The organism is Solitalea canadensis DSM 3403, from assembly GCF_000242635.2.
Taxonomy (GTDB): Bacteria; Bacteroidota; Bacteroidia; order Sphingobacteriales; family Sphingobacteriaceae; genus Solitalea; species Solitalea canadensis.
The window spans coordinates 1,038,087-1,153,429 of record NC_017770.1; the positions used below are offsets into that span (position 1 = coordinate 1,038,087).

Consider the following 115,343-nt stretch of genomic DNA (forward strand, 5'->3'; position numbering starts at 1 on the left):
ATAGGCAATTGTCATTGTGAATTTCAATATCCTTTTCTCCGGTTTCAGGATCAGTCTTTACGATAAATAAAGGATCTATCTTTTTAATACGGAACGGAATGACCTCATCCTGCCAAATGAACTTATTGATTTCTCCCGGGCGAAACTCCTCAATACTATTTGCAGTAACCTTCCAGGTTTTGTTTTGGAAGAACAGAAACTGACTTTCACGATCATAATCGGTAAAATCAATCTCCGTCATTGGAAGGTTGCTTAAGGAGTTTTCGCTTAACTGAGTAGAGCGATAGAATGTATTTCGCAAGTCAGTATCCATCTTGCGATCTTCCAGGAATTTGTGAATAAAGTTTTTGATATCATTAGGCTCAACTTCAGTAATGGTATTTCCATCAATTTTTACATAGATGAAACCATTCTTTTTATTCTCTGATTTTAACCGGAAAAAGCCGTTCTTTCCAAAGAAGTTATAAGCATGAACGTTATTAAATGCATACCCCATCTTTTTAAAATTTCCAGAACGATCATATTGAGGCTCAATGTCCCAAAAGCGGTAGGGGAGAGCTGTTTTTACTAAATCAGCAAAATCCTTTTTACCCCAATACCTAAAAAAGTCACGTACATCTTTACATGAGTTTCCACGTAAATCACGCTTCTCTCTAAGAGCTGCCGGTAAAATAATTGTACGGATATCCAGGTATGTTATTGCAAGTTCATGAGCAGTTCTCAAACCGGTTGCATCGATATCCGGAAGATTATAAACCTCATTAGCAATGCGAGTAAGTTGGGCAAATTGATGGCCCAGTAGCTTGGCACTTTCAGAGTTAAGCCAAATTACATTATAACCCAATGCAGCTACGTTCAGGGCATCAGATCCACCCGTTACCAGGATAATTTCCGAAAGTTTTTTAGCTTTTCGTTTTTCCTCTTTTTTGTCTTCAGATTCTTCCTGGTACTGAGCAACGGCCTGCTCATCAATTTTCTGCAGAGCTTCATAGGCTTTCAAACACTGTGATAATCCGTGGATAAAATCCTTTTCCTTCTTCCCATGGTAAATGAATCTCCTACTCTTATCCGGATTGCGAGGTTGATAAATCTTTTTAAAACCTCCTTCATCAATTAGGAAAATGGGGTACTGATCAGTAGACTTAACGATAGTTGCTTTACGGTTTTTTATTACCGTATAAGAGTTTAAGGAATGAAAACGCAGCTTTTTACAAACTGCTGCTAACCGGGAGTATACCCGATCATCATCTACTTTTTCATCTTTTTTCTCTTCAGCTCTGATCGCATCGATTATTTTATCGGCAAAAAGAGCTTTTAAATCAAAATCAGTGAAGCTTCCTTTTGTGTCAAAACTCCATATACCATCTTCTTCTTCAGCTGTTGCATCCCTGTGTTCGATCACTGGCATTAATACAGTTGCAGCCTGGTCAGTTGGGATTACACCAAATCGTTCAGCCAGGATGTTTAGGGCTGTTTTAAAATCGCAATTTTCCTCTAGCATTGCGATCATAATTCCATTACGTGGAATCTGATCATTACCGAAGTCTGTTACCACCCAGTTACCATCAGGCTGTTTTCTTAAGCTGCAGCTTTCGGTTTTTTCCGAATCTCTGACTTTGAATTTCTCCCCTTGTTTCTTTACTGCTTTTTCAGCCTGAGGGTAATAGGAGAGAATAATATTTAAACCACCGCCGGTTGCTTCCAGTATATCTTTTGGATCTATAAATCGCATGCTCATTAGGGTCTCAATGTTGTTTAAGTATTAGTTCGCTGTTAAATGGCAAAGCAAGTAAGCCACAGCGATTACAAAAAAGACAAGGGAAATACCCGGTCGCTTGATAATTATTTGCACGCCTTTTCTGCTTGCATTACCAAAAAAGAGAGCCGTAAATGTTATCGGTATAAGGCATACAATAAATGCCAGAATTTTAATGATCATTATGATGTGATATTAATTGGAAGTATTGATTGGTTACCTTTTTTATTAGTTTCTTGCAGCCTTCTATTTCCTCGCACAAATTTTCTAGTAGTTCATAAGCATAACGATCGTTTTCCTGAACCTCTAGTCTTAATCGCCTTAGGTTTTTTAAACGATTGCCCACTGCTATTTTGATCCGTAAAAGATCTCCTAGATCGAATTCCGTCATGATTGCACCTCCTTTATAGTTTTGCTGAAATCGATATAAATTTGGATGGATGTATTGGGGCCGTTTAAATCAATAATTGTAAACGTTTTCAGAACATCTATCGATAATTCAGTTAATGAAATGCCAGTATTTATAATAAATATTGGGTTTAGTTGAACGGTTCCTTTAAATAATTGATCAACCCGAACCCCGACTTTTATTAATGTCAAAACCTCGTTTATTGCATAAGCTGAAGCATCTTCTACCAGGATTGTCTTAGTATCTTTTTCAATTTGGGAGTGGAAGAGTGCATCAGTCAAGTTGAATTTTGGGCAAACCTTCATGCCCAAAAAAGTAGCCATTTTACCTTTTGCCAATAATTTTGAAAGCCTGGTTTTACCTGAGCCGGCAGGGCCAATGATTAAAACATGTTTCATACGTTAGTCTCCTTTCTTTCTTGATAGGCTTCAGTAAGGGCAATTACTACTTCAAGAGCCGGCTTGCGCCCATTCATATCAATAACTTTAAAAGTTTGATCTATCCATTTAGGTAATAATTCAGCTGGAATGCCACACGTAATTATTAACTGGGGAGAAACGGTAAAGGGCTTTTCGCCTTTTTTATTGACATTAAATCCATATGAAGCAAATCGCCTCATTTCAGGTAAAAGAGTTAGCGGCAGCTCGTCAAAAACTACAGTTTCTGTGTCTTTACGGAGAAATTCGAAGTTTCTGAATTCAAGGTTAGTAAAAGTCATATGCAACAATCTGCCACTAACGATTTCTCCCTTTTTCTCCTTTATCAATAGATTTGAAAGCAATGTCTTTCCCGAAGCCTGAGGCCCGATTATTAGTACGTGTTTCATAGGTTGGTTTCCTTTCGAAGTTCTTCCTGCAGAAGAGCAAACAACTGCCAAACAGACTTTAATTTGCTTTTTGAAGGACTTTTAAGGTGCTGATTGTTATAATTAATCGAAATTTTACTGCAGAAGTATTCCTCATTTAAGCCAGTCAAAAATTCTTTGAAATCATTGCCATATCTTCTCCAGGTATAGGAGTAATCACCCCAATCCCCGGTAATAAAAAGGTCTCCGATTTCATTGATAAAAAACACACTAAACGAATGGTTCGGATGACTAACATAATAGCTTTCAGCTTTTTGTTTTTCTACGCTCATATTCAAGATTTTTAAGCCGGTTGATGGATCAACCGGCTATTAGAATTAACAACTACTTATTGCTCCATTTTCTGTCAAGAATCTTTTCAGCATGATTAATTTGCCTTGTAGAACTTTCACATCCTCTTTCATGCGTTCTTTTTCACGTTCCTTTTTCTTTGTTTCTTCAGCACGTCTGGCCCTTATTTTTTCAAGCTCAGCCTGGTCTCCTTTAGCTCTTGATTCAATTAATAACTCACTAATGATTTCTCCGGTTAGATATCTATTAGGAAGGTGCTCAAGACCATCAATCATTAATTGAAAGTCTTTTTCATTTAAGTTTAGTGTTTGAATTGATGTAGTATCCATTTTAGTGTGATATAAGATTTTTGGAGGATCGATCACTTAGTGAAATCTGCCAAGACCGCGTGAAATGGCCGATATAAAGAACGATGTGTCGATTCCAGTATTAATTGAACTATTAATTTTTGACGCTGTTGAAATAGGTACGCATGAAGTATTGTTTCATGCGTTCTGCAGCCTGGAGAGCGGAGGCTTTAGAAGGGCGCGTATTGGTTAACTCTACTGTTTTATTGCAACTTGATTTGTCTGTTAACCTGAGGTTCACAAATGTTGCAGGGTTTGTTGAAGCTCGAACCGTCACTTTGTATAAATTATTTTCGGTTGGCTCAATATTTGTCTGTATCATTGTAAATGAATTAACTGGTGGTAAAATGTTAGTTCTCATTCCTCGGGTTAACGCCAATTAAGCCGAGGATCCAAAGCTCCTCCTTGAGGGGCTTTTGTTATTTATGTAGGTTTCGATTTCATAAATTATTTTAGAAGCTATTCTTCATTATTCCAATCATCTAAAGCTGATACAGCGTTTTCCAAATCGTCGATAATTCCTTCTAAATCTTGTGTTCTAAATTCAAATGACTCTCCGATTTCGCTTTGTTGCCACTTTTCTGATCGCTGAGAGAAGAGATTTCCTCGTTTTTCCTGAAGTTCTCTAAGGCGTTCTACATTGCCATAAAGGGTTTTGGTGTTGAACTTGTTCATCGTTGTATAAGGTTTAATTCAAAGGCAATTCGGGTAAAATCAGTCTTTCTAACCATACCCGTTTTTTCTTGGATTCTTTTTTTGAATGAAGGAACTGTACCTATAGATATATTAAGTTTGTCAGCGACTTCTTTATCTAATAGACCATCTCCAAAAAGTTTTAAGATTTCAATTTCGCGAGGTGTTAGGTAGCCGTTTTTCACTTTTATGGATGCGCAAAGTCGACCTTCCATTGGGCAATTACCGCGAAAACCACACTCCCAGTATTCTGTGTGCTCAATTTGATAGGATCGGGTAGGTGTCGAATTATTATATGTGATATCAGGTTTTCCATCAAAACCTCCGAATCGACAGCGGATGTATTGCCATAACATCTCATCATCAGTTACCATTTCATGATCAATTAATGCCTCAATCGCTTCTGGATGGCTATACATATCTTCCTTTATAACATTTATCAATTCTTCAGGGAAATCCTTAAAAGCGTAAACTGTACCGCTATAAGTTGCAAACACATCCTCTCCGTGTGCAAATAGTTCGCAATTGCCATCGAGTAATCCTGCAGGAATAGTTTGGTTGATCGGTCTTTTCATAAGTTTTTGATTAATTGATTAAGCTTATCGTTGCTTTCTTTCAGTTCTAGACTAACAGCGAGGGCTGCATTAATTACTGCTTCGCTTTTTCTTACACCACTTAGTACCATGCTTACATATTCAGGAGTGCATTCGGCTTTAACCGCCACTTGTTTGTAATGGCCAACAACTTTCTGTTTCAGTTTGTCCAAGCTCTTTTTTGAGAGTGTACCACTTTTATAGCCTTGCATCTGTTATTGCTTTGTTATTGTTTTGTTATTGACAAATGTAGTTTCGTTGGATACAAAAAGCAAACAAATTTGAAACGTAAGTTGCCAAAATTTCTACTTATGTAGTCAAATAGTTGACAATCAGCGAAATATTTTTACATCTATGATTGAAACATTAGGTCAAAAAGTACTTTTTGAGTTAGAAAAAAGAGGTGTGTCTCAAGCTTTTGCTGCTAAACAACTGGGGCTCACAAGGCAGTATGTCAACAAACTGGGTACAAAAAAAACATTTAGTCTCCAATTTCTTGAGCGACTACGTGATACATTGGGGATAGATTTTGTAGATCAGGCTGACCACAAAGAGGCTAAAATTGAAGCACAACCCAGAAATGAAGTGTACAATCCAGAAGAGTCAGGAGATATTTTCACTATCACAATGAATCTTGAGTTAAAAGCAAAACAGGCTAATTACGCGCGAATTCCGGAATTAATAACAATTATAAAATCTGAGGCATTAAGACTGGGAATAACAATAAAATAATATCGAATGCAAGCAAGACATTTAGGAACATTAATTAAAAATACTCTTGAAGAAAACGGCATGATGCTTCAGGAATTTGCAGAAAGAATGTATTTAACAGTTGATGAAACCCATGCTTTATTGGATCAAAAGGATATATCAGTTTTTCAGCTTCAGCGAGCCTCGGAAATACTCAAAACTGATCTTTTTGATTATGTAAGCACCAACCGAACAATTATGAATTTTTCAATTGCAATTCCGGGAGATAAAGCACGTCAAGCGATAGATCTGCATAATGAAATTGAAAAGTTAGTTGAACGATATGGCTTTAAATTAGATTAAAAATTACAGCGGTTTACCAATTAGCAGTTAACTGGCTGAAAATCATATATTGATTCAGGTCCCCCCCTGGGCACAAAAGAAAAACCATTATTAAGATGGTTTTTCTTTTTGTAATACTGCTAAAACGATACAGCTTGCTTTTTATCACCTTATTTATTTAGTCTTTTTGATACTTTTGTTTCCATGAGAGTATCATTTTTCCTACTACTATTTTTCTTGCCGTTTAAGCAACTACTGGCACAATCAGAAATTACGGAGGCAGAAATTAAACAGCATATTGAGTTTTTAAGCTCAGATGAGAATAGAGGCCGTTTCCCTGGTACCAAGGAAACAAAGAAGGTTGTTGATTACCTGATTGAAAACTTTCGTAAAGCTGGAATTTCAAAACTAAATGGATCTTTTCGACAACCATTTGTGGCTAAACTTAGAGTAATGCCAGGAGTGAAAGATACTCCTTATGTAAAGACCTGGAACGTTGTGGGAGTAATAGAAGGCAGCGATCCGGTGTTAAAGAAAGAGTACATTGTTTTAGGAGCTCATTATGATCATTTGGGAATGGGTGGTCCGTCTTCAAAGAAGAAAGATACAGTAGCCATACATCACGGAGCAGATGATAATGCCAGTGGTACAGCGGCATTGCTTGAGATTGGTGAGAAGTTAAGTGCCAATAGAAGTTTACTTAAACGAAGTATTATACTGATTTCTTTTGGGGCCGAGGAACAAGGGCTATTGGGTTCGAAGTATTTTACTGAGCATCCAACTGTACCTTTAAATAGTATTAAGCTAATGATTAATATGGATATGGTGGGGAGATTGAATGAAAGTGGACACATTTATATGGGTGGAGCAGGAACATTTGATGGGGGAGTGGAGTTAATGAAGGGACTGGGTAAGGAGTTTAATTTAAATCCAATTGTTCATGCAGGTGATGTGGGAGGCTCTGATCATATTTCGTTTTATAAAAAACAAATCTCTGTACTTGGCCTTCATACCGGAGGACATCCACAGTATCACACTCCTGAAGATATTGCTTCGCTGATTAATATAAAAGGAGAAAAACAAGTATGTGAGTATATCTACCAAGCAATTGTTCACATGGCACAGCAAACGACTCCTATTAATTTTATTTATCAAAATTAGAGATTTTAATTCCTGTCAATATAGAAAGAGCTGGTCATTCCGGCTCTTTTAGTTTATAATATACTTAGTTTACATCAAAAATGGCATAAACGGCAAATGATGCAAGCCAATGGTCTCCACCGTAATTGCCCGAAGTAACATGTGGAAGGGTATTTTTTAGGAATGAATCTGCCGTTGATACAAATAGTTTTTTATATGGATGATTAGTCGGTAACATTTTGGCAATTCCTTTCATGCACCATGCACGGCTCAAACTCAATCCATCTAAGTGGACAATTTGATAGTCCGTTCGATCACTAACAACTGGTAACTGGGTAATATTAGTAACGCCTTCTTTACTATAAAAGCTATTAAACCACTTCACAAATTCTTCTTTTGAAAGTACTCTGCTCATTAAATCTGCTATCTCAAGGCTGGGCGATAAAAAGTCTGTACCATCGGGTTCAAGATTTGCAGGTGTGTTTTTATTCGCAAAATAATAATCCTTACTCCGTTTTTTGATCAGTTCAGCAAATTCTGTTTGTTTAAGTGTTTGGGCCCAGTCTAACGCGAATACTAGTCCAAATGCAGTATTCGGATGCACTCCAGTTCGGTTAGGGTAGGTTTGTTTAGGCAGATAAGTGGTCCAAAGTTCTTTAATTGTAGCTGTAAGGGGTTGCAGATTAGCATACCACTGTTTTCCTATTGGATCATCCCAGGTGTATAACTCCTGATCTAGTTTTAATAACCAAGCCCAACCATAGGTGCGTTCATAAATTTTAGAGGTTTTGTATTTAGAGAAGTAGTCAGCCTCCGATTTTATCTTATCTAGTTGAAAATTGTTGTTTAACAGTGCAATGATTTTATCTCTATCGGGAAGATTAGGATAGGTTTTTAATAATTTCACCAACATCCAATGCCCGTGCACACTCGAATGCCAGTCGAGACAACCATAAAAAACAGGGTGTAGTTCATGTGGTAATAATACATGATCTGATGCAGTATCTGAAGTATGGCTGGTTTTATTGGGCCATTCATTTGGGATACAATGAAGTGGCATTGCGGCTAGCTTACCAGCAATATCTTGGTTAAAAAGATCTTGTGTTTTAGTTTGCGCAAAGAGCAGTTGTGCAAAGAATAAGAAGATAAGGCTTAGGAGATTTTTTTTCATCCCTAAAAATATTGATTGTTTCAAAAAACGGAAGAAAAGTTATAGTTTTTGGATAGGTAAAAAGGAGCATAGGTATAAATGCAGAGCGAAAGATATCCCTTCGCTCTGCTTTGTGAATGTTTATTACAAACTTTTTATCCAGGAAATGAGTTCATCCCTGCTTTTTCCGAGTTTTTGTTGTAAGCGACCTAAAAGTTCATCCTGTTTACCTTCTTCATATTTTAAATCATCATCCGTTAGGTCAGCATATGATTGCTTGATCTTACCTTTAATCTCATTCCATTTTCCTTTTAATTCTAAGGTATCCATAGTCTTAAAAATTAGTGTTAATAATTCAATTAATTAAAGTACAGATCTTTATCATACAGATTTACAATAAACAATGACAGAACAGATAGAAGAATCATGCCAACCCGGAAAAAGCAGCTGTTAATAACGAATAATAAAGGGAATGAGCACTTTCATTGCAATTGCAAATGAAAGTGTATAGGGTGTAACTTGAGGAATGTTTACCTCATATTGATTAGATAGTTGATATCAATTCCTTTATTGCAGGGTAAGTATTATCAATCACTTTATTGAATTGCTCTTTCGGTAGCCACTCAACTTCAGTTATATCTTCTTCCGTTTGAGGGGTTAATTGTTGTTCACCCGTGTATTCCATCGAAAACCAATAAGTGCGCTTTAATACGATTTTTCCTTTAAGCTCGTACATGTGGTAAGTAGAAGGAAGCTCCTCAATGATTCTATTAATAGTGATTCCACATTCTTCTTCAACCTCTCTAATTGCACACTCCATTATCGATTCATTTTTTTCCAATTTACCTTTAGGCAGATCCCATTTGCCTAAGCGATGGATAAAAAGATACTCCTCCAGACTATTTTTAACTAATCCGCCGGCAGCCTCAATAAAGTGAAATTTTTTGCATAATTTATGTAAAGTATTGTCAGGTGAATTGCTTTCCAATAAAAGTGGTTCAGAGGCGTTATTGTGTAATATTTTCCTGACTATTTCATCTATATTATGCTCATTAACAATGGTTAATGTTTTGCTATTTGAACTTTCTGCCGGAGGGCAGATAAAAAGGGGTGTATCCTTAATATAAATTCTATACCTTTGCGCCATGTCTTTTAAGAATGAATCTGCTGTTAAGATTGCAGAATTTTTGATGCAAATTAAAGCAATTAAATTGCAACCTGAGAATCCTTTCACATGGACTTCAGGATGGAAGTCACCTATTTATTGTGATAATCGCGTTTCTCTGTCCCACCCATCGGTGCGTACGTACATTCGTCAACAATTGACTAATCTTATTAAAGAAGAGTTCGGTTCTGTTGGTGCAATTGCGGGCGTAGCTACTGCTGGTATCCCCCAGGGGGTATTAGTAGCCCAAGATTTAGGTTTACCATTTGCTTACGTGCGCTCTGAAGCTAAAAAGCACGGAATGGGTAATCAAATTGAGGGAGAATTAATGCCTGGAGAACGTGTAGTTGTTGTGGAAGACCTGATTTCTACAGGTAAAAGCTCTTTGGCCGCGGTTGAAGCTTTACGCGCTGCCGGGCATGATGTAGCTGGTTTGGTTTCTATTTTTAACTATGGATTTAATCAAACAGAAGAAGCATTTAAAGAAGCTAAATGTGTATTTCATAGTTTGAGTGATTACAATGTGTTAGTAGAAACTGCACTGAAAAACGGCTTCATTTTAGAAGCTCAATTGCCTACCTTAAACGCATGGAGAGAAGATCCTGCTAAATGGGGTAAGTAAATTCGTTAAAAACTTTTTTTTATAAAATTGAAAAGCCGTCCCGGATAAATCGGGACGGCTTTTCGTTTTTTACTCCTGATAAGGCTGAAAAAATAGCAGATTTTAAAGGCGCGTGCCGTCAAATTGTCGTCCTGTTTTACCTTTTTCATGAAATTTTTTCTGATTATCTTTAATAATCACAGATTGGAAAATTCTTTGATAATTACCCGTTGAGGATATAAACTTATGAATTTTAACAATTTCACAATTAAAGCACAGGAGGCTGTAAATAAGGCTTCGGAAATAGCAATGGGTTTTCAGCAACAATCCATTGAGCCCGCTCATTTATTGAAAGGGATTTTATCTGTCGATGAAAATATTGCTACATATCTTCTTAAAAAACTGAATGTTAATGTCCAGCGTCTTGAGACGGGTCTGGATGAGCAAATACAATCGTTTCCAAAAGTAACAGGAAGCGGCATTTACTTATCAAATGATGCTACCAAAGCATTGCAAAAGGCTCAGTCGTACTTAAAAGAGTTTAACGACGAATTTGTTTCCATTGAACATATTTTGCTCGGAGTTTTAAATGGAAGCGATAAAACAGCTTCGCTTTTGAAGGATTTGGGTGTAAACGAAAAGGATCTTAAAAAAGCAATCAATCAGTTAAGAGGAGGTAGCAGGGTTACAGATCAAAATGCGGAAGCAACATTTAACGCATTAAATAAATATGCGAAGAACCTGAATGAAATGGCTCAGCAAGGAAAGCTTGACCCGGTTATTGGGCGTGATGAAGAGATAAGGCGGGTAATTCAAATCCTTTCCAGACGAACTAAAAACAATCCAATTCTAATAGGTGAACCCGGTGTAGGTAAAACCGCCATTGCTGAAGGTATAGCACATCGTATCGTTGATGGTGATGTGCCAGAAAACTTGAAAACCAAAACGATTTTTTCGCTAGATATGGGTGCTCTTATCGCTGGAGCTAAATATAAAGGTGAATTTGAAGAGCGCTTAAAAGCAGTCGTAAAGGAAGTCCAAGGTTCCGACGGTGAAATCATCATGTTTATTGATGAGATTCATACCTTGGTTGGTGCCGGTGGTGGGGAAGGAGCGATGGATGCCGCAAATATTCTTAAGCCTGCTTTAGCCCGTGGTGAACTTCGTGCTGTTGGTGCTACCACATTAAATGAATATCAAAAGTATTTTGAGAAGGATAAAGCGCTGGAGCGTCGTTTTCAAAAAGTAATGGTTGAAGAACCAACCCGTGAAGATGCTATTTCCATTTTGAGGGGTATTAAAGACCGCTATGAATCGCATCATAAAGTAAGGATTAAGGATGAAGCTATTATAGCTTCGGTTGAGTTATCTCAACGTTATATTTCAGATCGTTTTTTGCCTGACAAAGCCATCGACCTGATGGATGAGGCTGCCGCAAAATTGCGTTTGGAGATGGATTCTAAGCCGGAAGCGTTGGATGAACTGGATCGTAAGATAATGCAGCTTGAGATTGAACGGGAGGCTATTAAACGTGAAAACGATGAAAAGAAATTGGCCCAGTTGAATGAGGAAATTGCCAATTTGAGTGAACAGCGTAATGAAATAAAGGCGAAATGGCAGGGTGAGAAGGATGTGGTTGAAGAGTTGCAAAGTAAGAAGAAAGATTTGGAAAGCTTTAAGCTTGCTATTGAACAAGCAAAACGCAATGGTGATTTTGCTTACGCTTCAGAATTGCAATACGGTAAACTCCCTGAAACCGAACAGCAAATCGAAGAGCTTGGTAAAAAGCTGGACGAAATGCAGCACGGCCAAAAAATGCTTAAAGAGGAAGTTACTTACGAAGATATAGCAGGTGTTGTTTCGCGCTGGACAGGCGTTCCGGTTACTAAGCTGGTTGAAAGTGAGAAACAGAAATTACTACATCTTGAAGATGAGTTACATAAACGTGTAGCCGGACAAGATGAAGCAATTGAAGCTGTTGCTGATGCGATTCGTAGAAGCAGGGCCGGATTGCAGGATAAAAACAGACCAATTGGTTCGTTTATTTTTCTTGGAACGACTGGTGTTGGTAAAACGGAGTTAGCTAAAGCATTAGCAGAAATACTGTTCAATGATGAACACAATATGGTTCGCATTGATATGTCGGAGTATCAGGAACGTCATGCTGTATCTCGCTTGATCGGAGCGCCTCCCGGATATGTTGGTTATGATGAGGGAGGACAGTTAACAGAAGCAGTTCGACGCCACCCGTATTCTGTCATCTTATTGGATGAAATTGAAAAGGCTCACCCTGATGTATTTAATATCTTGTTGCAGGTACTGGATGATGGTAGATTAACGGATAATAAAGGACGTACGGTTGATTTTAAAAATGCGATCATCATTATGACTTCAAATATTGGGTCACAACTAATTCAGGATAGCTTCCAGGAAATGGATGATTACAATAAAGAAGAAGTGTTAGCTCGTACAAAAAATGAAGTATTCGAGATTTTGAAAAAAAATGTACGACCCGAATTCTTGAATCGTATTGATGAAGTGGTAATGTTTAGTCCATTGAGCCGAGATCATATTGGTGAAATTGTTCGCATTCAATTTGCAAGCGTTCAACGCACTTTACTTGAAATAGGTATTGAGATGGAAGCAACAGATGAAGCATTGGATTGGTTGGCGCAATTAGGCTATGATCCACAATTTGGAGCCCGTCCGTTGAAACGTGTAATGCAAAAACGGATTCTGAATGAACTATCTAAGCAAATTCTTAGTGGAAAAGTACAGAAAGATTCCAGGATCCAATTGGATATGTTCGATAAACAATTCGTATTCTATAATGTAAAAGAAGGCGAAAAGGAAGTGTCATAATACCGCAAAGGCGCGAAGACGCTAAGAATTATTATATCAACGAAAAAGGCTTTAATCTTATAAGGATTAAAGCCTTCTTTGTATAAAAAAATCTTTGCGCCATCGCGCCTTTGCGATTTATTAATCGTTTAGTATAAAAAAACTTTGCGCCATCGCGTCTTTGCGGTTTTATTCAAATGCATTTAACCGTTGCGGTTCCTGTTGCATCATACTTTGAAAATTATCGAGTATATTTTGCATTTCATTCTGAAGTTTCTTTAGCCTCCATGTATGATATTGGTCTTTCGTTTGCTCTTTCTCCGCTTCCATATCCACCATTTCATCACTGATTACTTTTCCGTTTTGCAGTAAGGTGGATTTTATTTTAAAGTCGTAAAAGCGATACTGATAGGATTTGCCTTTAACCTTAACTTCCGTTTTATAGTCCATTTTAATAGAACTGATCCTGTTTTGCGAAAGAGTATCTTTCATTGCATAAGTTCCATGTCCAAGGTAATAACCGCGATCGCGATTGATGCTATCAGCAACAGAGGCTTTGAATCCCTGATTACGCTCATTGGTTATAGAGAACCAATCGGTAAACCACTCTTCGGCATTCTTTTTCAACAAGCTTTCTCTAATATCAGTGGAGTCACTTCCCGAAATTTCAAACCAGCCTTTAGGAAGTTTTACCGTTGTAGCAGAATCAGCAGTTTTACCTGTTTTCTTTACAGCAGCCTTTTTGGCAAGGGAATCTGCTGGCTTAACCGTTTTTTTTACACCTGCTTTTTTCATGAGCGAATCAGTAGGTTTAACCGTTTTCTTGGCACCTGCTTTCTTCACTAGTGAATCGGTAGGTTTAACGGTTTTCTTAACAGCTTTTTTCTTTACAGAGTCCTGAATAGTATTTTCAGTAAGCGTAACGATAGAGTCATAAATTACTTTTTTTACAGCAACCTTCTTTTTTTGTGCTGTATCAATAGGTTTAGCAGTTTTTTTAACGGGAGCTTTAGCCATTGATTTAGATGTTATAGTTTGAGCTAAAACAGTAAATGGCATTAAGAGCGCTAAAAAAAAGAGCAGTTTTTTCATTCTTTAGGATCAAATTATTCTGCAAATTAAAATAAAATATCTTATTCTTAACCATGTATTCCCAAAGAGGTTTCGTGTAATGAAGCTAATTCGATATTTTTGCGACGTTTTACAACCGGCATGACATTAGTTTCACAAGTACAATCACTCATAAAAAAAGAAATAGTTCTTGAATGGCGCTCAAAGTACGCTATTAACGGAATTTTTCTTTACATCGCGGCAACCGTCTTTATTTGTTATCAATCCTTTAAAAAAGTTGATCCAATAACATGGAATGCACTGTTTTGGATCATTATGCTTTTTGCAGCAATTAATGCTGTTGCCAAAAGTTTTATGAATGAGAGTAAAGAACGCCAGCTTTATTATTACACCTTAATAAGTCCGCAGGCCATTATCATTTCAAAAATCATTTATAATTTCTTATTGATGCTGTTGCTATCTGTAATTGCACTGTTCTTTTACAATATAGTATTCAGTAATCCAATAGGTGATCTGTTTTTGTACTTGGTATGTGTTGTAATTGGCAGTTTAAGCTTTGCTACAGCTTTTACAATGATATCAGCTATTGCCTCAAAAGCCGGGAATAATGCTACTTTAATGGCTATTTTAAGTTTTCCTGTGGTGATTCCGGTATTAATGGCAATTATAAAACTATCCAAAAATGCCATGGACGGGCTGGATCGCTCGGTAAGTACTGACGAAATAATTCTGTTACTAGGCATCAATGTAATTATTACAGCAACTTCTTTACTGCTGTTTCCTTATCTTTGGCGCGAATAGAACAGGGTTAGATCATTGATAATGGTTCATCGTTAATTCGAATCAGTGTAATCAAATTGATTAATCTGTGTAATCCAAAAAAATAAGTTATAATCATGAAGAATTGGTGGAAGATATTAGCCGTTATCCTTACATTTTACTCCATTTTAGCCGGTCTGCTTTTCGAAGTTCCACATTTAGCCATTCTGCACGAAACCATTCGTAATCTTTATTTTCACGTACCAATGTGGTTTGCGATGATCATGTTATTCTTGTCGTCGGTAATCTACAGTGTGAAGTATTTACGTACAGGACATGAGAATGATGATCTGATTGCTGTAGAATCAGCAAATGTGGGAATTGTGTTTGGATTGTTAGGCTTGATCACAGGTTCACTATGGGCCAAATTTACCTGGGGAGCATGGTGGAACAGTGATCCGAAACAGAATTCGGCATTAATTGCGCTGTTAATTTACCTGGCTTACCTGGTGTTAAGAGGTTCTCTGGATGAAGAGCAAAAACGTGCCCGAATTGGTGCTATTTATAACATCTTTGCGTTTCCGGTGATGATCGTATTGATTTTCGTTCTCCCCCGCATGACCGATTCATTGCACCCAGGCAATGGCGGAAATCCTGGTTTTAACAGCTATGACCTGGATTCTCGTATGCGTGGCATTTTTTATCCTGCATGTTTAGGTTGGATATTGATCAGCTTTTGGATCATGCAGATTCGCTTCCGCATGCGTAAATTGGAAAATCACTTTTTATCAAAATAATTAATAAAGGCAGATTAATCCGTTTAACACGACAAACGGTGTAATCATTAAAATCTGTGTAATCCCAACTAATAGAAAATGAAAAAATATATATTGAGTATACTTTTAACATTGATGTCATTAGCCACTTTTGCTCAAAATGCAAACGGAATTGAAATGGCAGATACGCTTCGTAGTTCAGGTAAAATCTATATCGTAGTAGGTGTAATCGCGATAATTTTTATTGGTATCATTGTCTACCTGGTAAGTATCGATAAAAAATTGTCAAAGCTTGAAAAAGAACATCAGCATTTAAAGAAATAACAAACCTTACGGTTTTTAGCCCAAAATAAAAAAGCCAAATGCTTCATTATCTTATTGATGAAGTGTTTGGCTTTCTTTATTTTTAATAATACCAATCATTTAATCTATGGCTAAGAAACCCTCAAAAGCCGCCGCCCATGAAATAAGTTTCTGGGACGACGTATGCGACTATTTTAATCACGCGGCCACATTTACCGATCATCCGAAAGATATTCTTGAAATGATACGTGAGTGTAATAGTATTTATTCCTTTAAGTTTCCGATAAGAGCAAACGGCGGTTTTGAATTAATATCAGCCTGGCGTGTGGAGCATTCGCATCATAAGCTCCCAACAAAAGGCGGTATTCGTTACAGTGAGTTCGTTCATGAAGATGAGGTAAAAGCGCTGGCTGCACTAATGACATATAAGTGTGCCATCGTAAATGTTCCCTATGGGGGTGCCAAAGGTGGTGTTAAGGTAAATCCCAAAAAATACAGTGAACGAGAGCTGGAGAATATTACCCGTCGTTATACTTCAGAATTAATCAAGAAAAACTTTATTGGTCCGGGTACAGATGTCCCTGCTCCTGATTACGGAACTGGTGAACGTGAAATGTCGTGGATTGTTGATACTTATCAGGCCTATAACCCCGGACAAATTGATTCAAATGCCTGTGTAACCGGTAAACCCTTGGCGCAACACGGTATTGCCGGCAGGAGAGAGGCAACCGGGAGAGGTGTTTTTTTTGCTGCCCGTGAATGTGTAAATGTTCCTGAAGACATGAAGAAAGTGAAGCTTTCTGTTGGCTTAGAAGGCAAACGGGTAATTGTACAGGGTTTAGGTAATGTGGGCTACTATTCAGCAAAGTTTATCCAGGAAGCCGGAGGAATAATTGTAGGTTTATGTGAGTATGAAGGCGCTATTTATGATTCTAAAGGGTTGGATGTTGACGATGTGGTTCGTCACCGCAAAGAAACCGGATCCATATTGAATTACAAGAAAGCCAAAAACTTCAAAAACAGCAGCGAGGGATTGGAGCAAGAGTGTGACATATTTGTTCCTGCAGCATTGGAGAATCAGATTCATGACGGGAATATAGCTGCCATCAAAGCGAAAATAATTGTAGAAGGAGCCAATGGACCGACAACTCCCGATGCAGCGACTGCTTTTATCAAGCGTGGAGGGATCATTGTTCCGGATATGTATGCCAATGCAGGTGGTGTGACAGTTTCCTATTTTGAATGGTTGAAGAATCTGTCGCATGTAGCTTTTGGGAGGATGAATAAACGCTTTGAAGAAAATGCCGCTCGTAATATGGTGGATATGATTGAACGCATGACCGGGCAATCGATCACAGCTGATCAGCGAACAGTTATCGTAAAAGGAGCTTCCGAACTTGAATTGGTAAATTCTGGATTGGAAGAAACGATGGTGAGGGCTTACCATGAGATAAGAGACATTCAGTTAGCCAATAAGAAGATAACAGATCTGCGAATGGCTGCTTTCGTATGTGCAATTGACAAAGTTGCTATATCTTATAAAAACCTTGGAATTTTTCCTTAATTAATAAAACCAATTTATTTAAAATTTACGCTCATGGGAATTGTAAAAGTGATCGAGGTGATTGCCACCTCCGACAAAAGTATTGACGACGCTGTGCGCAATGCTGTTACAGAAGTTTCAAAAACAGTTAGAAATATCGACTCTGTTTTTGTGAAAGATATCAAAGCACACGTAAAGGATGGCCAGGTAACAACCTTTGGTGTTATTTGCCAGCTATCCTTCCGGGTTGATTAAATGCGCTCGCAAAGCCGCTCAGATTTATTTCGGGTTGAGAGTTACGAATTACGTGTTATGGGTTGCGGATTAATCATAAATACGTAACTCGTAACCCTTAATTCGTAATAATCTCACTTTGCGAGAATACCCATTCCTCTGTAACAAATCCAACAAACTCTTAAATACGTCGGTTAAGAAGCTAAAATTGCGTATCTTTGCGAAACTTTTTAAATCGTTGATTATTAATGAAAAAGACGCACATTGTAGGTATTGCAATCATTGCGGTTGCTATTGCGATCATCGTATCAACTTATGGGAACTCGAGCACTTATGCATCATTCGCTGAAGCTAAAGAAACCTCTAAAGAGTTGCATGTGGTTAGTCACTTAGTTAAAGAAAAGCCACAGTACTATGATCCTATTAAGGATGCCAACTATTTCAGTTTCTATGCAAAAGATAATAACGGAAACGAATGTAAAGTAGTGTTTTTCGGTACCAAGCCGCAAGATTTTGAAAAATCTGAACAGATTGTATTGACAGGTGGTATGGTTGGTAATGAATTTCATGCATCCAAGATTTTGATGAAATGTCCGTCAAAATATACCGATCAGGAAGGTGAAATGAAAGAATTCACCTCTAAAAAGACTACCGCGTCTTTATAATAATAGATCGTAAATAAACAATTAAACAGAATAATGGTTAACTAACAGTGCTCTTTATAACTGTTGTTAATTACTCAATTATAGTTCTTAGATTTTAGATGGATATTCAATACGTTGGTGAACACCTTCTTCCCGGCAAATTAGGCCAGTTTTTTATAGTATTGGCTTTCGGTGCTTCTCTTTTATCAACAATAGCTTATTATTTTCAAACGGTTAAAGATAAGGAAGACACCTCATGGCGTCAGATCGGTCGTTGGTCGTTCCGGATTCAGTCGGTTGCTGTAATAGTTATTATTGCTTCGCTTTTCTACATCATCTATAATCATTATTTCGAATACAATTACGCCTGGTCGCATTCTTCAAAAACACTTCCGGTTGAATACATGATTTCCTGTTTCTGGGAAGGACAAGAGGGAAGTTTCCTTCTTTGGGCTTTCTGGCAACTGGTAATTGGTAACGTGCTAATGCGGACAGCTAAAAGCTGGGAAGATAGTGTAATGACCGTTATTGGTCTTTCACAGGTTTTCATTCTTTCGATGCTTTTAGGCGTAGAGATTTTCGGTCATCGTATTGGAAGTTCTCCATTCATTTTGTTGCGTGAAGCAATGGCTAACGCTCCTGTATTTAAAGATCCTGAATATTTAATAAAATATATTTCTGACGGAAAAGGTTTAAATCCGTTGTTACAGAACTACTGGATGGTAATTCACCCACCTACTTTGTTCTTCGGATTTGCTTCAATGGTAGCTCCATTTGCATATGCAATTGCTGGGCTATGGACTAAACGAATTACAGAATGGGTTAAACCGGCAATTCCATGGGCATTAATTGCTGTTATGGTATTAGGTGCCGGAATTATCATGGGTTCATTCTGGGCTTATGAAGCATTGAACTTTGGTGGATTCTGGGCTTGGGATCCGGTTGAAAATGCATCATTGATTCCATGGTTAACCATGATCTCAGCAGTGCACGTATTGATTGTTTATAAGAACACTGGTCATTCCTATTTTACGGGTCTTTTCTTAACAGTAATTAGTTACATCCTGGTATTATACGCGTCATTCCTTACCCGTAGTGGTATTTTAGGAGAAACTTCAGTACACTCATTTACTGATTTAGGTATGTCGGGTCAGTTAGTGATTTATGTATTGGCGTTTTTGGTATTAAGTACTGTCCTGATTGTTATCAACTGGAAGAAAATGCCATTTACCGAAAAGGAAGAAAGCATTTATTCTCGTGAATTCTGGATGTTTATTGGGGCTTTGGTAATGACTTTGTCTTGTTTGCAAGTAATCGGATTTACATCAGTACCTGTAATCAATAAGCTAATTGGAACTGATATAGCTCCTCCTCTGGAACCAGTACCATTCTACAACAAATGGCAAATGCCGTTTGCCATGGTTGTTGCTATTTTATTAGGATTCTCCCAATTCATGAAATACAAGAAAACCGAAGCTGCTAAATTTTGGATTAGTACCGGGGTTTCTTTAGTAATGTCGTTAGTAATCACCTTTATCATTTGTTATTTTACCTTTTTCGGAGGGTTAAAATTGATTTATGGTGAAGGATTTACCAATGAAAACGATTTCAATTGGATGTTCCCTGTATTGATTTTTGCTGCTGTATTTGGAGTATTGACAAACTTTACCGTTCTGGCTGATGCAGTAAAAGGTAAATTTAAATTAACCGGATCTGCAGTAGCACATATTGGTTTTGGGTTGATGTTGATCGGTGCTGTAGTTGCTGCTTCGCAAAATAAGGTAATTTCTGTGAACACCTCTGGCTTTGATTACGGTGAGCAGTTCGACGCTAAAAACAAACGTGAGAATATTCTTCTTTGGAAAAATGAGCCAATGAAGATCAATAAATATACGGTTACCTATTTAGGTGATTCAACAGAAGGAGTGAATACTTATTACCGTGTAAACTATAAAGTACTTGATGAGAATAACCAGGTTAAAGAAAGTTTTGACTTGTTCCCATTAGGTCAGCAAAACCCTTCAATGGGATTAGTTGCCTCTCCAGATACTCGTCATTACCTAACACACGATATTTATACGCACGTAAGTTCTGTGCCTAAGAAAGAAGTGGAAGGTGAAGAGCATGCTCCGCATGAGGGTCATAATGAGGATGAAGAATATAATAAGCCAATTTCTTATAAAGTAAGCATTGGCGATACCATTTTCTTTGATGAAGGAAAAGTGATCGTAAGATCGGTAAACAGAAAAGCACAACTTAAAGATATTCCGCTTTCAGGAAATGATGTGGCAATTGGTATTTCCCTGGATGTAGTTGCAAATGACGATAACAAGGTTACTCCTGTAGAACCTGTTTATCTGATCAAAAATAATGCAGCGTTTAGCTTCCCTAAAAAAATGGATGAGTTCGGACTTAAGTTCAGGTTGGTTAAGATCATTCCTGAAGACCATAAGTTTGAAATCGAAATGTTGAAGAAACCAGGCAAGCAAAAGGATTATATTATCATGAAAGCAATTGTGTTCCCTTATATCAATTTATTGTGGAGTGGAACAATTATCATGGTAATCGGTTTTGCATTCGCAATTTCACGCAGAATAAAAGAATTAAGAGCTACGTCAGGAGCTCAAGCTGCTGATAAAAAAGTAAAGCAAGTCGCTTAACTAAATAAAAATTTCGAAGGGAGCAGAGATAGGAGTGATACTTTTATCTTTGCTCTCTCATTTTTAATAAAGTTTCAGTTCACTAAAATACTTATACCGATAAGATGAAGATAGTTTTTCTGGGTTCGGGAAATGTAGCCACAAATATGTCCATTGCTATGCAAAACGCCGGACATGCCGTGATGCAGATTTACAATCATCGTATTGAAAGTGCTAAGTTGTTGGCGGAAGAACTGAAATGCTCGTATACAGATCAGTTAACAGATATAAGCGTACAAGCCGAAGTTTATGTAATCTCTGTAAAAGATGATGTTATTGAAGAACTCGCTAAGCAGTTAAGTATTTCAGGAAAAGTCGTGGTTCATACAGCCGGAAGTGTTCCTATGGAAGCTTTAAGTGCGGCTACAACAAATTTTGGGGTTTTGTATCCATTGCAAACGTTTACTAAAGGACGTTTACTTGATTTTAAAACGATTCCCTTGTTTGTCGAGGCTGCCGACGAAAGGACATTAGCCATTATTAAAGAGTTAGCGAATACAATTTCAAGTTCTGTAAAAGAGGCCGATTTCGAGCAACGCAAGATTTTACATCTTTCGGCAGTTCTTGCCTGCAATTTTGTAAATCATTTATATGACCTGTCTCAGGATCTATTAAAAGTTTATCAGTTGGATTTTGATGCATTAAGACCGTTAGTCCTTGAAACTGCATTGAAAGTGCAAAAAATGAATCCACATGAAGGCCAAACCGGTCCGGCACGACGTAATGATCAGCTGGTTATTGCAAAACATTTACAGTTGCTGTCAAACAATGTGCCTTTAAAGAATATTTATACAATACTTACAGATAGTATCGTAAAGAGTTATCAATAGTATTGGTTGATATATAGAGGGTTATCATTGCCCTTTTTTATTAACCCAACATTGATTGTCGATTACTATTGTTAATTATTAATTTTGACGCATGAACGTATATAAAGTAAAATTTAATTTCGAAGAGGAGGGAAAAGAGCCCGTAGAACTTACGATTGCTGAAGGCGAATCGGTTTTAGACGTGGCTCTTGAGAACGATATCGAACTTCAGCATAATTGTGGTGGTGTTTGCGGTTGTAGTACCTGTCACATCTACGTATTAAATGGCATGGATAATATTCAAGATATTTCTGATAAGGAAGAAGATTTTATTGATCGTGCCGTAAATCCCAAAATTACTTCACGTCTTGGTTGCCAATGTGTGATTATTGACGGAAATATTGAGATTATGGTTCCTGACCAATCAGGTTTCATGGGACATTAATTTACTGTTGCATAGATTGTTTAACGATTACCCCGATTCCCTGATTTTATCCGGGATTATATTGAAATAATATGATAGAAGAAAAATATGCTTTACCCATTAAATGGAACGATTACGAAGATATCGCCATGGGATTGTATGATAAATTTGGAGACGATTTCAGTGAACCTAAGATCTACCGCATTCGTTTTACCGAATTGATGGAGTGGGTACTTTCATTACCTAATTTCAAAGGTACTAAAGAAGAGTGTAACGAAGGTCACCTGGAGCAAATTCAAAGTGCTTGGGTGTACGAGTGGAGAGATAATCAATAATATTAATTTGGGAATTTGAGAAGGTGAAAAATTGAGAATAATACTTTTCAATTCCTAATTACATTCTCAAATTCCCAAATTTCAAATTCACAAATTCTCATGAGTTTTCTGCCTAAACTGAAAGATATTACCACTTTCATTTTTGATGTTGACGGAGTGTTGACGGATGGATCAGTTTTAGTAACCGAAGATGGTCATCATTTACGTAGTTTCAATATTAAAGATGGATATGCGCTGCAATTAGCAGTTAAACGCGGCTATAATGTAGCAATCATTTCCGGAGGTACTTCTGAGGGAGTTCGTAAACGCCTGGAAGGCCTGGGTATAAAGGATATCTTTTTAGGAGCAGGAAAGAAGATCGAAGTTTTTGAAAAATTGCTTGTTGAAAAAGGCATTTCAAAAGAACAGGTCTTATATGTAGGTGATGATATCCCTGACTTTATTGTAATGCGCCAGGTAGGAATCGCTGCTTGTCCGAATGATGGAGTACCAGAAATACAGGAAGTATCAACTTATATTTCTCCATTAAACGGAGGTAAAGGTGTTGCCCGCGATGTGATCGAGAAGGTAATGAAAGTACAAGGGAAATGGATGGACGACCAACAAGGGTTTATCTGGTAATACAATTTAATTAAAATTGCACGGCGTAATCATTCTGACCCATATCGGAACTAGGCTTGTGTAATCACTAAAATTATGAAAATAATACTTGCATCTAAATCACCTCGTCGCCAGGAATTGTTAACAGCCATGGGCTTTAATTTCGATGTGGTGTTAAAGGATGTAGATGAATCTTACCCTGATACACTTTTGCCCGAAGAAGTTGCAGTATATATTTCCGACAAAAAAGCTAAGGCTTTTGATGCAAGCATTACGGATGAAATAGTAATTACTTCCGATACCATTGTTTGCATTAACGATGAAATTTTAGGCAAGCCGGTTGACAGAGAAGACGCAGTAAGAATGATCAATTTACTGAGTGGAACTCAGCATCAGGTGATAACCGGAGTTTCTGTACTTCATAAGCATAAAATAGATTCGTTTTACGATGTTACGATCGTTCATTTGGAGGAGATGACCAATGAAGAAATAGATTTTTACATCGATACCTATAAACCATACGACAAAGCCGGAGCATACGGTATCCAGGAATGGATAGGAATGAATAAGATCTCCAAAATCGAAGGCTCCTACACAAACGTAATGGGATTACCGACAGAGAAATTATACAAACATTTATTGGGGATTGAGTTATAATTATGGGTTACGGGTTGCGAGTTACGCGTTAAGTGTTTAGCTATTCGCAATTAACGAATCAATCGGAAAAGTTGGAGGATTGATACTTAAAACTTATAACTCTATAGGCGGAGAATAATCGTATAGGTTATACATCGAGTCTAAAACATAAGTCCTATACGGAATTAATTTTTTCAAATCTTCCTATTTCTATTAAGGTTAGACCTCTCCGAAGTTTAGTGCAGAACCCGAAACCCGTAACACGTAATCCGTAACATGAAATTCGAAACACTTAATCCGAAATCCGCAACCCTAACGAACTAAACAAGTTTCTTCGCTTCCTTCGCCATTTCAGCAATAACCCCTTCTTTTAATGCATAACCCGACAGGTGCATTCGCTGTACCTTTAATTTTTGGCGTACAAAGTGCGTTAAGATAGCCGCCACAACGATCATATCTACACGCATGGTAATTAATCCCGGGGTATGCAGTCGTTCTTTATGCGTAGACTTGATTATCTGCTCGTAGATCTGCTCAAATTCCTCTGAGTTGAACTTATAAGAGATGATGTTTTCTGTTAATTGAGGCGTATAAAACCGATGAGCAATCATATCGGCAAATGTTTCAAATGAACCAGCTGAACCCACCAATTGATCTATTTTGTAAATGGAAGTAGCTTCAAATAAAGGATGTAGTTTTTCTTCAAAATAACTCTCCAATTCAGCTATTTCGCTTTCTGAAATAGGATCGCTCAAGTGAAATTTCTGAATCAGACGAGATGCACCAATTTCGAAACTCTGCTTCCAAAATAATTGCTGATCATTACAGATAATAAATTCAACACTTCCTCCTCCAATATCAATAATTAACGATTTATGATTGTGAAGATTAACTGCTTCTTTTACACCTGAATAAATATATTCTGCTTCCCGGTCTCCATCAATAATTTCGACTTCGTACCCGGTAATTTCTTTTACTTTATCCGCAAATTCTTGTCCGTTACGGGCATTTCTTAAGGCAGAAGTGCCAATAACTTTTAGTGTTTCAATACCAAACTCAAGTATTTTATCTTCAAAATGTTTTACCGCATTTATCCCTCTTTCAAAAGCAGACTCTACGATAATACGCTTGTTAATGCCTCCCTCACCTAATTTTACAGGTAGATTTTCTTTATATACTTCTTCCATTAAGCCGTTTTTTAGTTCAGCAATTAATAAATGAAAAGTATTAGTACCCATGTCAATTACGGCAAGTCTCATCAGTTTAATTAAAGTGTTGGGTTAAATAACAGATCGAAGGAAAACTTTTTATTTATTGGTTTGCCTCATTATACAAAGATAATTAACAAAAAACGCTAAACATTGTTGTTTAACGTTTTTCGAAAATGTTTTTATCTTTTATACGGATCAAAATAATATTGAATCAGAAACATAAAGCCAACAAATAATAGATAGCATTACTCAATTGATGTTAATACTGACAAATGTGTAATCCGCCCTGTACAGTTCGGAAGAGCTAATTTAAGTTCTTGCAATAACCGCGGGAGAACTGTACGCAGCGGCGGCGTTTTTTGCTTACTTTTTTTTCGCTGTAGAAAAAAAGTAAGTCCCGCTGAAAGCGTCTAAAGAAGTATATAGTACTCGTTGGATTTTAAGGGAATACTGTATAAACACACCCTTTAGAAATGAGATTTAATTTTGCAACTGTCAATACATGAACTTTATCTTATACTTAATCTCCTAGAGATAAATTATCTATAAAACAACCATTTGCCCAACTCTTTCCAACTCACTTTCTTGCCATACATCAAAATTCCTGTGCGATAGATCTTTGCTGCAAGCCAAACGGTTCCTAAAAATCCAAGGATCAATAAAAACATGGATAAGGCAAGTTCCCAGCCGGCTACTCCATAAGGTATACGCACCATCATTACAACGGGAGAGAAGAAAGGAATCATCGACATCCAGAAAGAAATAGGACTGTCGGGATTATTTACCACAAAATTTATAGAGAATATAAAAGCAAATACCAGAGGCAGTGTTACCGGCATCATAAACTGCTGCGTTTCTGTTTCATTATCCACAGCAGAACCTATAGCAGCAAAGATAGCGCTGTACAGTAAATAACCACCTAAGAAATAAAAGATGAAGCAACCGATAACTAATGGAATGGAGATTGTACCCATTGCGTCAAAGAAATCAGCAGCCGGATTATTATTTTGAGCCGTTGCATTAGCTGCGGCCGGATTTTTCTGCATCTGTTCAATTTTAGTTTGAGCGCTATCCGGAACAAGCACTTTCATCGCAACAGAACTGATTGTAGTGGTCAACACAATCCATAATAAGAATTGTGTTAAACCTACCAGTGCTATACCGATAATTTTACCCATCATCAGCTGAAATGGTCTAACTGAAGATATAATTACTTCTACAATCCGGTTCGTTTTTTCTTCAATTACCCCACGCATTACCTGAACTCCATAGATGAAAATAAACATATAGATCAGGATTGAGGAGACCATTCCAACACCAAAAGCAGCTCCCGAACTTCCGGCTTCTTCGCCTTTTTCAGTCAGCTTTTTCGTACTTACAGATACATTGGTTTTTAAGTTATCCAGTACCTTTTGATCTATTCCGGCCTCGATCAGTTTTTTATCGCGCAGCACATTTTCGAGGTGTTTTTCAACATCGGAACTGAAGCTTAATCCTGCTTGTTTCTGAGAGATTAACTGAATGTTTGTCGGTTGATAACCTTCAAATTTGGGAATGTAGAGTAAATAGCTATTCTCGCCGCTTTTAACGATCTTCTTCGCTTCTTCTAATGGAATATCCAGGTAGGAAAACTTAATGGTTTTCTCGTCTTTAAGTTTGCCTTTAAAAACACCACTTTCATCAACAACAACAACCGTTCTTGGTCCGCTTAATTCATCTCCTTTCCATACCAGAGCAATAATCCCGGCATACATCAGCATAATTAATAAGGGTACAAGGATGGTTAATATGATGAATGATTTCTTGCGGACACGGGTCATGTATTCGCGACTTATAATGAGTAATATCTTATTCATTGATGATAGATTGAATCTTTTCTGTAGTTGGTTATTAACTATTGTAACTCTTCCGGTAAAATTCCGCCTGTTTCTTTCACTTTGGCAATAAAGATATCGTGCATGCTCGGAATAATTTCTTCTAAACCGGCAACCTGTACTTGAGGTATCAGGAATTGTAAAAGATCATTTGCAGTACGTTCTCCATGTAGTTTAACTGTCATATGTTTATGGAGATCGTCTTCGTGTTGCTTCATTATCTCAAAAAGAGAAGAACCGTCATTTATTATATGGCCGTTATAAGTTACTTTGTATGAATGACTTCTGTATGCATACCTGATATCTCTGACCTTTCCATCCAGAATCTTCTGCGATTTATTGATCAAAGCAATAGAGTCACAAAGTGTTTCCACTGATTCCATGCGGTGAGTTGAGAATATGATTGTTGTTCCTTGTTTGTTTAAATCTAAAATCTCACGGGTGATAATATCAACATTAATAGGATCGAATCCGGAGAATGGCTCATCAAGAATAAGTAATTCGGGTTGATGCATCACAGTGGCAACAAATTGAACTTTTTGTTGCATTCCTTTTGACAGTTCTTCTACCTTTTTATGCCACCAACTTTGAATTTCTAAACGTTCAAACCAATAACGGGCACGCTGAATTGCCTCCGATTTGCTCAAGTTTTTTAGCTGAGCAAGGTACAGTACCTGCTCTCCAATTTCCATCTTTTTATACAATCCTCTTTCTTCCGGTAGATAGCCAATTCGTTCAATATGTTTAGAAGAAAGGCGTTCGCCGTTGAACAAAATTTCGCCACTATCTGGTGCAGTAATTTGATTTATAATGCGGATAAGAGATGTTTTTCCTGCCCCGTTTGGGCCTAAAAGTCCAAATACACTTCCCTTCTCAATTTCTATGCTCACGCCACTCAATGCAGTATGATTGGCGTATTGTTTTACAATATTGCGGATGCTTAACATATTTCAGATTTGAATGTTCAAGTTAGAAAAATATACAATCAATTCTCCTTCTGCGCGAAAGTTTTACAAATGAAACTAATTTTTAAAAATGTTGCTTAAAAAAACAGGTCGCCCTTTTTATGGACGACCTGCATTATTTCTTTATATCAGAAAATGCTATAATGTTAAACCGTATTGTTTTAAAAATTCATGAATAGGAGGCAGACCTGCTTCGGCTCTTAATTCATTCAGCATTTGTTTATCGGCAATAGGAGGAAGGTAATACTTCCCATTTTCATCACAGGCAACCTGGCTGCCATAAATTTGCTTTTTACCGTTTGAGAGTGCTATAATATCTTCAAGAATAGCGAGTTGATAAGGATTTACGATATAATTACGAACAGCCTTTTTCAATTCTGGCAGATACTTTTTTTGAGTATAAGAGCTGGCATATTTTAGTACCAACAACTGGGCTTCGCTAGCCTTTCTTCCAACTAGTCCTGGCCCTACCCAGCCCACAGTATTCCACAAATCGGCTAAAACTTCTTTATAGGCAGAATCTTTAACAGCCACCTCTCTTGTTAATTGGGCAATTGCTACAGGGTTTTGTGGTTTTAAGCGTTTTAAACTATCCAGTTTGGCATGATTACTTTTGATATTTTCACCTATAGTTTCAAGTTGCATCTTTAACTGGCGGTCCATATTAACAGCAGCTTTTTCTTCGTTACGGCGAACTGCTTTTAATAACGTTCCCCAACGTCGGTCGTCATGTAATGACGTTAATGCCTCATCGTTAATGATACGTTCATAATCGCTAAAACCAGCTTGTTGCGCCATGCGTAACAGGTGGTGATAGGCAGAATCAGGAACGCCTAACATCGACCATGCTCGTGCAGCATTATAGCGATCAGCAATAGTGCCTCTCCATCCATTTACTCTGAAAGCCCAAGTATAAGTGTATGTTGATTTTTTGTACTCTTTTGCTTTGAATAAAGAATCTGCAGATTTGGTTAATGTTTGATAAATCTCGGCTTGCGCCTTAGCAAAGGAAATACCGAAGAAAAAGGAAATTAAAAAGAGAATGTAGAATTTCTTCATAAAAGAGATAATACCTGCGTTTTTTGGTTTAATTGATAGAGCGACAGCATGATCTGGTACGTAGACCTTTCAAATATAATACAATATTCAAAATATCAACTATTTAAAAAGAAACTTAACGGCGAGGAAATTTATCCTCTTATTATGTATATATGTGGAATTCATTTTACTAATTTTAAAGCCTATGGCTAAGCAACGTATATACAGTTTGGATGCTGTGCGAGGGATTTCTGCACTGTTGATCGTATTTTATCACGTATCATTTTGGCAAAACAGGGATATGTTTGATGGAGGCTCCTATGTAACGCAAAAGCTCGGAATTTACATGGTTGCGCTGTTTTATTTGCTTAGCGGAATTAGCATGGGATATATTTATCAGGATAAGTTTACGTCGCTTAAATCAACAGAACTCAAGGCCTTTTACCTGAAACGCTATTTTCGTATTGCTCCCTTATACTGCTTGTTGTGTGTGTTATCGATTTGGGTTTATTCAAAAACAATTGATGCGGCCTTGCTATCAAGATTAGCCGCAAATTTTAGTTTATTGTTTGGTTTGGTTGAACCCGGTTACTCTATGCTTACGGGTGGTTGGTCGATAGGTGTTGAATTTTTTTTCTACGTCTTTTTTCCGTTTTTACTATGGTTATCATTACGTAATAAGTATTGGAGTGTGTTAGTTCTGCTGGCATTAGGAGCGTTTGTTGTTATAACTGCTGTTTTATTAGAAAAATATCCATCATTGCCTGCAGGGTGGAAAATCTATTCTTATCCGCTTAATCATTTTCTTTATTTCTGGATAGGAGTAATGATTCCCCGAATAAAACCAATGAAAAACCATTGGGGCTATTTAGTATTGGGGTTGTTATTATTTATTCTTTCCGGATGGGTAAATGTTCGTGATAAAAATTATGCATTATCAATTGTTACCGGGTTAAATAGAGTATTGCTTTCGGTTAGTGTAATATTAGTTGTTCTTTATTTCTACCTGAAAGTTAAATTTAAAAGCGACTGGTTAAATCATTGGAGCGACTGGTTGGCTTCAGTTAGTTTTTCCTTGTACTTGTTACATCCTTTTGTTTACTTCTTATTGATGAAATTCCTGGCAGCAAACAAACTCAGTTGGCCATTCTGGTACGTTTTTCCATTTGTGCTAGTAGCAACTGTTTTAATTGGGAGATTAGTTTACCAGTATGAAAAATATTTTGTTGATTTAGGAGGTAAGTTATTGAAAAAGAGCAAGGTAAATTAGTATATTCATACTATATTACCGTTACGCTCTATGAAAAAAACACTTCTACTTATGGGGATTCTAGTGAGTTTCCTAAGCTGTCAGAAAGATACTGACAAAGCCTGCCCTTATTTAAATACCACAGAAAAACATGTAAATGATTTAGGAGTACCGATACAGACATGTGGAGAGGCGATTAAAGATTCGGTAATCATATCTGAAACCCAAGGGCTCATAGACAGTGATGGAACTGATTTTGGAGGACTTACAACAACTTCTAATGGATTTCTTACAATCTATAATGACTATCAATATGTTTATTTTGAAACCATTGAACTAAGACGTAGTGATATTCAGATTCTTTCTTATGATGAAACAATTGAATATCAGCCAGAATATCAAAGTGATAGGATGTGGAAGATTTCAATTCAAGAATTAGGTGGTGTTAATTTGTTGAAAATTAAATATTTATCAGATTATTCTCAATGGCTTATATATGGGGACGAGGTATACTCACTTTATAGCTATGTATCCAGAAATGTAACTCGGTTTAATTCTTCATTTACCTATAAGATTTCACCTTGTTGTAATCCTAATGAATAACGAATTAATCTTTACGCTCTATGAAAAAAACACTACTACTTATGGGGATTCTAGTGAGTTTCCTAAGCTGTCAGAAAGATGCTGACAAAGCCTGTCCTTATTTAAATACTACTGAAAAACATGTAAATGATTTAGGGGTACCAATACAGACGTGTGGGGAAACGATAGTTAAAGACTTAATTTTTTATAAACTATTTCAATTGTTTGAACCTGGCAATAGTTGGTTTGTAGAAAATTATGGAAAATTAAAGGTCTATCAAGATGCCAAATACTTATATTTTGAATACGAGAATATAGATAATAACTATGAGTATGATTATTTAATTTATGTTGGTCCTGAAAATATTTTGATTCAAGATGATCCTGAAAAAAAAACGAAATATTTTCATCAAAGTAAAACACCAAAGTACAAAATTCCTCTAAATACATTTTCTCCTAATGAGAAAGTGGCCATATTATTCTATTCAAAGTACCGAATAGATGGTGACGAAGGATATTTCTATTCTGATAATCTTGCTTATGTCGCTGAGGAGGGGCTTCCCGAATATAAATATGATTATGTCGGTTATACTATATATCCGCGTTATTTTCTATATACAATTAATCCATGCTGCAGACCTAATGAATAACGAATTAATCTTTACGCACTATGAAAAAAACACTGCTGCTTATGGGAATTCTGCTGAGCTTCCTAAGCTGTCAGAAAGACGCTGACAAAGCCTGCCCATATTTAAATGCAACTGAAAAACACGTGAATGATTTAGGGGTTCCCATACAGACTTGTGGAGAAGAGTTGATCATCCCTTACGGCTATTACAGTTCTTATTCCGTCCCGGAAGATCACCCTTTTGATGATATTGATACTTATGGATATCCAATTGACGGTTATACGTTCTATGGAAAGTTTGTAGTATATAATGATAGCAAGTATTTATATGTTAAGGTATTAGATGATCCCGGGTGGTATTTTGATGATGATATAGATTTTGAGGTTTTTGTATATCCGGAGGGAGTGGTTCAGGACACAAAGAAGTACACTTCTAATGTTAACTTAATCCTTAAGATTCCGCTGTCAGATTTTAATCCTAATGTAAAACTAATTGTAGAACCCAAATTATTGGTCGATAATATTTATCTAGGGCCTTATATTGTTTATTGGAATCTATTCTCTCCAACTCAGGTACCATACAAAGTCTTTCCTTGTTGTGAAACAACTGAATAACAATAATACTTACGCTCTATGAAAAAAACACTACTACTTATGGGAGTTCTGGTGAGCTTCCTAAGCTGTCAGAAAGATGCTGACAAAGCCTGCCCATATTTAAATACTTCTGAAAAACACGTGAATGACTTAGGAGTACCAATTCAAACTTGTGGAGAGGAACTCATGGCACCAGTGTCAAAATTGGTTAGGATTTACGATGGGAATAAATACATCGATGAAAGCTTTGATGAAAAATGGGGATACGTTAAAATTTATATGGATGAGGATTATTTATATATCCAGCCAGACAATAATGTAGGAATTATTTATGATAACCATTACTTTGTTGGTCCTGAAAGTAAACTTTTAATTGACCCATTTACATTTACTCCACCCACACCTTATTGGTATCATGATCCTGGTAATGGTGTAAAAGTACCTTTGTCAAAGTTTAAAAATAATGAAGTAGTTGCCATATCGGTAAGGTATTACATTGTGTCAATGAATGACTATAACACATCTCACTATTATACCTTTAGTGGTTTTAATACAAAAGTTTGCAGGATGGAACCAGACGCGTACGGAAGAGAGGGAAGTTATGAACACAGATATTTCCTCTACAAAATAGTTAAATGTTGTAACCCTGCTGAATAGATACTATCAATATAAAAAACAAAACCCTTCCAAATTAGTCGGAAGGGTTTGTTTTATTTATCTAGTGCGAATCTTGAATCTTACTATTCAAAAAACTCTTTCATTTTTTCAAAAAAGCTTTTTTCATTTTTACCCGGATTCGGTTTAAAATTCGGAGAGTCTTTCAATTTCTCCAGTATTGCTTTTTCATCACTTGAAAGATTTTTAGGTGTCCAGATGTTTACGTGTACTAATTGATCACCACGAACATAACTGTTCACCTCTTTAATACCCTTGCCTTTTAAACGAAGGATTTTTCCGCCTTGTGTTCCCGGATCAATTTTGATACGAGCTTTGCCATCGATTGTAGGAATTTCAACTGAAGTACCCAATGCAGCATCAGCAAAGCTTAAATACAAGTCGTAAACAATGTTATTGCCATCACGTTTAAGCGTTTCGTGCTCTACTTCTTCGATTAAGATGATCAGGTCACCTGCTACACCTCCGCGAGGAGCCGCATTACCTTTACCACTTAACGAAAGTTGCATACCATCACTTACACCGGCAGGAATATTGATTTTTAAGGTTTCTTCTCCTCTTACAACACCTTCTCCGTGACAAGATGTACAACGGTCGGTAATAATTTGTCCTTCACCATGACAAGTAGGGCAGGTGCTTGTAGTAGCCATCTGACCTAAAATGGTGTTGGTTACACGACGCACATTTCCGCTTCCATTACAAGTTGAACAGGTTTTAAAAGAAGATCCACCTTTAGCTCCTGTTCCGCTACAGGTTGTACAGCTAACTTGTTTTTGAACTTTAATAGTTTTTTCAACACCGTTAGCAATTTCTTCCAAAGTAAGTTTTACTTTGATCCGAAGATTAGATCCTCTTGGTACTCTACGTCCACCATTGCTACGTCCACCGCCGCCACCAAAGAAACTTTCAAAAGGATGTGCTCCACCGAAAATATCACCGAACTGGCTGAAAATATCATCCATATTCATGTTACCTCCGCCGTATCCACCACCTCCTGCTGCACTCGCACGATGACCGAACTGGTCATAGCGCTGACGTTTTTCAGCATTACTCAGTATTTCATAAGCTTCTGCTGCTTCTTTAAAATTGTCTTCGGCTTCTTTGTCACCAGGGTTTTTATCAGGGTGGTACTTAATCGCTAACTTGCGGTAAGCTTTTTTGATTTCTTCAGCGCTAGCTGACCGTGAAACACCTAAAATATCGTAATAATCTCTTTTGGTCGACATGCTATTAAGCTCCTACAACTACTTTTGCGTAACGAATTACCTTATCGTTTAAATAATATCCTTTTTCAACCACGTCAATTACCTTGCCTTTCATATCATCAGAAGGAGCAGGGATATTAGTAATTGCTTCGTGCAAATCGGCATCAAACGGTAAACCGATAGCTTCCATTTCTTTAACACCTTGTTGTGTGAGCGCATTTTTAAATTTGTTGGCAATGAGTATTACTCCCTCAATAGCCGGATCGTTTTCTTTTCCTTCAAAGGACTTGAAAGCACGATCAAAATCGTCTAAAATGGGAAGTAAAGACTTAATGACATCTTTTCCGGCACTTTGAATTAAATCCACTCGTTCTTTAGAAGTACGACGACGGAAATTGTCAAACTCAGCATACAAACGAAGATATTTTTCATTCGCCAGATCCAATTCTTCCTTTAAAACCTTTTCAGGCGACTCTACTTCTTCACTTACTGCCATACTTTCCTGAACTTCCGCCGCATCGGCAGTGTTATCTATAAACTCCTCGTGAAACTGATTATCTTTATTTTCCATGTGTTTTTTCTTATTCTTCAACATATCTCAGGTTGATTTATAAGGTTATTGTGAATTAATGCAGCAACGTCAAAAATATTGCCAATAACTATTTAACCGACAGGCTGTCAGTTTTTGCAGAATTTGTTGATTAAAAAGTCAGTTCTGTTAGACCATAGTCGATGGTCCATAGATTGAATCCTGAGTCAGATATTCACTATGGACTATGGACTATTGTCCATGGACTTAAAGTGTCAGCACCGCATTGTCAATCAATTTTCCATTCTCACATTTGATGATTCGTTGAGGGAATTTATTGATTGTATAGTGATCATGTGTAGCCATTAAAACAGCAGTTCCAGCTTCACTGATCTTTTTTAGTAGTAATAAAATTTCTGCTGAAATATCAGGATCGAGATTACCGGTTGGCTCATCTGCCAAAATAATTTCAGGATGATTTAACAAGGCACGTGCAATAACAATACGCTGCTGTTCACCTCCTGAAAGCTCGTGTGGGTATTTTTTCAGTTTAGAACGCATACCTACATTGTCCAATGACTCAAGGATACGTTCATTCATCGATTTGTCATTATTCCATCCTGTGGCTTTCAAAACAAATTCAAGGTTTTCTTCAACTGTACGATCTGTAAGTAGCTGAAAATCCTGAAACACAATACCCAATTTACGACGAAGAAAAGGTACTTCTGCATCTTTAATGTTTTTCAGATTGAAGCCTGCAACCATTCCTTGTCCTTGCTGAACATGCAAATCAGCATACAAAACTTTTAATAAACTGCTTTTTCCACTACCGGTAGAACCGATCAGGTAAACAAATTCGCCTTTATCAATGCTTAAAGAAACATTTGACAACACCAGATGTTTCTGTTGGTAAATATCTACGTTATCAAGTTTTATTACGTTTTGAATCATCAGATCTCCAGTTTTACTATTTTTCCGAAAGGTAAGTCTTTTACTAAGTTCAATATATATTCCTGTTTTTCAGCCAGTCCAATTTTTTCTAAAGATTTCTCGGGCCTGTCTACACGAAAATAAGCCAGTAATGTGAATTTCTCATCACGTAACTGAACATAATCAGGAATTTTAGCAACTCCTTTGACTTTTAAAATATACAAAATATCGTTAGTTTAAAAGGTTTGGTTCAAAAATATAAATTATTACGGGTTTTGTGTTGCGGGTTGCGCGTTTATTTAATACTAACTATGATAACAATTAGTGTGTCATCCTGACGAAGGAAGGATCTGTTCCTTCAATGCGAATATGTAACAGATGCTTCGTTCCTCAGCATGACAAAACATTAAACATTTACATCTCCAACAAAAACTCCATTGTATCAACACCGTCTGCATAATCCCATAGCTCGGGTTGTTGGGCTTTACCAAACGGTAAGCTATTCCCGAAGCTGCCTCCTTTGCTAACTACACACTGAATCTGTTCTGCATCATCTTTTAAACGCTGTTTTAACGCTGCTTCGTCTTCATAAAATTCATAATGTAATGATGAAATAGGAGAGGCATAACCTGCATTTTCGCTCAGCATTAAGAAGTTATTTTCATAATACTTAATACGATTCATCATCAGCAACGTGAGATTATAATCGAAGTTATTGGCATATTTATTATGGTAAATAATTGGTTTGTAGGATTCAATCCCTTCGAAAAACTTAATAAAAGAATAGCCATTAGGAACGTATAGTTTAGACACATTACGGCAGCCTAAACCAAAATACCAGAAAATATCTTTTCCCAGTTGGTTGAAATCTTCAGGTGTTTCATTACCGGTAAGAACAGCCACTGAATTTCTGTTTTTGCGGATAATATGAGGGTATTTTCCGAAATAATGATCAAAATAGCGGGAACTGTTATTGCTTCCTGTGGCAATTACAGCATCAAAAACATTTAATCGTTCTATAAATTCAAACTTATCAGCATAAATCGGGTTAATCTTAATAAGCTCTTTCAGGATATAAGGAATTAACTTATTGTCCTGTGAAGATAACTTTATAAGTGCTTTGTGTCCCGATATTAATACGCATAAGATATCGTGAAAACCGACTAACGGAATGTTGCCGGCTAGTATTAATCCAACGGTTTTAGCATCAGATTGGCTCCATTTATCGGTGTAGGCAGACAGCCATTTCGAAAGGTTTTCTTCAGAAAGTGACCTGGCGATTGCCAAGATGGCCTCTTTCGTATAGTCGGGAGTAAACCAGGTGTTATAATGTTCTGCACTGTTGATCAGTGAATTGAGTTCGTCGGATGGATTGAAAAGTACCTTGCCCAATGAAGCAAAAGTCTTAACAGTGTCATTAATTGAAGTGTGCGGCATATTAATTGTTATTTTCAAAAACGAAATCGTTCCTGAAATGTTATATTTGCACAAAATTAAGAAAACCCCAATAAGTTTAATGATATGGCAATAAAGATCACAGAAGAATGCATTAACTGCGGTGCCTGCGAACCAGAATGCCCAAATAATGCCATTTATGATGCGGGTGCTTCGTGGAAGTTTTCAGATGGGACTGCATTAAAAGGTTTAATAGACTTCGGTGATGGAACTTCTCTTGATGCAGACGCTTTGCAAGCGCCAATTTCTGATGAAGTATATTACATCGTTCCTGATAAATGTACCGAGTGTGTTGGTTTCCATGATGAACCACAATGTGCGGCAGTATGTCCGGTTGATTGTTGTGTTGATGATGAAGACATCCGTGAATCCAAAGAAGATTTATTGGCTAAAAAAGATTGGTTACACGCTGAATAATAAATCAGATAACCATTTTAGCTATAAAACGTAAAATATTGAAAGGGAAGCAACATTGTTGTTTCCCTTTCTTATTTTTGATAGAACAAAGTCAGTTTATGAGATTATGACTAATACAGCAAATCTACAAGGTGAATTACTGCAAGCTCATCCGGAGTTAAAAACTCCTTATGGCATTTGCAATTTAAGTGTTATTCCGGTAAGAGCGGAGGCAAGCGACAGAAGTGAAATTGTTACCCAGTTGCTTTTTGGTGAAACTTTTGAAATACTGGAACAAACCGAAGGGTGGTCAAAGGTAAAAATCGCCTACGACGGATATGAAGGTTGGGTTGGGAATAAACAATTTTTCGGATTAAGTACAGAAGATCTAGGAGTGTTGGCAGATCATCAGCAATTTGTTTGCACCTCTCCGTTTAATTTCCTTACCAATGCGTTGGGACACTCACATTATCTTTCGCCAGGATCAACCTTGCCTTTATTCAGAGGGGATACAGTGTTTGTTGGAGATGAAAAATATTACTTTAAAGGTAAAGCCTACGAAACAGATAGCTACCCAAGGAAAAATATGGAAAGCCTGTTTAAAATGTTTCTGAATGCTCCCTATTTATGGGGAGGAAGATCAATTTTAGGGATTGATTGTTCTGGCTTTACACAGGTTTGCTATAAAATATTAGGGATTAAACTTAAGCGAGACGCTTATCAACAAGCTGATCAGGGTGAATTGGTTAGTTTTATCAATGAAGGGAAACTTGGCGATTTAGCATTTTTCGATAACGCGGAAGGTAGAATAACCCACGTAGGAATTTTGATTAATAGCCATCAAATTATACATGCCTCCGGTCGTGTTCGCATAGATTCGATTGATCATCAGGGTATCTTTAATGAAGAAACCCAGCAATATTCGCATAAGCTACGGATTATAAAAAGAATACTATAAGCGTCACGCAATGGCGCTAAGAAATCTGTGTCATGCTGACGAAGGAAGCATCTGTTGCAAAAAACTGACAGATCCTTCGTTCCTCGGGATGACACGGTTATTTTTGCGTCTTAGCAGCTTTAATTAATTAATGCCCAATTATTTTTTTTCGGAACTGATGAATACTATCTCCGTCAGGTTTAAAGTGAAGAAATGAAAAATTAGGGAGTTTTTCCCAGTCACTATGATCCAAAGGTTCTGAGGCAATAACCACAGAATCTTTTGTTTTTTTTAGCCATAGGGTATAATAATCTTCAAATCGCAATGCCTTTTCGTGGTTTTTATCGTTGAAAATTCTCCAGGCAAATAATTCATCATTTCCCATTAAAAATGCAGTTAACGAACTATAGTTTGTTGTATTGGCTATTTCAGATAGCGCTGTAAAAATTGTTTCAGGAGATGCATTTTTAGATTTATCGATCAATTGATGTAGGAAAATCTCTGTATCAGTAAGACCTTTATCCTGGGCTTCATCCATATAAGAGTAAACACTTCCGTTATGGCAAAAAGCAAAATGCTGATAATAGAAAGGATGAGATCGGTCCTTATTTACTTCGAGGTCTTTCGTCGCTTTCCGGTTATGAGCAATAAACAGATTAGACTTAACATTCTCGATAATTAACCGATAGGAATTATCCCAAATATGTTCCCGGTCTCTTTTATGAATTTCAATAGATTTGTTATTAACATACGCAATTCCGCAGCCGTCATTATGTGGGCCGCGGGTTTCCGGGTCTTCAGGCATTCGACCTTGACTGGAAAGATAATGTAATGATGTAGGGCACAACAACATCTCCTCAACTATTGTTGTGGGGTATACACTTATTTTTGCCAGCATCCTGCACATACTAAAAGATAAACTTTTTAACTGTGTATTGCAAATCTTCTAATTTATGAGATGTAAAGTAGTAGTGAAGTCTCTGTATTCGAAATTGATAATCATAGATTTTGTTAGGATTATCATTGCCGTTGATTTCAATTGATAAGAACTTCATCGCCATTGATTTCAATCAACGAAATATGGATAATAAAAATGGCCTTAGCCAAACCAGTACAGTTAAGCTAAAGCCAATACGACGCAATAATTATTTCAAAAACTATTCTAACCCGTAGTGCGATTTGATTTCACATATGTGAATTCAAAGCATAAATTGTCATATAAGCCAAAGTCGCCTCGTACAGTTCGGAAGAGATGATTTAAAATACTCGCACTAACCTGTCGGAGAACTATACGCAGTTTCGGCTGAGCCGAGAGCATTTTTTGCATACTTTTTTTGCTGAAGAAAAACATGCGCAGCATTCTTGAATACCTTTAAAATAAAACACTGCATGAAAAAAGTGAGTCCCGCTGAAAGCGGCAGAAGAAAATAATTCATCAAACTGTGTTTATTGCACTGTTAGGCTTTTTTTGAGTTATTTTAAATCGCACAACGCGTTATTCTATTTTAAGTGAATTTCCGGATCTGCCTTCTGAATTAAACACTTTCAGAATAACAGACTTCTTCAAGGTAATCGGCGCTGAGTAAATTTTACTTTGTGAAGTAGGTTCAGTACCGTCAGTAGTATACCGGATGATCAAACCAGGAATCTGTACGTTGGCTTCCACTTTACCGTTTTTAGTAATTGCACCAGCAGTAGGTATTCTGTATTGGAACCCACCTGCATAATAGTTTAAACGAGGTAATTCTCTTTTTCCCATTATGTTTACAAACTCATTCCAAGCCTGGTTATATAATTGTTCAGCTTTAGGAGCATCATTTTCTGTAGCCCATTCCGGATCTTTTGACCATGCTCTTTCTGCAACGCCCAGTAATTTAGGGAAAAGTAAATATTCAAATCGTTCTTTTGATTTGATCACTTCACTCCATAAAGGGGCCTGAATTCCAATTATATTTTGTTTACCGGTTTCAGTTAATGGCACTTTACCTTTTATAATCGCTCTATTCAACGGATTTCCGCGATCGTCTTCCTTCATATTTTTTAGGTAATCAAAAGGAATAAAATCAAATGGCTTGTTGATATCTACATAACCTCCCCAGTTTTGCCCGATTTCGTCAAAGTTTTTATTATAAGCCAGATCAAGGTAAAAGTTTGTTACACAAGTTAACACCACTTTATAGCCGGCGTTTGCCAAGCGATAAGCCAAATCTTCATTTCCTGTGCCCGGAACGTTGTTCCAAACGTCTGTGTGAAAGTTTTCATTTGCAAAATCTGGATTGGCGATGTAATACATACCTGCTTCTGTTCTCACTTTTCGCATGCCAATCTCTTCCCAACCGGATAGGTATAAATTGCGCTGTTTTAGCAAGCTATTAATCCTATCAAAATAGTAATACCATAAGTCGTCAATACTTTTAACAGATTCATTTTGTTTCATTAATGCCAGCACGGCAGGTGATTTTTCCCAAACTCCACGTGGCACTTCATCACCACCAAAATGAATCGTTTGAAGCGGAGCACCTGCTTCTGCATACATTTTAACCAGGTCGTCAACAACTGTTTCCAAAAACGTATAGGTAGAAGGTAAAGCCACATCAATTACGTTATCGCTCCAGTTTTGCACCGAACGATAAGTTGATTTATCGTTCAAATCACGCAATAGAAAACGTTCTGCTTCTTCTTTTTTGCCTTCTTTCATAAGACGCTCATAACGAGCATCCATAGATTTAATGGCTGCACGGGCATGACCAGGTGTTTCAATCTCAGGAATAACGGTAATATGACGAGCTGTTGCATATTTTAATATTTCAATGAAATCAGCTTTGCTATAATAGCCACTACCGGTTAATAAACCTGTTTGCGCTCCCGAACCATAAGATGGAACCAGGTTCTTTTTATCATTAGTTGTTTGTCCGCGGTTAGAACCTACCTCTGTAAGCTCAGGTAAAGTCGGGATTTCCACTCTCCATCCTTCATCATCATTCAGGTGGAAATGAAGCACATTCATTTTGTAGAGCGATAAAACGTCAAGAACTTTTAGAACCTGTTGCTTGTTCTGAAAATTACGAGCCACATCCATCATAAAACCTCTGAATCCAAAACGTGGTTGATCAATAACGTCCACCCCTTTAATTAATAAGGAGGCCTGTTTGGTTTGCCAAGCTTTAGGATCGATCAATGTTTTTAATGATTGCAGAGCATAAAATGCACCTGCTGGTGTAGATGCAATGATTTTTATATGATCATTCGTAACGCTTAGTTTATAACCTTCCTTTGAAACAGATGCATTCTTTTCCAGTACAATTCCTTTTCCTGTTTCATTGGTTTTAACTACTAATTTTTCCAATAATGATTCAAGATCGCTTGCAAAAAGATTTGCCTCGTTTTCAAACGCTTTGTCAGTAAAAATAACGGTTGAAGGAGTGATAGTGTAAGAAGCTGAGGTTTCAGTGTAATTTTGCGGCGTAGGAAAAATCTTGGTTAGTTTTGTTTCTGAAATATCTTTTACCACTGTATTTTTAGTAAAGTCAGCAGCGGCAACAACCAAGTTTTTTGCTTGTACTATCGGCAGATATTTCGATTCAAATTTTAAATTATAACCTTTTTCAGGCTCATCATTCCAAACGATATAAAATCCGGATGGGATTTCGGTGAAATTATCCATTTCGCGATTGGTCTTTAATCGAATTTGGATGGAAGAACCTGCAGCAATCGCATTGAATTTATCAGTTGGGTAAAATTTGTCAAAGTCGCCATTGATGCGTTCAAATTTTAACTCTGGCGATTCATATTTTGAGATATTGGAATTAAAATAAATGGTCCAACCATCAGCAGGAAATGTTTGCTTTCCGTTATTAGCTATTTCAAAAAGGAATTCAGATGTTTTATGTTGATAATCAGTACTAACAAGTGTCAGTTTTACAGAGAGATTATCTGCATCAAAATGTTTGGGCTGGGCGTGGGAGAGGCTTAATCCAACAAACATTAAACAAATAGTTGTTATTAGATATTTCATAATAAAAAGAATGGTCGAATTCAAAGGAACTAAACTTTTAGGAGAAAATCCCCTGTTTCTATCATTCTTTTTATTGAAAATGTATCAATTCTGTAATTTAACAGTTAGTTAAAAATCAATATCCCAAACCATTACCATTTTATCATCACTTACCGAAATCAAGTAATCATCATATCGACTCCATGCCAACTTGTTTACTGATTTATGATGACTTGCTTCTTTTGTCATGTCTATCTTCTTGTACAATTTAAAGTCTTCCGTTCCCCAAATCTTAATACTTTTATCCATACTGGCTGTAGCAAAGTAAGGCTGGGTAGGATGGAAGCTGATATGATTGATCGCAAATAGATGGGCTGGAATATTTAGTTTTAGTTCATAGTTCATCGTATTCCAAACCTTCAATTGTGCATCTCTGGCTCCTGAAATAAGGTAAGAGCCATCCGGCGAATATTGCAAGGTGAAAACAGACATAGAATGATCGTGAAGTTCATGTAATAATACAAATCCATCCAAATCAAATATCCTGATGATATTATCGCGACAAGCAAGGGCCATGTGCCGTTCATCCGGACTGATAGCTATTGAGCGTATGGTTTGGTCAGATACCTGAAAATTGTAAATTTTCTCCAATGTATCGAGTGACCAAATGCCAATTGATCCGTCTTCAGAAGCAGTATAAAGTTGATTTAAGCGTTCGGATGACTTGATGTCGAAAACAGGTTTCAGATGAAAAGCTAATATGGAAATAACTTTTTTAGCCTCAAAATCGAAAACAGAAACTTTGCCATTACGTTCACCAATAAACAACAAATTTTTTCCAAAAGTAGGCGCATGCAGTGCATACACAGAACTCTGTACAGGTAATAATACCTTCACATAGTCCATCGTCTTTAAACTCCACTCAACAACACCCAGATCATTCCCTCCTGTAAAGAAAATATGATCCTTTTGTGAATTCTCAATCGTGAATATAGGGTTTCTATGTCCCGGTAACTGGGCTTTTAGTTTTACGTCGATCATTATAGTTTTATTAGACCATGGACCATGGTCTTTTTTATTTGTGCCTTTTCTCAAGATTTTGCGCAATATCGTTTAAAGTCAATCCCTTTTCACGTAAGAGTACGATTAAGTGAAAAACAAGATCAGAAGCTTCATTGATTAAATCTTCGCGGGTTTCGTTTAATGCAGCTATTACGGTTTCAACACCCTCTTCACCTACTTTTTGTGCAATTTTATTTAAACCCTTTTCGCGCAGTTTATTTACATACGAGCCTTCTTTGGGATTGTCGAAACGATCATTTACTATCTTTTCAAGCTCAAAAATAAAGTTTTGGTTGTAATCTGTGAAAAAGCAACTGCGAGAACCGGTATGACAGGTAGGGCCAACAGGCTCAGCTTTTATCAAGATGGTATCGTTATCGCAATCTTCATGGATGCTCACCACATTCAAAAAATTACCACTTTCTTCACCTTTGGTCCACAAACGACTCTTTGAACGAGAGAAAAAAGTTACTCTGCTATCTGCTTTTGTTTTTTCATATGCTTCGGTATTCATATAGCCAAGCATTAATACTTCAAGCGTTTGATTATCTTGAATTACTGCCGGAACCAATCCGGAAGCATCTTTTGAAAAGTCAATCATAAAAATAATTATTTGCCGCAAAGACGCAGAGGCACTAAGGAAAACTTTGCGACTTTGTTCCTTTGCGGTTTATGCTATTTATTATCTTACTACTATCCCTTGCTTTCTTAATTCCTTCTTTAAATCGGGAATCAAAATCTCTCCATAATGAAAAACCGATGCAGCCAGCGCTGCATCAACATTCGTTTTTTGAAAAACTTCGGTGAAGTGCTCCATATTTCCGGCTCCTCCTGATGCGATTAATGGAATTTTGAGCCATTGGTTAATTTCGCCCAGTAGCTCACAATCAAAGCCGTTTTTGGTTCCATCATGATCCATACTGGTTAACAGTATTTCACCGGCGCCGCGGTCTTGTACTTCTTTGACCCAGTTTTCGATATGAAGTTCCGTTGGTAAACGACCTCCGTTTAAATGCACAATATGTCCGTTGGGAAGTCTTTTTGTATCTACCGCAACAACTATAAACTGACTACCAAAGTTATTCGCAAATTCATTAATTAAACCGGGATTACGTACGGCTGCCGAATTAATAGAAACTTTATCAGCACCGGCATTTAATAATACATCGGCATCTGACAGTTCATTAATTCCACCACCAATAGTAAAAGGAATATTAATATTCCGGGCGATATTTTTTACCAGCTCAACAAGGGTTTTACGTTTCTCGTGAGTAGCGGTAATGTCAAGGAATACAAGCTCATCTGCGCCTTGTTCCGAGTATTGAATTGCAAGTTCAACAGGGTCACCTGCATCGCGTAGTTCAACAAAATTAACTCCTTTAACGGTTCGGCCATCCTTCACGTCAAGACAAGGGATTATGCGCTTGGCTAGCCCCCCCGACCCCCTGAAGGGGGAGTTTGATTGTGCTAATTGTTCTTTTATTGTATTTATCACTTGCTCAGTTTCTTTTAATACCTGATTGTTGGTGAATCTTATTGTTTTTATTCCATTGATCAAAAGCTCGGCGTCTCTTAGTTGATCATATTCTTGTTGAAAATTATGAATAGCACCATCAACTTCAATAATCAAACGAGCTGAATGACAATAAAAATCAGCGATATAATTTAATATAGGGTGTTGTCGTCTAAATCGTACACCTAATTGATTTTTTGATAAATAGTACCAAAGAATTACTTCAGCTTCAGTTGGATTGTTTCTATGCTGTTTGGCATTGACAAAATTAACCCCTGATGCCCCCAAAAACATTTTGTTTTTCATGGTAATGCAGAGAAAAGTCCCCTTTAGGGGATTTAGGGGGCTACAACGCTACTAACGATTGTAAATTCCACTGTTTGATCTCTTCAACACTGATTTTACCCTCGTAGATGGCTTTACCTACAACAGCAGCTTCGCATTTGATTTCTTTCAATGCTTCCAGGTCGTTTATAGAACTTACTCCACCGGATGCGATCAGTTTAATAAACGGCTTATGATCAAGAAGTTTTTTGTAAAGTTCGACACCGCTTCCGGTAAGTTTTCCGTCTTTGTCAATATCCGTACAAAGAAAACGGAAGAAACCGAGATTGGTACAGCGATCAATATAATCCATTAATTTTATCGGAGAAGACTCCATCCAACCTGAATACTTGATCACCTCGTCTAACACGTCTATAGCTACCACCACTTGGTCTGAGCATTTATATTGATCACAAACTTCTTTGCTTAAGTTTTCAAGGAATGAAGGATCAGTAATCGCTTGCGTACCTACAATAACACGGTGAAAACCAATGGTAAGTAGTTCTTTTACTTTATCAATGCTTCTTACACCGCCACCGTATTGAACCTTTATATCATATTTCTTAATTGCATTCAATACATATTGCTGGTTACTGAAATCTCCTTTAGCACCGTTAAGGTCAATTATATGAACAAACGTGGTTCCGTAAGAAATGTATTTTTCCAGCATTTCTTCTAAGCTGACGTCGTAAACGGTTTTATCGTCGTATTTACCTTCACGGAGGCGAACGACTTTCTTATCTAAAATATCGATTGCAGGAATAACGTACATTTTACTATTTTTTAGTGTATTAGTTGTTGTTAGCTAGTTGGTAATTCAGCAAAGTTGGTTAACAATTGCTCTCCGGCTTTACCTGATTTTTCAGGGTGAAACTGGACTCCAAAATAATTATTTTTTCGAATTGAAGAAGCGTATGTAAGTCCGTAATTGGTTGTTGCTAAGCTATATTCGTCAGAATGTTCCAAGTAATAAGAGTGTACAAAGTAAAAATAACTTCCCTGATCAATATTCTTGAATATAGTTTCTGACTCTATTGGAAACACACTGTTCCACCCCATATGAGGAATTTTAAGGCTTTCGTCGGTAAAACGAAGAGTTTTAATCGGAACAAGGTCGAGAAGATCCGTGTTTCCTTCTTCGGAGAATGATGAAAGTAATTGCATCCCCAAACAAATTCCTAAAACAGGTTTTGAAGTCTGTTTTATTAAGGGCACTAAACCGGTATCATTTAGCTGTTTCATGGCCGGCGTTGCATGTCCCACGCCTGGTATTATATAACGTTCGCAACCATCAAAATCTGATACAATGTTGATAAGTTTATAGCTGATATTCAGTCGGTCTAATGCCGAACACAGTGAGAAAATGTTACCCGCACCGTAATTGATAATGCCGATGCCCCCTGATTCTTCCTTATTTTGAATATTCATTTTATTGCCTTAAATAATCATAGCTTTGTCATGCTGCGGAACGAAGCATCTGTTCGTTTTAAGCTTTATTGCTTCAGATGCTTCCTGCGTCAGCACGACAGCTACATTTGTTGAAATGACCAGGGGGTTACAACACCCCTTTGGTGCTTGGAAGAGCTAAATTAGTAGCATCTCTTTTTACAGCCATTTTTATGGCCTTAGCAAAAGCTTTAAAGATAGCTTCAATCTTATGATGTTCGTTTAGGCCTTCGGCTTTAATATTTAGATTACTATGTGAAGCATCAGAGAATGATTTAAAGAAATGGAAGAACATTTCTGTTGGCATTTCACCCACTTTTTCACGTTTGAACTCAGCGTCCCAAACAATCCAATTTCTACCTCCGAAATCAATTGCAACCTGTGCAAGACAATCATCCATTGGCAAGCAGAAGCCGTAACGCTCCATGCCGCGTTTATCAGTTAATACTTTGGCAAAAGCTTCTCCCAATGCTATTCCCGTATCTTCAATCGTATGGTGCTCATCAATATGTAAATCGCCAATGGTTTTTACTTTGAGGTCAATGGAACCGTGACGGGCAATTTGTTCCAACATATGATCAAAGAAATGGATACCGGTAGAGATTTCAGCCTTACCACTTCCGTCGAGGTTTAACTCTATGGAAATATCGGTTTCCTTGGTTTTGCGAATGTGCTTGACTGAGCGTTCTCCAAGTTTTAAAAACTCATAGATTTTAGCCCAGTCGGTAGTTTCTAAAGCGATGTACTCCTTTAGCTCAGCAGCCTTTTCGTTAATTTCGCCATCACCTAAACCTCTGTTTTCATTTAACCAAATGGCTTTACTGCCTAAATTTTTTGCCAATAACACATCCGTAAGGCGATCTCCTAAAACAAAAGAATTTTCGAGGTCATATTTCTCTTTATCAAAGAATTCGGTCAGTAAACCAGTATTTGGCTTACGTGTAGGTGCGTTGTCTTTAGCAAACGTCTTATCAATATAAACACCGTTAAATTTAACGCCTTCATTTTCGAAAGCTTTGATAATAAAGTTTTGGATTGGCCAAAAAATGGTTTCAGGCAATGAGGCAGTTCCCAAGCCATCCTGGTTCGTAACAATTACCAGTTCATAATCCAGCTCACGTGCAATTCTACCCATGTATTCAAATACTTTTGGATAAAATTCAAGCTTTTCAAAACTGTCAACCTGTTCATCTGCCGGTTCAATAACTAATGTGCCGTCGCGATCTATGAAAAGTACTTTTACCCCACGGCCCCCTGAAGATAGTGCAGGATTTTCGTTGTCATTTATTTTAGTTGATGAGATCATTTTTTCTTAAGCTTTTACCTTCAGCCCCATGAAGGGGTGTAGGATTTGCGTTGTCATTTATTTTAGTTGATGAGTCTATATTAAGCTTTTAACCCCGGGGGGTAGGACTTGCGTTGTCATTCAAGCTTATATAAGCAAAGTCCCCATTTAGGTGATTTAGAGGTTAAATAACAAATTCCTTAATGGTTTTGATCAGGATGTCATTTTCTTCAGGAGTACCCACAGTAATGCGTAAACTATCCTGACATAACACCACTTTCGACCTGTTTCGAACGATAATACCTCGGTCAACTAAGAAATCATATAAATAATCAGCGTATTTAATCTTGGCCAGAATAAAGTTAGCATCTGAAGGATAAACTTTCTCCACAATGGAAATGTCTGCTAATTCTTCTGCTAATATTGCGCGTTGCTGAACAGTTTCACGAATCCACTCATTTACTTGCTGAATATTATTTAAGGCCTCTAAAGCAAGCTCCTGAGTTGCCTGACTAATATTATAAGGTGGTTTCACTTTGTTATAAACATCAATAATATCACCACAGGCAAATGCCATTCCGATACGCAGTGCAGCTAAACCCCAAGCTTTTGATAACGTCTGCAGAACAACCAGGTTAGAATACTCTGTTAATTCCTGGATAAAAGTCTTTTGTCGCGAGAAATTGATATATGCTTCATCAATTACCACTAGACCCGGAAAATTGCTCAACACCGTTTCAATATCCTGACGATTAATGGAATTACCTGTCGGGTTATTGGGTGAACAAATGAAAATCATTTTAGTGTTTTTGTCGATCGCTTCAGCAATACCTTCTAAATCCAGCTGAAAATCAGGTAACAGGTTTACCTTTTTGATTGCTATATCATTGATGTTAGCCGAAACCTCATACATGCCATAAGTAGGAGGGACGATAATTACGTTATCAACGCCCGGATTACAAAAAGCTCTAAACAAAATATCAATAGCCTCATCAGATCCATTGCCAATAAAGATATTCTGAGGAGGAACACCTTTAATGGTACTGATCTTTTCCTTTAGTTTCCACTGCAATGGGTCAGGATAACGATTGTAAGCCGTATCTAAAGGCGAACCGAAGCTATTTTCATTTGCATCTAAAAAAACGCTAGCCTCACCTTGAAATTCATCCCTAGCAGATGAATAAGGTGTTAAGTTCTTTATGTTTTCGCGTAAAAGCGAGTTGATGTCGATGGTCATTCTTTGTTATTTTAGTCCATAGACCATAGTCAATGGTCCATAGTATTATGATGTTAGTATTTAGTTAGGTTCGTCAAGGAGCCATGGTCTATGGTCCATCGACTATGGTCCACATTTAACCTCTTACCCTCACTGCATTCGCATGGGCTTGCAATCCCTCCAGTTCGGCTAAAATTTCAACTGTTGGTCCCAGATTTTTTATTCCGGCTTTACTGATATGTTGAAAAGTGATTTTCTTAACAAAGCTATCTATAGATACTCCTGAATAACTACGTGCATAACCTGATGTGGGTAAGGTATGATTGGTACCTGAAGCATAATCGCCAGCAGATTCAGGGGTTAAGTGGCCAAGAAATACTGAACCAGCATTGATAATCTCAGGAATTAACTGTTCATAATTATCGGTTTCAATAATTAAGTGCTCGGGAGCATATTGATTACTGAAATTCATTGCCGATTGCAAATCACTAGTTAAAACTGCATATGAATTTGCAATTGCCAGAGCTGCAATTTCTTTTCGAGGTAATTCTCTCAACTGGTTTTCAATTTCGAGATTTACCTTTTCAATCAGATCGGCAGAGGTGCTTACCAAAACAGCCTGACTGTCGGCACCGTGTTCGGCCTGAGCTAATAGGTCGGCTGCTACATAAGCGGGATTAGCGGTTTCATCAGCTATTACCAGCACCTCAGAAGGGCCGGCCGGCATATCGATCGCTGTATTTGTTTTATTTTGAACAATAGTCTTAGCCTTTGTTACATATTGATTTCCCGGTCCAAAAATCTTATCAACCTTTGTAATTGTTTCGGTTCCGTAGGCCATTGCTGCTATAGCTTGCGCACCGCCAATAAGGTAAATTCGTTTTATTCCTAATAATAGCGCACAGTAAGCCAGGTATATATTAACCGAACCATTTTTTTGAGGAGGCGAACAAACGATAATTTCTTTACAACCTGCAATTTTAGCGGGAATACCCAACATCAGAAAAGTACTCGGCAGCACAGCAGATCCTCCTGGAACATATAATCCTACTTTTTCAATTGGTCGTAATTCCCTCCAGCAGTTTACACCAGTAGTAGTCTCGACCTTTTCTTCTGTTTTTAACTGACTTAAGTGAAATTTATGAATATTATAAAAAGCCTTTTCCAATGCTTTTTGCTCCACTTCATCTACTTCATTGGCCAGTTGTTCAATCTCGTCAAATTCTATAACCAGGCGACTTAAAGTTACTCTGTCAAATTGTGCAGAATAAGCAAGCAAAGCCTTATCACCCTCGGTTTTTACTTTTTCAATAATGGCTTCCACTGCACTGCTAATTTCATTAGATGAATCGACATTACGAGAGATGAGCTTGCTTATTTCATCTTTTGAAAGCGTATTGTAATTATATGTTCTAAGCATACGTTTTTGATTTGAGATTGGGGATATGAGATAGGAGAAAAGTGTGTTTTGAGCTAAATAAGAAGTCTCAAATCCCATATCTCACATCTCAAATCTCTTTCTACAAAATGATCTTTTCTATTGGTAATACAACAATTCCCTCTGCACCGGCATTTTTAAGTCGGTTAATTTTGTCCCAGAAATCTTTCTCCGGAATTACCGTGTGAACTGCCACCCATTCTTCAGTTGCTAAAGGTACAATAGTTGGGCTTTTTATGCCTGGTAGAAGCTCCAAAATAGCCGAGAGGCTTGATTTTGCCGCATTCATTACCACATATTTAGTTTGCTCAGCACGTAAAACACTTTGTATGCGTTGTAGCAACTCATTAACAATCGGATTTTTAGCTATTCCGTTCTTGCCAATCAATACAGCTTCTGAACGCATAACTTCCGCGAAAGGTTTTAATCCATTGCTTTTTAGCGTTCCGCCTGTTGATACGATATCAAAAATAGCATCACTCAAGCCTAAATTGGTTGAAATTTCTACAGAGCCGCTGATTTCGCGAATCTCTGCGTCGATATCATTTTCTTTAAGAAATTTATCAAGGATAACGGGGTAGGAGGTGGCAATTGATTTGCCTGAAAGGTCGCTCAGGTCTTTAATATCACTGTGGTTGGCGATGGCCAATTTGAGGCTGCATTTTCCGAAACCTAGTTTTTGCAGATAAGTAACGTCAACTTCTTTTTCAACGATGACATTTTCTCCAACAATGCCCAAATCGGCGATTCCGTCTTGTACATATTCCGGAATATCATCATCCCGCAAGAACAAGATTTCTAAAGGAAAGTTGCTAACAGGTGATATTAGGGAACTTTTGTAGTTTTCAAAACTCAATCCGCTTCTCTTAAGCAGATCAACCGATTTTTCATTTAAACGGCCCGATTTCTGGATGGCAATTTTTATAGTTTTCATATAACATTTGCTTTCGGCGACATAACAATATAGCACAAAACAGGCTAATGTTTGCCGACCGCAGTTTTATTAAAATTTAATGTGATTTTTTCTTCAGATTGATACTAAAACTCGCTGCGATTAGGCACAATGGTGATGATGCCCATGATGATGATGGGTACGATGCAGCGCGATATGTTGTTTAGTATTCATTAAAACACCAGGAGTGTATATGGTTGCAAAGAAAGGGTATAGGTTTTTAAAAAACAAGTTAAATTTTAAAATAATTAAAAATGTATTATGGTTTTTGAAATCTTGTTAACAACTTGCGACATTTCTATTTAAGATAATAATGTAAAAAGGGGTGAAGCAAAAAGGCTCAGTTTAAATTAAAGCATAAATAATGATTGTTAACTACGGGAAACCCAACTCTTGCAAAAAAGAATTATTTTCGTGCCCTGATTCAGGCAGGTTCACACCATTTCATTATCTACAGTCATTGAAAAAGATCGTTAAATTAAGCGCTTCTATAATAATTTCTAAACTTCAGTTAGCAGGTATTTTCTTAATAGGTGCAATTATAATTTCTTCTTGTGGTAAAAAACCTTCACCAACAGGGATTTACCTTGCTGAAAAGTTTAAGGAAAAATCTTATCGTAAATTTGATACCGCTGCTTATAATAAAGTATTGAATGAAGAGCTAAAGCATCAAAAAAAGTTGTTGGTTAATTATAAACTGCTGGCAGATTATTTTCAAAAGCAAGGGGCTAATGATACCGCATGGTTTGTTGGTTTACTTGAAAACAGAAAACTTGATACACTTGAGTTCTTCCTGCGAAAGTCGTCGCAACACGGAATTTCTCCCGATATTTTTTATATCGATAAAATAGACTCCCTGAAAAAGCGGATCTATAAGGGCAAATTCGATTCGTTGCCTCAATTATATACTGTTTTAGCACGTTTGCAGGTACTATCGGCGAATGCATTTGTGTCTTACGCCTCAAAGGTTCATTTTGGTTGTGTTGACCCTGCAAAAATATATTCACGTTATTTAATTCCGGTTGAACGTCCGACTGATTCTGCATTGCAACTTATGCTCAATAGTAATTGGGCCGCACTATTGCACAAAATCCAACCCACTCGAAAAGAGTATATCACTTTGCAAAAAGCTTTGGATACCTGTAAATCGCCTGCACTTAAGCGAAAAATATTGATCAATATGGAACGGTACAGGTGGAGAACTCCTTCAGATTCTGATCGTTTTGTATTAGTAAATATTCCTGCGTTCGACCTGCGAGTGGTCGATAGCGGTAAAACCAAGTTAACGATGATTGTTTGTGTGGGGGAAAAACGCGAACCTGATTATGCAACAAAACGGGCTAATTACCTTAAAACCGGAAATATTGAAGATAAGCCTAAGAACCATGAAACACCGATCATGTACGGCAAGATCAATAATATTCAGCTGAACCCTAAATGGAATATTCCACATTCAATTGTTCAAACGGAGATTTTAGCTAAATCGCGCGCCAATCCGAATTACCTGAACCGTAGTTCCATAAAGGTTTATAATAAAAAGGGAGAAGTGGTTGATCCATTTGATATTGATTGGGATAGTTTATCTCCAAGTAATATTCCGTACAGCTTTAAACAAGACCCTGGAGATGGTAATGCTTTAGGTAAGTTTAAGTTTAACTTCCCCAATGGATCCAGTATTTATCTGCATGATACACCCAATAAATCAGCATTTAGAAAAGAAAACAGAGCGGTTAGTCACGGCTGTGTACGTGTTGCTGATCCATTAAAGCTGGCCCAGGAATTAGTGCAAAATCCAAGAATTTATGATAATGTGAGAATAGAAACTGGATACCCTCCGTTAGATTCACTAAAAATGCTCCGTTACGAAAAAAAGCAACAAGAACAATCTGAAAGCGGACATCAAACCCGTTGGATAACATTGGATAATAAGTGGCCATTATTCATTGATTATTATACCTGTATGCCTTCAGATAACGGAACGCTTCGGATCTATAATGATGTGTACGAATATGATTCCATTTTGCTTGACTCTTTAAAACGCTTTTTAGTGAAAGGAAAATGATGAATCTTCGTGAAGCCCTTATACAAGAACATTCAAAAGCGCAAAAAGACGAAATAGTAAACTGGATTGGTAATTCTGAATCTCGGTTTAATGAACTTTTTACCCTTTTTATGAATGAAGAACACCGCTTAGTACAGTGTGCCGCTTGGCCGCTTAGCGATTGTGTTATCAACCATCCTGCATTTATCCACGATAAGTATGATGAGCTAATCGTCATGCTTAAGAAAAAGGATGTTCATGATGCGGTAAAAAGAAATATTACCAGAATCTTGCAGCAGGTTGATATTCCTGAAGATTATTGTGGTGATATTATGAATCTTGCAGTTGATTTTGTTTCATCCCCCAAAGAAGCGGTGGCAATTAAGGTTTTTTCGCTGACGATCCTACAAAATATTGCTCAAAAATACCCTGAAATAGTTCCTGAGATCAGGCTGATTATTGCAGATCAGTTTGAACATCAAACTCCGGGATTTAAAAGCAGGGCAACAAAATTTTTGAAGGCATTTAAATAATGAGAATTTGAATCAATTTAGTAAGTTTATTAAGTTATGATTGTAATGATCTGGAAGTGATTTTGCCGATTTGTAAGTTAGGCGTAACTCATTAATATTTTTTATTATTTTTGATTTTTGATGAACTTCTTATATCCATCTTTCCTTTTTGCATTATCGGCTATAGCCATACCTATTGTAATTCATCTATTTAATTTCAGAAAGTTCAAAAGGGTTCCCTTTACCAATGTTCGTTTTTTAAAAGAAATTAAGCAGCAAACCGATTCAAGATCGCGGCTAAAGCATTTATTGGTGCTGGCCTGCCGGGTATTGGCCATTGCATTTTTAGTGTTGGCTTTTGCTCAGCCTTTTATTCCTAAAGGCAACGTTGCATCGGCTGGAAAACAACATGTTTACAGCATTTATATTGATAATTCATACAGTATGGATGCGAGGAATAAGGAGGGAAGTCTATTAGATGAAGCCAAGAGAAGAGCAAGAAACATTGCTTCTTCAGCAAATATCAATGATCGTTTTCAGCTGTTGAGCAACGATTTTGAAGGTCGTCATCAGCGTTTGGTAGATAAAGAAGAATTTATCCGTTTGATCGATGAGTTAAAGATCAGTCCAAACAAACGAAGAGTTGATGAAATAATTGCCAGACAAAAAGATTTATTGTTTTCAGCAGGTAATGGCATTAAACAATCCTACCTTATTTCCGACTTTCAGCGGAGCAATATTGATGAAACTAAGTTAACATCAGATACCACATTAAAAATTACCGCATTGCCGGTAGGTGAAGCTCAAACGGTAAATGTTTCTGTAGATAGTGTTTGGTTTATTTCGCCTATCCATAAAGCGGGTGAAACGGAGCAATTGGTGGTAAAGATTAAAAACTTTACAGAGGAAGATGCATCAAGTGTTCCGTTAAAATTATTTGTAAATGGGGTTCAAAAAGCAATTGGTAGTCTTTCCGTAAAAGCAAAATCAAGTGCAACCGATACATTAACCTACAAACCTGATGGTTCGGGTTGGCAAAAGGGTGAAATTCAAATTACGGACTATCCGGTAACCTTTGATGATAAACTTTACTTTTCGTACCTGATCGACCAAAAGGTTAATGTGCTGATCATTGGAGGTGCAAAAGCGAATAATTACATAGAAACGGTGTATCGTACCGATGATTATTTTCAACCGGTAAAGAATACTGAAAACCAAATTGATTATCAATCAATCTCTCGTCAGCGTTTAATCGTTTTAGATAGATTGACTACTATTTCCGGAGGTTTGGCTCAACAATTATCCAAATTTGTAGAATCAGGTGGTTCAGTGTTGATTTTTCCTGATCTAAACTCCGACATCAACAGCTATAACACGTTTTTGATGTCCATCAATGCCGATAAAATTGGTCCGCTTGATCCAGCTGCTAATAAAGCAGATAAACTGAATATGCAATCGCAGGTGTTTTCGGGTTTGTTCGAATCTGTTCCTCAAAATCTAGACCTTCCTCAGGTTAAAAAATCGTTTACAACACAAGCCAGTTCCAGAAGCAGGAGAGAGGTTTTGTTAAGTATGCAAGGTGGAAAATCCTTATTAAGTCGCACGCAATCAGGATTAGGATCGGTGTACCTGGCGGCTGTTCCGTTAGACGATAGCATTACCAATTTACCACGTCACGCCATTTTTGTACCGATGATGTATAAAATAGCCCTGTTAGGTAATCAGCGCTACCCCCTTTATTACACAATTGGTAAAAATAAAACGCTGGAGACCGCAAAGCTTCCGGCTGCTGAAAAGAATGAATATAAGTTGAAAAATAAAGATTTAGAGTTTATTCCAGATATCCGAAACGATGAATCTAAAACGAATTTATATATAGATGATCAGGTGAAAAAAGATGGAATTTATAATTTTGTGAATGGAAATGAGCTGCTTGCCAACTTTGCATTCAATTATGATCGTTCCGAATCTGATTTGACCTATTACACTACAGGAGAGTTACAGAAGCTTTTGAACTCAAAGAATATTTCAGTACTCGATGCTCCTGCTGATGCAGTTGGAAAGGCAATTGAAGTTGAAAACTCCGGGCAAAAACTTTGGAAATACTGTATTTGGCTGGCACTTCTGTTCCTCGGACTTGAAGTGTTGTTGATCCGTTACTTTGAATCCATTACAGGCTCCCGTGAGGAGGTTACGAGTTCCGGATTACGAGTTAGTTAAAGGGTTACGGGTTTCGGGTTACGAGTTACGGGTTTCGAGTTACGGTTTCGGGTTCCGAGTTACGAATTTAGGGTTAAAGGGTGTGAGTTAGTGTTTCGAGTTAATTAATTATTAATAAAAAATTAACCAGTTGTACAAGTAACTCGCAACACGCAACACGTAACACGTAATAATACAACACGCAACCCGCAATAAAAAAAGCAATTAATAAACAGAATATAAACTTGGCGTCTTAGCGCCTATGTGCTAAAAAAATGAAGTTCTTAATAAAATCGGCTACCATTGTTGATCCAAATTCAAGTTTTAACGGTCAGGTTAAAGATATTTTGATCGATAATGGACAAATTACTCAGATTGATGATCAAATTGATGCCAAAGATGCTCAGCTATATGATGCAACAGGTCAGTTTGTATCACCTGGGTGGATGGATATGCATGTTAATATCGGCGATCCTGGTTATGAAACGAAGGAAGATATTGCAAGTGGCTGTGCGGCTGCGGCTGCAGGTGGGTTTACGGCGATAGCTGTAATGCCTAATACAAATCCTCCTTTACACTCTAAGTCGGAAATTGAGTATTTAAAAAACCGGTCAAAAGGACAAGCTGTAAATGTTTATCCAATTGGATGTTTAAGCGCCAAACGTGAAGGTGTGGATATTGCAGAGTTATTTGATATGACGCAATCTGGAGCCGTTGCTTTTTCGGACGGCAATAAGCCTGTGCAAAACGCCGGACTTATGATGCGCTCTTTACAATATGCTCTTGCTTTTAATGGCTTGGTGATCTCTTATCCGGAGGATGCATCTATTGCTGAAAAAGCAAAAGTAAATGAAGGGGTAACTGCTACTTATTTAGGAATGAAAGGTATTCCGAATATGGCTGAAGAGTTAATGGTGGCACGTGATATCTTCTTAACGGAATATACAGGCGGTAAAATACACTTTACAACTATTTCTGCTGCTGGAAGTGTTGATTTGATCCGTGCGGCACGCAAAAAAGGGCTTAAAGTAACCGCCGATGTAGCTGCTCATCATTTGATGTTGGATGAAACTGTTTTAACAGGTTTCGACAGTAATTATAAAGTAAAACCTCCTTTAAGAACGCTGACGGATATTAAAGCATTAAAAGCCGGATTAAAGGATGGTACTATTGATACAGTAGTGTCTCAGCATACACCTCATGAAATTGAGTTCAAAGATCAGGAATTTGAAACAGCTGCTTTCGGTATTTCTGCTTTGGAAACTTCCTTTGCTTTATTTAATATGAGCTGTGAAAAAGTGTTGTCATTAGAAGAAATGGTAGACGCATTAGCAGTTAGTCCACGCGAGATTTTGGGATTAGCAGTTCCTTCTATAGAACTTAACAGAGCCGCTGAACTTACTGTTTTTGATCCCGATCATCAATGGACACTCAATACTGAAAACATCAAATCTAAATCTAAAAACACTCCGTTTATTGGCAAGCAACTCAAAGGAAAAGCGTTGGCTATTGTTAATAACGGACAAGTTGTGCTTAATTAAGCAATTAGCTTTTAACTTATAGTCATTAGTTTATTACTTATTAAAATTGCTAAATGCTACTATTAAAAGCTGATTGCTAAAAAAAACTCAGAATATATGGATAAAAAAGTTCAACAGTCGTTGGTGGCTGCTTTAGCAGGTTATAAAATCGGACAATCAGGCTCGTTACCTGCTACTTATAAATTAGAAGGGTCTACTAAAGGATTTTATGATTCATTAGTTAAGATATTTTCTGACGGTGAAGATTTTAAGAAGAAAATGAAAGCAATGGATGATGCATTTGATGATAATCCGGAATTTGCTCCATTGCAAGAATTCTTTTTCGACTTATTACTGATCAACTTCTTCCAGTCTGATGCGACCCATTTGGGTGAAGACTACCTGGATTCTCCGGAATGGATGAAAATAGAGGACGATACCATCGACAGAGGTACCGAATTCCTAAATCTTTTCTTGTATTTACAAGAGTGTGATCTGGAGAATATCGGTCCGGAATTAGCTGATTACCTGAAAGAGTTCTTATTGATAGAAGAAGAAGAGTTTCAGGAAGAATTGGAGATTTATGAAGATGTAGTTGCTAATCAAATGTTGGTGGAAAGCACCTATACTGAAATAGCTAAAACAGCAGGAGGTTTGGACGAAAACTCTCCGCTAAAAGATTTGTTTTATGTATTGATGAGTTTCTTTAATGAAACCGAACCAGATATGCAAGATTTGAAAGATTTTGTCAAAAATTCGGATAATAAACCATTTGATACAGCAGCGCTTTTTGCTATACTTGTTTATAATTATAACTTAGAGGAATTACCAATAAATCTTAACTAAAACTAATTAACCAATAAATTATCTATGGACTCACAATTTGCTCAAGATTCGGGAAGTTTGCAACCACAGGTTTCTCCTTTCAAAACGGCGTTAACGTATGGTTTGTACATGGGATTGGGTTTAATGGCCTTTTCCTTGATTATGTACATGTTAGCAATTCCATTAGATTCTAAATTACATTATGTACAATATCTCATTTATTTTGTGGTAATCTGGTTTGGAATTAAGCATCATCGCGATCAGGACTTAGGCGGATATATTTCTTACGGAAGAGGATTAGGGTGTGGAACATTGATCGCAGGAGTTGCTGGTATAATCATGGGTATTTATACTTTCATCTTGTTTAAATACATTGATCCTGACTTGGTTAACCAAATTTTTGCCGCTCAGGAAAAACAAATGCTAGACAGTGGCCAATCACAAGAGCAGGTTGATAAAATGATCAACATGTCGAAAGGGTTTATGCAGCCATGGATGATGGGTTTAATTGTTGTTCCGACTGTAATTTTCTCAGGCTTCATCTTGTCATTAATTGTTTCTGCCGTTCATAAAAAAGAGCAGCCAATGTTTGATGCACGTTAAGTTATTGCAAAGAACTTTTATATTTTTGTCCCGCCATTTTTGGCGGGATTTTTATTTTTAAGAAAGTCTCCTATATAGTAAGACAATTTCCAAATCTGATAAATGAAAGATATTTCAGTAGTTGTTCCATCCTACAACGAAGATGAGTCGTTGCCGGAATTAGAAGCCTGGATTGACCGTGTAATGCAGGAAAATAACTTTACGTATGAAGTTATTTTTATTGATGACGGCAGTACCGATAAGACGTGGCAGGTAATTGAGGCGTTGGAACAAAAGAATGAGAATGTTCGTGGTATTAAATTCCGTAGAAATTATGGCAAATCGGCTGCACTAAACGTAGGTTTTGAGGCTGCTCAAGGCCGTGTAGTTATTACTATGGATGCCGATTTACAGGATAGTCCGGATGAAATACCTGGTTTATATAGCAGAATCGTAGACGACGGATATGACTTAGTTTCAGGTTGGAAGAAAAAACGCTACGATCCGATCACGAAAACTATTCCTACCAAGTTTTTCAATGCAGCTACCCGTAAAATGTCGGGAATTCAGCTGAATGACTTTAACTGTGGTTTAAAAGCTTATCGCCATGATGTAATTAAAAGCATCGAAGTTTATGGTGAAATGCACCGTTATGTTCCGGTAATTGCTAAATGGGCTGGATTTAAAAAGATAGGTGAGCAAGTTGTTGAACACAGAGCTCGTAAATACGGAACTACCAAATTTGGTATGAGTCGTTTTATCAACGGATTTTTGGACTTATTGTCGATTTTCTTTGTTGGTAAATTCTCAAAACGTCCGATGCACTTTTTCGGCGCAATGGGAGTATTAAGCTTTTTCATAGGCTTTTTCATGACCATTTGGTTAATCGCCGAAAAACTGATTTCGATAGCCCGTCATCTTCCTTATCGTGATGTTACCAATAATCCGTTGTTCTATATTGCATTAATTGCGGTGGTTGTTGGTTTCCAATTATTTTTAACCGGATTCTTAGCAGAATTAGTTTCTCGTAATTCACCTGAAAGAAACGCATACCAGATAGAAAAAGAAGTTTAAATAATGATTTGAGAATTTGGGAATGTGAAAATTTGAAAACGATTTTTAATTCTCAAATTCTCAAATTCTCAAATTCTCAAATTTTGAAAATAGTTCTTGTCGGCCCGGCATATCCTTACAGAGGTGGAATAGCGCAAAGTCAGGCTATTTTATTTCAACATCTTTCTAAAGACAACGATGTGAGCATCGTTAATTTTAAACGCCAATACCCCGGTTTTTTGTTTCCGGGCAAGAGTCAGTTTGAAGAAGGGGAAGATGTGTTTGGTATTCCGACGGAGAAGAATAAACGCCTTATCGATATCCTTAATCCATTATCGTGGATCAGCACGGGAATAAAGATCGCTAAGCAAAAACCGGACGTCGTGATTTTTTCTTACTGGATGCCTTTCTTTGCTCCATGTTATGCTAAAATTGCCTTCTTCATTAACCGGTTTTGTAAAACTAAAATAATACTGATCTGCCATAACATTCTCCCGCATGAAAAGCAGCCCGGTCAAAATCTGCTGACTAAAATCCTGTTTGCCCAGGCTGATGGATTTATGGTATTAAGCGACAGTGTTGAAGCCGATCTTAAAAAGTTCAACAAACATAAGCCCTACCGAAACTCACCTCATCCTATTTACAGTTCCTTTGGAGAAGCTGTTGATAAATCTGCTGCTCGGGAAGAGTTGCAAAAACGCTATAATGTAAACTTGAATGATGAAAAGGTAATTTTATTCTTTGGTTTTATCCGAAAATATAAGGGATTGCATTATCTGCTGGCCTCAATGCCAGAGGTGTTGAAACAACAACCATTAAAACTGTTGGTAGTAGGTGAGTATTATGAAGACGAGCAACCGTATAAGGAACAAATTGAACAATTAGGAATTCAGGATGCGGTTATCCATGTTTCGCAATACGTACCGAATGAGCATATCCGTTATTTCTTCTGCGCGTCGGACTTAGTGGTTCAGCCTTATATATCTGCCACTCAAAGCGGTATTTCTCAGATTGCTTATTTCTACAATAGGCCAATGATCAGTACACGCGTAGGCGCATTAAGCGAAGTAGTTATTGACGGAAAAACAGGATTTATCGTTTCTCCTGAAAACAGTACAGAACTTGCAGCGGCCATCAGTCGTTTTTATGCTAATAATTTAGAAGAAGAATTTGCCCGTAATATTGATCAGGAAAAGGAAAAATATTCATGGGATTATTTTGTTGCTAAGCTGAAAGAGTTATTTTAGCCGTTAAATCAGCCTCTCTGCTATCTAATGATAAGGCCCAATCAAAAAACGGTCTGAAACGCTACCTGCTATTTTAAAAAACTACATATTCTACTATTAATGAATCGAAGGATTTCCAATGTTCTTATAGCATTTGTTATAATGCTTTTAAGTTCACCATTTGCCAATGCGCAAAAAACTGAACGGAATGATTATCAGTTATTGTGGCGCATTGAAGGGCCGAAGCTAAAGAAGCCATCTTACCTGTTTGGAACCATGCATCTTAAAGATGAGCGTGTGTTTGATTTTAGCGATTCCGTATTAGTTGCCTTTGATCGGTCAGAAGCATTTGCCAATGAGGTGGATATAGATTCCATGATGAACTATATGATAAACCCTAAAAGTGCTATTTGGGCTGATACAACCAATTATTTACGTAAAAAACTTTCTGCTGAGGAGTATGCTTTTGTCGATAAACTTTTGGAGAAAAAGTTGGGGTACTCAATTGATCATTTACGAAATAAAAGTTTTTGGTTTGTTGAGATGATATTAAATGATTCGGAAGATGATCTTGCTAAGTATCAGGAAGAAAGTGGTTCAGCTACTAATAAGGAAAGTTTGTTTCTGGATGCGTATTTCCATCAGAAGGCCAGGATGTTAAAGAAAGAACTATTCGGGCTTGAAAAAATTGAAAATCAGTTTTTGGAAAAGAACAATGAGCATATGCCTTATCGAAAGGAGTCGTTCCTTGAAACGTTAGGGTATTATGAAGAGAATGCTGAACTAAGTGGAAAAGATAAGGCTAAACAATTGGATACGTTTGTTGAAGCCTATTATAAGGGAAATATGTCTTTTCTTGATTTTGACGGCGATTTCATTAATAACGGAATAATGGTACAGCGCAATACTGATATGACTAACAGTATTGACAGAATTATACGTAATAAAACTTTATTTGCAGCTGTAGGGGCGGCACATTTGCCGGGCAAGAACGGGATTATCAACCTGCTTAAACGTAAAGGATATAAGGTAACACCTGTTACAGCCTCTTTTACCGGTGTGGCTACTACTTATAAAGATCGCTATGCGAGCCTAAAAGGGTATAAGTTGGAAAGAATGCTTGAAGGGTATTCTGTAATAATGCCTTCAATTCCTTTAAGTTACCCTATTCCTAATTCCAATAAATCGATGTATATAAGTGCATCAGAAGAGAAAAACACTGCAGCCTTTGCCTTTTCGTTAATTGTTACTTCAAGAGAAGCAACGGAAATGGAGTTACTTGATCAACTTCTTTCACGGTATACTAATACCATGGGTGTTATTAAAGGTGAAATTAAAAATATTGAACTAGACGGAGCAAAAGGAGGAGAAGCTTTCATAAAATCAAAAGGAACTGAATTTCAGGTACGCACTTATGCTAAAAATGGTAAGGTGTACCTGTTTATGCATACATTAGATAAAGCAGGTGAAAACGAAGCCTCAGAATTTTTCAATTCAATAAAGCTCTTTGATGTATCAGCAAAAGCAGTTACGTATAAGAAAATTTCGGATAAGGAAGATCTCTTTGAAATGATTGTTCCGGACGATTACACTGAACGTCGTATAGGAAACCTGCGTACAGTCGAGGATGAAACCGAAAGTGAAGGCCGACCTTACCGTCATTTTTCGGCAATCGATGAAAGTAAAAATGCTTCCTACTTTTTACGGATAGATAAAATGAAAGAAGGGTTTTATAACGTAAGTGACTCCAATCTTATTGAACATGTAAAAGCTATTATCTTAAAAGATACAACAGTCACAAAGCTCGATGCTAACGCTTGTTTTTCGGGTAAGACTAAAGGTTATAAAACGAAAGTTCAGCACAAGAATAATGTAGTTTCTGAATTGCGTCAGTTTCCTAAAGGAAACAGGTTGTATACAGTTATGGCACAATATAATCCGCAAAGTTCGGATACAGCTGCTGTAACGAAATTTTTCCAGGGATTCCGGATTTTGCCATACCAGAATAAAGCATTAAACACCTTGGCTTTTTCTTCAGATAGCTCATTTAGTGTTAAAGTAAGTGAACCTTTACATCAGTCGACGAACAATTTCAATCGTTCAGATATTAATGCTTATTCTTCTATTGACAGTAGCTCATTATCAATGTACAATATTCACGAAGTGGTTTTTGCTCCTTATTATTGGACTTCTTCAGATTCTCTTTATACCAGCCTCCGCAGAAATTCTCAGAAAGAATCTGATAGAGTTCTTAAGGAGAAAAAATACATCGTTGATAGTAATTCTGTTTATGATTTAGTTATTGAACATGGCAACAGTGGCTTGCAAACATTTCATCGGTTCATTATTGCCGGAAGAAAACTTTATGATGTTTCAGCTATTGAACCTAAAGAAGTAGTTGCCAAGGGCTACGGATTACAATTCGTTGAGTCATTTAAGTTAAATGCCTCTAAAAAAGATACTTCTGATCTGTTCAGAAATAAACTCTCTGATGTATTTGCAGGATTATTGTCCACCGATAGTGCCACTTTTGAAAATGCTTTAAATGCATTTAATTATATGGAGCTATCAAAAATTGACAGAGACAGAATACAAGACGCTTTATCACAAAACAGCATTAAGAATGATGAAGCAAAAGGTAAAATGCTTAATGCGTTTAGTGACCATGCAGATTCGGCTACATTATCCCTTGTTAAAGCGTTATATCAATCTGCCGCAAGTTCGGCTAAGTTTAAAGCGGACCTACTTCAATTTCTAACAGAAGTGGGTACAAAAGAATCATTTTTGTTGTTTGAGGAATGTGCTGTTAATCATAAAAAAGGTAATTCGCATCCCTACCAGATTATGTCGTATAGCTTAAAAAATAAAAAAGAGTATGATGAAGAGTTCTTACCTCGTTTGATCAAATTGGCAAAAACGTCTCCGGATTTTCTTCCTATTTTTGTTGGCTATACTTCTTATGATTCTATTTGGATTAACCCTCAATTCACTAAATATAAATTAGACGAGTTGATAAAGCCGATGGGTGCTGCATTTGATAAGTTTGCTCCTGGCTTTAAAAAACTTCTTTCAACTGACAGTACCTATTGGGTAAAACATTCACAGGTTAATGCTTATCTGGAGGTGTTTAAAAAACCACATCTCGCTGCTAAAAATATCAATCGCTTTAAATTATTGCTAACAGATAGTTCCTCTGCATTAAATAAACAGGCGATCATTGGCTTGTTAAATGCAGGACAAAAGGTCAAAGATCCATTTATAACTAAGGTATTAGAGGACGATAATGAGGGATACTATTTACTGTCTGATCTTAAAGAAGATGGGAAGATTGCCGGTGTAAAACACCTACTTACTCAAGAGAGGGTTTGTAAGATTTATCTTAAATATTATTTGTCGGAAGATTATGACGTTGAGGATGTCAATTTCATAAGAAGTGTAGAAATTGCAGCTGGTGAAGAGAAAAAAAGAATGTTCTTGTTTAAATGTAAACTTAAAGGAGACGATCAGTTTTATTATGTAATTGTCGGTGCGCAACCGAACGATCCAACGGTTTTTGAAATTAATCCAGGCGTTGTAAGTTGGCTGGATGAATCAGAAGAGCCAACCGCTGAACAAACGGCTACCTTAGCAAAACAATACTATGAAGATTCTTTAAAGTCAGAATAATGAAGAGCCCCTTAATCATAAGGGGCTTTTTTGTGAATTATGAATGAATAGCCTGCCGTCCAAAATCTTTTTTTTTAAAAAAATCATCACTTCATGGGGTAAAAATTTGATTCAGCTTGTATTAGTGATAATTGCGAATAGCAAAATGTACTAATCCGATTTTATGATGAAGAAATTTCTATTTACTCTGTTCACTTTTCTGCCATTTTTGAGCCTCGCTCAAGGAACCAATTTTATTTCCGGGGATTGGGATTCTATTCTGAAAAAAGCTAAAGCTGAGAATAAAATCATTTTTGTCGACTGTTATTTTGAAGGTTGTATGCCTTGTAAGCAGATGGACTTAAAAGTTTATCCCGATAAAAATGTTGGCGACGCTTTAAATAAAGACTTTATTAGCTTTAAGACAGATGTTTTCAAGGAAGATATTGGGAAGAGACTGAGTAGGAAATATGGAGTTCACGGCTTTCCTTCATTCTTATTTATAACTCCTGAAGGCCACCTGATTGATCAAAGTTCAGGTTTTATTGGAACTACTAAACTGATTGATTACCTGAAACAAATTTTAGAATTAAATAAAGCTGGTAAGTTCAAAAAGTACACTCCCGATTTAAATACGCCTTATCCGGCATTTTACGACAATGCCTATATGAAAGGAATACGTAAGGTTAGTGCCGATACGGTAAACGCCTATCTAAGTGGTCAGGATCTGTTCTCGGAGCAAGCCTTCAATATCATTAATAATTTTGTAGCGCCCGACAAGTACGGCGAATGGTTCATTACCAATAAAGAGCGTTTGGTAAATGATTTCGGTCAAAATCCTGTTCGTAATTACATGATTTCCTTTATGAGCCAATTGTCTAAGAAATATGCTACCACTAATAGTGACAAAGAATTTGAGGCTAAAATGGCTGAAGTTAAGTCTGTATTTATCGGCGATGAATGGGACCGTTTTGGTAAAATCTTTATCGATGGCTATTTCAAAAACTCAAAGAATGCCAAATGGTATATTGCAACTTTAGAAAAAAGCGGTTTGTACGATTGGATAGATAAAGGAAAAGTTGTCTCGGAGGTACTTCCACTTGTTAAAGATGATAATACGGCGTTAACCGAGCTTAAAAAATGGTACAATGGTCATTTAGAAGCAAATGCAGCTCAATACGATCTTTATAATGCAGCTGTGATCAATCTCTACCTTAAAAATTATAAAGAAGCCAATGAGCTGTTTGCAAAAGCAAAATCAGCTGAAAAAGTTTGGGGCATCACAGATAATGATTTAGTTGCACTGGAAACAGCAATTGAGAAAAAAGACACCGTAACTTTTAAACCCGCCAAAACTTATAAAGTAAAACCAATGATGTTGGAATAATAAAAATACTTCTATTTAATCTAACCAAAAGAAAAGCCAATAATTGGCATTATAGGGCAGCTAACCGGCTGCCTTATTTTTTTGCTTAATTAAGGGTGTTTATTTCATAACAAGTATATTTGCCTCTTATGGGCATCAAATCCTTATTAAGCAAACCACTGGCTTGGTACACAGCCAGACAAATCAAAAAATGGAACACACAAGCCGTTGATTTGCAGCAAAAATGGATGCAACAGCTAATTTCCGAAGCTAAAGGAACCTTGTTCGGTTTGGAACATGGTTTCACATCTATTCAAACCTATGATGATTTTAAAAATAAAGTTCCTGTTAGAGATTATGAACAACTAAAACCCTATATAGAAAAGGTAGTTCATGGCGACCGGAATATTCTTTGGCCCGGAAAACCACTTTATTTTGCCAAAACTTCTGGTACTACTTCAGGTGTAAAATATATTCCTATTTCAAAGGAGTCGATGCCGGCACATATAAATGCAGCACGCAATGCGTTGTTATTGTACATTGCGGAAACCGATAAAGCAGACTTTGTTAATGGTAAAATGATCTTTTTGCAGGGAAGTCCTGAAATGCAAGAGAAAAATGGAGTACATGTTGGTCGACTATCCGGTATTGTGGCTCACCATGTACCCGATTATCTGCAACGAAACAGAATGCCCTCATGGGAAACCAACTGCATTGATGACTGGGAAGAAAAAGTGGATGCGATTGTAGAAGAAACGGTGAATGAAAACATGACCCTTATATCCGGTATTCCTCCTTGGGTGCAAATGTACTTCGATCGTTTAACAGCTAAAACGGGTAAAAAAATTAAAGACATCTTCCCAAATTTTGGCTTGTTTGTTTATGGTGGGGTAAATTTTGAACCGTACCGAGCAAAACTAGAGGCCAGTATTGGTTGCAAGATCGATTCTATTGAAACCTATCCTGCTTCAGAAGGATTTATCGCTTTTCAGGATTCTCAGACAGAAAAAGGATTGTTGTTGAATGTAGACGCCGGAATGTTTTATGAATTTATTCCTGCTGACGAATATTATAATGAAAACCCTACTCGTATTTGGCTTAAGGACGTTGAGCTTGATAAGAACTATGCAATTATATTAAATACCAACGCCGGACTATGGGGGTATAGCATTGGAGATACGGTTAAATTTGTCTCAAAAAATCCTTATCGTTTAGTTGTAAGTGGAAGAATAAAGCATTTTATCTCCGCTTTTGGCGAGCATGTGATAGGAGAGGAAGTGGAGCACGCTTTGATGACAGTAGCAAAAGCGGAAAATATAGATGTAGTTGAATTTACAGTCGCTCCGCAAGTGAATGATCCGGATGGCCGTTTGCCATTTCATGAATGGTTTGTGGAGTTCGGCGCTCATCGTCCGCAAAACATGGATGAATTCAGACTTAAGGTGGATGCTTTACTTCAGAAAAAGAATGTTTATTATTACGATCTTATTGAAGGAAACGTATTGCAGCCATTGAAAATAAGAGAAATGAGAAAGGATGCATTTATTGATTATATGCGTTCTCAAGGTAAGTTAGGTGGACAAAATAAGATGCCTCGTTTGTCGAACGATCGTAAGATTGCCGATGAGTTGGCAGGATTAATTAAATAACCACAAAGAGCTCAATGTTTCATAAGGTTTTTAAATCGGATAATAATAGAGTCTAAGGCTGTAGAATGCTTTAATAATGTACATTTGGCTCAGGTATTAACCTATATGAAACTTGCCGATAAAAAGCTAGACTTCTAATGAGTCGAGTTTGAAAGAGGGAATAAAAGAGTGGTACAGTAATCTTTGGTCAAAAATAACAACCAACAGTATATCAAAGAGTTTTGTATAGAACTGTGTAACTTTGTGCACTCTATGGTTTTAAATAAAGAGCTCAATAGGATTGAGAATAATAAATGAAGAGAATTGCAATTTTAGGATCAAGCGGATCGATTGGAACACAGGCATTGGAAGTAATAAGCGCTAATCCTGATAAATTTAAAGCAGAAGTATTAACCGTAAACGGGAATGCTGATGTATTAATTAGCCAGGCACTGACCTTTAAGCCAAAAACTGTAGTTATTACGGATGAATCCAACTATCAATATGTAAAAAAAGCTTTAGCTGATACCGGAATTGAAGTGTTAGCAGGAGAAGCTGCTTTAGCTGAAGTGGTAACGTATGATTCGGTTGATATGGTGCTGACAGCTGTTGTGGGTTATGTTGGCTTAAAACCTACCATAGCAGCAATAAAGGCAGGTAAAGACATTGCCTTGGCAAATAAAGAAACCTTAGTTGTTGCAGGCGACTTAGTTACCAGGCTGGCACGTGAATATAAAGTCAATATTCTTCCGGTGGATTCTGAGCATTCAGCTATTTTTCAGTGCCTTGCTGGCGAAGAAAATAACCCCATCGAAAAAATTATTCTTACCGCTTCAGGTGGTCCGTTCAGAGGCAAAGGGCTTGATGACCTTAGAAATGTAACTAAAAATCAGGCACTAAAGCATCCGAACTGGAGCATGGGTGCTAAAATTACCATAGATTCTGCCAGTTTAATGAATAAGGGACTGGAGGTAATTGAAGCCAAGTGGCTATTTGACCTTGATTTGGATCAGATTGAAGTGGTTGTTCACCCCCAATCGATTGTACATTCATTGGTGCAATTTAATGATGGATCAATAAAGGCGCAATTGGGCTTACCGGATATGAAATTACCAATTCAATATGCAATGGCTTATCCGCAAAGAATAAAAAATGATTTTCCACGTTTCTCTTTTGCAAACTACTCCAATCTGACATTTGAAGCACCGGATACAAAGACTTTCCGTAACCTTGCATTGGCGTTTGAAGCACTCTCAATAGGTGGAAACTGCCCTTGTGTCATAAATGCTGCCAATGAAGTAGTTGTGGACGCATTTTTGAAGGATAAGATCGGTTTTCTGCAGATGTCGGACATCATTGCCGAATGTATGCAGAAAGTTACGCGCGTTTTGAAACCCGTTTACGAAGATTACGTTGAAACGGATAAGATGGCGCGTATTACGGCACTTGAATTGATTGGTAATTAGTTGATTTTACAACGACTTAAATAATAATAACTAATATTAATACAGAAATGATGTAGCTTAAGCTCATCTTTTCTTTTATCTCGATAATACATGAGTGGTTTAATTATGGCGGCCCAATTGTTGGCCGGACTTTCGATTTTGATTGTTTTACACGAGTTGGGGCATTACCTTGCTGCACGAGCATTCGGCATCAAGGTAGAAAAGTTCTACTTGTTTTTTGATGCTTGGGGCGTTAAGCTGTTCAGCTTCAAAAAAGGTGATACCGAATACGGAATCGGATGGTTACCGCTTGGCGGATATGTGAAAATTGCCGGAATGATTGATGAGTCTATGGATGTGGAAGCAATGAAGCAACCTGCTCAACCATGGGAATTCCGCTCAAAACCAGCTTGGCAACGCTTAATTGTAATGTTGGGTGGTGTATTTGTAAACGTTGTGGTGGGTGTTTTCATCTTTTGGATGTTAACTTTTAAGTTCGGAGAAAGCTACTTGCCTAATTCTGAAGTGAAGTATGGTATTGAAGCCCGTGAACTAGGAAAGGAAATCGGATTAAAAACAGGTGACAAAATTACAGGTGTTAATGGAAAATCACTTGAGCGTTTTGATGATTTGTATAGTCCTAATGTTCTATTTGGTAATGTAAATCTGAACGTTAACCGCGAAGGTAAGGATACGTTGATTCATGTTCCCTCTGATTTCATTGAAAAAATATCTGATGAAGGCAAAACAGCATTTGTAGTTCCTCGTCTAACATTTGAAGTAGGAGAAGTACAAAGTGGAAGTAATGCCGATAAAGCTGGTTTGAAAACCGGTGATAAAATAGTGGCTGTTGATTCATTGAAAGTAACCTACTTTGATGAATTAAGGACGGCATTAGACACTAATAAGAACAAAAAAATTAAAATTAAAGTTGACAGAAATAACACTGAAGTATATTTAACTGCCAATGTTGAGAAGGACGGAACTATTGGTTTTTCCCCTAAAACAGTTGGAATGAACTTTAAAACCGATCAGTTTAGTTTCGCGCAGGCATTACCAGTTGGTGCTGAAAAAGCTAAACAAACATTGGTTGATCAGGCAAAAGGTTTTGGGAAAATATTCAAGGGTGACGTAGACCCACGTAAAGCGGTTCAGGGACCTATTGGAATGGCGAAAATCTATGGTGGTACTTTCCAATGGGAGAAATTCTGGACGCTAACCGGGTTGATTTCCTTAGTGTTGGCATTTATGAACTTGCTGCCAATTCCTGCATTGGATGGTGGTCACGCTGTATTCCTGATCATTGAAATGATTAAAGGCAAGCCACTAAGCGATAAGTTTATGGAGCGTGCTCAAGTGGTAGGTTTCGTAATCTTAATCGGATTGATGATCTTTGCATTTGGTAATGATATTTCTAAATTCTTTTTAAAATAAGAATAACCCAATAATGAAACGTGAGATTTAAGATATGGATTGCCACACAATCTTTCTCTTAAGTCTCACGTTTCTGTTTTTAGCAATAAATTAAGAATGAATTTTTTTGAGTTTTACGACATACCTGTCTCCTTTAACCCCGATGAAAACCTGCTGAAAAAGAAATTTTATGGTTTTAGCAAAGAGTACCATCCGGATTTCCACGTAAACGAGACGGAAGAGAAACAAGCTGAAATTCTGGAGCTTTCTACTATCAATAACAATGCTTATAAAATATTAACTAATCCGGCTAAGCGTGTAGAGTATGTTTTGGACCTTTACGGACTAATGCAGGAAGGGGAGAAGTATCAGTTGCCTCAGAGCTTTTTAATGGAAATGATGGAGATTAACGAGGTACTGATGGAAATTGAGTTTGACGAAGATCCCGATCGGTTGAACGAAATTGAAGATCAGGTTTTGGTTTTAGAAAAAGAGCTTATAAATGAGTTATCCCACTTTACAGACGGGTTTGAAAGCCTTGATGAAGAAAAAAGAAAAAATAATCTCTTGAAAATCAAGGATAATTACTTTAGGCAAAAATATTTGTTGCGAATTAAAGAAAAGCTGCATACATTTGCATCCCGCAATTAAGGAAAGGGTTTTAGTAATAAAGTCCTTTAAAAATGCCCGGATGGCGGAATTGGTAGACGCGCTGGTCTCAAACACCTGTGGGAAACCGTGCCGGTTCGACTCCGGCTCCGGGTACTGGAAAAGAAACCCCTGTAGATCAAGTATTTACAGGGGTTTTTGTATTTTAAGGGGACGAAATAGGGGACGATTTGGGGATCAAGCCGAAAAGTTGGGGGCTTAAGCATAGATATTAGAAAGTCTGAAAAGAAAGTAACTGACATTCTTTACACCTCTGAAAGCAGATCTGAATGCCTTTATCTTGGCATTAAAAGATTCGGCAGCGGCATTGGTGCTCCTGTTATCGAAGTAATTCAGGATGGTCAGGTAGTGAGCCTGAATAGACCGGGCCACCACATTAAAGGATTTAAATCCGGCTTTTTCCACTTGGTCATACCATCGGGCTAGTCGCGTAAAAGCAATTCCTTTATCTTTAGTGGAATGAAAGATCTTACCCAACTGCATGGACAACTCATAGGCTTGTTCCAATAGCGGATAGTACTTAAACAACAGTTCTGCACGATGTTCCTGAGAGGGAGTCCAAGAGGAACGTGTTTTAAATAGCAGGTATCTACTGCGGGCCAGTAATTGTTTCAGAGTGTCTCCATTTTCAAGCAGGTCAGGAATGTATTTTCGTCCCAGTTCCCTGCTTAAAGCAATCTCTTGGTTTTCCTGTTCGATAGCTTCCCACCGGTACTGAATCCGCATTTCCTGAACGGCATCGTAAGCTAATTTCTGAACATGAAACCGATCTGTTACCAGACTGGCCTTAGGAAAAGAATAACGGACAATCTTTTCCATGCTGGCAGCCATGTCCAAGGTCACCTCGATGACCTGGTTACGCTTGCGGACAGGAATCTTTTCCAGCACAGCCCTGACTTTATCACTGTTGGTTCCCTTTACCATGGCTATCAATGCTCCTTTTCGACCCTTGGCCGCTTTATTGGTAATGATCGTATAAAGTTCACCCTGAGAAAGAGCTGTTTCATCAATGCTCAAACAAGGCCCCACATTATGCTCAAATAAAATCCAGTCCTGGGCATGTTCCCGTTGATCCCAGCTATGGTAATGACTTAGATGACAGCGGTAGTGTTCTTCCAGTTGTTTGCCATCTACTTTGAAATAAGTCCCAACACTATTGGCGCTGACTGGCTGAGTATCGAGCCAATGCTTTTAAAAAAGCCCCGAATTCCTTGGTAATTCGGGTTCCTTTGGCAACCAGCTCCCAATCCCTGTAAACAATGTTCCCTGTGCTATGATTCAACCATTTTCTTCGTTTAATGAGTAGATAAACCGTTTTTGTCCGTAATGGAAAGTCTTGAACCTTAATTGGATCAAAGAATCCTTTAGATTCCAAATGCTCAGAGCCGTACTGTTCCGGTTTAGTGTTTTTTTCGGTTAACGAAATATAAATATGCTCGTCAGTTTGTTCTATATCGCTAAGGAGAAAATAATCTAACATTCCCTCCGGCAGTATTAATTGGGCTACGCTAAAATCTTGCATGGAACTGCAAAGAAAATAATTTAATTCAAGCCCCCCAACTTTTCGGCTTGATCCCTAGTTTATGAAAATATTCAATAAATCTTTTGATAATGTTATTAAAAGTGAGGTGGGATTAGGAATGTGTGATTATGCCTTTGCATTAGAAAAATTTTATCCGCTAATTAATAGATTCGAAGCTCAAAGAAAGTCTTTAGATTCTAGGCTTTATAAACGATTAGAACAAGATATTTTGGCAGGATGTATTATGCCACCTATAACAATTGCATTTGTTAAGCAGGATCCTAAATTCCAAAATATTGAAGAGTTGAAAGATTTTATGATGAATAAAATTAATCATGGTTATATACTTGATGGAATTCAAAGATTAAATACACTTAAAAAGGCTAGTGAGTTAAGAATATTTGAACCAACGAATCCTATTTATTTTAATGTAATTATATCTGATAATGAGGATAAGCTTTTATATAGGATGATTACTTTGAATAATGGGCAAAAACCTATGACCCCAAAACATCAAATTGAAATCCTTACAAGAGATTTATTTGATTTTTCACATCTAACCAGGTTTAATATACAATCTGAAAAAGAAAAATCTATCGAAAGATTACCAAATGCTTTTAGTTTGGCTGACGTTACAAAAGGGTATTTATCTTTTCTTACTGAAAATGTTCACAATGAAAACAACAAAATCATTGAAGAAAAGATGGACGAAATTATTGTCGGAAGAATTCTTGAGTCAAGAGTTTTTATTGGTTCAATTACTTTTAAAGATATTCTTTCTTTAATTGATAGTAAATTATCCGATTCATTTTTAAGTGAATGGTTCAGAGTATCTAATAATTTAATAGGTTTTTGTTGTGGGATTAAATTTTCTTATTCATTTATACAAGAAGAAAATATTGAGGAGACAAGAAATGCATTTAAAACTTTTGAATTAGCATTTAGTGCAATAAAACCGTCAAAAGTAAATTTAGGAAAGTTTAGAAGAGAACTTTCTTTCTATTTTGTAAAAAATTATAGGCAAACTAAGGGATTTGATACAAATGAGTTAATAGGAAAGTTTTTGGAAATAACAGCAAATTAAGAAATGCCTATAGATCCATTTAAATTTTCTGAAACACTTGTAAAGTCAAGTTTCAATAGATATCAACAATCTCTTTTAATTACAAGTACAGGAGCAAATAAGTCGAGTAATTTGATTATTTTATTACGACTTATGAGTGGAGGTGTTAAATTTCGCTCAATTAATGATTCTAATTACATTAGACAAGATATTGATTACTTAGATTTAAATAACCAGTTCACTGCCGTATCACCTTTAAAAAAATGACTAGTTATTTAGCACCTGCTTTGACAGTTGATGAATTGGGGAGGTTATTTTCTGATAGACGTTTTGTAAATAGTAACTATGAGTTTCATAAACGATTACTAAATGAGTTTGCCAATTTCCTGTATTTTCAAAAAAAGGAATCTTATACCACTGCATTTATTTACATATATAGGGTGCTTGAAATGATTTCCATTCCATTCCCCCTAATTTATGCTTCAAAAATAGAGGACTTTAATTCTGCTTTTCAATTTTTAAAAGCTTGTACATCTGATGAGTTAACTAAAGAGAATAGCAAGGGTGAATTGGGTGTTTTTAGAGTTTTTCTGAGAAAGTTGTTTGAAAATGATCCGATGAAGGATTTAAACATAAATATTTCAATTGATCCAAATTTTCCTAATGAAGTTCAGAAAACATATTACAAAGTATTAGAAAGGATGTGTGGAGACATTCTTGATAAATCTAATTGTCAGGAATTTGATACACTCTCTGTTAAATTCATTGAATTAAATACGTTAATAATAAATATCAGGAATAGATTCTTTCACTTATTTAGTGCAAATAGGCATAATATTCAAAGTGATGAAATTCCTAACACTGACCAATTTTTCAAATTAATTAATAATCACTTGGCAAGTTGGATTGCTTTGATATATTTTGAAGTTGTAAAATTTTCCATATCAAAAAGGTGAACTTAAGAGTAGAATTTATAAAAAACGGGCCATTTTGAAAATCAAAACAGCCCGTTTTTTCGTTAATGAAAATTAGATTAAAAAGAAAATTCTCCTTTATGTATGGCAGAGGTTTCGTCACATTTTTCGCAATGTAGGAAATACTCAATACCCCTCGTTGTTGGAAGTCTTAGCGATAGTGAAACTTTCAACTGCAAATAAGAAGGAAGACTCTGTCTGGCCGATGACACAAAAGATCCAATAAAATGAAGCAACAAAATCATTCGAAAGGATGGTTTTGTCGCGTTATACACTGTGTAGAAAATCTTTGCAAAGTTATTCAGTTCCAAATAACACTCTCAATTGCTGTTCATTTGTAATTAAAGCATCCATCAATTCAAAAACGGCGAAACCGTACACACAAAAGTCTAGTGAGCGATTATCAATCGTCTTTGGATAGAAGCTGAGTTTTAGAATAAACGTTATTTATTTTTCATTTGAAGTTAGGTGGGCGCTTTCGGCCGGACGGAGTCCTCTGTTTTATATTCACTCGAAGGTGACGCTATCGCTGAAACACCTTCGAGAGCGGGATTCCATATATCGGTACCAATATAAAATGAACAGCCGAAGCTTTTAGGGCTTGGCTGTTCATTTGTTATAACTGACCAAAATTACTTATATTAAGAAATTATAGGTCTGGTATTCAGTTAATGGACGAATAGGCATCAGTTCAATAGGAACAAGTGGACTACCTAAATCAATTTCATAACCACAACGCCACGCAAGTTTACATAGGCCTGCTGTATCAGTTGAAAGAAATTTACAGATTAATTCAGATTTGTTTCTTTTGTTATGTGTTTTAAGTAATCCCAATAAACCTGATTTAATTAATGCCTCATCTTTTGTTTTGAAGCCCTGGAATACATCAACAATAGGTTCATACCAACGATAACGACGATACTTAATCTGCTTTTGGATTGAATCGATATTAACATCTAATTTGTCAAAATCATTTAGTAAAATATTTTGCATTGCATTTGGCATTTGAAAACCTATAAAGTTTACATTGTTGACTTTATTTTTTAACAATGCGTACCTGTTTATTAAACTTACATTATCTGATAGGAGCGCATAAGACATTTCTTCAATACCGGTATCCATTATATGTCGATCATATTTAATGCTCATATATTCCGAAGCTGATGCCGAGTTACTGAAAAACAGTTTTGCTTTATCGATATCATTTTCGATGAAAATCGAATGGACTGCAAACACAATATTAGTACCTTCCAAGGCAGGGACAAAAAAATAATCATTTGCAGGATCTTCTTCAATCTTATTTCTTACAAAATTTTCATCATTTTGGAAGCTATTATAAATCGTTATCAGATGCTCAATTCTGTCCATGTATTTAATTGTAATTTTTAAGTTTTAAAATTAAAATTTCGCCGGTTGACCTGTCTATTCCAGTAACTGTTTTAATTATTTTATTTCTATTATTCAATAAAACATCGCCAAGCTTTTTTGTAATTGGGTCTGCATTGCTACGCATTTCTTTTATAGTGGCGTCAATCCATGCATCGCTCATTTGAGGCCCTTTGTTAGGTAAATCCAGTTTTATATTGCCTGCACTTCCAACTTGTTTTGCTTCATTGATAATAATTTCTGTAGGATTGTCCAATGTACCTTTTATAAAAACACCATCAAAACCATTATCACTTGTTAATTTAGATGTTTGTTTGGTAAAGCCTTCACGTGTGAAAATTAAATCACTTAATGCTTCAGTTTTCTTACCTGCTGCATTAACTACATTGTCTCCATTTTTAACAATATCATCCACAATATTTTTAAGTGCTGTTTCAGTTGTTGCAATATGCAAAGCTGATTGATCTAAAAGCCAACGGGCAATGCTTGTTAATTTTGCATCAGCTGGCTTAACCGCCTCAAGAACTTTTAATTCATTGTATGAAAAAGACTTCACCGCTAATTTAATGAATCGGACACTACCTCGACCATTTTTAACAGCTTTATAGGCTTTATTCAGATTAGGAATTTTTGAGACTGTTGTGGACATTCCCTTTACAGCATTTTTGGTCCATTTGCCAGCGGTTGCGGTCCAACCAACGACAGGAATAGCTGCCCCTGCACTTAATGCACAATTAATCTTGTCTCCTTCCAGGAAATAGATTCCACCATTGACTATATCAGCAGCTTCACCAACAACAGGAACCATTCCCACCATGTCCAATGCAAAATGAAATTCACCTTTTAACGTATTCCATAAAGCCGCTGAATAAATTTGTACCGAAGTCCATGTAGGGTTCATTGCACCTAAGGCAATGGCTTCTTCAGCAAATTCCAGTGATTTGATTACATGGTATTTTGGTGATACAATGTTTAGATTGATAGTTGGTTCGTCCCCAATGTTTTTATTCAGATCCGCAACAAGTGCAGGATTGTTCATAAACATGGTTTCAATTTCACTAAAGGAATAAGTTATTCCAGTTGAAGCGTCTAGGTATTTTGCAGTAAATAACGGATAACCGTTCTTACCATAAATATCAGTTTTTTCACGTGCCCCTCCTCCTTCTTTTCCTTTGTTGACATCCTTCCATGCACTGCTTGATCCGATTGCAGTAGAAACGGAACCACTTGATGTTAAGGTTCTTATTCCAGGTGTTGTATATTCAGGAATCTTGCCTGATGGATATTCGGAAGGTTTAGCCCCGTTACCTGCACCTGCTGTACCATATTTGCCATCTTCAACCGGATGTTCACGTATAACTTCTAAACAAATACCAGTATAATCAGAATACACCCCGCCTCTAATCCAACACCATATTCTATCTATTATATTCTTTGTTTGCTTTCCACTTATTGCTGTGGTTGTTTTTTCAAAGGTGTATTCTTTAGTTACCTTACCTTCATTTAATTGAACACCGCTGAAATTGTTAGTTTGAAAGTCATACCATTGAACTACACCTGAATAATCACCTTCACTGCCTTTGCCTTCATACACTTTATAGGCATAGCCCTTTATCTGTCCGTCTTCCTTGGTAAAGTACATATCTACATAAGAACTGTCTAATGGCATACGTATATAGTATCTTCCGTTGACAATACCTTCCTGTGCATAATCATAAAGCAGTTTACTTTTTTTAGACCATTGACTGCCCGTTTTCGAATACCATTCCGTAATCTCATCAAGGCGTACCTTTTCGATTTGTTTTTCTGGGTTTTCGTGTCTTTCAATTGTATCCTTTTCACAAGCTGTAATCATGGTAAATAAGGCGAAAAAGAAAAGGAATAAGAATTTCCGCTTTAATAGACGTTGGTTCATAATCAATAAATAATTAATGATGTAAAAGATTTCCTTAAAATGTTTTTCTTGCGTTAAGGTATCTGCAAGGCAGTATGCTAACTGGTGAGGAAATTAACGGGAAGGTTAAAGAATAAATAATCATAAATGCCAAATTATCAATCAGTTTGTCCAACTTATTAATAGTGACAATTCTGTAGTAAAGCTATAAGGATTTGTTATGTTTAGGCTTACAATTAGGCCGTAGAAGTGTTTTTAGTGACCTTTAATATTATGCAAATAAAAGTACTTTAAAGTTAATTGTATAATCGAAATGATTAAAAAAAATGTTTAGTTTGATTATTTTATAAAATGCAATAAAGTATAAAAGATTACACTATCTATCGTGAACCAACCTGAATAGTAATACAATAATTGTGATTGGTAAATATTAGGTTATACGTCTCTTTCGCATTAGCCCTTAACATTGCTGAACTACTCCCTATTTCCCTTTCTTGGTCCGCGACAGATTAAATTCTGATCGGCTAAACACTTCATCGAATAGTCAAGGTCATATAGGTTACAGTGCAATAACTGCATTAACTTGTAATGGCTGCTATTCATAGCTTGTGTAATTATTGGGTTTTTACGTTTTCCTCTATCACTCAAAAAATGCCTTAATCCTGTTGCGATAAAACACCGTCAGCTTTTTGTTTGGCAAGCCGATCATTCCGTCTATCGTTTAAATATTTCCTTACGGGGATATCGTAGAGTACCATCATCAGATATGATGCTCCAACCACCAAAATTATCCCTGCTATAATTATAAAAGTCAGTTGCATATTACCGGGTTTATGGTTGGTGTAATAATTACCGAACATCCATAAAACGGCGTAATGCGTCATGTATAATGGGTAAGAGATCTTTCCGGAAAATACGCAAACCTTTTTTAAGCCAGATGTTAAATTAGCCCCTGCGCCTAATGCTATCAGCAAAGGAAAGAAAAACAGGACTATCAAAGGCTCGGTTAACCAACTCCATGTGGAGAACGGAATTAAAAAGGCCAGGAACAATAATATAGATAGACCGACAAACCCCAGCTTATTTTTGATGATCCAGTTAGAACGGTAAATAAGCAGTCCCGCTAAGAAAGAATACGATATCCGGGCACACCCGTCCCAAAAGGTTGGGCCACTCCAGCCGCCTAGTAAGTTGCCGGAGCGATAACTTACAAAACAAATAGCCATCGCCGAGATGATGGTTAACAGTATCAGGTAACTGCGTTTGATCTTACAAAGTACAAATGCATAAACGATATTGGCGATATATTCCCAAAACAACGACCACGACGGTGCATTGAAGCTAAACAGGTTAAATCCACGGTCGGCTATTACAGGAAAGGGAATAAGCAATACCGAACACAAAAATGCCAGGATGATTTTACTGGTACTGTACGATTCAGGATCGCCACCAAAAGGGTCGAACAAAAATGCCAGCAATCCTAACACCGATCCAGCAATAACCAGGGGATGCAGCCTGATAATCCTCGATTTAAAAAACTCAAGAACGCCCATTTTGGCTATACGATCGTCATAGGCATATCCGATTACAAATCCCGAAAGGCAAAAGAAAAAATCGACAGCCAAAAAACCATGTCCGATGAAGTTCTTGCTTAAATCGGTGTACACCCATTCCATAAAATGAAATATTACAACGGCCAGAGCGGCAACACCTCTTAATCCGTCAAGAATTTCGAAATGCTGTTTTGTTTGTAGAATTGTCGGTGAGGTTTGGTTAGTATCCATTTATAATCTATCCTATCGTGTTTAATATAGCAAGTAACTCTTGATTTGCGGTTGCCAAGTTATCTAAAATTGATAATCAAGCCAAATGTATAATAGAGCTGAACAGGGCTAGCAATTGAGCAATATCAGGTAATGGGTGGCGGCTTAACTTCATTGATATTGAAAAAAAGCAAGTAACTCAGAGTCAGTAGTAAATAGCGATAGGTGTCGTTTCAGTCTGATACACTAAGGAAGCCTTGTTTTCGAAAATCTTGGTAATTACCAAGATTTTCGAAAGCGAGGCTTCCTAGTTTTGCATCGAGAAAACAGATAAAAAGTGTACACAAAATTTTGAACTGACATCATGAAAACAACAACAACGAAGAAACAAACATTGAGAAAAAATCTACAAATGCTCTTTCTTCCCGTTCTCTTTATGCTTGCATCATGCGAAAAAGGAAGCGAAAAAACAGAAGCTTATAAAGTAAACGAGAATTCATCTACAATAGAATGGAAGGGATCTGCACCGGATCATTTTCACGTGGGATCTTTTAAAGTAACCGGAGAGTTAAAAGCCGGAGATGATGGAGATGTAAAATCCGGCGATTTTACTATACCGATTTCTTCCATCGAAAATTTTGATCTGCAAGACCCTGTGAAAAAGCAGTTATTGGATCATCTAAAGAGCCCTGATTTTTTTAACATGGCAATCCATCCGAATGCAAGGTTTCAATTTAAAAAAAGTGAACCTTACACAGGTAACGATGAAGAGGCTATTAGTGGTGCCAACTATTTGCTGACAGGTAATTTTACTATGTTAGGTCAAACGCATCCAATTTCTTTCCCTGCCAAAATTACGGTGAATAAAGAAAACTTGCTGGTTGAAGCAAACTTTAAGATCGACAGAACCAAATGGGGAATGTTAATGGATAGCGATCCTAATAAGCCGCTCTATATACTTCCGGATGTAAACATCAAACTAAAATTGATCTCTACAAAGTCTTTATAGCACCCTATTATTTTAAACAAGCTTAAATATATTCTAAAGGAAAGCTGCTTTTAGGGCAGCTTTCTTATCAGTAGTTACAACCATTAAAAATGAAGATATCGTCAAAATACTTATGTGTAATCTTGCTTTGCATAGGTAACACCTCCGTTTTTGGCCAAAGTACCTTTGGTAGATTAAAGCAAAAGGCAACAGGCATTGCTGAGAAAGTCATAGACAAAAAAACGGACGAATTGCTCGAAGACAAATCTGGTAAAAAGGATAACACAAGAGAGAATCCTACCGAGAAAGTCAAAAAGGAACGAGTTAAAAAACAAAATACAGTATACGACTTTCAATCAGGAAGTACTGTATTATTGAAAGAAGATTTTTTACCGGATGTTACTGGACAATTTCCCATGCAATGGTATACACGGAGCAAAGGAGAAGTTGTAGAGTTCAATGATGTGCCTGGGAAATGGCTGCAGTTATATAGCGGTACGTTTTTAAGTCCAACAGTTTTACTGAAAGAAAACTATACGATAGAATTTGATGTAATTATCGATTTTCCGCCCAATGGAAACTATCCATTGCCAGCTCTTAAGATCGGTCTATACGACAGGGGAAATAAAGGTTATATCCTGTCGAATGATTATCGTGTAAAGAACAATGTCAATATTATCTTATCCCCATATAGGAACGAACTTCGTGTAAAACTTAAATCAATAGAGAATAACTCGAATAAAATAGCTACAGAAAATTATATCCTTCCAGATTTTACTGCAAAACTCGGAAAGCCTGTCCATATTGCGATGGATATCCAAAAGGAAAGAATCCGTGTGTGGATCGATCAGGAAAAGATTTTTGATCTTCCTCAAACAGTCCCAGTTTCTAATTTATTAAACCAATTGCGATTGGAATTGGAGTCTTCCAATTATAAAAATAGTGAATTGGGCTACTATATCTCAAATCTATGCTTTGCGGATGGAAGCCCGGACACACGCTCCAAGCTCTTAACGGAGGGTAAGCTGGAGAGCAATTCCATTCTGTTTGCAACCAATTCGGCAAAAATAGAATCCGATAATCAAGGAGTGATCAAAGAGGTGGCGGCTGCATTGAAGCAAGATAATGCCATCCGGATAAAAGTGATAGGACATACAGATAGCGACGGGACTCCCAAGCAGAACATGGCTCTGTCTCAAAAGAGAGCCGAATCCGTAAAAAGGGAACTGATAGAAAAATACGGAATTGGAGAAAATCGCATAGAAACACTTGGAAAAGGTGATACAGAACCTGTAGAAAAGAATATGGACCCAAACGAAAAAGCAAAAAACAGACGTGTGGAGTTTGTAAGGTTATAAAAACATTTCTCTTTATGAATTACTTTTTGAAAACAATTATGAGATTAACTCCAAAAGTTGTCATTTTCTGTCTCCTATACATAGGGATCAGTGCCTGTACAAAAAAAGATATACCAGATCATTTAGAGGATTGGAGTGGACAAGGGGCCACACCCAAAGAACGACCTTTCGGAACTCCTATCGGACAGGCAACTGTCAAGCAGATAGGCCCCGAAGGCGGGATGTTGGCGTCTGATGATGGGATCCTTCAAGTTGTAGTCCCTCCCGGTACCATTCCCAAGCAGGTCGATTTCAGCATACAACCCATTACCAATACACTCGAGGGGAGTCCGGGAATAGCTTATCGTATTCTTCCAGAAGGTCTTATATTTCTAAAACCTGTAAGCATCACATTCGATCTTCAGGAGGCTGGCATCGAGACTGAAGTAAGTGATCTTCTTTTCTTGGCTTACCAGGATAAGAAAGGTCACCATTACCTGGCCTCAGATACAGAGCTGGATAAAGCAGGCAAGAAACTAACCGTAAAAACCACTCACTTTAGTGACTGGGTGTTGGCACAGCTCTTCGAACTTGAAGTCAGTAAAGAACAGGTCTCAGTCGGAGATACAACAAGCCTGCGCCTGATGTGGCACCTTGGTTCCTTACTTGAGCCATTGACAAAAGACCAGCCTATAGGTGATCTTGTTGAGTATAGTGGAAATGTTTCGGCCCTTCGCTGGTCTATCGGATTTGGAAAGGGGACACTAAAGGCAAGCGGGCCTAGTTGTATTTATACTGCACCAAGCCAGGTTCCGATAGAAAATCCGGCACAGATCAGTGTAACTGTACCAGTCTCATTTTATAGCAACAAGCGAAATTCAATTGTGATGATCAGCACTCCTATACATACCGCACCCGACGATTATATGATTATTAAGGTAGATGGAAAAGAAATAAAGAATAAGGCACCTGAAAATGGAGAAAGCGCAATATTATTAGATGCAAACAATTTTAGCATCTCGGCGCACCTTGAGGATGGCTACGACATCGGTATTGTTATTCCCGGAGGACCTGGAGCCGGGAGCTATCCTTTTGGAGAAGATTACAAAAAGGCTTATATCGATTTAGCCACAAATGAAGAATTTCCCAATTCCTGGATCACTCAAAAGCAAAATTGTTTTGACTGTGACTTAGTATATTCTGAGGGACAGGTCAAGATTACCAAGTTTGGAGGTATTGGGGAGTATGTGGAGGGTGAGTTCAACGCTGAAGTGTGGAGAATAGGTCAATACAATCCACCGAAAAAGAAAATCGAAGGAAAGTTTAGAGCAAAAAGGGCTCTTTAATAGCTGTTTGAAAGTGAAGATAGTCGTATCTGATAGTTTCTTCCTCTCATTTTCAAGAGATGAGTCTGAAGGATAAAAAGGTTAAACAATGTCAAAGGTTGACGATATACATAATTTCGTTGTCTTCAGCCAAAGGTGCTGAAAGAAACCCTAGCAAACTTTAAGTTAGCTGGGGTTTGTTTTTTCAGCAGAATTAATCCCGCAATTCCCTTGCTTTTTTAGGTTGATCCCATAAAAAGGTATACCTGCGAACATTTTGTGCTATCTGAGCTTAGACGAATACAAATACTAGCTAAACCTAACACGTACTTGTAGAACATCAGCGTATAAGTTTCATAAACTGTTTTTATCTTTACTCTCAACAGAAACTTATGAAACGATGCTAAGTAAACAAATTGCAAAACATTTCAGAGATGTGCACTTTGGGGGTAACTGGACTTCCGTTAATCTTAAAGACACGTTGGCAGATATAACCTGGGAACAATCGGTAACAAAGGTTCATAACTTTAATACCATTGCAGTGTTGGTTTTTCATGTTAACTATTACGTAGCAGCGGTGTTGAAGGTACTGCAAGGTGAACTATTGAACGCAAGTGATAAATATAGCTTTGATCTTTCTCCAATAACTTCTGCAGATGATTGGAATCAATTAGTTGCTAAAACACTTTCTGAAGCTGAATTATTTGCTGCTGAAATTGAGAAGTTAGAAGACTCCATGCTCTTCGACGATTTTGCTGATCCGAAGTATGGTAATTATTACAGGAACATAGTTGGGATAATTGAACATACGCACTACCACCTTGGACAGATTTCCCTTTTAAAGAAGTATTTAAATGAACATAATACGGAAATTATTTAGGCCTGCTTTGAAAAGTAAGAAAGCTGGATTAGTAGTGAGCAAGAAAAAGGAATAGCAATTTCCAATAAGCAAATGATATTGCTAATTAATGAACTGGACAAATAAAATGTCTTGTTACTTTTCTATTTATACTTTTAACTATGACCTCTTTTTCTCAAGATAGATTTCGAAGTGTTGATGAATTAGTGAATAATGTAGAGCCTGGATGGGACCTGGTAAAACAATGGATCGATAATGCAAAAAATAAAGAGGAAGTACTTCCTTGTGATGTGCTAAGGGCGAGAGATGTATTGTATAAAATACAGGTTACCACACGGTCTCCAATGGGAGCGATTGTTTATTCAACAGGTGGTATCTTAATCGACAATGGCTGGATAAGAATCCTAGGGTCAGGCAGTCCACTTTTAACCAGAAACCTGCCTGATTGGAATAAAGGAAAAAAACTTGAGGAATTTGGCCAGCAACCGTTAAGGTTACTAGTTGCCGATGACGCAGCCGATGGTTTTTTTGCCATTAATGGAGGCGGTTTAGGTGACGATGTAGGAAAACTATATTATCTCTCACCCGATAACTTAGCGTGGGAACCTTTAAATATAACCTATTCTGATTTTTTGCTTTTCTGCTTCGACGGCAATATTGAAGATTTTTATCGAGGATTACGCTGGAAGGATTGGAAGGTAGATTGTTCAAAACTTAAGGGTGGTGAGGTTTATACTTTTTATCCTTTTCTATGGACTAAGGAGGGGAAGGATATGAACTTTATGCGCTGTTTATGGACTTACAAATGCAGTTAGGTATCAATTAGGAAAAATAGAAAATGGAGTTAACCGAAGAGCAACGAAAAGAATTACAGCTTTTTATTGATAAATGGAAACAGGAAATTCCTGATGAAGAGATTTATTTCTCGTTTAATGGTCATGGGCATTTGAGGTATATAAATGCTAATGATGTTGGACTTGTTAGGTTTGGTGTTAAAAATATAGAAGCCGCTCTTTCGGATAAAAAATATATTAATATTTCCGGTGAATATCTTGGTGAAAACTGGATTAAACAAGAGGAGGAAGACCTTAGTATTCACTATATTGAAAAGATTAATAAGGATATTGGTCTTTACATTGAAAGCAGAGGAGTGAATAAAAAAGCAGCCGTTAGAAATGGTAAACTGATTGGACCTTTGATAATCGCTATTTTGTTTGCTGTACCAACATTTTTTATTTATCTCTTTATTTTCTGGTTGAATCATTAATTATAATTTGAATGGCAATTATTATAGGAACCTGGCACGGGATAGAATATACACGTTATCATCTTGGTAGATTTCCCTTTTAACGAGGTATTTAAATGAACATAATAATACGGAAGTTATTTAGACCCGCTTTGATGATGAAGAATGCCTCATTAACATTATTTTTTCTTTTCATTTTAACTAGTGCTATTGCTCAATCGGTTGACTCATTAAACGAAAAGCGGTTTGAATATCTTAACAAGTGTTTTGATAATTTCCCTCCAAATAAAACGATTGATAGTCTTGATCAAACGTATGGTTTACAGTTATGTAGCTTAACAGAATGCCTGTTGCTTCTTGAATTAAGCAACATGGATAAATCCATTAATGACAATGTATTGCTTCGTTTAAAAGAACTGGCAAATAAAAACTTTGAGAATAGGTCATTTATTTTGTTGGTGGAGGGCTCGATGAATAGCGTTAAAAAGACAATAAAATTAACCGAAGAGTCAGGACTGGTTTATGTAAGTCTGGGAAATTCTTGTTTAGGTAGTAGGGAGCAAGAAAAAGGAATAGCTATTTTTAACAAACAAATGATGTTTTTGATCAATAAAAAGGGCCATAAATAACTATAAATGAAGTTAGGTATCAATCAGAAAATTGAGCTTTTTAACCTATCTTAATCTGCCTTAACACATCATTTATGAAAAGATTGATTTTAATTCTTACATTATTTAGCTTAATAAGCAGTGTCTCTGCCCAATTAACAAAAGTAGAAGGGTTTATTGATTCGTTGACAAAGGAGAATAGCTTCAGTGGAACTATTCTTATTGAACAAAAGTTAAAAGCAGTGTATCGTAAAAGTTTTGGGTATGCTGACCTCCCTTTTAAAGTACTTAATACACCTGATACCAGGTATAAAATAGCCTCCATCACCAAAGCTTTTACTGCAGTTATGATCTTGCAATTGTATGAGCAAGGCAAGATAGATCTGGAAAAACCGATTAACACCTATTTAACCAACTACAAGGGAATGGGAGGTTCTAGCGTAACAGTAAAACAGTTACTCAACATGACTTCGGGCATGCGAAATATGGATGATGGATTGACGCTTGAATCAGCTTTACAGCAAGGAATGCCACAATATCAAAAGCCCTATACAACGGATAAACTGTTGGCAAAGTTTTGCAGTGATACTTTAGTAAATCAGCCAGGTAAAACCTTCGACTATAACAATGCAGATTACATTATACTGGGAAAGATAATTGAGACTGTAAGCGGTAAAACATACGAACAGGTATTAAGCGAAAAGATCATTGAACCTTTGCAATTAACTAACTCAGGTTTATTATCGCAAGAGAAAGTGATCGACAGGCTGGCAAATACTTATTTTCAGCGTGATGATTCAAAAGTACTTACGAATGACCTGCCTGTGTATATCAATAATTGGTATGCTTCGGGTGCTATGTATTCAACAGTGGATGACGTTTTAAAATTTACTAATGCTTTGTTCAATGGTAAGTTATTAAAGCAGGAAACACTGAATAAAATGATTGTTTCGGGGCCTGGTGAATATGGATATGGCGTTTGGGTGTATAAAGATTATGAAATCAACTCCAAAATGTTCACGATCATTAAAAGACCTGGCTCTATTATGGGTGCTCAGGCTATGTTGTTTCATATACTTGAAGATAACTCGACAATTATCATTTTAAGTAATACGGACAAAGTCGGTCTGGATGGATTTGCAGCAGTGATTGCTCAACAAATTATCAAATAATAATGATACCTTATCCATTAGGCGAGTACAATTCCAAAATAGATTTATCTGAACAGGGCAGAACAATACGGGACTTGTGCAGGTAAATTATGAATTTGAGTCAATCCGAAATCTAGTTCAGGAATTAGATGTTTTAGAAGAAGAGTCTATCGTTATAACTTACAAAGGTCATTTTAGCGGGCTATTGGGATTCCTATTACGGTTTTCATTGGACGAGAGAACAAGAAATTGAATTTTGGGAGTAGTTCGGCCGAAAAATGCTAATTCGGCCGTCGCTATGCTAACCCTTGCTGATTCGTATCGTGTGCATCAGGTTAAAACATTAATTGAGGTTATCGATTTATATTTCCAGAAGATTGAAGTTAATTCCGAACATTATTATTCGCTGCAACCGGATGATATTGAGAGCTTATTAAGTAACCCCGACTTAAAGATCAGGATCATGAAAGCCGAACTTGATACTCACGAGCAAAAATGGGGGAAGGGAAGATTATGAAGAAGAGTATCCTTATTTAATCCAACGCTGCAAAGGAGACGAGGAGTTAATTAGTTATGTTAATAATCGTTTTGAAGCAATTCTTAATAAGTAAAACAACCTAACCCGCTACTTGATAAATACTTGTTAATTACCTGTAAATCACACTTTTTTTGTGAGCGGATTTTTCTATTTTTGCACCCGAAATAATGAAAAAAATTATCCTTTGGGATTTGTGCGTTGGTAAACTTCAAGTTAGTTCATAGAAATTGCTTTACTTTTTACCCATCTGAATTTTATACTCTCCTCTATTGAATTCTAACCATCTTGGTATCAGGATAATTTTTCCTTTTTAAATAATTGGGTTTGTATACCTGTCAATATGAGCCTCACTTTATTTGCTTTTCAATCAATATAAATTATCACAATAAATGGCAAAAGCTGAGTGATCAGTTTATGCTCTCTTTGATACTGCAATTGTAGTACATGTATGAAGAAAAATGATCGCTCGTTGCTAACTACCTTATTCATTTTTATCGTGAGTAGTGGTTTTGCACAGCAAAATGTTCAGTTTAGTCAGTATATTTTTAATGAATTGGCCGTTAATCCTGCCTATGCCGGTTATAAAGAAGAGTGGACTGCACATCTGCTATATCGAAGTCAGTGGGTAAGTATTACGGGAGCTCCAAAAACAGCCACATTTTCGTTTGATGGTCTTACCGATTCGTATCGGAAAAACACAGGACTAGGTCTTCAAATAACAAACGATAAGTTGGGTGCTCAAAGTAACCTGTCTGCTTACACCAATTATTCATACAGGTTAAAATTAGATGCGTTAGATACTCGTCGTTTGTGTTTGGGATTAGGAGTGGGAGTGTCGCAATATGCACTCAATGGCGATGAACTGTCGTACGTACAAGAAAATGACTCCAGAATTCAGGCAGGGACCGTAAATACCATTACACCTGATCTTCGTTTCGGGGTTTATTATTATTCGCCCACGTTTTTTGCAGGAGCTTCTGTTATGGATCTGTTTGCTGATTATATCAGCACAAAATTACAAGACGGAACCAAAACCTATCTCAATATAAAGAAAACGAGGCATTATTATTTTTCAGCAGGAGGTCTAATTACGTTATCATCTACTATTATACTAAAACCTTCTTTCTTGATCAAAGAAGACTTTAAAGGACCTACCAATCTGGACCTGAATACATTTTTTGCTTTTAACGAAAAAGTGTGGATAGGTGCGTCCTGGAGAACGGGTATTAAATTATGGAGTAAGGATAACCTGATCAGTAATTTACAAATGGCTGATGCTTATTCAGTAATGGCTCAATTTTATGTGAATGATCGTTTTCGTATTGGTTATGCCTACGATAGAACCTTAAGTGAGTTGAGTAATTATGAAAATGGCTCCCACGAAGTCTCCGTATCGTTAAGCCTACCTTCACCTAAATTAGGTGAAAGAATTTTAAGTCCGAGGTATTTCTAAGTTTACACGCTATTCGTTTTAATGAAAAAAAGATTACTTACCATTTTTGTTTTTCTTTTAAGTTTCTTCCCTTTTTTAGGATATGCACAGGAGCAGAAGAGTTTGAGAAAACAAGCAGATTTGTTGTATGAGCAAAGCAGTTATGCCAAAGCTGCGGCGATTTATGAACGTTTGGCAAAAAATAAAAAGGATGATGTAGACCTACTGGTTCGTTTGGCAAATAGCTACCGTTTAATCAAAAACTATGAACAATCTAAAAGGTGGTTCCAGCAATTGCAGTATACTAAGTTATTGCCAATCTCTGAACTGTTGAATTATGCAGAGGTTATGCATTGTAATGTTGAGCTTACCGAATCTAGGGATTTGTTAAAAGAGTATGAGCTAATAACAGGAACCAATGAGTATATAAAAATGCGGGTAAACAGTTGCGATTCGGCAAAAGCATGGATGCAATCACCTGCATTAATAGTAGTTAAAAACCTTGATTCAATTAATACACCCAAGAGTGAATGGGGCGCATGGGCTATCAATGATTCTGTTATTGTTTACACCGCAGAGCGCGCACCTTTTGTTGATAAGCGCAAAGGAACATATAGTCGTACCGGTCAGCCTTATTTAGGTATTTATGAACGGGATTTATATGCTAAAGAAAAATCAAAACCATTTGATCGTCAGTTTATCGTTAGTAATTATCATTCTGGGCCATTGCTGATCAATGCTGCGCATAATCTTATTTACATTACCCGAACCTATAATGATTCAAAAACAATAAGGGAATTTAACTCCAACAATGGAAGAATAAGTGGTATAAGGCGATTGGAACTTTGGTACTCAGAAAAGAAAGAAGGACATTGGAGTGATTTGAAACCCTTTAAGTATAATAATCCGGAGAACTATTCGGTTGGTCATGCTGCTTTGAGTAAAGACGGCAACACGCTGTACTTTGTCAGCGACATGCCCGGTACCTTAGGGAAAACGGATATTTGGTATTGTACCAAGTTAAATGACGGGAGTTGGTCGTCCCCTGTTAATTGTGGATTTCAGATCAATACGGATCAGGAAGAACTATTTCCAACCATTGGGACAGCCGGGGAGTTGTATTTTTCCTCAACTGGTCGACTTGGAATGGGTGGGTTAGATATCTTTAAAGCCATAGGCGAAAAATCAACATGGAAAGAAGTTACTAATATGCGTTTTCCGGTTAACTCTGTTACGGATGATTTCTTGTTCACTCCAACATCAGACACAACAGGTTTTTTATCTTCCGATAGAAGAGGAGGAAAAGGAAGTGATGATATTTACAGTTACCTGATCTTGCCTCCGCCGCCACCGCCAGTTAAGGAAGTAATTGTAGAAGAAGTGGTGCTGGCAAATAACAAATTTGTAGGCATCGTGGTAAATAAGTTAACCAGTAAACCATTAGTCAATGTTTCGGTAACGGTGGATAACAAAGGAGAACAGGATACCGCAATTACAGATGACAGAGGGCGTTTTGGTTTTGAGCTAAAGCCAGGTGAAGAATGTTCGGTGAAAGCCGAAAAAGAAGGTTTCTTAAGCGACCATAAAAATGGATTGAAATATGTTAAACTTCAGGAATCGCCTTCAGTGGTTATTCTTCAGTTAGATTCAATCATATTGAATAAGGCAATTAAACTGGAGCATATTTATTATGATTCGGGTAAATGGAATCTGAAACCAAAATCGAAAACGGAATTGAATAAATTGGTTGCATTGTTAACAGAAAATCCGACCATTAAAATAGAGCTAAGTTCGCATACCGATTCGCGTTCGTCTGATAAGGCAAATCTTATTCTTTCTCAAAAAAGGGCTAAAACTGCAGTAGATTATATTATCTCTAAAGGTATTGCTAAAGATCGGCTGGTAGCCAAAGGATATGGAGAAACTAAGTTGCTCAATAAATGCAAGAACGGGGTTAAATGCTCCAATGCTGCTCATCAAATGAATAGGCGTACGGAAATAGCCATTTTAAGTTTCTAAGAAAAAACTTCGCCCTGTTAAAGATCAACCTTAACGGGGCGAAGTGCTTTTATGATGAATGGTTCATTGTTATTTTAATATCCACATAGCATCATTGATATCATCTTTACCGGCAAACTGAGCATCCAGCGCCTTCTCAAGATTTTCCTTGTTGTTAGTATGCTCGCTTGAAGGATATTGGAAACGCTTAGGAATTCGCTGGCTGTTCGCGGTTCCTGGGCCTACTAAGAATGCAGGAACACCGGTTCTACGCTGATTGTAATACGCTTCCCAACCTGAGTTTTGGAAAAAACCAAGGTACTTTTGTAGCAAGATTTGTTTAAGTGCTTCATCTGCATTTCCTGCTAAGGTTATGGCAGGTTGAGCTAAGTAAGCATTAATTGCATCCGTTGAAATAGCATAAGATTGCATGGATCCACTGATACCTTTGTTATAATATTCGGCAGCATTACCAGCAACCCAGCCACGGCTGATTGCTTCTGCGATATTAAAACATAACTCAACATAACCAATTTGTACGCAAGGTTCGCCTAAGTATTGATAGTATCGATCTTTGCGGATAAACGAGTACTCGCCCTTGTTTACTTTGGATGACATATCGTCCAAGCTTTCACCTGAGCTTGCTCCAACATAAGCTTCGAAATCAGCAGGTGTTAAGCCGGCTGCTATTTTTGCAGGAGCAGGGTCTGCTACAATAAATGTGCGTGGATCTTTAAGGTTAACCAAGGTATTTAAATAGGTAGCCGACATGTTATTACGGGTAGCTGTATTACCATAATTATCCGGATTTAGCGGGTATTTATTGGTAGAAGAGTTGTAAACATATTGCAGATTATCGCTATTGCTACCAGGTAAAGGATATTTAGCCGGATTAGCAAGCGTTTCAGCAAATCGTTGTTTAATCTTTAGTTCAGCATCCGATTCTTTTTTGCTCAAGTGAATTAGTAAACGCAATTTGTAAGCGTTTACGGCCTTTTGCCACCCGATTAACTTACCGTTTAATAAAAAGTCGCCGCTCAAATTGTTGTCATTTGCTGCAATTAACGCCGTAAGTTCTGTATTGGCCTCATCAAGCCAGGTAAATGCTTGTAAGAATACCTCTTTTTGCGTGTTGTATTTAGGCTTAAAGATGCCATTGCCGGTTTGCAACGCTTCCGACATCGGAATATCTCCCATGCGCATAGTCATATCCACATAAAAGAAGGCCTTAAAGAATTTAGCCAATGAAGCGTACACATTTTTCGCAGGAAGCCCCGTTTTTTGTGCTTCATGTTCCATTTGTTTAATGTTATTTAGCGTAAGGTAGTTCATACCGCCGCCGGTCCAGCTGTACTCCTGCGTAGCATAATAATTGTAATTGCTGCACCAATACTGATTCCAGCGTTGTACGTCATTCCAGGGAGCTTCGTAAAAATCGTTCTCGATACTGGTTAGTAATAACGATGGGGATGCTTTACTTGGTTTATTTGGATTTTGTTCCAATTCCTCAAAGTTTTGACAAGCAGTTAATCCTATTCCTGCTGTTGCCAATAAAAGGATCAGTTTTTTATTTAGTTTCATGAGAATTTGTCGTTAAGAATTTAGAAAGTGATATTCAGATTTACACCATAGCTTTTGCTGGTAGGCGTTTGTAAACTCGATTGAGAAGTCATTCCCGGGAACTGATCCAGGTCGATGTCTTTCACCTTGGCAAAATACAATAGATTACGTCCAACAAGGGTGATTGATGCACGTTGAATCGACATTCTGTTTAAAAAGCTTTTTGGCAGGTTAAATCCGATGGTTACCTCACGAAGTTTTGCATAGGTTTTATCAATCAGGTTTCCTTCTGAAATGCCGTTGTAACGGCTGATATAATCCTGAAGGAAAGTAGGAGTGGTGTTAGCAGCAAAAACTAATTGATCGTAGTTGGTAATATTACCGTCTACATCGTAATTAATGGTAGCGCCGTTAGCAACAACCACTCCCTGTCCAACATAGGATTTAATTCCTTTAATATCATTAGCACGGGCAACACCCATATCGCCCTCAATGGTGGCAATATGACGACCGCCACGCATGGTTTGGCGTAATACGTAGTCAACCATTTTACCACCAACACGACCATCAAATTGGAAACCAAATGTAAATTGCTTGTAATTGAATTTATTGTTGATACTCCATGTCCAGTCGGGGTTCATGTTTCCTAAATAACGGGAAACAGGATTTTGAATCGGACGACCACTGGCATCATTAATAATTTGGCCGTCTTTAGTACGAACAAAAGTTGAAGTGTATAATTTATCTAAACGATCTCCAACTTTTAAGAATTGATTCAGCGTTTCAATTCCAGGGTAAATTTCTGCTAACTCTTCTTTGTAAGTCGACCAGTTTACCATTACATCCCAATTGAAATTAGGTTTGCGTAAAGGTGAACCACTAAGCGTTAATTCCCATCCCGAACGACGCGATTTAATACCGTTTGTTAACAGACTGCTGTAGCCGGTTGCTTGTGACAACGGTAGTTCGAAAATTCGTGGCCCATCTAAGCTGTTGAAATAGGTAATATCAAAAGCTAAACGATTACGCAACAATTTAAGGTCAACGCCTGCTTCGTAGGCAGAACTAAAGCTTGGCTCTAAATCCGGATTGGTTAAAATAGCGGTGTAGGTGGCACCCGGCTGATTATTGTAAATTGGCGTTACATTATAGGATGAAATATTCTTGTAAGAAGGACCTCCGTATGGAGTTGTATAATCTGCTCCATATCCTAATCCTGAACCCGATAACACTGCAGCCGAACTTATGGTATTGTTTACTGCCGTGTTTCCAACTTTAGCATACGATCCTCTTAACTTAAAATAAGAAATAGCATCAGGAAATTTTAATAGTTCCGTCAAAATTAATCCGGCACCAACAGAAGTGTAGAAGAAGGTGTTATTTTGTTTCGGCATCGTTGATGATTTATCAATACGACCTGTTAATGAAACACTCAGGAAGTTTTTGTACATCATGTCCAAGAACGCATACGAACTAAATACCTGCATCGGCGCCTCGTAATTATACGTTTGACGAGGGTTTAACGAGTTATTAAGATTATACCATCCCGGTACATTCAGGTAATCAGTTGTTGAATAAGTAGAGTGGTAATTAAACGTACGTAAGTTGGCTCCAACAGATGCTTTAACATCTAATGAAGGGATAACCTGTTTGTCAAAACTTAATAATACGTCTGTGTTATTTTCAAACATGTTACGCATATCCTCACGGTAATCACCTTTAGCCTGCTCGCGACCATAAGTTGTTGCTGAGTAAGGTAATTTCTCGGTACGCAAAAGGTCGTAGGTAGTAATCTGCGTACGGGCACTTAAATTCAAAAAGTTATTGAACTTGTAATTTAAGCTCATATGACCGTACATGTCTGTTTTATGGTGACTGCGCAACCATTCTTTAGCTACAAACCAAGGGTTGTTGTAACGTTGATACTCAGCATAGATTTGTTGTACACCTTCCCTACCCGTTTGCCAATAATTCTTCATGTCATCAACATTCCAATCGGCACCACCCCAGATAACCATGTTGTAAATTAAGCTGTTAGGGCCGTAGTTAACGTCGGGGTAGTTAGGGGTAAACTGGCGGTTGTAATTTACTGTCGACTCAAAGCGTAATTTCGGAGAGAAATTGTAACCTGCAGAAACATTGAAGTTTAAGCCATTAAGTTGAGTGTTGGGAACAAGTCCGCGCTGGTAATTATAGGTAGATGAAAAACGTAAGTCGTATTTTTCGCCACTGGTTGCGATTGCGATATTATTACTGCTCAATACACCTGTTTGTAAAAAACGGGTAAGATTATCCGTTCCGCGTGCAATGAAAGGAGTAGGAGTCCGTTTTCCTGTTGAAGGGTTTATCGGACTATCATATTGCGCAATTAACTGACCATTTAATGCAGGTCCCCAGATATCATAATCACCATCGTTTTTACCACCACCTTTACCGTCAACAAACTCATATTTACCATGGTCGCCCGGGCCATACATATCCTGAACTTTAGGAATAGCATTAAACCCATTCTGAGTCATCGTACTTGAATTAAATTCAATAGCAAAGCCGCGGTTATCCTTAGATCCACGTTTGGTGGTAATCTGAATAGCACCGAATTGTCCGTTTGATCCATATAAAGCAGATGCAGCAGGGCCTTTTAGAATGGTGTAAGACTCAATATCATCAGCGCTTATATTCCAGGTATCAGAACTGATTGGCACGCCGTCTACAACGAATAAAGGTTGTTGACCACGTAATAAGATATTTGGCGAACCCAATAACTCAGCTGAAGCACCAACGGTTAATCCAGAAACTTTTCCCACTAAAGCATTTACAGGGTTCGGCTCACGAGCCTTTACAAGTTCATCACCTTTAACTTCCTGTATGGCATATCCTAATTTGGCTTTATCCTTTTTGATCCCTAAAGCAGTAACAACTACTTCAGTTAGTTCTTTTGAATCAGCTTCCAATTGGACATTGATTACTGCTGAACTGCCAACCTTTATAATTTTGTTAACATAACCAACTGAGCTGAATAAAAGTACCTGTCCGTTACTAGCGGAAATAGAGAATTTACCATCGGCATCACTAACACTGCCAATATTGGTTCCCTGGACAGAAATAGTTACTCCAGGTAATGGTTGCTGATCCTTTTTATCAGTAACGACGCCGGAAACTTTTTGTTGGGCAATTGCCGCAACGGAGATCAGGACGAACAACATCATAAATGCTGCTTTTCTGATCAGGTTCTTGTAGAATTTTTGCATTGCTTTTGAAGTTTTTTGTAGTTGTTTTTAGCAATGCAATTGTAAACCATGTTTATTAATACTAAACAAACTAAGTATTAAGGATCAGTTAATTATTGTATACAAACATTAATAAAAAGTAAATTAATGTTGGAACAAGTTGTTGGATCACAAAGAAATATAGGAGTGTTTATAAAGCGAAAAAGGTAGTCTGCGAAAGAGAAAAGGCACTGCTTTGTCGCAATGCCTTTTTATTTTTGGTGGCAAAAAGTTATGCCTGATTATAATAAACCAATTGGCAATCGCTGGTGCCATCGGTATACAGATCAATAACTGCATAAACATTTGGAAACTCTGCCAATACGCCATCCCACCAGTTAGATGACACCGCACCATTACATAAATATTTAACACCTAAATAATCGGTTGCATCAATGTAATGTACGTGTCCACTCAGGCAAAGTTTTACATTTTTATGCTTGTAAAATAAATTCTTAAGTTTTTTAATATCGCTATGCATATCGCCCTTAGGGAAAGCCACTTCTCCTAAATCCTTTTTCTCATCCACATAATACATCAAAGCACCGAAAGACATAATCGGAACATGTGAGTAAACACAAACATGTTTACCGTTGCTGTTTGATAATTCGTTTTCAAGCCATGTAAACTGCTCCTCATCCAAACCATAATGAAGTCCCATGCTATCCAAGGCTATGAATTTCCAGTTATTTTGTTCAAAGGAATAATAACGGGCAGGCATTTTCAATTCTTCAATTGCCCAGGTTTTACCATAACGTCGGTCTTTTTTGTATTCCTCATCCAACTCCTTTGGTCCGTACCAAACATCATGATTACCCAAGCAGCTATGCAATGGTAGCTTATTATGTTGTACAGCCTGGCGCCAAACATTCCAACGGCTCTCCAGATCTTCTTTTTTTTGATTGTTTGAATCCATTACGGTATCACCCGAATTAATGATAAAGGAAGGTTTGTCCTTTAGTCCATTGATTTGGTCGAAAACCGTTTTCATAGATGAAACACAAACCGGTTTGTCGATTACATGACAATCTGTAATATGAGCGAATCGCAGCGCTCTTTTTTTGCGAGGATCGGCTGGTTTTATTTCAGCTGCTGATACTAATGGAATGCCTGTACCTAAAAGAGAAGCAGCTCCAAATACGGCTGCATTTCTCAAAAAATCTCTTCTGTTACTCATTATATAATGTTAGTTAATAATTGTATCGATTGCTTTTCCAACAGGTTTAGCGTTGCTATACTCAATGCCAAGTAAATTACAAAGTGTTTGTGCAACCTGATTTTGATAAAGCTGCGTGTTGGTTTTAATCACTCCTAATGGTTTAACATCGGGGCCAATTGCAGCAATCCATATTTCATTTGCTCCTGGAATATTCTTGCCATGATGCTGCCATAATCCTTTTTGAGCTTCACCACGACCATGATCGGCTGTAATGATCATGGTTGTTTGATCTTTGTAAAAAGGATCATTTTGGATAAAGTTCCATAAATCTGCCAGGTATTGGTCGATGTAATTGGCCGACTTAAGGTAAAGATCATAATGACCTTCATGCGCCCATTCGTCTGTTTCTCCATGTCCGATGAACATTACACGCGGATGATGCGCTATCATATACTCTTTAGCCAGGTAATGAGTAAACACATCTAACCGTTCGCTGCCAAAGGGATCTGGAACCTGGGTTTGCATAGCATTTAACAATCGAGTTGAAGCACTGATGTTGGGGGCTGTAAGATTTTCATAACCTGCATTCACCGGAATTCCTGATCGTTCCCGATTGATAATATAAGGAAAAACATCCCAAGAGCCGAATGCCGCTACTTTTCCTTTAAACTCAGCTTGTTTGTTTAAAAACTCTAGAACCGTAACATTCGGATTGTTCTTTTTGCTGTTACTATTTATTGAAGTATCGGCAAACCCACATAAAAGTTCACTGTATCCCGGATAGGAAAACCAATACGGGTTGGTTACATCCACTTTATTAGACAAATCGCGATTTCCCAAAATTTGTCCCTTGGAAGCAATAGTATTCCACATAAACGGCATTAAGATTAAACGACGTTCCTGATCTGTGGTTGCCCAAAATTGTTTAGTAATAGCTTTAGGGTTACCGGTAAATTGCTTGTTGTTGATCAGTGATGAATCAGCTCCTCTAAACAACTCCTGCCAGCGATAACCATCAAGCGTTATTATAACCACATTTTTTGTTTTGTGCTTTGTTTGAGCAGCTGCAAATATGGTAATGCAGCATAAAACGAGCGTCAATAATTTCTTCATAAGATAAGTATAGCTTGTAAAAAATGTTTAGCAATGCTAAACATAAAGTAGGAACAGAAAAAGGGAAATGTAAAAAAATAACAGGAGATTAAAACTGATTTAACAGAGAAGAGGGGAGAAATAATTTTTAGGATGGGATTACCCCTAACCCCTAAAGGGGAATTCATATCGCACGTATAAACTATTGGTACTTTATACACAGAAAATTCCCCTTTAGGGGTTAGGGGTTTACACTACATTTCTCTATACAATGTGATGTTCTAGGCATTTCCCCTTTAGGGGTTAGGGGTATAAGTTTAATTGCTATCAAAAAAGTAAACAATCAACATTAATGCGTTTTCATCACTAATTGTACGCGGGTTATGACTTATACGGCCATCAAATAGCATGGCATCTCCCTTGTTTAATTCAATTGTTCGGTCAGGGAAAATATATTCGATCTTTCCCCGTATAATATATTTGAACTCAAAGGCTTCGGTTTCAACCATTGGCCGCTGGGCATCCTTGGACAAATCAAGTAAAACAATATCAACAGTGGTATTTTTAAAGGTCTTGGTAAAGATACGTTGGTAAAGGAATCCTTCCGCCGATTCTTTTTCAAAGGCTTCATACTCCTCTTTTCGCTTTACAAGAATCATCGGCCCATTGATATTACTTCCAATACCTTTAAAAAAATAATTCAAATCAACTTCAAGTGCCAGTACAATATCAATTAGCACCAGTAAAGAAGGGATTGTCCGGCTATTTTCAATTTGGGAGATAAGACCTTTACTTACCTTCGCCTTATCTGCCAGCTCTTGTAAGGTCATTCCCCGTTCTTTACGAAAAGCACGTATTTTATTACTGATTTGAATGAGTAAGTCTTCTTCCATAGTTAATCATTGTTCAGCAATTCTAAACATTTTTAATGAGTAGATGGTATAAGTATCGTAATTATTTCAATAAGGTGTCGTTAAATTAATGTGTAATCGATCATAAAAAATGAGATTGTATACAGAAATTATCAACATTGGACAAAAAACTTTTTTGGTTCATTTTATGTGTTTATACATGCAATAAATGCTTTTTTGCTCCTTTTTCTCTCTATAGCCTATACACTCTATTAGGTAACGGTATTGATATTCTAAAATTTAACCGTCAAATTAGGCGCCTATTAAGCAAACTGAATGCAGCAAGCAGGAGAAGGACAAGGAATTTCCGTTAGACAAATTGAAGAACTTTTTCATGCAAAGTATGAAACATTGTGCATGATAGCTGTTCGTTATGTCGATGAGCTTGAGCTAGCTAAAGACCTTGTTCAGGAGTTTTTTGTGTACGTATGGAATAAACGAGATCAGATTCAACTAAAATCTTCGTTCGAAGCGTATGCAGTGAGATCGGTAAAGAATATTTGCATTACCCACATTAAGCGTCAGCGAGATCTCATTATTTACCAGGGCGGCGAGTTACCCGAAATTGCCTTTGACCCTGACGGAACAATAAACGATGAGCGCTTAAAAGCCAAAATTTACTCAAAACTAACAGAGGCATTAAACAAGTTACCTGCTGAACGAAAAAAGTTGTTCTTAATGAGCAATGTGCAAGGGCTTACCTATGCTGAAATTGCCGAGCGAAATAATATATCTGTGAATACGGTAAAAACACAAATTAAAAAGGCGTATGCCACCTTGCGTAGCCAACTTTCGGAGAACTTGTTAATAGGTATCCTGTTATCCGTTTAATCCCTTCAAAGAAATAATTTATTTTTTTTCATCGATTCAATCACCCTCTTTTTTACTTCTTGCTACTTACTATTAATGGAGAAATAACACCATCGTATGAGCAATAACAATAAATGGATTCAGGAATTTTTGGACGACCAGACAATGGATGAATACATTGTTCGGGGAACTAATGATGAAGAATTGGTTGTCAGAGAGAATACCGAACTTTCTAAATCTGGAATCCGCGAGAAATACGCTCAACATATTAACACCGAAAATGATTGGAAGTTAGTACAAAATCGTGTTGCTATTCGCAGTCATTATCGAATTATTTCAATCAGCAAACGCTTGATCAGGTATGCTGCTATTCTTTCTATTCCATTGGCTATCGGTATTACTTTTTACTTTTCAGTAAAGCATGGTGATAAATCAACACCGCCTCCTCCTTCAACTATTGCAGCTGAAATTCATAAAAATAAGCCTTTCCTGATTCTTGATGATGGATCTCAGATAATGCTCACTGAAGAGATCAACGGTAGGATAAAGGGAACACAGGTGATGAGCATGAACGAAATACTTGATTATTCTGAGGTTAATCCTGATAAAGTTGCTTTTAATACCTTGATAGTACCTAAAGGCGATACTCACAAGATTATACTGGAAGATGGTACCGAAGTGTTTTTAAATGCAGATTCTCGTTTAAAATTTCGTGTAAGTTTTGCTAATGTGCATCAGCGTGAAGTATTTCTTGAAAGTGGGGAGGCCTATTTTAATGTAACCCAAAACCCTGAGAAACCATTTATTGTACATCATGGAAATATGAGTGTAAAGGTATTAGGTACATCATTTAACGTAAATGCCTATACTGCTACTGTTCAAACAACACTTGTAGAAGGAAAGGTGAAAGTGGACTTTAATAATTCAACAAAAGGATTGACTCTTGCTCCGGGACAGCAAGCTCTGTTTGATAGCATTCATGAAACACTTGAAAAACAAACAGTGGAAGTGGATTCATATGTTGTATGGAAAGAAGGCGTTTTTGCCCTTGATCATGCTTCGCTTGAGACATTAATGGCCCAAGTTGGTAGAGCGTACGATCTGGATATAGAATTTAAAGATGCAACCCTAAAACAACTACATTTTAGCGGTCGTGTAACTAAATCAGAAGATGTTAAGGAAGTGTTGGATGTCATTAAGAAAACCACACACTTAAAATTCACTATTAAAGACAGGAGGATTATTATAGAGAAATCAGTACGATAAAAAGAAAACAGGTGATGTTTCGACCATCACCCGTTTAAAGGCAAGTTTTCATAAATCAAATTGCTTGGAGGGCAAATAGGGATTTATTGTTTCAACTCAACCAGTTCAAATCTAATGAAAAAAAGTTACGAAGAAATTATTCATGTTAAAAACAAACCTAAAAATCCATTAAAGAGAAAGACAGGCCTACTGTTACTCTGTTTTATGTTGTTTTCCTTTAACTTGTTGGCACAGTCGGCAGAAAAAGTTAGCCTAAGTGTTAAGAATGTTAAAATTCCTAAAGCGCTGGATGCACTAAAAAAGCAAGTTCCGTTTCATCTTGTTTATAATCTGGAAGAACTGAACAAGCACCCGGGTGTAACTGTAAATGCTAAAAGTCAGCCGTTGGATCAAGTACTCAATGAGTTATTGCAGGGAACGGGGCTAGAGTTTACCTATCAAAAAAATATAATCATAATCGGCCCTAAAGAAACCCAGCAAAATCTTTCAGGAAATAAGATTGATGTTAAGGGGAGGGTAGTAGATGAAGAGGCTCAACCATTAGCAGGAACAACGGTCAACATTAAGGGATCTTCACGATCGACTTTAACCAACAGCAATGGAGAGTTTTCATTATCCAATCTGGATGAAAACACCACTTTAATGGTTTCTTTCCTCGGGTTTACTACTAAAGAACTAAAGGCCAGGGAAATTAATGCCAACGGAAGCATGAAAACTATACAGCTGAAAACAGCTGTTGCTGGTCTTACAGAGGTTTCAGTGGTTTCAACTGGTTATCAAAATATAAAGCGCTCACAAGTAGCAGGTTCTTATGCTACCATCGATCGTACTACTTACCTGCAAACGGTACCTGTAAACGGAAATATTATCAACAATATGGAAGGCCGCATGTCGGGTTTGATGCTCAACCTTAATCAATCTCGCAGTAAGTGGTCCGACCCCAATAATACAAGTCCGTTTACCATCAGGGGAGTATCCACATTCCAGGCAATCAAGAAACCATTAATTGTATTAAACGGCTATCCGTCTGAAGTGGATATTGAAACGATCAATCCTTATGATATTGAATCGATCACGGTGTTAAAGGATGCAGCCTCAGCAGCAATTTATGGGGTACGAGCGTCTAACGGTGTAATCGTTATCAATACTAGAAAAGGGATCGAAAATGGCAAGCCCGCGATCAATTTTACTACAGCCCTAACGGTAATGCCTAAGCCCGATTACAGCAAGCTTAACCTATTAACAGGTAAGAATTATGTTGATTTTGAAAAGGCAACCGGTATAAATGATATTGAGAACAACTTCATGTCGAAAGATTTTATTGACATGATGAATGGTACATATACTCCCGTTTTTAGTATTACTGATGATTTATACAATGGCCGGATAACGCAGGAAGAGGCAGATAGATTGTATGCAAATATGGCAGCTTATGATAACACCGAAGATTATAAGCGTCTGTTTCTGCAAAATCAATTTTTACAAAACTACAACCTGAATGTAAGTGGCGGTTCTCCTAACACTACCTATTTTGTAGGTGTAAACTATGTGAACAACAATGGTTCTGAAAAGAACTCAAACTATAATAAAACCACTGTAAACTATAAAGGTTCATTTAGCTTTTCCAAAAAGATCAATCTGGACGTGCAGAGTATTTACTCTAATATGAATTCAAAAGCTGCTGCAATTCCGGATTATTTTCAGTTAAAACCTTACCAACGTTTTCAGGATGAAAATGGGAATGCGTTGCCAACCTATTTTTCCCCTTTTAACGAGTCTTACTTTGGGTTCGGTCAGAGTTATGGTACCATTAGTGCCGCGCGTAATCAGGAAAATATGGCCATGGGTTTGTATGACGAGTTTTATTACCCTTATCAGGAAATGAATGAGTCGAGTACTACAACCAAGAGCAATATCTACAGGGTGCAAGGAAATTTAAAAGCAACCATTGCAAACGGCTTAAATCTGGAGCTGGGTGGTGTGTTTGAAAAAGAGGCCGACAATTACGAAAACTATGCTTCTGAGAATGCTTATCAGACTCGTTTGATGCTCAACTACTTTGCCAGAAAAGACCCGGCAAGCGGACGACCAATATTTGGAGTTCCGCAAGGTGGTGTAAAGAAAACAAATACAAATGATATCAGCTCATACACTTTAAGGGCCCAGTTAACCTATAATAAAACCTTGGCTCAAAAGCATGATATTTCATTATTAGGTGGTTTTGAACAAAGACGTATTACGTCTTCAGCCAATTTAAATACAGCTTTTGGGTATAACAATAAAACCTTAACCATTAAGCCGGTTGATTTAACATTACTTAGCAATTATAATTACTCACCGGAGTATTTTGATGTTATTGTTCCGGCGTTAAGTTATGCATTTGACCAAACCCAGTTAACTGATTTTTTTAATGAATTGTATGCTGACGACCGATTTCTTTCTTTTTACGCGAATGGGGCTTACACCTATGATGAGCGATACACTTTAACAGGAAGCTTACGTATCGATCAGTCGAACCTTTTTGGTACTGATCCTAAATTCCGATATACGCCTTTATGGTCAACCGGTGTCTCTTGGTCTCTGGATAAAGAAAATTTCCTAAAGGAGTCAACCCTCATCAACGAGCTTAAACTTCGTGTTGCAGTAGGCTATAATGGTAATATCATTAAGCGAAGCGGACCTTTTAATTTCTTGACTAGTTCAGTTAATACGTACTTATCCAATCCAACTGTGGGGTACGCGATATCGGCACCGAGAAATAATGAGTTGAGATGGGAGAAAACGCTCAATTTTAATACAGGAGTGGATTTTGCAATTGCCGACAGACGATTATCGGGTACGGTTGATTTCTATATCAAACGTGGAGAAGATATTTTCTCTCCGATAGAATCTGACCCGACTTTAGGTTTTACGAATCTGCTTACTAATAATGCTTCTGTAGAGAATCGCGGGGTGGATATCATGCTTTCCACTATTAATGTTAAAAGCAGGAATTTTAGCTGGCAAACACAGTTAACGGGTTCTTTTAATAAGAGTAAGGTGCTTAACGTAAAGAACAAATTTAACGGTTTCTTTAATTTCAGCAGAGCAGGGGGAGCCGAAAATATTGAAGGCCATCCAATGAATTCGGTGTTAACACTTGATTATGCCGGACTAAACGGGCTTGGTCAGCCGACTGTAAGGGATGAAAACGGGAATATTATCGTATTGAGTTATTCTCCGAAGATGGATATCCCTTTCAGCGCTTTAAGGTTTGCGGGTGTAAATGATCCTAAATATGCCATTGGTTTCAATAATCAATTTTCGCTAGGAGATTTTAGTCTTTCAGCTTTACTGATGTATTATGGTGGACATGTGGGTTTGATTGCTCCTCCAAGTGTGTTTGACGATAGACCTGTAGACGGAATGCAGAACATGTGGTCTAAACCGGGCGACGAGCTGCATACTGATATTCCCGGCCTTTCTCCGGCATACGGATCTCCGAAATATTTTGATAACCGACAAGCTTATAATCGAGGACAAAAGTTTGTTCGTAAGCTCGATTACATTGCCTTGAGAGATGTAACGCTCACCTATAAGATGAAAGATAAGCTGAGCCAAAAAATGGGTATGAATAATACCAGGTTGATCTTGCAGGTACAAAATCCGGTTAAACATGTGTTTAGTGGAAATGACGTTGATCCGGAATCGCTTGATTTTGTTTCAGGCAAAAGAGGATTACCGGTTGTGTCGGCCTTCACCTTCTCATTGTCGACTAACTTTTAAAGCAGCAGATGATCTGCGGGATAAAGTATTGAATGATTGATCATTAAAAAGAAATCAGATGAAATTAATCAGATTAGCCACACTCCTTATAGTACCATCCCTGTTGCTGGGAGCATGCAGCAGTTTTCTGGATGTAAAACCCAAAGGAGTAATTATTGCCGAAACTATCAGCGACTATGATGGTTTGCTGAATGATGTAGGTGTAATAAATCCGTTTGGACAGAGTATTTGTATGATCTATACAACAGATGATGTTAAAGACGTATCATTTTCACCTCAAAACCAAACAGCTCCTAAAGGTAATTCGTACTTCTGGAGAGAATACATTAATAATAACAACGATCGCCCGGATGTTTGGGCTGATTTTTATAACCGAATTGCCAATTTAAACGTAATTACTGAAGGTGTTCTTTCTGCATCCGACGGTGCCGAACAGCAAAAGAAACAATTATATGCTGAAGCTGCAGTGGCTAAGGCGTTCAATTATTTCTATTTATTGTCATTCTTTTCACCTGCGTATAGTAAAAGTACAGCTGAAGCTGATTACGGAGTTCCATATGTTATCAGTACCGATCAAAGTAAAGCAACACCACAGCGTCCTTCACTTCAACAATCGTTAGATGATTTAACCGGTAATATTTTAGCGGCAATACCTGATCTGCCCAATCAGAATATTAATAATTCGAGGTTTACTAAAGCATCTGCGTACGGTTTGTTAACACGTATCTATTTATATATGGGTAATTATACCGATGCACTTAAGTATGCAGATTTGGTGTTAAGATCAGGTGATGCTACTATTCTCAATTATAATAATTTCAGCACAACCAGACTTCCGCACGCTAATAATAGCCCTGAGGAATTGTTAGTTCGGTATTGTAATAATATGTCCTTTCACTACTCAGATGAGTTGCTATCTGTTTATAATCTTCCGGCTGATTTACGGATTCAATTATTAGCGACACCAACTGCTAATGGAGGTTATGATTTTGGAGGAGGAACTTCTTACAATCCGAACAGAGGTATTTCTTATGCGGAAATATATTTAACCAAGGCAGAATGTCTGGCTCGGAATGGTGATATCAATGGTGCATTAGCTATTGTGAATAATACCATTCGTAAAAACCGGATGACACCTGCCGGTTATACAGCGTTAACAGCAGCAAACAAGGAGGAGGCTATTACTGCAGTGCTTGAAGAGAGAAGAAGAGAGCTGGCCTTTAAAGGAATGCGTTGGAGTGATATGAAACGTTTGGATAAAGATGGAAGAATGAAACCGGTGATGCGTTATGCAGCTGATGGAACTGTTTTAGTAACATTAACTCCGGGAAGCACCAATTACACGTTCCAAATCCCTTTACAAGTTCAGGCATTTAATGCAGGGATGCCACTTAACAAACGATAGTTTTTAATCTTAAAACAGATAATAATGACCAGATTATTCTTAGTAATCATAAGCATTTTTATATTTTCTTCATTCAAGCTGGAACCGGGCTTTACCATTTTAGGTTCAATTAGCGGAAACGCTGAAGGGATGAAAGTGTACCTTGAATCTGATGGCTTTTCAGATTCTAAAAGAATCGATAGTGCCATAATTAGTAATGGTAAATTTAGTCTAAAAGGTACGCTAAAGTCATCTGCTTTATGCAGAGTGATTATCGACAGAACCCCAAAAGGGCAAAAATCAGCTCAAAGTAACTGGTTGATGAGCAGGTTCTATCTGGAGAATTCAGCGATCACTTTCAGTGGACATATGGATAGTTTACCTACTTATTATTATAATAAGAACAGGGTAGTAAGGAAACCAGTTATTACCGGTTCTGAGCCACAACGTCTTTTAGAAGAATTTGAAGCATCAATAGTCGACCTACGTAAACAACAAAGAGCTTTAAACGATGAGTATATGAAAGTATATCATCTTCCGGCTATCTCAGGTACTTTTAATACCAGGGAAGGTGTTAGCCTTTACAGAAAAGAAAAAGAAGTTTCGAAGCAGGTAAGAAAAGAAGTCTGGAAGTTTATTCAGGAAAACTCATCATCGGTAGTGGCGTTTGATAAAGCCAGAGAATATTTTTATGGTTTGGAAGTACAGCTTACCATTGCTGAAATTGACAGCTTAATCACGATTGTTGAGTCGGGTTATAAGAATGCTGAGCAAGTAGCAACATTTAAAAAGGAAGCAGAAGTAGCAAAGAAAACTGCTATTGGAGTAAAATACCAGGATATGGCTTTGCTAAATCAGGACGGTAAAAAGTTGTTGATTTCAAGTCAGTTTCCTAAAGGAGGTTATACTTTATTAGAGTTTTGGGCCTCGTGGTGCGGTCCTTGCCGTGGCGAAATTCCTCATTTAAGAGAGGTTAATAAACACTATAAAGACAAGGGTTTTACGATTGTTAGCATTTCAATTGACGAAAAAGAGCAGGCCTGGAAAAAAGCGATGAAAGAGGAGAATATGATATGGCCTCAATTGAACGATAGAGGTGGTTTCAAAGGCGAAAGTGTTAAAGCTTATAACATTACAGGCGTTCCTTATTGTTTGTTACTCGACAAGGAAGGCAAAATTATACAGGTGGGTTTGCGAGGAGCTGGTCTTGATGCTGCGTTGGAAGATATTTACGGTACAGTAGAAAACTAATCCTAAAATCTTCCTATTAATGCAATGAAATAGAAAAACAGCGTAAGATTGCCTGATCACATAATACAGCACTGGGAACTGTTGTTAAGGGATAGTCAACTAAAAATCTTCATGTAACCTAAATCAATAATGGGCCGGCAGTCGGGATAACCCCTGCCGGTTTTTTAGTTGTCAACTGAATGTTAATTACTATCATTTTGAAATAATTTAAATATATGTAGTTTCACAGCGTTGATTTTTGAATTATGACATTTACCTTATTATCAGCTTTTAATGGTTGGTGGACAAGCCACACCACAATTGAGCAAGTTTTATGGATCACTGCCGTTTTAGCAACTATTTTATTGGCGGTACAAGCATTGATTGGATTTGGTGGAGGCGATCATGATGATGCCTTCGGACATGTGGAAGAAGCTTCAGCCGCAGATTCGGGTATCGATTACCAGTTTATTACGGTAAAAAACCTGCTGGCTTTTTTTGCGATGTTCGGATGGTCGGGGCTAGGGGTTTACAGTTCAACTCACAATCCTGTAACATCACTTGTTGTTGCTCTTGTAGCCGGACTTATTACTATGTTTTTAATGGCCTGGATCTTTAAACAAATGAATAAGCTACAGGTTGACGGAACTATGGATATTAAAACGGCAATTGGAAAAGGCGCCGAAGTTTACCTTAAAATACCTGCCAACAGAAGTGGAAAGGGAAAAGTACACGTAACAATTCAATCCTCATTACGTGAGTTAGATGCTATTACCGATGATGCAACCGATATAAATACCGGCGACATGGTATTTATCAAAGAAGTTTTAGCAAGCGACCTGCTTATAGTAGCAAAACACAATTAATCAGTAATTTATTCTTATTAAATACATTAAATCCAACCAGCTATGGAGTACATGTTTATTGGGATCATTGTCCTCGTTGTTTTTATTTTTTTATTGCTTGTTTCACTCTTTAAACGTTACAAGCGTTGTCCGTCAGACAAAGTATTAGTGGTTTATGGTAAAGTTGGATCAGATGCCGATGGAAATAAGTCAGCTAAATGTATTCACGGTGGAGCAGCATTCATCATGCCTATCATTCAGGATTATGCATTCCTGGATCTTACACCCATTTCAATTGAAGTAAATTTAACCAATGCACTGAGCAAGCAAAACATTCGTGTGGATGTACCATCACGCTTTATGGTTGGTGTTTCAACTGAACATGGAGTTATGCAAAATGCTGCTGAACGTTTGTTAGGTATGCAACAAGCACAGATTCATGATCTGGCAAAAGATATTATCCTTGGTCAAATGCGCTTGGTAGTGGCCATGATGGATATTGAAGAAATTAATAATAATCGTGATAAATTCTTAACCAATATTGCAGGAAGCGTTGAAGCAGAGCTGAAAAAAATCGGCTTAAAAATGATTAACGTAAACGTAACCGACATTAAAGATGAAAGCGGTTATATTGAGGCGTTGGGTAAAGAAGCCGCTGCAAAGGCGATTAACGAAGCAAAAGTTAGCGTAGCAGAACAAGAACGTCATGGTGAAATTGGTAAAACCCAAGCTGAGAAAGACCGTGATATTAAGATAGCGGAAACTTACCGCGACCGTGATATTCAGGTAGCAGTTGCGACAAAAGATAAAGAAGTTTCTATTGCGGCGGCTAAGAGAGATGAAAGTATCGGTAAAGTTGAGGCCGACAGAGATACCCGTGTGAAAACGGCTGAAGCTAATGCCATTGCAGTAAAAGGAGAAAACCTTTCGCGTATTGAAATTGCCAATTCGGAAGCTGAAAAACGTGAACGTGAAGCTGAAGCGTTGAAAAGAGCAACTTCAGCCGAAAAGGTTCAGTCGGCAAAAGCCTTGGAAGAGGCTTATGAAGCAGAAAGAAGAGCGGAAGAAGCCCGTGCGCAAAGAGATCGAGCATCTCAAAATGCAAATATCGTTGTTGCTGCAGAGATTCAAAAGCAACGCGCTATCATCGAAGCTCAGGCTGAAGCCGAAAAAATCCGTGAGAAAGCAAAAGGAGAGGCCGACGCAATTTTTGCAAAAATGGAAGCCGAAGCAAAAGGTATGTTCGAGATCCTTACTAAACAAGCCGAAGGTATGGATAAGATCGTTAAAGCAGCCGGAAATAATTCTAAAGATGCGGTATTGTTACTAATTGCAGATAAGTTACCAGAGCTGGTTAGATTACAAACTGAGGCGATCAAAAATATCAAGATCGATAAAGTTACTGTTTGGGAAAATGGTAAAGGCAATGGTGACGGACAATCATCAACCGCCGGCTTCATTTCAGGCCTATATAAAGCTGTTCCACCATTAACCGACATGTTTAACATGGCAGGTATGAACTTACCGGAATACTTGGGTAAGAAACAACCGAATGGAATTGAACTTCCTAAACCACCGCAAGTTAACGGCGATGATAAGGGGAAAGATAAGCCGGAAGTGACGGAGTAAAGGGTTTTAAAAGAAACGGGTGATAATGGAAATTGTTGCCCGTTTTTTCTGGGATACTAAGTGGGTAATAATGGGGTTTAGTAAAGCTAAAAATCATTGTTGCTATTCTTATGGTTTTGATTTTTCTAAAGATGAAGACTTGTATGAAAAGATAGTCAAACCATTTAATGTATGCTTGTGTTGCGTTTTTCATATGGAGTTGATGATACATTGTATGGTACAGATTGTTTTACAGCATATCGAAAGGAGTGGATTGATGCAGGATTGACTTTTTGTGGCAAACTTTATCCAATTAACGTATGAAAAAGAGGGAATAAGAGTGTTAAGAAGCTTACCTAAGTGGAAAGTCGGTAAATGTAATGGAAAAGCCGTGCCTGTTTTAATTCTTTTTCGAGGGTGGAAAATAAACTGTGTCAAATGTTAGAAAGAATTAAGACCTTTAACACAGTTTTTTATGGAAACACCAGAATTTGATTTAGAGTTTATTAAGAAGAAAGCCTTGGAGCAGTTTCGCTCAGGTAAGTCTCTGTATGGCAAAGAAGGGGCATTCGCACCATTGCTGAAACATTTTTTAGAAGCCGCCTTGCAAGCAGAGTTAGAGGGCCATTTGGATGAGGAGGAACGCAACTCGGGCAATCGGAAGAATGGCAAAGGCCAAAAGCAACTCAAAACGTCCGATGGAACGCTGACCATCGAGACTCCCCGCGACCGAACCGGCACCTTTGAACCCGAACTGATCCGAAAACGGGAAACCATCCTGGCCGAAAGCCTAGAGTCTAAGATACTGGGGATGTACGGCCTGGGGATGAGCTTCCGGGACATCTCCAAACACATCAAGGATATGTATGACACGGACATCTCCCACGCCACCCTGAGCGCCATTACCGACAAGATCCGCCCGCAGATAAAAGAATGGCAAAGCCGTCCTTTGGAAGAACTGTACACTATCGTTTGGCTGGATGCCATGCATTATAAGGTGAAAGAAGATAACCGGGTGGTATCGCGGGCTGTTTACAACATTCTGGGCATCAATCGTTATGGTAAAAAAGAGCTATTGGGCATGTACGTCTCGCAAAGTGAAGGCGCCAATTTCTGGCTGGGCGTACTGACCGATTTAAAGAACCGTGGAGTCAGCGACATCCTGATCGCCTGCATTGATAACTTAAAAGGCTTTGCAGAAGCCATTAACGCTGTTTTTACCGAAACAGAAGTACAAACCTGCATCGTTCATCAAATCCGCAACAGTCTGAAATACGTGGCCTCTAAAGATCAAAAAGAGTTCATGAAAGACCTGAAGCCTGTTTACCAGGCTGTAAACAAAGATCTGGCCGAATTACGGCTGGAGGAACTGGAGGAGAAATGGGGCAGGAAGTATCCGGTGGTCTTGCAGTCCTGGCGCCATAACTGGGAAAAGCTTAGTACGTATTTCAAATACGATGTGGCTATCCGACGTTTGATCTATACGACCAATACCATTGAAGGCTTTCATCGGCAGGTACGCAAAGTGACCAAAACCAAAGGCGCCTTCACCTCGGACACGGCCCTGATCAAATTGATTTATCTGGCCCATGGCAACATCAGCCAGAAATGGACCATGCCGCTGACCAACTGGGCCCAAACCGCCTCTCACCTGGCCATTTGGTTTGATGGAAGAATGAAGTTAGATTTGAACTAACAAACAAAGGTGTTGAAATATGGAAAACTCGAAAAGAGTTTACCACATTCCAACTCCTCAACAATAACAATAATAATGGTTGACACAGTTTATTTTACAGACCCTTTTTTCCGGTGCATTTTTAAATACTATAAATGAAGGTTTTTCTTTCCAAAATTAAGAGCTCCTTTAATATTTTCCTACTTATTGTAGTTCTGCTTCTTACAGGTGGACTAATCATTCTTTTCTTACCACTAATTCTATTGATGAGTAGTACTGAAAACAGTAGGTACAATGTTAATAGGAGAGCCTATCGGTCGTATTTAAACTCAATTACAGGTACTAAATTCTTTTGTTATAATAATAGAACCAATAGCCAGGAATTTATAGAACGAAACATTTTACCCAATTTACCTTCGGATGTGCAATTAATCTACCTGGATGGAAAAACGCCATTGTCAGATTATGATGATGAATATATTTCTATGATGCTTTACCGAATCAAAGACCGTGGTGGTTTTCCTTATTTATTAAAAGTAGTTGATGGAGAGCTTATGGATTGCTCAGTCAACAATGAGTTTTACAATGTTCTCAATCAAAATAAAAGCTTTGATAAACTTTTTAAACAAATAAATAGCTTTTATGGTAGTGAGTTGAGTAATGAACGGAACCTGAATTAATCTTTCTTTTCACTTAATACTAGTTCATTATTCCCCCGTTGTTGAAAGTGTCAAGCAATCGCGTCACTTTCAACTATAAATAAAACAGAAGACTCCGTCTGGCCGACAGCACAAAAAGATTCAATAAAAGAAACAAACAAAACCATTCGAAATAATGCCAAACGAATATAAGAGCTTCATTCTGATTTGAATAAGGCTTTTTTGGTATGAAACTATCCCTACAAAGCTTACTAAATATAAAATAAATGTTAGTAAAACTTTTTTAAATAATTAAAAAGCTCTTCTTTTGTTTTAGACAAGATATTGAAGGTAATCGATTTGATATACTACTTAGTCAATATCTTTAAACTATTTGCTAAAACGTTTTTATTGAAATTTTAAGCACCAACCAAATTTATGAATCAACCTACTGAGTGGTATTCCGCAGTTGGTTAATGATTATCAATTATGAATAAAAAATTATTGTTTCTTATGGCGCTGTGTTGTCCGCTATTTCTTTCGGCACAGCAGAAAGTTAATATTATTCCGAAGCCAGTAAACCTGGTAATTCAGGAAGGGAACTTTAGTATTGATGGCAACACTTCTGTCAGATTTGATAAAAAGAATTCGGAGTTACAGGCTATAGCAAAGTTTTTAGCTGCTTATATCAATACAGTTTCGGGCAATGAACTGAGAATGAATAATAAGAAAGCTGCAAAAATCATCGACCTTAAAATTGAAAATACGGCCAATATTGGCGATGAAGGTTATGTGCTCAATGTATCACCTTCGGCAATAACAATTAGAGCCAATACCAAAGCTGGTATTTTTTATGGTTTGCAATCAATAATACAAACATTACCACAAGTTCGTACAAATGCGGCTTTGGTAGTCCCTTGTATGCAGGTAACGGATTATCCGCGTTTTAAATGGCGCGGAATGCACCTGGACGTAAGCCGGCATTTTTTCACGCCTGAACTAGTGAAAGAATATATTGATCTGATTGCCCAATACAAGATGAATACTTTTCATTGGCATTTGGTTGATGATCAGGGCTGGCGAATTGAGATAAAAAAATACCCTAAACTAACCGAAGTCGGCGCTTGGCGTGTTGACCAAAACGATAAAGCATGGAGCGACAGACCGCAAGCCAAGGCAGGCGAAAAACCTACTTACGGTGGTTATTATACGCAAGAGCAAATCAAAGATATTATTGCTTACGCCGCTGTCCGTAATGTAACGGTAGTTCCCGAAATTGAAATGCCGGGACATGTGGCTTCAGCTGTTGCCTCGTATCCACATTTAAGTTGTACACAACAGGCCCAGCTACCAATGACAGGTGGTAATTACACCAATATGTCGTCTAACTATTGTGCAGGAAATGATTCTGTGTTTACTTTTTTAGAAGATGTGCTTACTGAAGTGGTTGACTTATTTCCTTCAAAATACATTCATATTGGCGGAGATGAATTAGATAAAGCACCGTGGAAAAAATGCGCACGTTGTCAGGCCAGAATCAAAACAGAGAACCTGAAAAATGAAGAAGAGCTGCAAAGCTATTTTATTGCACGGATAGAGAAATTTCTGATCAGTAAAAACAGAAAGATGATTGGCTGGGATGAAATATTGGAAGGAGGTTTGGCTCCGGAAGCAACAGTGATGAGCTGGCGTGGTGAAGCTGGCGGAATCGAAGCAGCTAAAATGAAACATGATGTGATCATGACTCCCGGCAACCCTGTGTATTTTGATCATTACCAGGCAGGTCCTGAAGGTGAACCGCAAGCTTTTGGGGGTTTTAATACACTAAAAAGGGTGTATAGTTATGAGCCAATCCCTAAGGAGCTAAATGCCGAAGAAGCGAAATTTGTGTTAGGAGCACAAGCCAATTTATGGACTGAGTCAATTGTTACAGCTGAACATGTTGAATACATGATTTTGCCACGTATGCCAGCATTGGCAGAGGTGGTATGGTCGCCTAAAGAAAGCAGAAACTGGGGTGATTTTAATGAACGCATTCAGTCTCATTTTAAGGGCTACGGACAAAAAGGACTGCGTTATTGTCCGGGTAATTTTACTATTGATATCAAACCATCATCGCAAAACGGAAAATTGAGTATAGCTCTTTCAACCGAAGCTTATAAGGGTGAAATTTATTATACAACCGATGGTTCCAACCCGACTATCAGCAGCATTAATTATGCAGGTCCTATTAGTATCGACTCTTCGGTAATTATAAAGGCTACAACCGTTTTAAATGGAAATGTTATGGGTGTTAAACCTGCTGAACAGGCTTTTATAATGCATAAAGCTATAGGAAGAGATGTTGTTTATTCGAATCCGATAAGTACCTATTATGTAGCGGATGGTCCGAATTCATTAACCGATGGTGTACTGGGAACTAAAACGGTAAATAAGTACTGGCATGGCATAAGCGGAAAGGATCTGGTTGCCACTATTGATTTAGGTGCAGAACAGGAGATCAAAAGTATAAGCCTTGGCTGTTTGCAAAATTACTCCGATTGGATTTTTCTTCCTCAGGAAGTAAAGTTTGAAGTATCTGCAGATGGAAAGAATTTTAAAGAAGCAAAGATGGTTGTCAATAACGTATCTGTTTATGAAAAATCAACTATCAAGAGTTTCAAGGCTGAGTTTTTGAAACAAAAAGTTAAATATGTACGTGTAAGTGCCAAA

The 115,343-nt window shown here is 37.4% G+C and carries 105 protein-coding genes, 1 tRNA gene and 2 pseudogenes (2 of these 108 cut by a window edge); 63 read left to right on the forward strand and 45 right to left on the reverse strand.

From position 1 onward, the window contains the following. The 10 genes from SOLCA_RS04250 to SOLCA_RS04295 form a co-directional block, all read right to left on the reverse strand. On the reverse strand, nucleotides 1-1,732 hold the 5' portion of the coding sequence (locus SOLCA_RS04250; protein WP_014679212.1) for a hypothetical protein. 1,148 nt of this gene lie to the left of the window's left edge; only the first 1,732 of its 2,880 coding nucleotides appear in the window; the start codon lies at nucleotides 1,730-1,732; its stop codon lies beyond the left edge, outside the window. Nucleotides 1,733-1,928: 196 nt separating this feature from the next. Beyond that, nucleotides 1,929-2,147, reverse strand: coding sequence for a hypothetical protein (locus tag SOLCA_RS04255; protein WP_014679214.1), 219 nt, complete (start codon nucleotides 2,145-2,147; stop codon nucleotides 1,929-1,931). Continuing rightward, entirely contained in the window at nucleotides 2,144-2,563 is a 420-nt protein-coding gene (locus tag SOLCA_RS04260) for a DEAD/DEAH box helicase family protein (protein ID WP_014679215.1), read from the reverse strand. Before SOLCA_RS04260 ends, SOLCA_RS04255 begins: the two co-directional genes overlap by 4 nt. Continuing rightward, nucleotides 2,560-2,991: a hypothetical protein gene (locus tag SOLCA_RS04265; protein WP_014679216.1), complete on the reverse strand. Its 432-nt coding sequence runs from the start codon at nucleotides 2,989-2,991 to the stop codon at nucleotides 2,560-2,562. The genes SOLCA_RS04260 and SOLCA_RS04265 overlap by 4 nt, the downstream gene beginning before the upstream one ends. Further along, nucleotides 2,988-3,302: a hypothetical protein gene (locus SOLCA_RS04270; RefSeq protein ID WP_014679217.1), complete on the reverse strand. Its 315-nt coding sequence runs from the start codon at nucleotides 3,300-3,302 to the stop codon at nucleotides 2,988-2,990. The genes SOLCA_RS04265 and SOLCA_RS04270 overlap by 4 nt, the downstream gene beginning before the upstream one ends. A gap of 45 nt (nucleotides 3,303-3,347) precedes the next feature. Next, nucleotides 3,348-3,650, reverse strand: a complete 303-nt coding sequence (locus SOLCA_RS04275; protein WP_014679218.1) for a hypothetical protein — start codon at nucleotides 3,648-3,650, stop codon at nucleotides 3,348-3,350. 112 nt (nucleotides 3,651-3,762) lie between these two features. Further along, on the reverse strand, nucleotides 3,763-3,990 hold the full coding sequence (locus SOLCA_RS23030) for a hypothetical protein (RefSeq protein WP_014679219.1): 228 nt from the start codon (nucleotides 3,988-3,990) through the stop codon (nucleotides 3,763-3,765). 137 nt (nucleotides 3,991-4,127) lie between these two features. Continuing rightward, nucleotides 4,128-4,343: a hypothetical protein gene (locus SOLCA_RS04285; RefSeq protein WP_014679220.1), complete on the reverse strand. Its 216-nt coding sequence runs from the start codon at nucleotides 4,341-4,343 to the stop codon at nucleotides 4,128-4,130. Further along, on the reverse strand, nucleotides 4,340-4,936 hold the full coding sequence (locus tag SOLCA_RS04290) for a LuxR C-terminal-related transcriptional regulator (protein WP_014679221.1): 597 nt from the start codon (nucleotides 4,934-4,936) through the stop codon (nucleotides 4,340-4,342). Before SOLCA_RS04290 ends, SOLCA_RS04285 begins: the two co-directional genes overlap by 4 nt. Then, the gene (locus tag SOLCA_RS04295; RefSeq protein WP_014679222.1) at nucleotides 4,933-5,166 is read right to left on the reverse strand and encodes a type 2 periplasmic-binding domain-containing protein; all 234 of its coding nucleotides are present in this window, start codon (nucleotides 5,164-5,166) and stop codon (nucleotides 4,933-4,935) included. The genes SOLCA_RS04290 and SOLCA_RS04295 overlap by 4 nt, the downstream gene beginning before the upstream one ends. A gap of 142 nt (nucleotides 5,167-5,308) precedes the next feature. On the opposite strand from SOLCA_RS04295, the gene SOLCA_RS04300 reads away from it, so the two are divergent. The 3 genes from SOLCA_RS04300 to SOLCA_RS04310 all read left to right on the forward strand — a co-directional run bounded on the left by SOLCA_RS04300 (nucleotide 5,309) and on the right by SOLCA_RS04310 (nucleotide 7,147). Next, entirely contained in the window at nucleotides 5,309-5,686 is a 378-nt protein-coding gene (locus tag SOLCA_RS04300; RefSeq protein ID WP_014679223.1) for a helix-turn-helix domain-containing protein, read from the forward strand. 6 nt (nucleotides 5,687-5,692) lie between these two features. After that, nucleotides 5,693-6,007, forward strand: a complete 315-nt coding sequence (locus tag SOLCA_RS04305; RefSeq protein ID WP_014679224.1) for a hypothetical protein — start codon at nucleotides 5,693-5,695, stop codon at nucleotides 6,005-6,007. 183 nt (nucleotides 6,008-6,190) lie between these two features. Further along, nucleotides 6,191-7,147 carry a M20/M25/M40 family metallo-hydrolase gene (locus SOLCA_RS04310; protein WP_014679225.1) on the forward strand — a complete coding sequence of 319 codons (957 nt, stop codon included), beginning with the start codon at nucleotides 6,191-6,193 and terminating at the stop codon, nucleotides 7,145-7,147. A gap of 64 nt (nucleotides 7,148-7,211) precedes the next feature. Here the strand turns inward: SOLCA_RS04310 and SOLCA_RS04315 are convergent, their stop codons facing one another. The 3 genes from SOLCA_RS04315 to SOLCA_RS04325 all read right to left on the reverse strand — a co-directional run bounded on the left by SOLCA_RS04315 (nucleotide 7,212) and on the right by SOLCA_RS04325 (nucleotide 9,423). Continuing rightward, nucleotides 7,212-8,297, reverse strand: coding sequence for a DUF2891 domain-containing protein (locus tag SOLCA_RS04315; RefSeq protein WP_042479287.1), 1,086 nt, complete (start codon nucleotides 8,295-8,297; stop codon nucleotides 7,212-7,214). 123 nt (nucleotides 8,298-8,420) lie between these two features. After that, nucleotides 8,421-8,606 (reverse strand): CsbD family protein, encoded by a 186-nt coding sequence (locus SOLCA_RS04320; protein ID WP_014679227.1) that lies wholly within the window; start codon nucleotides 8,604-8,606, stop codon nucleotides 8,421-8,423. A 214-nt stretch (nucleotides 8,607-8,820) separates the two neighbouring features. Further along, entirely contained in the window at nucleotides 8,821-9,423 is a 603-nt protein-coding gene (locus tag SOLCA_RS04325) for an NUDIX hydrolase (protein ID WP_014679228.1), read from the reverse strand. On the opposite strand from SOLCA_RS04325, the gene pyrE reads away from it, so the two are divergent. Beyond that, complete coding sequence (gene pyrE, locus SOLCA_RS04330; RefSeq protein WP_014679229.1) at nucleotides 9,422-10,063, forward strand: orotate phosphoribosyltransferase; 642 nt, start codon at nucleotides 9,422-9,424, stop codon at nucleotides 10,061-10,063. The genes SOLCA_RS04325 and pyrE overlap by 2 nt on opposite strands. Nucleotides 10,064-10,288: 225 nt before the next feature. Continuing rightward, the gene (gene clpB / locus SOLCA_RS04335; protein WP_014679230.1) at nucleotides 10,289-12,904 is read left to right on the forward strand and encodes an ATP-dependent chaperone ClpB; all 2,616 of its coding nucleotides are present in this window, start codon (nucleotides 10,289-10,291) and stop codon (nucleotides 12,902-12,904) included. 168 nt (nucleotides 12,905-13,072) lie between these two features. On the opposite strand, the gene SOLCA_RS22125 is transcribed toward clpB, so the two are convergent. Next, nucleotides 13,073-13,975, reverse strand: a complete 903-nt coding sequence (locus SOLCA_RS22125; RefSeq protein ID WP_014679231.1) for a hypothetical protein — start codon at nucleotides 13,973-13,975, stop codon at nucleotides 13,073-13,075. A gap of 120 nt (nucleotides 13,976-14,095) precedes the next feature. Between SOLCA_RS22125 and SOLCA_RS04345 the strand changes: the two genes are divergently transcribed. The 12 genes from SOLCA_RS04345 to SOLCA_RS04400 all read left to right on the forward strand — a co-directional run bounded on the left by SOLCA_RS04345 (nucleotide 14,096) and on the right by SOLCA_RS04400 (nucleotide 23,737). After that, complete coding sequence (locus tag SOLCA_RS04345; protein ID WP_014679232.1) at nucleotides 14,096-14,755, forward strand: heme exporter protein CcmB; 660 nt, start codon at nucleotides 14,096-14,098, stop codon at nucleotides 14,753-14,755. 95 nt (nucleotides 14,756-14,850) lie between these two features. Continuing rightward, complete coding sequence (locus SOLCA_RS04350) at nucleotides 14,851-15,510, forward strand: cytochrome c biogenesis protein (RefSeq protein ID WP_014679233.1); 660 nt, start codon at nucleotides 14,851-14,853, stop codon at nucleotides 15,508-15,510. Nucleotides 15,511-15,588: 78 nt separating this feature from the next. Next, nucleotides 15,589-15,813, forward strand: coding sequence for a CcmD family protein (locus tag SOLCA_RS04355; RefSeq protein WP_014679234.1), 225 nt, complete (start codon nucleotides 15,589-15,591; stop codon nucleotides 15,811-15,813). Nucleotides 15,814-15,919: 106 nt separating this feature from the next. Further along, nucleotides 15,920-17,356, forward strand: a complete 1,437-nt coding sequence (locus SOLCA_RS04360) for a Glu/Leu/Phe/Val family dehydrogenase (RefSeq protein ID WP_014679235.1) — start codon at nucleotides 15,920-15,922, stop codon at nucleotides 17,354-17,356. A gap of 33 nt (nucleotides 17,357-17,389) precedes the next feature. Beyond that, nucleotides 17,390-17,590 (forward strand): dodecin family protein, encoded by a 201-nt coding sequence (locus SOLCA_RS04365; protein WP_014679236.1) that lies wholly within the window; start codon nucleotides 17,390-17,392, stop codon nucleotides 17,588-17,590. Between the two features lie 227 nt (nucleotides 17,591-17,817). Continuing rightward, on the forward strand, nucleotides 17,818-18,234 hold the full coding sequence (locus SOLCA_RS04370) for a cytochrome c maturation protein CcmE domain-containing protein (RefSeq protein WP_014679237.1): 417 nt from the start codon (nucleotides 17,818-17,820) through the stop codon (nucleotides 18,232-18,234). Nucleotides 18,235-18,332: 98 nt separating this feature from the next. Next, the gene (locus SOLCA_RS04375; protein WP_014679238.1) at nucleotides 18,333-20,873 is read left to right on the forward strand and encodes a heme lyase CcmF/NrfE family subunit; all 2,541 of its coding nucleotides are present in this window, start codon (nucleotides 18,333-18,335) and stop codon (nucleotides 20,871-20,873) included. Between the two features lie 104 nt (nucleotides 20,874-20,977). Next, nucleotides 20,978-21,742 carry a Rossmann-like and DUF2520 domain-containing protein gene (locus SOLCA_RS04380; RefSeq protein ID WP_014679239.1) on the forward strand — a complete coding sequence of 255 codons (765 nt, stop codon included), beginning with the start codon at nucleotides 20,978-20,980 and terminating at the stop codon, nucleotides 21,740-21,742. A gap of 91 nt (nucleotides 21,743-21,833) precedes the next feature. Continuing rightward, nucleotides 21,834-22,166, forward strand: a complete 333-nt coding sequence (locus tag SOLCA_RS04385) for a 2Fe-2S iron-sulfur cluster-binding protein (RefSeq protein ID WP_014679240.1) — start codon at nucleotides 21,834-21,836, stop codon at nucleotides 22,164-22,166. 71 nt (nucleotides 22,167-22,237) lie between these two features. Continuing rightward, a complete protein-coding gene (gene iscX, locus SOLCA_RS04390) occupies nucleotides 22,238-22,480 on the forward strand; it encodes a Fe-S cluster assembly protein IscX (protein WP_014679241.1) in 243 nt (80 codons plus the stop codon). A 99-nt stretch (nucleotides 22,481-22,579) separates the two neighbouring features. Beyond that, the gene (locus tag SOLCA_RS04395) at nucleotides 22,580-23,101 is read left to right on the forward strand and encodes a KdsC family phosphatase (protein ID WP_014679242.1); all 522 of its coding nucleotides are present in this window, start codon (nucleotides 22,580-22,582) and stop codon (nucleotides 23,099-23,101) included. Between the two features lie 75 nt (nucleotides 23,102-23,176). Next, nucleotides 23,177-23,737 carry a Maf family protein gene (locus SOLCA_RS04400; RefSeq protein ID WP_014679243.1) on the forward strand — a complete coding sequence of 187 codons (561 nt, stop codon included), beginning with the start codon at nucleotides 23,177-23,179 and terminating at the stop codon, nucleotides 23,735-23,737. 299 nt (nucleotides 23,738-24,036) lie between these two features. On the opposite strand, the gene SOLCA_RS04405 is transcribed toward SOLCA_RS04400, so the two are convergent. The 4 genes from SOLCA_RS04405 to SOLCA_RS04420 all read right to left on the reverse strand — a co-directional run bounded on the left by SOLCA_RS04405 (nucleotide 24,037) and on the right by SOLCA_RS04420 (nucleotide 28,825). Then, nucleotides 24,037-24,975 (reverse strand): Ppx/GppA phosphatase family protein, encoded by a 939-nt coding sequence (locus SOLCA_RS04405; RefSeq protein ID WP_014679244.1) that lies wholly within the window; start codon nucleotides 24,973-24,975, stop codon nucleotides 24,037-24,039. Nucleotides 24,976-25,466: 491 nt separating this feature from the next. Further along, nucleotides 25,467-26,783 (reverse strand): ABC transporter permease, encoded by a 1,317-nt coding sequence (locus SOLCA_RS04410; protein ID WP_014679245.1) that lies wholly within the window; start codon nucleotides 26,781-26,783, stop codon nucleotides 25,467-25,469. A gap of 38 nt (nucleotides 26,784-26,821) precedes the next feature. Then, on the reverse strand, nucleotides 26,822-27,748 hold the full coding sequence (locus SOLCA_RS04415) for an ABC transporter ATP-binding protein (protein ID WP_014679246.1): 927 nt from the start codon (nucleotides 27,746-27,748) through the stop codon (nucleotides 26,822-26,824). 156 nt (nucleotides 27,749-27,904) lie between these two features. Next, nucleotides 27,905-28,825: a DUF6624 domain-containing protein gene (locus SOLCA_RS04420; protein WP_014679247.1), complete on the reverse strand. Its 921-nt coding sequence runs from the start codon at nucleotides 28,823-28,825 to the stop codon at nucleotides 27,905-27,907. A gap of 184 nt (nucleotides 28,826-29,009) precedes the next feature. Between SOLCA_RS04420 and SOLCA_RS04425 the strand changes: the two genes are divergently transcribed. Genes SOLCA_RS04425 through SOLCA_RS04445 form a run of 5 tightly spaced genes read left to right on the forward strand, consistent with a single transcriptional unit; the run spans nucleotide 29,010 to nucleotide 32,514 of the window. After that, nucleotides 29,010-30,074 carry an acyltransferase family protein gene (locus SOLCA_RS04425; RefSeq protein ID WP_014679248.1) on the forward strand — a complete coding sequence of 355 codons (1,065 nt, stop codon included), beginning with the start codon at nucleotides 29,010-29,012 and terminating at the stop codon, nucleotides 30,072-30,074. 51 nt (nucleotides 30,075-30,125) lie between these two features. Then, nucleotides 30,126-30,656, forward strand: coding sequence for a hypothetical protein (locus SOLCA_RS04430; protein WP_157604508.1), 531 nt, complete (start codon nucleotides 30,126-30,128; stop codon nucleotides 30,654-30,656). Between the two features lie 20 nt (nucleotides 30,657-30,676). After that, nucleotides 30,677-31,285, forward strand: a complete 609-nt coding sequence (locus tag SOLCA_RS04435; protein WP_014679250.1) for a hypothetical protein — start codon at nucleotides 30,677-30,679, stop codon at nucleotides 31,283-31,285. A 20-nt stretch (nucleotides 31,286-31,305) separates the two neighbouring features. Beyond that, nucleotides 31,306-31,878 (forward strand): hypothetical protein, encoded by a 573-nt coding sequence (locus tag SOLCA_RS04440; RefSeq protein ID WP_014679251.1) that lies wholly within the window; start codon nucleotides 31,306-31,308, stop codon nucleotides 31,876-31,878. Nucleotides 31,879-31,896: 18 nt separating this feature from the next. Beyond that, nucleotides 31,897-32,514 carry a hypothetical protein gene (locus SOLCA_RS04445; RefSeq protein ID WP_014679252.1) on the forward strand — a complete coding sequence of 206 codons (618 nt, stop codon included), beginning with the start codon at nucleotides 31,897-31,899 and terminating at the stop codon, nucleotides 32,512-32,514. Nucleotides 32,515-32,597: 83 nt separating this feature from the next. On the opposite strand, the gene dnaJ is transcribed toward SOLCA_RS04445, so the two are convergent. The 5 genes from dnaJ to SOLCA_RS04470 all read right to left on the reverse strand — a co-directional run bounded on the left by dnaJ (nucleotide 32,598) and on the right by SOLCA_RS04470 (nucleotide 36,633). Further along, nucleotides 32,598-33,758, reverse strand: coding sequence for a molecular chaperone DnaJ (dnaJ, locus tag SOLCA_RS04450; protein WP_014679253.1), 1,161 nt, complete (start codon nucleotides 33,756-33,758; stop codon nucleotides 32,598-32,600). Between the two features lie 4 nt (nucleotides 33,759-33,762). Further along, nucleotides 33,763-34,332: a nucleotide exchange factor GrpE gene (locus SOLCA_RS04455; protein WP_014679254.1), complete on the reverse strand. Its 570-nt coding sequence runs from the start codon at nucleotides 34,330-34,332 to the stop codon at nucleotides 33,763-33,765. Between the two features lie 201 nt (nucleotides 34,333-34,533). Then, on the reverse strand, nucleotides 34,534-35,217 hold the full coding sequence (locus tag SOLCA_RS04460; protein WP_014679255.1) for a cell division ATP-binding protein FtsE: 684 nt from the start codon (nucleotides 35,215-35,217) through the stop codon (nucleotides 34,534-34,536). Further along, complete coding sequence (locus SOLCA_RS04465; protein WP_014679256.1) at nucleotides 35,217-35,420, reverse strand: hypothetical protein; 204 nt, start codon at nucleotides 35,418-35,420, stop codon at nucleotides 35,217-35,219. Before SOLCA_RS04465 ends, SOLCA_RS04460 begins: the two co-directional genes overlap by 1 nt. A gap of 190 nt (nucleotides 35,421-35,610) precedes the next feature. Continuing rightward, on the reverse strand, nucleotides 35,611-36,633 hold the full coding sequence (locus SOLCA_RS04470; protein WP_014679257.1) for an acyl-CoA reductase: 1,023 nt from the start codon (nucleotides 36,631-36,633) through the stop codon (nucleotides 35,611-35,613). A gap of 84 nt (nucleotides 36,634-36,717) precedes the next feature. On the opposite strand from SOLCA_RS04470, the gene SOLCA_RS04475 reads away from it, so the two are divergent. Beyond that, entirely contained in the window at nucleotides 36,718-37,068 is a 351-nt protein-coding gene (locus SOLCA_RS04475; RefSeq protein ID WP_014679258.1) for a 4Fe-4S dicluster domain-containing protein, read from the forward strand. 106 nt (nucleotides 37,069-37,174) lie between these two features. Beyond that, a complete protein-coding gene (locus SOLCA_RS04480; protein ID WP_014679259.1) occupies nucleotides 37,175-38,005 on the forward strand; it encodes a C40 family peptidase in 831 nt (276 codons plus the stop codon). Between the two features lie 127 nt (nucleotides 38,006-38,132). Here SOLCA_RS04480 and SOLCA_RS04485 read toward each other — a convergent pair whose 3' ends face one another. From SOLCA_RS04485 to hisG, 12 genes and pseudogenes are all read right to left on the reverse strand, one after another. Continuing rightward, entirely contained in the window at nucleotides 38,133-38,882 is a 750-nt protein-coding gene (locus tag SOLCA_RS04485; RefSeq protein WP_014679260.1) for a class II glutamine amidotransferase, read from the reverse strand. A 597-nt stretch (nucleotides 38,883-39,479) separates the two neighbouring features. Continuing rightward, the gene (locus SOLCA_RS04490; RefSeq protein ID WP_157604509.1) at nucleotides 39,480-41,999 is read right to left on the reverse strand and encodes a family 20 glycosylhydrolase; all 2,520 of its coding nucleotides are present in this window, start codon (nucleotides 41,997-41,999) and stop codon (nucleotides 39,480-39,482) included. A gap of 108 nt (nucleotides 42,000-42,107) precedes the next feature. Then, entirely contained in the window at nucleotides 42,108-43,019 is a 912-nt protein-coding gene (locus tag SOLCA_RS04495) for a WD40 repeat domain-containing protein (RefSeq protein WP_014679263.1), read from the reverse strand. A 34-nt stretch (nucleotides 43,020-43,053) separates the two neighbouring features. Then, nucleotides 43,054-43,641 (reverse strand): bifunctional phosphoribosyl-AMP cyclohydrolase/phosphoribosyl-ATP diphosphatase HisIE, encoded by a 588-nt coding sequence (hisIE, locus tag SOLCA_RS04500; RefSeq protein ID WP_014679264.1) that lies wholly within the window; start codon nucleotides 43,639-43,641, stop codon nucleotides 43,054-43,056. Nucleotides 43,642-43,722: 81 nt separating this feature from the next. Beyond that, nucleotides 43,723-44,523, reverse strand: coding sequence for an imidazole glycerol phosphate synthase subunit HisF (hisF, locus tag SOLCA_RS04505; RefSeq protein ID WP_042480680.1), 801 nt, complete (start codon nucleotides 44,521-44,523; stop codon nucleotides 43,723-43,725). Next, nucleotides 44,521-44,859, reverse strand: a pseudogene (locus SOLCA_RS23580) (endonuclease domain-containing protein); the annotation flags it as partial. The gene hisF and the pseudogene SOLCA_RS23580, both read right to left, overlap by 3 nt. A gap of 40 nt (nucleotides 44,860-44,899) precedes the next feature. Continuing rightward, the gene (gene hisA, locus SOLCA_RS04510; protein ID WP_014679266.1) at nucleotides 44,900-45,649 is read right to left on the reverse strand and encodes a 1-(5-phosphoribosyl)-5-[(5-phosphoribosylamino)methylideneamino]imidazole-4-carboxamide isomerase; all 750 of its coding nucleotides are present in this window, start codon (nucleotides 45,647-45,649) and stop codon (nucleotides 44,900-44,902) included. 29 nt (nucleotides 45,650-45,678) lie between these two features. Next, on the reverse strand, nucleotides 45,679-46,305 hold the full coding sequence (gene hisH / locus SOLCA_RS04515; protein WP_014679267.1) for an imidazole glycerol phosphate synthase subunit HisH: 627 nt from the start codon (nucleotides 46,303-46,305) through the stop codon (nucleotides 45,679-45,681). Between the two features lie 127 nt (nucleotides 46,306-46,432). Beyond that, nucleotides 46,433-47,629, reverse strand: coding sequence for a bifunctional histidinol-phosphatase/imidazoleglycerol-phosphate dehydratase HisB (gene hisB / locus SOLCA_RS04520; RefSeq protein WP_014679268.1), 1,197 nt, complete (start codon nucleotides 47,627-47,629; stop codon nucleotides 46,433-46,435). A gap of 163 nt (nucleotides 47,630-47,792) precedes the next feature. Further along, nucleotides 47,793-48,845, reverse strand: a complete 1,053-nt coding sequence (hisC, locus tag SOLCA_RS04525) for a histidinol-phosphate transaminase (protein ID WP_014679269.1) — start codon at nucleotides 48,843-48,845, stop codon at nucleotides 47,793-47,795. A gap of 115 nt (nucleotides 48,846-48,960) precedes the next feature. Further along, nucleotides 48,961-50,244, reverse strand: a complete 1,284-nt coding sequence (gene hisD, locus SOLCA_RS04530; protein WP_042480686.1) for a histidinol dehydrogenase — start codon at nucleotides 50,242-50,244, stop codon at nucleotides 48,961-48,963. Nucleotides 50,245-50,344: 100 nt separating this feature from the next. Continuing rightward, nucleotides 50,345-51,196 (reverse strand): ATP phosphoribosyltransferase, encoded by an 852-nt coding sequence (gene hisG / locus SOLCA_RS04535; protein WP_014679271.1) that lies wholly within the window; start codon nucleotides 51,194-51,196, stop codon nucleotides 50,345-50,347. 382 nt (nucleotides 51,197-51,578) lie between these two features. Between hisG and SOLCA_RS04540 the strand changes: the two genes are divergently transcribed. The 16 genes from SOLCA_RS04540 (at nucleotide 51,579) to SOLCA_RS04610 (ending at nucleotide 71,434) form a co-directional block, all read left to right on the forward strand. Next, nucleotides 51,579-53,276 carry a L,D-transpeptidase family protein gene (locus SOLCA_RS04540; RefSeq protein WP_014679272.1) on the forward strand — a complete coding sequence of 566 codons (1,698 nt, stop codon included), beginning with the start codon at nucleotides 51,579-51,581 and terminating at the stop codon, nucleotides 53,274-53,276. Continuing rightward, entirely contained in the window at nucleotides 53,273-53,788 is a 516-nt protein-coding gene (locus tag SOLCA_RS04545) for a hypothetical protein (RefSeq protein WP_014679273.1), read from the forward strand. The genes SOLCA_RS04540 and SOLCA_RS04545 overlap by 4 nt, the downstream gene beginning before the upstream one ends. A gap of 120 nt (nucleotides 53,789-53,908) precedes the next feature. Continuing rightward, nucleotides 53,909-55,987, forward strand: coding sequence for a BatA domain-containing protein (locus tag SOLCA_RS04550; protein ID WP_014679274.1), 2,079 nt, complete (start codon nucleotides 53,909-53,911; stop codon nucleotides 55,985-55,987). A 254-nt stretch (nucleotides 55,988-56,241) separates the two neighbouring features. Continuing rightward, the gene (locus SOLCA_RS04555; protein ID WP_014679275.1) at nucleotides 56,242-57,507 is read left to right on the forward strand and encodes a dihydroorotase; all 1,266 of its coding nucleotides are present in this window, start codon (nucleotides 56,242-56,244) and stop codon (nucleotides 57,505-57,507) included. 96 nt (nucleotides 57,508-57,603) lie between these two features. Beyond that, nucleotides 57,604-58,332, forward strand: coding sequence for a hypothetical protein (locus SOLCA_RS04560; protein WP_014679276.1), 729 nt, complete (start codon nucleotides 57,604-57,606; stop codon nucleotides 58,330-58,332). A 24-nt stretch (nucleotides 58,333-58,356) separates the two neighbouring features. Continuing rightward, complete coding sequence (locus SOLCA_RS04565) at nucleotides 58,357-58,914, forward strand: DUF4199 domain-containing protein (protein WP_014679277.1); 558 nt, start codon at nucleotides 58,357-58,359, stop codon at nucleotides 58,912-58,914. 102 nt (nucleotides 58,915-59,016) lie between these two features. Further along, entirely contained in the window at nucleotides 59,017-59,967 is a 951-nt protein-coding gene (locus SOLCA_RS04570) for a glycosyltransferase family 2 protein (RefSeq protein ID WP_014679278.1), read from the forward strand. Between the two features lie 83 nt (nucleotides 59,968-60,050). Beyond that, nucleotides 60,051-61,193 (forward strand): glycosyltransferase, encoded by a 1,143-nt coding sequence (locus SOLCA_RS04575; protein WP_042480694.1) that lies wholly within the window; start codon nucleotides 60,051-60,053, stop codon nucleotides 61,191-61,193. Between the two features lie 141 nt (nucleotides 61,194-61,334). After that, nucleotides 61,335-64,838, forward strand: coding sequence for a TraB/GumN family protein (locus SOLCA_RS04580; RefSeq protein WP_014679280.1), 3,504 nt, complete (start codon nucleotides 61,335-61,337; stop codon nucleotides 64,836-64,838). Nucleotides 64,839-65,001: 163 nt separating this feature from the next. Further along, on the forward strand, nucleotides 65,002-66,204 hold the full coding sequence (locus tag SOLCA_RS22130; protein ID WP_081479969.1) for a thioredoxin family protein: 1,203 nt from the start codon (nucleotides 65,002-65,004) through the stop codon (nucleotides 66,202-66,204). A 128-nt stretch (nucleotides 66,205-66,332) separates the two neighbouring features. Next, nucleotides 66,333-67,832: a GH3 auxin-responsive promoter family protein gene (locus SOLCA_RS04590; protein ID WP_014679282.1), complete on the forward strand. Its 1,500-nt coding sequence runs from the start codon at nucleotides 66,333-66,335 to the stop codon at nucleotides 67,830-67,832. Nucleotides 67,833-67,877: 45 nt separating this feature from the next. After that, nucleotides 67,878-67,970, forward strand: coding sequence for a GxxExxY protein (locus SOLCA_RS23900; protein WP_407635813.1), 93 nt, complete (start codon nucleotides 67,878-67,880; stop codon nucleotides 67,968-67,970). 155 nt (nucleotides 67,971-68,125) lie between these two features. Beyond that, nucleotides 68,126-69,277, forward strand: coding sequence for a 1-deoxy-D-xylulose-5-phosphate reductoisomerase (locus SOLCA_RS04595; protein WP_014679283.1), 1,152 nt, complete (start codon nucleotides 68,126-68,128; stop codon nucleotides 69,275-69,277). Between the two features lie 90 nt (nucleotides 69,278-69,367). Then, complete coding sequence (rseP, locus tag SOLCA_RS04600; RefSeq protein ID WP_014679284.1) at nucleotides 69,368-70,690, forward strand: RIP metalloprotease RseP; 1,323 nt, start codon at nucleotides 69,368-69,370, stop codon at nucleotides 70,688-70,690. A 96-nt stretch (nucleotides 70,691-70,786) separates the two neighbouring features. Beyond that, nucleotides 70,787-71,320, forward strand: coding sequence for a Fe-S protein assembly co-chaperone HscB (gene hscB / locus SOLCA_RS04605; RefSeq protein WP_014679285.1), 534 nt, complete (start codon nucleotides 70,787-70,789; stop codon nucleotides 71,318-71,320). 34 nt (nucleotides 71,321-71,354) lie between these two features. Next, nucleotides 71,355-71,434: transfer RNA gene (locus SOLCA_RS04610), tRNA-Leu, on the forward strand. Between the two features lie 102 nt (nucleotides 71,435-71,536). On the opposite strand, the pseudogene SOLCA_RS04615 reads toward SOLCA_RS04610, so the two are convergent. Both SOLCA_RS04615 and SOLCA_RS23415 read right to left on the reverse strand, forming a co-directional pair. Further along, a pseudogene (locus SOLCA_RS04615) lies at nucleotides 71,537-72,460 on the reverse strand (ISAon1 family transposase); the annotation flags it as partial. Between the two features lie 31 nt (nucleotides 72,461-72,491). Further along, entirely contained in the window at nucleotides 72,492-72,860 is a 369-nt protein-coding gene (locus tag SOLCA_RS23415; RefSeq protein ID WP_042479306.1) for an ISAon1 family transposase N-terminal region protein, read from the reverse strand. Between the two features lie 61 nt (nucleotides 72,861-72,921). Between SOLCA_RS23415 and SOLCA_RS04625 the strand changes: the two genes are divergently transcribed. Both SOLCA_RS04625 and SOLCA_RS04635 read left to right on the forward strand, forming a co-directional pair. Next, nucleotides 72,922-73,944 (forward strand): hypothetical protein, encoded by a 1,023-nt coding sequence (locus SOLCA_RS04625; protein ID WP_014679286.1) that lies wholly within the window; start codon nucleotides 72,922-72,924, stop codon nucleotides 73,942-73,944. 242 nt (nucleotides 73,945-74,186) lie between these two features. Next, nucleotides 74,187-74,879 (forward strand): hypothetical protein, encoded by a 693-nt coding sequence (locus tag SOLCA_RS04635; protein ID WP_014679288.1) that lies wholly within the window; start codon nucleotides 74,187-74,189, stop codon nucleotides 74,877-74,879. Between the two features lie 654 nt (nucleotides 74,880-75,533). Here the strand turns inward: SOLCA_RS04635 and SOLCA_RS04640 are convergent. From SOLCA_RS04640 to SOLCA_RS04650, 3 genes are all read right to left on the reverse strand, one after another. Beyond that, nucleotides 75,534-76,265, reverse strand: coding sequence for an immunity 49 family protein (locus SOLCA_RS04640; protein ID WP_014679289.1), 732 nt, complete (start codon nucleotides 76,263-76,265; stop codon nucleotides 75,534-75,536). Between the two features lie 4 nt (nucleotides 76,266-76,269). After that, nucleotides 76,270-78,198 (reverse strand): hypothetical protein, encoded by a 1,929-nt coding sequence (locus SOLCA_RS04645; RefSeq protein WP_014679290.1) that lies wholly within the window; start codon nucleotides 78,196-78,198, stop codon nucleotides 76,270-76,272. Between the two features lie 635 nt (nucleotides 78,199-78,833). Continuing rightward, nucleotides 78,834-79,961 (reverse strand): acyltransferase family protein, encoded by a 1,128-nt coding sequence (locus SOLCA_RS04650; protein ID WP_014679291.1) that lies wholly within the window; start codon nucleotides 79,959-79,961, stop codon nucleotides 78,834-78,836. 343 nt (nucleotides 79,962-80,304) lie between these two features. On the opposite strand from SOLCA_RS04650, the gene SOLCA_RS04655 reads away from it, so the two are divergent. The 11 genes from SOLCA_RS04655 to SOLCA_RS04705 all read left to right on the forward strand — a co-directional run bounded on the left by SOLCA_RS04655 (nucleotide 80,305) and on the right by SOLCA_RS04705 (nucleotide 91,443). After that, complete coding sequence (locus SOLCA_RS04655) at nucleotides 80,305-80,949, forward strand: YceI family protein (RefSeq protein WP_014679292.1); 645 nt, start codon at nucleotides 80,305-80,307, stop codon at nucleotides 80,947-80,949. An 89-nt stretch (nucleotides 80,950-81,038) separates the two neighbouring features. Further along, nucleotides 81,039-82,286, forward strand: coding sequence for an OmpA family protein (locus SOLCA_RS04660; protein WP_014679293.1), 1,248 nt, complete (start codon nucleotides 81,039-81,041; stop codon nucleotides 82,284-82,286). Between the two features lie 14 nt (nucleotides 82,287-82,300). Continuing rightward, on the forward strand, nucleotides 82,301-83,611 hold the full coding sequence (locus tag SOLCA_RS04665) for a hypothetical protein (protein WP_014679294.1): 1,311 nt from the start codon (nucleotides 82,301-82,303) through the stop codon (nucleotides 83,609-83,611). 379 nt (nucleotides 83,612-83,990) lie between these two features. After that, nucleotides 83,991-84,470, forward strand: a complete 480-nt coding sequence (locus SOLCA_RS04670) for a hypothetical protein (RefSeq protein ID WP_014679295.1) — start codon at nucleotides 83,991-83,993, stop codon at nucleotides 84,468-84,470. 140 nt (nucleotides 84,471-84,610) lie between these two features. Then, on the forward strand, nucleotides 84,611-85,264 hold the full coding sequence (locus tag SOLCA_RS04675; RefSeq protein ID WP_014679296.1) for a DUF2625 domain-containing protein: 654 nt from the start codon (nucleotides 84,611-84,613) through the stop codon (nucleotides 85,262-85,264). 23 nt (nucleotides 85,265-85,287) lie between these two features. Further along, a complete protein-coding gene (locus tag SOLCA_RS04680; RefSeq protein WP_014679297.1) occupies nucleotides 85,288-85,716 on the forward strand; it encodes a hypothetical protein in 429 nt (142 codons plus the stop codon). A 95-nt stretch (nucleotides 85,717-85,811) separates the two neighbouring features. Beyond that, nucleotides 85,812-86,324, forward strand: a complete 513-nt coding sequence (locus SOLCA_RS04685) for a hypothetical protein (RefSeq protein WP_014679298.1) — start codon at nucleotides 85,812-85,814, stop codon at nucleotides 86,322-86,324. A gap of 74 nt (nucleotides 86,325-86,398) precedes the next feature. After that, nucleotides 86,399-87,475, forward strand: a complete 1,077-nt coding sequence (locus SOLCA_RS04690) for a serine hydrolase domain-containing protein (protein WP_014679299.1) — start codon at nucleotides 86,399-86,401, stop codon at nucleotides 87,473-87,475. A 235-nt stretch (nucleotides 87,476-87,710) separates the two neighbouring features. Continuing rightward, nucleotides 87,711-87,971 carry a hypothetical protein gene (locus tag SOLCA_RS04695; RefSeq protein WP_042479316.1) on the forward strand — a complete coding sequence of 87 codons (261 nt, stop codon included), beginning with the start codon at nucleotides 87,711-87,713 and terminating at the stop codon, nucleotides 87,969-87,971. Nucleotides 87,972-88,440: 469 nt separating this feature from the next. Further along, nucleotides 88,441-89,445: a PorP/SprF family type IX secretion system membrane protein gene (locus SOLCA_RS04700; protein ID WP_014679301.1), complete on the forward strand. Its 1,005-nt coding sequence runs from the start codon at nucleotides 88,441-88,443 to the stop codon at nucleotides 89,443-89,445. A 21-nt stretch (nucleotides 89,446-89,466) separates the two neighbouring features. Beyond that, entirely contained in the window at nucleotides 89,467-91,443 is a 1,977-nt protein-coding gene (locus SOLCA_RS04705) for an OmpA family protein (protein WP_014679302.1), read from the forward strand. Between the two features lie 69 nt (nucleotides 91,444-91,512). Here SOLCA_RS04705 and SOLCA_RS04710 read toward each other — a convergent pair whose 3' ends face one another. The 5 genes from SOLCA_RS04710 to SOLCA_RS04730 form a co-directional block, all read right to left on the reverse strand. Further along, nucleotides 91,513-93,003: a SusD/RagB family nutrient-binding outer membrane lipoprotein gene (locus SOLCA_RS04710; protein ID WP_014679303.1), complete on the reverse strand. Its 1,491-nt coding sequence runs from the start codon at nucleotides 93,001-93,003 to the stop codon at nucleotides 91,513-91,515. A gap of 20 nt (nucleotides 93,004-93,023) precedes the next feature. After that, a complete protein-coding gene (locus SOLCA_RS04715) occupies nucleotides 93,024-96,230 on the reverse strand; it encodes a SusC/RagA family TonB-linked outer membrane protein (RefSeq protein WP_014679304.1) in 3,207 nt (1,068 codons plus the stop codon). A 250-nt stretch (nucleotides 96,231-96,480) separates the two neighbouring features. Beyond that, nucleotides 96,481-97,425 (reverse strand): metallophosphoesterase family protein, encoded by a 945-nt coding sequence (locus SOLCA_RS04720; protein WP_014679305.1) that lies wholly within the window; start codon nucleotides 97,423-97,425, stop codon nucleotides 96,481-96,483. Nucleotides 97,426-97,434: 9 nt separating this feature from the next. After that, on the reverse strand, nucleotides 97,435-98,520 hold the full coding sequence (locus tag SOLCA_RS04725) for a phosphoglyceromutase (protein WP_014679306.1): 1,086 nt from the start codon (nucleotides 98,518-98,520) through the stop codon (nucleotides 97,435-97,437). A gap of 296 nt (nucleotides 98,521-98,816) precedes the next feature. Then, nucleotides 98,817-99,392: a helix-turn-helix domain-containing protein gene (locus tag SOLCA_RS04730; protein WP_014679307.1), complete on the reverse strand. Its 576-nt coding sequence runs from the start codon at nucleotides 99,390-99,392 to the stop codon at nucleotides 98,817-98,819. Nucleotides 99,393-99,686: 294 nt separating this feature from the next. Between SOLCA_RS04730 and SOLCA_RS04735 the strand changes: the two genes are divergently transcribed. The 10 genes from SOLCA_RS04735 to SOLCA_RS04785 all read left to right on the forward strand — a co-directional run. After that, nucleotides 99,687-100,241, forward strand: coding sequence for an RNA polymerase sigma-70 factor (locus SOLCA_RS04735; RefSeq protein WP_014679308.1), 555 nt, complete (start codon nucleotides 99,687-99,689; stop codon nucleotides 100,239-100,241). Nucleotides 100,242-100,337: 96 nt separating this feature from the next. Next, complete coding sequence (locus SOLCA_RS04740) at nucleotides 100,338-101,486, forward strand: FecR family protein (RefSeq protein ID WP_014679309.1); 1,149 nt, start codon at nucleotides 100,338-100,340, stop codon at nucleotides 101,484-101,486. A gap of 114 nt (nucleotides 101,487-101,600) precedes the next feature. Continuing rightward, nucleotides 101,601-105,251, forward strand: a complete 3,651-nt coding sequence (locus tag SOLCA_RS04745; protein WP_014679310.1) for a SusC/RagA family TonB-linked outer membrane protein — start codon at nucleotides 101,601-101,603, stop codon at nucleotides 105,249-105,251. A 58-nt stretch (nucleotides 105,252-105,309) separates the two neighbouring features. Further along, on the forward strand, nucleotides 105,310-106,656 hold the full coding sequence (locus tag SOLCA_RS04750; RefSeq protein ID WP_014679311.1) for a RagB/SusD family nutrient uptake outer membrane protein: 1,347 nt from the start codon (nucleotides 105,310-105,312) through the stop codon (nucleotides 106,654-106,656). A gap of 24 nt (nucleotides 106,657-106,680) precedes the next feature. Next, on the forward strand, nucleotides 106,681-107,886 hold the full coding sequence (locus SOLCA_RS04755) for a TlpA disulfide reductase family protein (RefSeq protein ID WP_014679312.1): 1,206 nt from the start codon (nucleotides 106,681-106,683) through the stop codon (nucleotides 107,884-107,886). A gap of 245 nt (nucleotides 107,887-108,131) precedes the next feature. Then, nucleotides 108,132-108,731 carry a hypothetical protein gene (locus SOLCA_RS04760; RefSeq protein ID WP_014679313.1) on the forward strand — a complete coding sequence of 200 codons (600 nt, stop codon included), beginning with the start codon at nucleotides 108,132-108,134 and terminating at the stop codon, nucleotides 108,729-108,731. Nucleotides 108,732-108,773: 42 nt separating this feature from the next. Then, nucleotides 108,774-110,339 (forward strand): flotillin family protein, encoded by a 1,566-nt coding sequence (locus SOLCA_RS04765; protein WP_014679314.1) that lies wholly within the window; start codon nucleotides 108,774-108,776, stop codon nucleotides 110,337-110,339. A 454-nt stretch (nucleotides 110,340-110,793) separates the two neighbouring features. After that, nucleotides 110,794-112,014 carry an IS256 family transposase gene (locus SOLCA_RS04775; RefSeq protein WP_014679315.1) on the forward strand — a complete coding sequence of 407 codons (1,221 nt, stop codon included), beginning with the start codon at nucleotides 110,794-110,796 and terminating at the stop codon, nucleotides 112,012-112,014. A 134-nt stretch (nucleotides 112,015-112,148) separates the two neighbouring features. Beyond that, on the forward strand, nucleotides 112,149-112,673 hold the full coding sequence (locus tag SOLCA_RS04780; protein WP_014679316.1) for a hypothetical protein: 525 nt from the start codon (nucleotides 112,149-112,151) through the stop codon (nucleotides 112,671-112,673). 447 nt (nucleotides 112,674-113,120) lie between these two features. Further along, nucleotides 113,121-115,343 carry the 5' portion of a glycoside hydrolase family 20 protein gene (locus SOLCA_RS04785; RefSeq protein ID WP_014679317.1) on the forward strand. 78 nt of this gene lie beyond the right edge of the window, so the window shows 2,223 of its 2,301 coding nt (coding positions 1-2,223); its start codon is at nucleotides 113,121-113,123; the stop codon falls past the right edge of the window.

What these genes read in the sequence shown, in the direction of transcription:
- SOLCA_RS04725 (WP_014679306.1), bottom strand. Translation starts at nt 98,520, where the DNA reads ATGAAGAAATTATTGACGCTCGTTTTATGCTGCATTACCATATTTGCA.
- SOLCA_RS04255 (WP_014679214.1), bottom strand. Translation starts at nt 2,147, where the DNA reads ATGACGGAATTCGATCTAGGAGATCTTTTACGGATCAAAATAGCAGTG.
- SOLCA_RS04460 (WP_014679255.1), bottom strand. Translation starts at nt 35,217, where the DNA reads ATGATTCAAAACGTAATAAAACTTGATAACGTAGATATTTACCAACAG.
- SOLCA_RS22125 (WP_014679231.1), bottom strand. Translation starts at nt 13,975, where the DNA reads ATGAAAAAACTGCTCTTTTTTTTAGCGCTCTTAATGCCATTTACTGTT.
- SOLCA_RS04565 (WP_014679277.1), top strand. Translation starts at nt 58,357, where the DNA reads ATGGACTCACAATTTGCTCAAGATTCGGGAAGTTTGCAACCACAGGTT.
- SOLCA_RS23415 (WP_042479306.1), bottom strand. Translation starts at nt 72,860, where the DNA reads ATGCAAGATTTTAGCGTAGCCCAATTAATACTGCCGGAGGGAATGTTA.
- SOLCA_RS04260 (WP_014679215.1), bottom strand. Translation starts at nt 2,563, where the DNA reads ATGAAACATGTTTTAATCATTGGCCCTGCCGGCTCAGGTAAAACCAGG.
- SOLCA_RS04730 (WP_014679307.1), bottom strand. Translation starts at nt 99,392, where the DNA reads ATGGAAGAAGACTTACTCATTCAAATCAGTAATAAAATACGTGCTTTT.
- SOLCA_RS04735 (WP_014679308.1), top strand. Translation starts at nt 99,687, where the DNA reads ATGCAGCAAGCAGGAGAAGGACAAGGAATTTCCGTTAGACAAATTGAA.
- SOLCA_RS04415 (WP_014679246.1), bottom strand. Translation starts at nt 27,748, where the DNA reads ATGTTAAGCATCCGCAATATTGTAAAACAATACGCCAATCATACTGCA.
- SOLCA_RS04635 (WP_014679288.1), top strand. Translation starts at nt 74,187, where the DNA reads ATGACTAGTTATTTAGCACCTGCTTTGACAGTTGATGAATTGGGGAGG.
- SOLCA_RS04650 (WP_014679291.1), bottom strand. Translation starts at nt 79,961, where the DNA reads ATGGATACTAACCAAACCTCACCGACAATTCTACAAACAAAACAGCAT.
- SOLCA_RS04780 (WP_014679316.1), top strand. Translation starts at nt 112,149, where the DNA reads ATGAAGGTTTTTCTTTCCAAAATTAAGAGCTCCTTTAATATTTTCCTA.
- SOLCA_RS04745 (WP_014679310.1), top strand. Translation starts at nt 101,601, where the DNA reads ATGAAAAAAAGTTACGAAGAAATTATTCATGTTAAAAACAAACCTAAA.
- SOLCA_RS04295 (WP_014679222.1), bottom strand. Translation starts at nt 5,166, where the DNA reads ATGCAAGGCTATAAAAGTGGTACACTCTCAAAAAAGAGCTTGGACAAA.
- SOLCA_RS04290 (WP_014679221.1), bottom strand. Translation starts at nt 4,936, where the DNA reads ATGAAAAGACCGATCAACCAAACTATTCCTGCAGGATTACTCGATGGC.
- SOLCA_RS04395 (WP_014679242.1), top strand. Translation starts at nt 22,580, where the DNA reads ATGAGTTTTCTGCCTAAACTGAAAGATATTACCACTTTCATTTTTGAT.
- SOLCA_RS04550 (WP_014679274.1), top strand. Translation starts at nt 53,909, where the DNA reads ATGAACTTCTTATATCCATCTTTCCTTTTTGCATTATCGGCTATAGCC.
- hisG (WP_014679271.1), bottom strand. Translation starts at nt 51,196, where the DNA reads ATGAAAACTATAAAAATTGCCATCCAGAAATCGGGCCGTTTAAATGAA.
- SOLCA_RS04545 (WP_014679273.1), top strand. Translation starts at nt 53,273, where the DNA reads ATGATGAATCTTCGTGAAGCCCTTATACAAGAACATTCAAAAGCGCAA.
- dnaJ (WP_014679253.1), bottom strand. Translation starts at nt 33,758, where the DNA reads ATGTCGACCAAAAGAGATTATTACGATATTTTAGGTGTTTCACGGTCA.
- SOLCA_RS04420 (WP_014679247.1), bottom strand. Translation starts at nt 28,825, where the DNA reads ATGAAGAAATTCTACATTCTCTTTTTAATTTCCTTTTTCTTCGGTATT.
- SOLCA_RS04765 (WP_014679314.1), top strand. Translation starts at nt 108,774, where the DNA reads ATGGAGTACATGTTTATTGGGATCATTGTCCTCGTTGTTTTTATTTTT.
- SOLCA_RS04715 (WP_014679304.1), bottom strand. Translation starts at nt 96,230, where the DNA reads ATGCAAAAATTCTACAAGAACCTGATCAGAAAAGCAGCATTTATGATG.
- SOLCA_RS04710 (WP_014679303.1), bottom strand. Translation starts at nt 93,003, where the DNA reads ATGAAACTAAATAAAAAACTGATCCTTTTATTGGCAACAGCAGGAATA.
- SOLCA_RS04590 (WP_014679282.1), top strand. Translation starts at nt 66,333, where the DNA reads ATGGGCATCAAATCCTTATTAAGCAAACCACTGGCTTGGTACACAGCC.
- SOLCA_RS04385 (WP_014679240.1), top strand. Translation starts at nt 21,834, where the DNA reads ATGAACGTATATAAAGTAAAATTTAATTTCGAAGAGGAGGGAAAAGAG.
- SOLCA_RS04595 (WP_014679283.1), top strand. Translation starts at nt 68,126, where the DNA reads ATGAAGAGAATTGCAATTTTAGGATCAAGCGGATCGATTGGAACACAG.
- SOLCA_RS04655 (WP_014679292.1), top strand. Translation starts at nt 80,305, where the DNA reads ATGAAAACAACAACAACGAAGAAACAAACATTGAGAAAAAATCTACAA.
- SOLCA_RS04345 (WP_014679232.1), top strand. Translation starts at nt 14,096, where the DNA reads ATGACATTAGTTTCACAAGTACAATCACTCATAAAAAAAGAAATAGTT.
- SOLCA_RS04430 (WP_157604508.1), top strand. Translation starts at nt 30,126, where the DNA reads ATGGGGATTCTAGTGAGTTTCCTAAGCTGTCAGAAAGATACTGACAAA.
- SOLCA_RS04365 (WP_014679236.1), top strand. Translation starts at nt 17,390, where the DNA reads ATGGGAATTGTAAAAGTGATCGAGGTGATTGCCACCTCCGACAAAAGT.
- SOLCA_RS04400 (WP_014679243.1), top strand. Translation starts at nt 23,177, where the DNA reads ATGAAAATAATACTTGCATCTAAATCACCTCGTCGCCAGGAATTGTTA.
- SOLCA_RS04305 (WP_014679224.1), top strand. Translation starts at nt 5,693, where the DNA reads ATGCAAGCAAGACATTTAGGAACATTAATTAAAAATACTCTTGAAGAA.
- SOLCA_RS04755 (WP_014679312.1), top strand. Translation starts at nt 106,681, where the DNA reads ATGACCAGATTATTCTTAGTAATCATAAGCATTTTTATATTTTCTTCA.
- pyrE (WP_014679229.1), top strand. Translation starts at nt 9,422, where the DNA reads ATGTCTTTTAAGAATGAATCTGCTGTTAAGATTGCAGAATTTTTGATG.
- SOLCA_RS04665 (WP_014679294.1), top strand. Translation starts at nt 82,301, where the DNA reads ATGAATTACTTTTTGAAAACAATTATGAGATTAACTCCAAAAGTTGTC.
- hisIE (WP_014679264.1), bottom strand. Translation starts at nt 43,641, where the DNA reads ATGATTGACTTTTCAAAAGATGCTTCCGGATTGGTTCCGGCAGTAATT.
- SOLCA_RS04675 (WP_014679296.1), top strand. Translation starts at nt 84,611, where the DNA reads ATGACCTCTTTTTCTCAAGATAGATTTCGAAGTGTTGATGAATTAGTG.
- SOLCA_RS04435 (WP_014679250.1), top strand. Translation starts at nt 30,677, where the DNA reads ATGAAAAAAACACTACTACTTATGGGGATTCTAGTGAGTTTCCTAAGC.
- SOLCA_RS04355 (WP_014679234.1), top strand. Translation starts at nt 15,589, where the DNA reads ATGAAAAAATATATATTGAGTATACTTTTAACATTGATGTCATTAGCC.
- SOLCA_RS04265 (WP_014679216.1), bottom strand. Translation starts at nt 2,991, where the DNA reads ATGAAACACGTACTAATAATCGGGCCTCAGGCTTCGGGAAAGACATTG.
- SOLCA_RS04775 (WP_014679315.1), top strand. Translation starts at nt 110,794, where the DNA reads ATGGAAACACCAGAATTTGATTTAGAGTTTATTAAGAAGAAAGCCTTG.
- SOLCA_RS04680 (WP_014679297.1), top strand. Translation starts at nt 85,288, where the DNA reads ATGGAGTTAACCGAAGAGCAACGAAAAGAATTACAGCTTTTTATTGAT.
- SOLCA_RS04405 (WP_014679244.1), bottom strand. Translation starts at nt 24,975, where the DNA reads ATGAGACTTGCCGTAATTGACATGGGTACTAATACTTTTCATTTATTA.
- SOLCA_RS04645 (WP_014679290.1), bottom strand. Translation starts at nt 78,198, where the DNA reads ATGAACCAACGTCTATTAAAGCGGAAATTCTTATTCCTTTTCTTTTTC.
- SOLCA_RS04760 (WP_014679313.1), top strand. Translation starts at nt 108,132, where the DNA reads ATGACATTTACCTTATTATCAGCTTTTAATGGTTGGTGGACAAGCCAC.
- SOLCA_RS04380 (WP_014679239.1), top strand. Translation starts at nt 20,978, where the DNA reads ATGAAGATAGTTTTTCTGGGTTCGGGAAATGTAGCCACAAATATGTCC.
- hisC (WP_014679269.1), bottom strand. Translation starts at nt 48,845, where the DNA reads ATGACCATCGACATCAACTCGCTTTTACGCGAAAACATAAAGAACTTA.
- SOLCA_RS04445 (WP_014679252.1), top strand. Translation starts at nt 31,897, where the DNA reads ATGAAAAAAACACTACTACTTATGGGAGTTCTGGTGAGCTTCCTAAGC.
- SOLCA_RS04495 (WP_014679263.1), bottom strand. Translation starts at nt 43,019, where the DNA reads ATGATCGACGTAAAACTAAAAGCCCAGTTACCGGGACATAGAAACCCT.
- hscB (WP_014679285.1), top strand. Translation starts at nt 70,787, where the DNA reads ATGAATTTTTTTGAGTTTTACGACATACCTGTCTCCTTTAACCCCGAT.
- SOLCA_RS04270 (WP_014679217.1), bottom strand. Translation starts at nt 3,302, where the DNA reads ATGAGCGTAGAAAAACAAAAAGCTGAAAGCTATTATGTTAGTCATCCG.
- SOLCA_RS04690 (WP_014679299.1), top strand. Translation starts at nt 86,399, where the DNA reads ATGAAAAGATTGATTTTAATTCTTACATTATTTAGCTTAATAAGCAGT.
- SOLCA_RS04410 (WP_014679245.1), bottom strand. Translation starts at nt 26,783, where the DNA reads ATGAATAAGATATTACTCATTATAAGTCGCGAATACATGACCCGTGTC.
- SOLCA_RS23030 (WP_014679219.1), bottom strand. Translation starts at nt 3,990, where the DNA reads ATGATACAGACAAATATTGAGCCAACCGAAAATAATTTATACAAAGTG.
- hisD (WP_042480686.1), bottom strand. Translation starts at nt 50,244, where the DNA reads ATGCTTAGAACATATAATTACAATACGCTTTCAAAAGATGAAATAAGC.
- SOLCA_RS04740 (WP_014679309.1), top strand. Translation starts at nt 100,338, where the DNA reads ATGAGCAATAACAATAAATGGATTCAGGAATTTTTGGACGACCAGACA.
- SOLCA_RS04670 (WP_014679295.1), top strand. Translation starts at nt 83,991, where the DNA reads ATGCTAAGTAAACAAATTGCAAAACATTTCAGAGATGTGCACTTTGGG.
- clpB (WP_014679230.1), top strand. Translation starts at nt 10,289, where the DNA reads ATGAATTTTAACAATTTCACAATTAAAGCACAGGAGGCTGTAAATAAG.
- SOLCA_RS04375 (WP_014679238.1), top strand. Translation starts at nt 18,333, where the DNA reads ATGGATATTCAATACGTTGGTGAACACCTTCTTCCCGGCAAATTAGGC.
- SOLCA_RS04470 (WP_014679257.1), bottom strand. Translation starts at nt 36,633, where the DNA reads ATGCCGCACACTTCAATTAATGACACTGTTAAGACTTTTGCTTCATTG.
- SOLCA_RS04640 (WP_014679289.1), bottom strand. Translation starts at nt 76,265, where the DNA reads ATGGACAGAATTGAGCATCTGATAACGATTTATAATAGCTTCCAAAAT.
- SOLCA_RS04570 (WP_014679278.1), top strand. Translation starts at nt 59,017, where the DNA reads ATGAAAGATATTTCAGTAGTTGTTCCATCCTACAACGAAGATGAGTCG.
- SOLCA_RS04325 (WP_014679228.1), bottom strand. Translation starts at nt 9,423, where the DNA reads ATGGCGCAAAGGTATAGAATTTATATTAAGGATACACCCCTTTTTATC.
- SOLCA_RS04285 (WP_014679220.1), bottom strand. Translation starts at nt 4,343, where the DNA reads ATGAACAAGTTCAACACCAAAACCCTTTATGGCAATGTAGAACGCCTT.
- SOLCA_RS04625 (WP_014679286.1), top strand. Translation starts at nt 72,922, where the DNA reads ATGAAAATATTCAATAAATCTTTTGATAATGTTATTAAAAGTGAGGTG.
- SOLCA_RS22130 (WP_081479969.1), top strand. Translation starts at nt 65,002, where the DNA reads ATGATGAAGAAATTTCTATTTACTCTGTTCACTTTTCTGCCATTTTTG.
- SOLCA_RS04455 (WP_014679254.1), bottom strand. Translation starts at nt 34,332, where the DNA reads ATGTTGAAGAATAAGAAAAAACACATGGAAAATAAAGATAATCAGTTT.
- SOLCA_RS04300 (WP_014679223.1), top strand. Translation starts at nt 5,309, where the DNA reads ATGATTGAAACATTAGGTCAAAAAGTACTTTTTGAGTTAGAAAAAAGA.
- SOLCA_RS04720 (WP_014679305.1), bottom strand. Translation starts at nt 97,425, where the DNA reads ATGAGTAACAGAAGAGATTTTTTGAGAAATGCAGCCGTATTTGGAGCT.
- SOLCA_RS04750 (WP_014679311.1), top strand. Translation starts at nt 105,310, where the DNA reads ATGAAATTAATCAGATTAGCCACACTCCTTATAGTACCATCCCTGTTG.
- SOLCA_RS04480 (WP_014679259.1), top strand. Translation starts at nt 37,175, where the DNA reads ATGACTAATACAGCAAATCTACAAGGTGAATTACTGCAAGCTCATCCG.
- SOLCA_RS04580 (WP_014679280.1), top strand. Translation starts at nt 61,335, where the DNA reads ATGCTTTTAAGTTCACCATTTGCCAATGCGCAAAAAACTGAACGGAAT.
- SOLCA_RS04315 (WP_042479287.1), bottom strand. Translation starts at nt 8,297, where the DNA reads ATGAAAAAAAATCTCCTAAGCCTTATCTTCTTATTCTTTGCACAACTG.
- SOLCA_RS04275 (WP_014679218.1), bottom strand. Translation starts at nt 3,650, where the DNA reads ATGGATACTACATCAATTCAAACACTAAACTTAAATGAAAAAGACTTT.
- SOLCA_RS04370 (WP_014679237.1), top strand. Translation starts at nt 17,818, where the DNA reads ATGAAAAAGACGCACATTGTAGGTATTGCAATCATTGCGGTTGCTATT.
- SOLCA_RS04310 (WP_014679225.1), top strand. Translation starts at nt 6,191, where the DNA reads ATGAGAGTATCATTTTTCCTACTACTATTTTTCTTGCCGTTTAAGCAA.
- SOLCA_RS04475 (WP_014679258.1), top strand. Translation starts at nt 36,718, where the DNA reads ATGGCAATAAAGATCACAGAAGAATGCATTAACTGCGGTGCCTGCGAA.
- SOLCA_RS04490 (WP_157604509.1), bottom strand. Translation starts at nt 41,999, where the DNA reads ATGAAATATCTAATAACAACTATTTGTTTAATGTTTGTTGGATTAAGC.
- hisB (WP_014679268.1), bottom strand. Translation starts at nt 47,629, where the DNA reads ATGATCTCATCAACTAAAATAAATGACAACGAAAATCCTGCACTATCT.
- SOLCA_RS04685 (WP_014679298.1), top strand. Translation starts at nt 85,812, where the DNA reads ATGAACATAATAATACGGAAGTTATTTAGACCCGCTTTGATGATGAAG.
- hisH (WP_014679267.1), bottom strand. Translation starts at nt 46,305, where the DNA reads ATGAATATTCAAAATAAGGAAGAATCAGGGGGCATCGGCATTATCAAT.
- SOLCA_RS04540 (WP_014679272.1), top strand. Translation starts at nt 51,579, where the DNA reads ATGATTGTTAACTACGGGAAACCCAACTCTTGCAAAAAAGAATTATTT.
- SOLCA_RS04425 (WP_014679248.1), top strand. Translation starts at nt 29,010, where the DNA reads ATGGCTAAGCAACGTATATACAGTTTGGATGCTGTGCGAGGGATTTCT.
- SOLCA_RS04660 (WP_014679293.1), top strand. Translation starts at nt 81,039, where the DNA reads ATGAAGATATCGTCAAAATACTTATGTGTAATCTTGCTTTGCATAGGT.
- hisA (WP_014679266.1), bottom strand. Translation starts at nt 45,649, where the DNA reads ATGTACGTTATTCCTGCAATCGATATTTTAGATAAGAAAGTCGTTCGC.
- SOLCA_RS04360 (WP_014679235.1), top strand. Translation starts at nt 15,920, where the DNA reads ATGGCTAAGAAACCCTCAAAAGCCGCCGCCCATGAAATAAGTTTCTGG.
- rseP (WP_014679284.1), top strand. Translation starts at nt 69,368, where the DNA reads ATGAGTGGTTTAATTATGGCGGCCCAATTGTTGGCCGGACTTTCGATT.
- SOLCA_RS04440 (WP_014679251.1), top strand. Translation starts at nt 31,306, where the DNA reads ATGAAAAAAACACTGCTGCTTATGGGAATTCTGCTGAGCTTCCTAAGC.
- SOLCA_RS04485 (WP_014679260.1), bottom strand. Translation starts at nt 38,882, where the DNA reads ATGCTGGCAAAAATAAGTGTATACCCCACAACAATAGTTGAGGAGATG.
- SOLCA_RS04705 (WP_014679302.1), top strand. Translation starts at nt 89,467, where the DNA reads ATGAAAAAAAGATTACTTACCATTTTTGTTTTTCTTTTAAGTTTCTTC.
- SOLCA_RS04560 (WP_014679276.1), top strand. Translation starts at nt 57,604, where the DNA reads ATGGATAAAAAAGTTCAACAGTCGTTGGTGGCTGCTTTAGCAGGTTAT.
- SOLCA_RS04700 (WP_014679301.1), top strand. Translation starts at nt 88,441, where the DNA reads ATGAAGAAAAATGATCGCTCGTTGCTAACTACCTTATTCATTTTTATC.
- SOLCA_RS04350 (WP_014679233.1), top strand. Translation starts at nt 14,851, where the DNA reads ATGAAGAATTGGTGGAAGATATTAGCCGTTATCCTTACATTTTACTCC.
- SOLCA_RS04320 (WP_014679227.1), bottom strand. Translation starts at nt 8,606, where the DNA reads ATGGATACCTTAGAATTAAAAGGAAAATGGAATGAGATTAAAGGTAAG.
- SOLCA_RS04555 (WP_014679275.1), top strand. Translation starts at nt 56,242, where the DNA reads ATGAAGTTCTTAATAAAATCGGCTACCATTGTTGATCCAAATTCAAGT.
- iscX (WP_014679241.1), top strand. Translation starts at nt 22,238, where the DNA reads ATGATAGAAGAAAAATATGCTTTACCCATTAAATGGAACGATTACGAA.